The organism is Pseudomonas sp. S2_B07, assembly GCF_054668435.1.
This window is the reverse complement of the sequence record NZ_CP162769.1, coordinates 4670898-4784940: the sequence shown is the minus strand read 5'-3', so window position 1 is coordinate 4784940 and position 114043 is coordinate 4670898. Positions and strand designations below refer to the sequence as shown.

Sequence of the window (114043 nt, the reverse complement as noted above, 5' to 3'; positions counted from 1 at the left end):
CTGAACTACAGCGAAGGCGAACAAGGCCCGGCCCAACTGTTCCAGTTTGGCCTGGCGGCTGAAGACGAAGCCCGCGAAGTGTCTCGCCGCGCTCGTGCCGATGGCCTGCATCGCGCCGCGATCATGGTGCCAAAAGGCGAATGGGGCGATCGTGTACTCCGCGCCTTCAGCCAGGACTGGCAGGCCAACGGTGGCAGCATCGTCGCCACCGAACGCGTCGACCAACCGGTTCAACTGGCCCAGCAGATTGCTGACATGTTCCAGCTGCGCCAGAGCGAAGGCCGCGCGAAAAGCCTGCAAAGCACCGTAGGCTCGCAGGTCGCTGCCCAGCCTTCACGTCGCCAGGACATCGAGTTCATCTTCCTGGCCGCCACTCCGCAACAGGCCCAGCAGATCAAACCGACCCTGAACTTCCAGTACGCAGGCGATGTGCCGGTTTACGCCACCTCCCACGTGTTCAGTGCCAGCGGTGACGTCAATCAGTACAACGACATGAACGGTATTCGCTTCTGCGAAACCCCGTGGTTGCTGGATGCCAATGATCCACTGCGCAAACAAGTGACAGCACAATGGCCACAAGCCGGCGGCAGCCTCGGTCGCCTGTATGCCATGGGCGTCGATGCCTACCGTCTGGCGCCACGCCTGGGGCAACTCAAGGCCTTGCCGGACAGCCGCATCTCGGGCCAGTCGGGCAGCCTGGGCATGACCCAGAACCAACGCGTCGTGCGCCAGTTGCCTTGGGCCCAGTTCGTCAACGGCCAGGTTCAACGCCTGCCTGACACCCCGAACTGATGCCTGACAGGTCACGCCAGCAAAGCGGTCAAGATGCCGAGCGCCATGCGCTCGAGCATCTTCAACAACACGGTCTGCGCCTGCTGGCGCAGAACTGGTTGTGCAAACGCGGCGAGCTTGATCTGGTCATGCTTGATGGCGATACAGTAGTATTCGTTGAAGTCCGCTACAGAAAAAATACCCAATGGGGTGGCGCGCTCGATAGCATCGATGAGCGCAAACGGCAGAAACTGATTTTCGCCGCGCAGTATTTTCTTCAGCGCGAGTCGCGTTGGGCCAATTCCCCTTGCCGCTTCGACGTGGTTGCCATCGACAGCAATCTTGATCAGTTGAACTGGATTCAGAATGCCTTCGACAGCTGATCGCTTGCGCCCCGAACCGGACACCTACACCCAACACTTTTGCTCTTTGCTTTGCGGGCTGCACATTCATGTGCCGAGTAGCCGCGCTAATTAAGGTCACACAGATGGACATGCAATCCCGAATTCGCCAGCTTTTTCAGGCCAGTATCGACACCAAGCAAATGGCGATGGACGTACTTGCACCGCACATCGAGCAAGCCAGCCAAGTGATGGTCAACGCCCTGCTCAATGAGGGCAAAATGCTTTCCTGCGGCAACGGCGGCTCCGCTGGCGACGCCCAGCACTTTTCGTCAGAGCTGCTCAACCGCTTCGAACGTGAGCGCCCGAGCCTGCCAGCCATCGCGCTGACCACCGACAGCTCGACGATCACCTCGATTGCCAACGACTACAGCTACAACGAAATCTTCTCCAAACAGATCCGCGCCCTCGGCCAGCCAGGCGATGTATTGCTGGCGATTTCCACCAGCGGCAACTCGGCAAACATAATTCAGGCGATCCAGGCCGCACATGATCGCGAAATGATTGTCGTAGCATTGACCGGTCGCGATGGCGGCGGCATGGCGTCACTGCTATTGCCCGAGGATGTCGAGATTCGCGTACCGGCCAATGTCACCGCACGTATTCAGGAAGTCCACCTGCTGGCGATCCATTGCCTTTGCGATCTGATCGACAGCCAACTGTTCGGGAGTGAAGAATGACCCCTAATCGCCTAGGCCTGATGGCCTTGACCCTGTGCCTGATCGGCATCAGCGGCTGCACCTCGGTGGTTAACGCCAGCCGTGAAGCGCCGATTGAAGATGACCGTGGCACACGCACCTTCGGCAGCAAGATCGACGACTCCCTGATCGATACCAAAGTCGGCGTCAACGTGGCCAAGGCCGACCCGGCCCTGGACAAGGATTCGCACATTGTCGTTACCAGCTTCAATGGTGTGGTGCTGCTCGCCGGGCAGACGCCTCGCGAAGACCTCAAGGCCAAGGCCGAGCAGGCCGCAGCCGCTGTGCAGCGGGTAAAAACCGTGCACAACGAATTGCAGATCCTGCCGCCCTCCTCACTGCTGGCACGCCAGAACGACGCCTGGCTGACCACCAAGATCAAGACCCAGATGCTCGCAGACGCCAACATCCCCGGCTCGCGCATCAAGGTGGTGACCGAAAACGGCATCGTCTACTTGCTGGGCCTGCTGACCAAACAGGAAGCTGCTCAAGCGACCAACCTGGTACAAGGCGTTTCCGGCGTGCAGAAGATTGTGAAGCTGTTTGAGTACATCGACTGATCCCCCCTGTAGGAGCACGGCTTGCCGGCGATGGCGTCTTTGAATCGCCATCGCGAGCCAGCTCGGCTCCTACGGAAGTAATAAAAAAGGCGATCCATCCGGATCGCCTTTTTTATTACTTCACCACTTTCAAACTGGGTCGACCGCTGGGACGCGGCGGCTCGCTGTCGGGTGGCGGAATATCATCATCCGGCTCAATCTCTTCTTCGTCTTCCATAGGCGATTCCAGATCGAACACCATGCCCTGACCGTTCTCCCGGGCGTAAATCCCCAGGATCGAGGCGATAGGCACGTACAGGGTGTGTGGCACACCGCCGAAGCGCCCTTCGAAGCTGACCGCCTCGTTGTCCATGTGCAAATGCCGCACGGCTTGTGGCGACACGTTCAAGACGATTTGACCGTCACTGGCAAAGCCCTGAGGCACCTGCACCGATGGGTATTCCGAATTGACCAGCATGTGCGGGGTGCAATCGTTGTCCACAATCCACTCGTAGAGCGCGCGGACCAGATAAGGTCGACTGGAGTTCATAGCGGCTCCTTAAGCCTTAGCGCATATCGCGTTCGACACCAGACAGACTTGCCTGGAAAGCCTCACGCGCAAACGAGCGCTCCATATAATCAAGCAGCGGCTTGGCAGGCCGCGGCAGTTCAATACCCAAAATCGGCAAGCGCCAGAGTATTGGTAATAGGCAGCAGTCCACCAGACTTTGTTCCTCACTGAGGAAAAACGGCTTGTCGGCGAACAGCGGCGACACGCCCGTCAGGCTCTCGCGCAGCTCTTTACGAGCGACGACGCGGGCTGCTTCCTTGGTCTTCGAATCCAGGATCAGATCCACCAGGCCACACCAGTCGCGCTGAATACGATGAATCAGCAGACGGCTGTTTGCACGCGCCACAGGATAAACCGGCAGCAAGGGCGGGTGCGGGTAACGCTCATCCAGATATTCCATCACCACGGTCGACTCCCACAACGCTAGGTCACGATCGACCAGGGTGGGCAGGCTTCCGTAAGGGTTCACCTCAATCAGTTTAGGCGGCTGGCGACCAGCTTCCACGTAAATGATCTCGGCGCTGACACCCTTCTCTGCAAGTACGATACGCACTCGGTGGGAATAGTGGTCGGCGGGGTCGGAGTAACAGGCCAACCGATTGGTCACGCCCATGGCGGTCCTCCTCGCTTGTTGAAATTATCGAAAGCGGAAAAACGAGCGCGCCCAGAGGACGCCTCCCGTAACGCCTGGATCACCAGACTCGTTACACCTTCAGAGGCGCCCTTGGGCGCGCGCGATTAACAGCAACTGCTTGAATCTTTATCAGTGCACATCTTTCCAGTATTCGCGCTTGAGCAGATAAGCGAACACAAAGAAGAACGCCAGGTACAGCAAGACGTAAGTACCAATGCGCTGATGTTGCAACTTAACCGGGTTAGCCGAGTAAGCCAGGAAGGTTACCAGATTCTTGACCTTCTCATCGAACTGCTCTTCGGTCAGGGCACCCGTTTTCGGCACGATGGTCATTTGATCACAGGCTTCATGCGTCAAAGGCGTACCGGTCAGCGGGTCAAACTGCTTCTTGCCGTCTTCGACGATCTGAACCTGCTTGCAACCGATGATCTGACGACCTTGCAGGCCCGCCAGGACGTTAGGCATACCGACGTTCGGGAAAACCTTGTTGTTCACGCCCCATGGACGCGACGGATCTTCGTAGAACGACTTCAGGTAGCCATAGAGCCAGTCAGTACCGCGAACACGAGCCACCAGCGTCAGATCAGGCGGAGCCGCGCCGAACCAGGCCTTGGCGTCTGCCGGCTGCATGCCGATGCTCATGTGGTCGCCAATCTTGGCGCCGGTGAATACCAGGTTCGAGAGCATCAGCTCATGGGGAATGCCCAGGTCATCCGCAACGCGCTCGTAGCGCTGGAACTTGGCGCTGTGGCAGCCCATGCAATAGTTGGCAAAGGTACGTGCACCATCTTGCATGGCAGCCTTGTCGGAAACGTCGATGTCGACCTTTTCCAGCTCAGGACCACCATGTTCAGCCGCGAAGGACAGGACAGGCAAAGCAGCAAAAATCAGCGCAAAAAATAACTTTTTCATCAGCCAGTCACCCTTTCCGGAACCGGTTTGGTCTTCTCGAGCCTGGTGTAGAACGGCATCAGAATGAAGTAGGCGAAGTACAGGAAGGTACAGACCTGCGACAGCAACGTCCGCTCAGGAGTCGGGGCCAACACGCCCAGCACGCCAAGGATCACGAACGAAATGCAGAACACCCACAGCCAGATCCTGCTCAGCCAGCCTTTGTAGCGCATCGACTTGACGGGGCTACGGTCCAGCCACGGCAGGACGAACAGCATGGCGATCGACGCACCCATGGCAATAACACCCATGAGCTTGTCCGGGATGGCCCGCAAAATCGCGTAGAACGGAGTGAAGTACCAGACCGGAGCGATGTGCTCTGGGGTCTTGAAGGCGTTCGCCACTTCGAAGTTCGGTTTCTCGAGGAAGTAACCACCCATTTCCGGGAAGAAGAACACGATCGAGCAGAAGATGAACAGGAACACCACCACGCCGACGATATCTTTCACGGTGTAGTACGGGTGGAAGGCAATGCCGTCCAGCGGTACGCCGTTTTCGTCCTTGTGTTTCTTGATGTCGACGCCGTCCGGGTTGTTCGAACCGACTTCGTGCAACGCCAGAACGTGCAGCACCACCAGACCGAGGATCACGATCGGCAACGCAACAACGTGCAGGGCGAAGAAGCGGTTCAGGGTAATACCGGAAATCAGGTAGTCACCACGGATCCACTGGGTCAGGTCGTTACCGATGACCGGGATCGCACCGAACAGCGAGATGATCACCTGGGCACCCCAGTAGGACATCTGGCCCCACGGCAGCAGGTAACCCATGAAGGCTTCAGCCATCAGCGCCAGGTAGATCAGCATGCCGAAGACCCACACCAGCTCACGCGGCTTCTGGTACGAACCGTAGAGCAGGCCACGGAACATGTGCAGATAAACCACGATAAAGAACGCCGAGGCGCCAGTGGAGTGCAGCAGACGCAGGATCGAGCCGTACTCGACGTCGCGCATGATGTATTCGACGGAAGCAAACGCCTCTTCTGCCGACGGGGTGTAGCTCATGGTCAGCCAGACACCGGTGACGATCTGGTTAACCAGAACGAGCAGTGCCAGGGAGCCAAAGAAATAGAAGAAGTTGAAGTTCTTCGGGGCGTAGTACTTGCTGAGATGGTCTTCCCACATTTTGGTCGCGGGAAAGCGCGCATCAACCCAATCCATGAACTTGCTCATCACGCTTTCTCCGTATCGACGCCGATGACAATGATGTCGTCGGTCTCATAGGAATGCGGGGGAACTGGCAGGTTCAAAGGCGCAGGTTGCGACTTGTAGACGCGGCCAGCCAGATCGTAGTGGGAACCGTGGCACGGGCAGAAATAACCGCCTACCCAGTCCTTACCCAGATCAGCAGGTGCCACTTCGGGACGGAAGGTCGGCGAGCAACCCAGGTGTGTGCAGATACCGATCAGCAGCAGTACTTCTGGCTTGATCGAACGCGTTTCCGGGTCGACATAAGTCGGTTGTGTCGAGTTCTTGGAGGTCGGGTCAGACAACTGGCCCTCGATCTTTTTCAGATTCCCCAGGATTTCCGTAGTACGGCGGACAATGAATACCGGCTGGCCGCGCCACTCAGCAATCATCTGCTGGCCTGGCTCGATTTTGCTGACATTCACTTTCACCGGTGCACCTGCGGCTTTCGCCTTGGCACTGGGAAACCATGACCCCACGAACGGGACCGCAGCCCCCACCGCTCCTGCAGCACCCACCACGGATGTGGCTGCTACCAAGAAGCGACGCCGGCCTGCATTCACGCCGTCATTGCTCATTCAGTCCTCTCCCATCAGCTTTTGTGGCCTGTTAAATCAGGCATCTACTAAGTAAATCTATGTACTTATAAAAATTTTGCCGAATGGTAATGAAAAGCCCCAATTCTGACAAGGTAATTACCCAAGGGCTCCACTGCCAAGCCTTGCAGTATAGGGGCTCTACGGCTGTGGCAAGTTGTCACAGCGCAATTCTTTGATAAATCGCACGCATAAAAAAACGCCCAGCTCCGTGAGGAGACTGGGCGTTCTTTTTTGAACGTGAAAGCGAATTAACGCTTCGAGTACTGCGGACGCTTACGCGCTTTACGCAGACCGACTTTCTTACGTTCAACTTCACGAGCATCGCGAGTAACGAAGCCAGCTTTGCGCAGAGCGCCACGCAGGGTTTCGTCGTACTGCATCAGTGCGCGAGTGATACCGTGGCGGATTGCGCCAGCTTGACCACTTACACCACCGCCGATCACGGTGACGTAGATGTCGAACTTCTCGACAGTCTCAGTCAATTCCAGCGGCTGACGAACTACCATGCGGGCAGTTTCGCGGCCGAAGAAATTATCCAGCGAACGGTTGTTGATGGAGATGTTACCAGTACCCGGACGCAGGAAAACGCGTGCGGTTGCGGTCTTGCGACGGCCAGTGCCGTAATTTTGAGTCGCCGACATAATGAACTATTCCGTTAAAACTTCAGTTCTTGGGGCTGCTGAGCAGTATGAGGGTGTACAGCGCCCGCATAGACTTTCAGCTTACGATACATGTCGCGACCCAGCGGGTTCTTAGGCAGCATGCCTTTGACCGCGGTCTCGATCACGCGCTCAGGGGCTTTAGCGATCAGCTTTTCGAAGTTGATCGACTTGATGCCGCCCGGGAAACCGGAGTGGGAGTAGTAGATTTTGTCGGTGGTTTTAGCACCGGTTACACGAATCTGCTCGGCATTGATAACGACGATGTAATCGCCGGTGTCAACGTGAGGAGTGTACTCAGCTTTATGCTTGCCACGCAGACGGCTCGCGATTTCGGTGGCCAGACGACCCAGGGTCTGACCTGCAGCGTCGACGACAAACCAGTCGCGCTGTACTGTTTCCGGTTTAGCAGTAAAAGTTTTCATTCTTTATAGCCTCAGGGGCCGCCCTGTAAATTAGACGGCGGATCTTACTGAATAGTGCGTACTTTGACAAGTCAAAGGCAGCCGGATACAGACGCTTTCGGGGGCTCGGGTCGGCGCGTCCGTTCAACGGCAAGATTCTTCGGCGGCGGCGCATCACTTCCACTGCAGAAAGAGGTGCGCAATTATGCAGATTGCGAAAAATAATTCAACCTGCTTTTATGATTGTTTTGCCCAAGGAGTACCCGATGGACTATCGCCAGCTAGGCAGAACCAATCTGAATGTGAGCGCCATCTGCCTCGGAACCATGACCTGGGGCGAGCAAAACAGCGAGGCTGAAGCCTTCGCGCAGATTGAACGGGCCAAAAGTGCCGGGATCAATTTCATCGACACCGCCGAGATGTACCCGGTGCCACCCAAGGCCGAAACCTACGCCACCACCGAGCGCTACATCGGCAATTACTTCAAAAGTCGCGGCGATCGCGCCGACTGGATCCTCGCCAGCAAGATCGCCGGCCCCGGCAATACCATCGATTACATCCGTGATAAAAACCTGCGCCACAACCGCCAGCACATCACCGAAGCCGTGGACGCGAGCCTGAAACGCCTGCAAACCGACTACATCGACCTCTATCAACTGCACTGGCCGGAACGCAGCACCAATTTTTTCGGACAGCTGGGCTACAAGCACAAGAGCGAAGCCAACCTCACGCCGCTGGAAGACACCCTCGAAGCGCTGGACGAGCAGGTCAAGGCCGGCAAGATCCGCCACATCGGCCTGTCCAATGAAACACCATGGGGCACCATGCGCTTCCTCGCCCTGGCCGAAGCCCGTGGCTGGCCGCGCGCCGTGTCGATCCAGAACCCGTACAACCTGCTCAACCGCAGCTTCGAAGTCGGCCTGGCAGAAATTGCCATTCGCGAACAATGTGGCTTGCTCGCTTATTCGCCGCTGGCGTTCGGTTTCCTGTCGGGCAAGTACGAAGGTGGCGCTCGCCCACCAAAAGGCCGCCTGAGCCTCTACAGTCGCTTCAGCCGCTATTTCAACCCACAATCGGAAGCAGCGTGCAGCCGTTACGTGGCACTGGCCCGTGAACACGGCCTGGACCCGGCGCAAATGGCATTGGCATTCGTGACCCAGCAACCGTTCGTCACCAGCAACATCATTGGCGCGACGACGATGGAGCAACTGGAGAGCAATATCGCCAGCTTCGATTTGAAACTGTCGGATGAAGTGCTGGAGGGGATTGAGGCGATTCACAAGGATCACCCGAACCCTGCACCTTGATTGATCCTTAAAACCAATCGCGGGCAAGCCCCGCTCACACAGGTTCGGTTATTCCTGTGGGAGCGAGGCTTGCCCGCGATGGCGCCAGTTCAGTCAATGCAGATCAAAGCGAACGCGCAATAATCTCCTTCATGATTTCATTGGTCCCCGCATAAATCCGCTGCACCCGCGCATCCGCCCACGCCCGGGCAATCGGGTATTCCCACATAAAGCCGTAGCCGCCATGCAACTGCACGCACTCGTCGAGTACCTTGCATTGCAGGTCCGTGCCCCAATACTTGGCCATCGCCGCCGTCGGCACGTCCAGCTTGCCTTGCAGGTGCAACTCCAGACAGCGATCGACGAAGACTCGGCCAATCTGAATTTCGGTGGCCATCTCCGCCAGCTTGAAGCGCGTGTTCTGGAAATCGGCAATCGCCTTGCCGAACGCCTTGCGTTCGCGGGTGTAGTCCAGCGTCCATTGCAACGCAGCCTCAGCCGACGCCAGCCCGCCGATGGCCACGGTGAGGCGTTCTTGCGGCAATTCCTGCATCAGGTAAGCGAAGCCCATCCCGGCCTGCCCCAACAGGTTTTCCTTGGGCACCCGAACGTCCTGAAAGAACAATTCCGACGTGTCCTGCGCCTTCATCCCGACCTTTTCCAGGCGCTTGCCCTTGTCGAAGCCGGGGGTGCCGGCCTCGACCAGAAACAGACTAGTGCCCTTGGCGCCGGCCTTCGGATCGGTCTTGGCCACGACAATCACCAGGTCCGCCAGAAAGCCGTTGGTGATGAAGGTTTTCGAACCGTTGATGATGTACTCGTCGCCATCCAGCACCGCCGTGGTCTTCACCCCTTGCAGGTCGGAACCGGCCCCCGGCTCGGTCATGGCGATCGCCGTGACCATCTCGCCGGACACCAGTTTCGGCAGGTATTTATGCTTCAACGCCTCACTGCCGTAATGCAGGATGTAAGGCGCCACAATGTCCGAATGCAGGGAGAAACCGATCCCGGTCAGCCCCAGGCGCCCAACCTCTTCGATCACCACCGCGCTGTACAAAAAGTCCGCGCCCAACCCGCCGTATTCCTCCGGCAGATGCGAACACAACATCCCCGCCTCCCCGGCCTTGTTCCAGAGTTTTCGGTCGATATAGCCTTGTTTTTCCCACTGTGCATGGAACGGAACGGCCTCTTTTTCGAGGAACGTACGCACGCTGTCGCGGAAAAGTTCGTGCTCGGAACTGAACAAGGTTCTGGGGATCATGCGGCACCTGTCGTTATTGTTAGAGGAATGGCCCTTCAGAGACTAAGCCTCACCTCCGACACAGGACACTGGACACATCAGACAAAAAATAAGACGATCCAGCCGTTTGATGACCACTTTCCCTTATAAAAATAAAGTTGAATTATGTCTAAGCACGTCTCCACGCCCCTGCGGCGCGTCAGCATCCTGGCGATCGACCGGGTTTTCGCTTCCACCCTCCTGCAAGCCAAAGATTTCTTCCATCTGGCCAGCCTGCGCTATGGAAAACAGCTGGGCCAGGGCCTGACACCGGCATTTGAAACCCGGTTGGTCAGCCCCGACGGCAAGCCAGTGAACAGCTTCAGCGACGTGATCATCCCGGTAGACGGCGGCCTGGAAAACGCCGACATCATCATCCTCCCCGCCTTCTGGGACGACTTCGAGACGCTCTGCAAACGTTATCCGCAGGTCTTCCCGTGGCTGCGCGAGCAACATGCCCGCGGTGCGGTGCTGTGCGGCGAAGCGACAGGGGTGTTCTGGCTCGCCGAGGCCGGCCTGCTCAATGGCAAGGAAGCGACCACGTACTGGCGCTTCTTCAACGCGTTCGCCGAGCGCTACCCGCAGGTTCAGCTGAATCAGGACAAGCACCTGACCGACGCCGACAACCTGTATTGCGCCGGCGGTACCACCTCGGCCTGCGATCTCTACATCTATCTGATCGAGCGCTTCTGCGGCGCCAACGTATCGCAGGCCGTGGCGCGGGATATCCTCTACGAAGTCCAGCGCAGCTATTCCCCGGGACGGATTGGTTTTGGCGGCCAGAAGCTGCATCAGGACGTGATCATCCTGCAGATCCAGCACTGGCTCGAAGAGCACTTCGCCGACAAATTCCGCTTCGAAGACGTCGCCCGCGAACACGGCATGAGCATCCGCAACTTCATGCGCCGCTTCCAGACCGCGACCGGCGACAAGCCGCTGCATTACCTGCAACGCCTGCGCATCGAAACCGCCAAGGGGCTGCTGTCCGGCAGCCGCAAGAGCATCAAGACCATCAGTTATGAGGTCGGTTACGATGATGCAAGCTTCTTCGCGCGGCTGTTCCGCCAGCACACGGAACTGTCGCCGAACCAGTATCGGCAGCAGTTTCAGCAGGCGGCGTAATACTCAAATCCAACACATATCCAATGTGGGAGCGAGCTTGCTCGCGATTGCGGTGTGTCAGTCGACATCAATGTTGAATGTGAAACCGCCATCGCGAGCAAGCTCGCTCCCACAGGGTCCGCGCTGGATTCAAGGTCTGCTCAAGGCATAAAAAAGGGCCTGCAAATGCAGGCCCTTTTTTTGTGTCCGAATCGTCCTACGGCTTGTGCGCCCGGGACAGGAATTCGTGCGACTGCATTTCCAGCAGACGGCTGAGCGTGCGCTGGAACTCGAAGTTCAGGCGACCGCCGGTGTAGAGGTCTTTGAGCTCGACTTCGGCTGAAATGATCAGCTTGACGTTACGGTCATAGAACTCATCGACCATGTTGATAAAGCGACGGGCGATGTCATCCGTGGTGACGCTCATCTGCTCGACACCGCTGAGCAGCACGGCGTGGAAGATCTTGCCCAGTTCGATGTAATCGTTCTGGCTGCGTGGGCCGTCGCACAGTTCGCGGAAGTCGAACCAGGCCACGTCATCACACGTACGTACCGCGCGGATGGCGCGATTCTCGATCATCAGCACGTCATTTTCGACCGCGGCGGTGCATTCCGGCGTCAGTGCGCGGAAGCTCTTGCGCAGGCTTTCCTGAGCGGCTTCGTCCAACGGAAAGTGGAACAGTTCCGCTTGTTCAAGATGACGCAGACGGTAATCGACGCCGCTGTCGACGTTGACGATGTCGGTGTTCTGCTTGATCAGCGCGATGGCCGGCAGGAAGCGCGCGCGTTGCAGGCCGTCCTTGTACAGGCCGTCCGGCACGATGTTCGAGGTCGCGACCAAGGTCACGCCGTTCTTGAACAGCTCTTCCATCAGCGTGCCAAGAATCATGGCGTCGGTGATGTCGGAGACGAAAAACTCATCGAAGCAGATCACGCGCGACTCGTCGGAGAAACGCTTGGCGATGATGGTCAGCGGGTTTTTCTCGCCACCGAGGGTCTTCATCTCCTCGTGCACGCGCTTCATGAAGCGGTGGAAGTGAGTCCGGGTCTTTTCCTTGAACGGCAGCGCTTCGAAGAAGGTGTCGACCAGGTAAGTCTTGCCGCGACCCACGCCGCCCCAGAAGTACAGGCCCTTGACCGGCGCCTGCTCTTTCTTGCCAAACAGTTTGCCAAACAGGCCCGGCTTGCTCTGCGAGGCCGCGACCAGATCGTCGTACAGGCGCTGCAAATGGCGCACAGCAGTTTCCTGCGCGGCGTCATGGAAGAATTCCGGGCGCTTCAGATCAGCTTGATATCGTTCTAGGGGCGTCATAATTCGTTAGCAAGGCAACAAAAACGGGCCGTCACTGTAGCGACGGCCCGGGGGAATGGCAATCGGCCCTTGGTCGGGTCGAGCCGCTGTTTTATTCCTGAACCGGCGTCAACGCAACGCGCAGGGCGTCGATGGCGCCGTCACGCGCGGTGCTGTCGGCGAATGCCGGGCTGTCTGCCACACACTCGCCTTCCAGCCAGACACTGAAGCTCAGGTCTTCGCTGCGCAGGTCCAGAGGCTGGCCCGCTTGCAGTTGCTTGGTCACTTGCCCGGCGGTTTTGCCGTCGGCAAAGTTGCGCGACAACAGCAGTTGCTCGCCATCGGCCGCCAGCAGACGGAAGCGGAAACTGCCGTCGTCTTCACGGAAGCTGACAAAACGTGCTGCTTTCGCGGCTTTTTTCTTGGTAGTGGCCGCGACTTGAGTCTGCGCCACGAAAGAACGCAGGCCGACCGCTTCACGCAGTTCGTGAAGGAACGGTGTCGCCACGGCACGGGCCTTCTTGGCGCCGACTTGCAGCATGTCTTCCAGGTCCGCCGGGCGTTCGATCAACTGGTGATAACGCTCGCGGGACTCGCCCAGTTCGCTGTCCAGCAACTGGAACAGACGATTCTTCGCTTCGCCCCAACCCAGGCCCTGCAACAGTTCGCTGCGGAACTCGTCGGACTGCGCCGGGGTGGCAAATGCCTGGAACAGTGTGAACAGGTGCGAATTGTCCGGGTCTTTGGCTTCGCCCGGCGCGCGCGAATCGGTGACGATCCGCGAAATCGCGTCCTTCATCTCTTTGGCGCTGCTGAACAACGGGATGGTGTTGTCGTAGCTCTTCGACATTTTGCGACCGTCGAGGCCTGGCAGCGTGGCAACACTTTCTTCAATCAGCGCTTCAGGCATGGTGAAGAATTCTTTGCCCTGACCGAACAAATGGTTGAAGCGCTGACCGATGTCGCGGGCCATTTCCACGTGCTGGATCTGATCGCGACCGACCGGCACCTTGTGCGCGTTGAACATCAGGATGTCCGCGGCCATCAGCACCGGATAGCTGTACAAGCCCATGGTAATGCCTGCATCCGGGTCTTCGCCGGTCTCGACGTTCTTGTCCACCGAAGCCTTGTAGGCGTGGGCGCGGTTGAGCAGGCCCTTGGCGGCGACGCAGGTCAGCAGCCAGGTCAGCTCGGGGATTTCCGGGATGTCGGACTGGCGATAGAACGTCACGCGGTCCACATCCAGGCCACCGGCCAGCCAGGTCGCGGCGATTTCCAGACGCGAGCGCTGGATGCGCAGCGGGTCATCGCATTTGATCAGGGCGTGGTAGTCGGCCAGGAAGTAGAACGAATCGGCATTGCTGTCACGGCTGGCGACGATCGCCGGGCGGATGGCGCCGGCGTAGTTGCCCAGGTGTGGCGTGCCGGTGGTGGTGATGCCGGTGAGGATACGGGTACGAGTCGTCATGGGTAATCGCTTGTCAGACTGCAATCAATTCGAAAGACGCGGCAGGATCAGATCCTTGAGATCGGTCAGCTTGCCATGAAAAAAGTGTCCGCATTCTGCCACTTTCAGCAGCTCATGGGGACGCTCGAGTTTCGCGGACCAGTCGTAGACGGCTTGCGGGTCGATCACTTCGTCGGTTTCCGGCTGGATCAGGGTCAATTCGCCGTGTTGCGGCAGTTGATCCTGATCGCCCAGGCGCATGACAGCGGGCGCTACCATGAACACATGTTTCAGCTGTTCGCCCTTGGCTTCCAGGCGTCCGCCGAGACTGGCGGCAACAAAACCGCCGAAGGAGAAACCGAACAGGGTCAGTGGCAAATCTGGATGTTTGGCCCGCAGCCATTCGGCCACCACCTCGGCATCGTCGACTTCGCCGGTGCCCATGTCGTGGGCGCCTTCGCTGGCACCGACGCCACGGTAGTTGAACCGCAAGGTAATCAAACCGGCATCACGCGCGGTGCGCTGCAGGGTCGACACCACTTTGTTGAGCATGGTGCCGCCCTGCACCGGGTTCGGATGGCAGATCAGCGCAATGCCGCGTGGCTGCTCATTATCGAGGTAAAGGGCTTCCAGTTGACCCACCGGGCCATCAATCACTACAGGGGTTTCGCGCATAAGCAAGGAAGGAACTCCGTGACCTCGAATCGGGTCGACTCGTCTAGCAATTTGTCTGTGCCAATCTATTGCGAGTGAATCGCGGTATACAGCGCAGGTTCGAGCCGTTAACGTAAAGCAAAGCCGTTTATAGAGGAAGGACTCGTGGAACACTCGCTCTTAGTTTGGTTGTTACCGACTCTTGCCCTGGTTGTGGGTGTCGCCATTGGATTCCTGATCGCTCGCCTGGTGCCAAATGCCGCGCCGAGCAGCACGCAACGTCAGCTGGATGACATTCAGGAACGTTTCGACAATTATCAGAATGAGGTGGTAACCCACTTCAACAGCACGGCCACCCTGGTCAAGAAGCTGACTCAGAGCTATCAGGAAGTGCAGGATCACCTCGCCGAGGGCGCCAACCGCCTGGCCCTGGACGAGCAAACTCGCCAGCGCTTGCTGGCCTCCTTGCACGCCGATGCGGCAACGGCCCCGCGTGAACGCCTGACGCCGCCGCGCAACCAGGAGCCGCCTCGCGATTACGCACCAAAATCCCCGAACGCGCCGGGCATGCTTGATGAGCATTACGGCCTGAAGAAGTAATCAGGTTTAGCGCAATACAAAAGCCCTCGGACGAGTGATTGTCCGGGGGCTTTTTTGTTGCTGATGTTTGGGTTGTCAGCACTGGCCTCATCGTCGGAACAAATCACACAAAAAAGCCCGCCCGATCTGTTGAGGATCGGGCGGGCTCTTTTTTTACGCCTGGGGTTCAGTCAGGTTGGTAAAGGTAAAACGGTTATTACTGAGGATACTGCTGACCCGGAATCGCTTTCAAGTTGACTTCAACGCGACGGTTCTGTGCCCGACCATTGGCATCACCGTTGCTGGCAATCGGATTATCCGGGCCGGCACCGCGAGCCGAGAGATTGGCACCGCTCACGCCTTGCGACGTCAGGTAAGTCGCCACGCTCTGTGCACGACGCTGGGACAGGTCCATGTTGTGCTGACGCGCGCCGGTGCTGTCGGTGTAGCCGACGATCTCGATCTGGTTCTGGTTGAACTCCTTGAGCGAGCCCGCCAGGTTGTTCAACGGCTGATAGAAGCTTGGGGCGATGTTCGCCGAATCGGTGGCGAACGTGATGTTGCCCGGCATGATCAGTTTGATCTGATCGCCCTGGCGCTGCACTTCAACCCCGGTGTTGGCCATGCTGGCGCGCAGTTTTTTCTCTTGCTGGTCGGCGTAGTAACCGTAACCGGCGGCGGAAGCACCCACCACCGCAGCGCCGATCAGCGCGCCCTTGCCACGGTTATCGTGGTTGATCGCGGCACCGGCCAAGGCACCCGCCAAGGCACCGAGGCCGCCGTATTTAGCGGTTTTGCTCATGCCTTCGGAGCCAGTATCAGCCTGCCCCTGAGGCTGGCCATTGTAAGGGTTGGGCGAAGCACAGCCCGACAGCAAGGCCACTGCGGTAGCGACAATAATCAAAGGACGCATGGTGAACATTAAGAGCTCCTACTTTTTGCATTCTGTGGTGCAACGGACTTAAGCATTGGACCTTTGCGGGCGTTGGATCGTCGCGCCGGTCAAAAATTCCCTGTGTTACAAATCAGGCCCGCACGAACGGGTTCTCGCGCATTTCATCGCCCAGACGCGTGTCCGGACCATGCCCGGTGACCACGGTCGCTTCTTCGTCGAGGGTATACAGCCGCTGCTTGATCGACCGCACGATGGTCGCCTGATCGCCGCCCCACAAATCCGTGCGCCCTACCCCGCGTCGAAACAGCGTATCACCGGCAATCAGCAGCTTAGCCTCTGAAAACCAGAAGCTCATGGAACCTGGCGTATGCCCCGGTGTGTGGATCGCCACACCGCAACCGCAAGCCAGTTCTTCGTCATCGGCCAACCAGCGATCCGGCGACGGAACCGGCGTATAAGGCACTCCGAACATCTGGCACTGCATTTCCAGGTTGTCCCAGAGAAACTGATCTTCTTTGTGCAGGTGCAACGTCGCGCCGGTTTTCTCCTTGAGCTGACCGGAGGCCAGGAAGTGATCCAGGTGCGCGTGGGTATGGATGATGCTGACCACCTTCAAGCCCAAGGCATCGAGGCGCGCCAGAATCAATTCATGATTGCCGCCCGGGTCGACGACGATCGCCTTTTTAGTGATCGGGTCGCCGATGATGGTGCAGTTGCACTGCAACGGGCCGACGGGGAAGGTTTCGCGAATGAGGCTCGGTTGTGGGGGCATCGGGTCATGCTCGAAAATCAGGGATGGGCAATTCTGTCACAAAACAGCAGCGGTCTTTTGCAGGTCGGGTCAATCTTGTAAACACTATCCCAGCAGCCCGAACTCCTTCGCCCGCGCCACCGCCTGCGTACGCCGTTCAACCCCAAGCTTGCTGTTGATGTGGCTGGCGTGGGTCTTGACCGTGTGCAGCGAGATGAACAGTTGATCGCTGATTTGCTGGTTCGAACAACCTTCGGCAATCAGGCGCAGTACCGCCAGTTCACGGGTGCTGAGCTGTTCTGCCGCCGCACATGACTCCACGACCGGGCGAACGGCCACGATCGGTAAATGCTCGGCAAGGTTTTGTGAAAAAGCAGTCTGGGAACAGAGTTGCAATTGCCCGCGCAGCCACTCCGAATGTCCTGCGAGCAACCCGTCGAAGGGTTGCAATACACCGCCAACCGCTGCTTCCAGCGCCTGGGCCAGTGCCTTGCGGGCCTCGGGCTCCCGTCCGCCGGTCAGCAACAAGGTCACTTTTTGTGTCAGCGCCATTGCACAAAGCAATTGCCGTCCGGTTTGCTGCCCATGTTCAAGCAACGCATTCAACCGCCCTTCGGCGAGCATCGGTTGCCCTTGAATGACTTCCAGCAAGGCCTGCTGTAACTCGATATGCAGCGGCAGCTGTGGATGAAACTCCGGCGGCGCGGCCGCGTGTTCGCCGTTGTAGGTCTGACCCAGACGCGCCAGCCAGGCTTCGGCCAGGTCGGTGCGTCCCTGGGCCAGCCAGAGCTCGCATTTGACCAGTGTGATCATCGCCAGGTAATAAATCGGTGGCACGTCCCAGATGTGCATCAGCCGCTCGGCTTCGGCCAGTTCGGCGAAGGCTTTGGCGAACTCGCCGCTGTTGCCCTCAAGCCGCGCGATCACACAATGGCCGAGCAATACGCTGATATCGCGACAGGCCCGTGCTTCACTCAAACCGGTTTGCAAGCGCACCCGCGCGACTTGTGGTTGCAGGTGCATGGCCAGCAGGAAACCTTCATACATGGTCAGCCGTGCGCGTACGGCATAAAGCCGTTGCGCAGACAGCCCTTGCAAGCGTTGCAGGCCCTGACGGACTTCTTGCAGCGAACGCAGGATTTCCCCCCGCGCCTGCAACACACGGGCGCGGTCGTAATGGGCCAGTGCTTCAAACAATGGATTGCCGACACGCTGCGCCAATTCCAGCGACTCACGGTTCAAATTGCGCGCACGCCACAAATCGCCGTCGGCGATGGCCAGGTTGGACAGGGTCGAGAGGCACATCAAGCGTTGCCCGTAGCGTTTGGCCGGCAGGCTCTGCAGCGCTTCAGTGCAATAAAGAAGCGTCAGATCACGGTTGCCGCGCCCGCGAGCGATGATGCCGCTCAGGGCCAGCCACTGCGCCAGCATCGACTTCTGCGCCGTGGCCGAAGGGGCCGGCAGGAAGCGGCTCAAATGGGCAGCCAGTTCCTCCGCGGCGTCCAGCTGACAGGCCAGCCCCAACGCCCAGCTATAGAGCACGATCAATCGGGGGGTGCTGATCAGCAGGCTGTCGGGCAGGTCCATTTTCCAGCGCAGCAACATGCCGACGTTCTGCTCGGCGAGCAGTTGTTCTTCAGAGAGGTTTTGCACCAGGTTCGCCGCAACGTCCAGATGCCCGGCACGCAACGCTTGCTCCACCGCTTCGTCGAGCAGCCCCTGTGCATTGAACCAGCGACATGCACGCAAATGCAGGCTGGCCGCGGGCACTATCGTCTGCGCGGTGGGCCGGGTGCGCAGCAGGTCGGAAAACAGATGGTGATAGCGGTACCAGTGGCCGTGCTCGTCCAGTGGCACCAGGAACACTTGATGTGCCTGGAGGAAACGCAGGATTTCAGCACTGTCATGAGCTTCGCGAACCGCGTCGCAGAGCTCGCTGCAAAAACGTTCCTGGGGGGCTGTGTCGTAAAGGAACTGTTGCACTTCGGCCGGCAGGCAATCGATGACTTCTTCGAGCAGGTAATCGCGAATCAGCCCTTCCCCGCCGTGCAGCGACTGCGGCAACGCACCTTCAGTGCCCGCCTCGGAGGCTGCCAGCAACCAGAATCGCAGCCCCGCAACCCAGCCTTCACTGCGTTGAATCAGGCTTTCCAGCGCCTCGCCACGCAATGAAGTACTGTGGCGATCAAGCAACGTGAGGGCTTCATCGTGGGTCAGGCGAAGGTCCTGTTCATGCAGTTCGAGCAGTTGGCGCGACAGGCGCAAACGGGCCAGGTGCCAGTCCGGGCGCTGTCGACTGGTGACCATGACCAGCAAGCCATCCGGCAAATGATTGAGGAAAAATTGCAGGCAACGATCGAGCACCGGGCCTTGCGCAAGGTGGTAATCATCGAGCACCAGCAGCAAAGGCGTACTTGGCGACAGGTGAATGGCCAGCTCGTCCAGCAACCCGTCCAGCCATTCTTCAAAAGCGAACGGCTGATGGCGCTGGCGCATTTTCAGCAGTCCCAGCGCCTGGCTGCCCAGTGTCGGAAAGTAATCCTGGAGCCCTTCGAGCAACCGCTCAAGGAAACGCCCCGGGTCGCTATCTCGCGAACTCAACCCCAGCCACAGGCTTTGCCAGGAAGGTGGCAACCCCTGACAGAACTCCACCGCCAAGGAACTCTTGCCAAACCCGGCGGGTGCGCTGACCAGCAACAGCCTGCCACCGAGGCCAGCACTCAGGCGTTCGCACAGACGAGGCCGCAGCACATGGCCGTCGGGCAGCGGAGGCCTGAAAAAGCGCCCGTCCAATGCGGCGACGGAAACGCTTGCGGGGCCCGGGGGTGGGGACAGATCAGTCATGGCCGGCTCTTGTTTGAATTGCGGATGGCGGCGTTGCAGATGTCCGCAGACTAGCGGTAAACGGATAGGGAATGAAGGTTATTGCTACAAATGGCTACAAAAAGTCTACAAGCAGAGAGGTCGGTCAACCCGGCAACCACACCGCCTTTGTGAACTCCAAAAAAAAACGCCCCGAACCAGTCGGGGCGTTTTCGAGGATGCGGCCTCTGTTCAGTACAGGTTAACGAACCCCGTCCTGACGCAGTGCGGCCGGTGTGAAGTCACTGGTGGTGGCGGTGAAGCCGAAGTTATACGCGGACTTCTCTTCGTTCTTCATACCCAGCGCCAGGTAACGGCCCGATTGCAGGTCGTAGAGCACTTCCAAGGCATACCACGGCACTTGTTTGTCGTAGTAGTCTTCGGCATGCGCCTCAGCCACACGCCACAACTGGCCACGACCGTCGTAGTGATCGATCACCGCGGCTTGCCAGGTGTCTTCGTCGATGTAGAAGTCACGCTTGGCGTAGATGTGACGCTGGCCTTCTTTCAAGGTCGCCACCACATGCCAGACCCTACGCAGCTCGTAACGGGTCAGGTCCTGGTTGATGTGACCGGCCTTGATGATGTCGGTGTACTTGAGGTTCGGCGAATCGATTTTGTAGCTGTCGGAAGCGATGTACATCTCTTTCTTGCCTTCGAGCTTCCAGTCGTAGCGATCCGGCGCACCGTTGAACATGTCCAGGTTGTCGGAGGTACGCAGGCCATCCGCCGCAGTACCCGGCCCGTCATAGGACACTTGTGGTGCACGACGCACGCGACGCTGACCGGCGTTGTAGACCCACGCCGAACGCGGTTCCTTCACTTGGTCGAGGGTTTCGTGCACCAGCAGCACACCACCGGCCAGACGTGCCGGCGCGGTCACTTTCTGCTTGAAGTAGAACAGGATGTTGCCCGGGTTTTTCGGGTCGTAGTCCTTCATCTTGTCGCGGAAAACGAACTGATCCTCGAAGTACACCAGGCTGAACGAACCGTTCGGCTGTGGCGTGGCCTGGGTCACCAGACGGGTCACGCTGCCACCGCGATAGCGGGTAATGTGGTTCCAGATGACTTCAACGCCGCTTTTCGGAATCGGAAACGGTACGGCGGTTTCGAAGTTTTCCAGGCCGTTGCCGCCGGACACGAGGGTCGTTGCGGTGGCGTTTTTCTTGATGGCGGCGAACACGTCATCCGGCACGGTGGAGCCGCGATGGGACGGGTAAACCGGCATCTTGTAGGTTTCCGGGTAGCGCTTGAACATCGCGTACTGGCCCGGGGCGAGTTTCTCTTTGTACTGGTCGACGTTCTGCGCGGTGATGGTGAACAGCGGCTTTTCACTGGCGAACGGGTCGGACAGGAAACCCTTGCTGTCAACGGTGCCGGCGTTTTTCGGCATGGGCTTCCAGGCCGGAATCGAACCGTCGGCGTTGCCCGCCATCTCGGCACCCATCGGCGTCAGGCTCTTGCCCAGTTTGTCGGCTTCGGCCGCAGGGACCGCCGCCATTACGCTGCTCGCCAGCAGCGAAAGCCCCAAGACACCGGCGTGGAACAGACTCTTTGTTATTTTCATATGTGTGTTCGTCCTCAAAAAACAGTGCTTAGAAGTTCACGCCGACGCTGAGTGCAACAAAGTCGCGATCATCTACGGTGGTGTACTTGCCGTCGAAGAAGTTGGTGTAGGCCAGGCTTGCGGTGTAGGTGTTCTGGTATTCGGCATCGACGCCCAGGCTCACTGCTTTACGACCTTCTTCGAAGTTGCCGCCAGGGCCAGGCGAGTAACCGTTCACGTCGTGGGACCAGGCCACGTTCGGCTTGAGGTTCACGCCGGCGAACACGTCGTTGTATTCCCAGATCGCACGACCGCGGTAGCCCCACGAAGTCGCCGTGGTGAAGCCGTCGTTATCGCAGTTGCGGCTGCGGTTGTTGGTGGCAGCGCCTGGACCAGCCCCGTTGATGGTGCTGGTGTTGAGTGCAACACAGGTGTCCAGAGCGCCCGAGGCGGGCAGACTACCCGGACCGTAGACCGGATCGCGACCATAACGAACCTCAGAGGTGCTTTCCAGGCCACCGACATGGGTCACGCCCACTTCGCCGACCAGTGTGAGACGACTGGCGCCCATGACTTGATCGAAGAAGTGCGTCAGGGTGGTCTGGAACTGGGTGACCTCTTTACGACGATAACCGTTCAGGTCGGTGCCCGGAGCGGCCGACAGCAACGAAGCGTTGGTCAACGGATTGTTCGGATTGTTGTTGCCCAAAGGACGAATGCCGGCGAACAGAATGTCGGTGGAGTTCAACTGCACCGGTGCGTTCGGACGGTAGCTGATCTCACCGCTCCACGCCGTACCGGTAGGCAGGGTGGTGGAGAAGCTCAAACCGTAGAGGCGAATGTCTTCAGGGTATTCGATGAAGTATTTCGAGTTACCCGCGACCAGCAGCGGACCCAGAGCCTGGAACGCGCCTGGCAATGCCGCCACGCCGTTGTAGACCGATTGTGGCGCACCGGTGGCGCTGAAGATCGGCGCACGGCTGTGGTAGTTCATGAAGTAGGCACCGAACTCGGTGTCCAGCGGGTCGAACATGTACTTGAAGGACGCGCCCCACTGGCCGCTGTCGCGTGCATCACGATCGCCGCCACGCTGGACCAGAACACCTTCTTCGTTGACGTTGACACCGTTGGCTGCCAACGGGCCCAACGCGATGGCTGGAATCGTCGAGCGCTTGTTCAGCACGCGCAGGTTGTTGTCGCAACCGTCGGCGACGATGTCTGGTTGAGAGAAGAACGTGCCGCAGTTGTCGACAACGGTCTGGTCCCATTCCAGCTGGTAGAACGCTTCGGCCGAAAGGTTTTCGGTCAGGCTCTGGGACACATAGAACATGTTGACCGGGATCAGGCCTTCCTTGATCTCGGCACCGGGACGACGGAACGCAGACACGTCAATCGGGTTGATCGAGTTGATGCCGCCGCCGATGAATGTACTTTCACCCCAGCTCACGACCTGCTTGCCCAGACGCACGGAGCCCGGCTCATCGGCAACGGTGTAGTTGTGGTAGATGAAGGCGTCGAGGATTTGCCCGCCGGAGGACTTGGCGCCCTCTTTGCGGCCGTCGTTTTCGACGTTCTTGAATTCCAGGTTGGTATCTTGCAGCGCGAAGTCGTACCAGTATTTGCCCCGGACAAACACGCCGGTGTCGCCGTATTTCAATTCAAGGTCATGGATGCCCTTGAAGATCTTCGAGAACGCTTGCCCGCTCTTGAAGTTCAGGTGACCGTCATCGGAGGTCTGGGACAGGCCATGCCCGCCGTTGTTGACGCCGATCAGGTTCTTGTTCGGCTGTTGGGTCGAGATACTCATACCCAGGGACAGCGACGAGTCGAACTGACCTTCGATTTCACCAACGTTGAAACTGACGCCGAATGCAGGCCCGGCGAGCGAAGAGGCGAGACTGACCGCCAGGGGCAATTTCGCCCGGCGCCAGAACTTGTTTACTGATGTCATCGACGCTACTCCATGTGCATTATTGTTATGGCAGTGAGCACTTCTAAAAACGTTGTGGGTGACGGGGAGCCAAGGCGTCCCGAAGTCACTCCAAAATTGCATCGCCCCGTTTTGTGCGTTTGCTCCGTTCTTAAAAATCCTTGAGCGGACTATAGCCAGCAGGTAGTAGAGCTTGATCCCTCTAAAGTGTGATTTGCAGCTGCCGGCCACTCTGGAACAGTCCTTTCGCCAGTCCGACACATGTCGGCACGGCAAGGATGGCTGAAAATTCGGATTACACAAGCCAAGCGCTTGCTTGGTGGGGCTGGCGTGCCCTTTCGGGCACACCGGAGGACGCTTAAAGCGTCGAGAGGAACGCGCTGTTGTTGGCCTGCCATTCAGTGATGTCGAGGCGGATGCGCTTCTTGTCGAGCTTGCCGACGCTGGTCTTGGGAATTTCAGTAACAAGGGCAATCTGGCTAGGAATGGCCCACTTGCTCAGGTGCCCCAATTCCACGAACGGCTTGAGGTGTTCCTTGAGTTCCCGGGCCCCGATCTCATGCCCTTCGCGAAGCACCAGCAGAGCGAACGGGCGCTCGCCCCACTGCGGATCGGCGATGCCCACCACTGCTACTTCGCGTACCGAAACGTGGCGACTGATCAAGTCTTCGAGGTCCGGGGACGAGATCCACTCGCCACCGGTCTTGATCACGTCCTTGATGCGGTCTCGAATGTCGATCACGCCCATGGCATCCAGCGTCGCCACGTCGCCGGTATGCAGCCAGCCTCCGGCCCAGAGCTCGGCGCCCTTCTGCGGTTCGTTGAAATAGCCTTCGGTGAGCCATGGCGCACGCAGCACGAGCTCGCCCTGGGTCTCGCCATCGGCGGGCAGGAAATTGCCGTCGGTGTCGACGATCGCCGCTTCCACCAAGGGCCCCGGCACGCCGGCCTTGATGCGATAGGTGGTGCGTTCGTCTTCGCTGCCGGCCATCAACTCATCATTGAGGTGAGCACACGACACCAGCGGCCCGGTTTCCGACATGCCGTAAGCCGCGGTCAACTGGATGCCCTTGCTCTTGGCCGCTTCGTACAGCGTACGGTTGAGCGCACTGCCGCCGATGACGATTTTCCAGCCGCCGAAATCCGTGCCTTGCGCCGCTTTGGCGTTGAGGATCATTTGCAGAATGGTCGGTACGCAATGGGAAAAGGTGACCTTCTCCTTGTGCCACAGCTCCACCAGGTATTCCGGGTCGTAGCGGCCGGGATACACCTGCTTGAGCCCGAGCATGGTCGCCACATACGGCAAGCCCCAGGCATGCACATGGAACATCGGGGTGATCGGCATGTACACGTCGCTGGTGCCCAGCAGGCGCACGCTGTCGATGGAGCCCATGATGGTCGACACGCCCATGGTGTGCAGGACCAGTTGCCGGTGGGTGAAATACACACCTTTGGGGTTGCCGGTGGTACCGGTGGTGTAGAACGTGGTCGCGACGGAGTTTTCGTCGAAGTCCTGGAAGTCGTATTGCGCACTGGCAGCCGCCAGCAGTTGCTCGTACTCGCCGATCAGGTTCGGCAGATCGGCGGTTTTCTCCGGCAGATCAGTCAGCAGCAGGGTTTTCTCGACCGTGGTCAAGTGCCCGGCAATCGCCTGGTAAAGCCCCACGAACTCGCTGTTGACCAGTACAAAGCGGTCCTCGGCGTGGTTCATGGTGTAGAGGATCTGTTCCGGCGACAGGCGCACGTTGATCGTGTGGATTACCGCGCCGATCATCGGGATGGCGAACATGCATTCCAGGTAGCGATGGCTGTCCCAGTCCATCACCGCCACCGTATCCCCGGCCTTGACCCCGGCGGCCGTCAGCACGTTGGCCAGCCGCGCGACCCGTTCGATCAGGGTCGGATAGCTGTAGCGCAACTGGTCGCGGTAAATGATCTCGCGGGTTTTCTCATAACGAGCGCCGGACATCAGCAGCCGCTTGATCAGCAGCGGATACTGGTAAGCGCCTTCGGCTGGGGGGATAACGCGAGTCTGCAACATATGAATCCCTTTTCTGGCTGCACGGTGTTGGCTGAATAAAAGCACTTTAGTGCCCTTCAATGTCAGCCAAATCAGCCAAAGGAATGATTTGCAGAGCCGTACAAATGCTAGCTTTGCGCCAGCATTTGCAGGATGTCGAGGATCAGCCCGCTATCAATGCATCTCGGTGAACGCGAGTTTCACGCCGATGGCGATCAGCACCACGCCCATGGTGCGGTCGAACCAGTGGCCCATGCGGGCGAAACCGGCGCGCACACGCTGTTGGCTGAACAGCCGCGCCACCAGGCAAAACCACAGCGCCGTCGCCGCCGCGAGATAGACCCCGTAACCGGCTTGCACCGCCAACGGCGTATGCGGGTTGATCACCACGGTGAACAACGACAGGAAGAACAGCGTGGCTTTCGGGTTCAGGCCGTTGGTCACAAAACCGGAGGTGAACGCGCCCCGGGCGGTGCGCTCGCCGGTTTCCTTGTGCAAGTTGTCATCGACAGCCTTGGCCGGTTGCGCGCGCAGGGCCTTGTAGCCGATGTACAGCAGGTACGCGGCGGCGGCCCATTTCAGCGCGTTGAACAGTACGATCGACTGGGACACGATCAGGCCGATGCCCAGCAGCGAATAGCCGACGTGCAGGAAAATGGCGGTGCCGACGCCCAGCGCCGTCCACGTGCCGGCGCGCCGACCGTGGGTCACGCTTTCACGCACCACCACGGCAAAGTCCGGGCCGGGACTGGCCACGGCGAGCAAGTGAATCAGGGCAACGGTCAAGAACTCTGTCCAGTACATGGGGGCTCCTTTGGGGCAGATCGGTCGAAAAGAAAAATGTCAGGCTGACAACATCCCTGTAGTAGCTGGCGAAGCCTGCGTTCGGCTGCACAGCCGTCGTGAAATCAGGCACCGCGCTCTTACAGAAAGTCCGCATGTTCCGGGTTTACGACTGCTGCGCAGCCGAACGCAGGCTTCGCCAGCTGCTACGGGGGGGCGGTGCTTCATCGCATAGCGCGTCAACTTCGCCACTTGGTGCACTGCGTAACCATTTGTTTCATCTGATAGGCTCGGCAGATTACGCCTTCAGTTCAATGCACAAAAGGTACAGTTGATGACGAACTCTCGCCGCGCCGTTTTCCTCGACCACCCGTCCCTGGACCTTGGCGACCTCGACCTCAACCCGTTGCGTGATTGCTTCGACGACTTGCAACTGTTCGCGCAGACCCTGCCAGATCAAGTGATCGAACGCCTCAAGGGCGCCACGGTGGCCATCAGCAACAAGATCCTGATCAACGCCGACGCCATCGCCGCCAGCCCCGACCTGAAGCTGATCCTGATCACCGCCACCGGCACCAACAACGTCGATCTCGCGGCCGCCCGCGCCCATGGCGTTACCGTTTGCAACTGCCAGGGTTACGGCACGCCGTCGGTGGCGCAGCACACGATCATGTTGCTGCTTAACCTGGCGACGCGCTTGGCCGATTATCAAAAAGCCGTGGGTGAAGGTCGCTGGCAGCAGGCGAAACAGTTCTGTCTGCTCGATTACCCGATCGTCGAACTGGAAGGCAAAACCCTCGGATTACTCGGCCATGGCGAACTCGGCGGCGCCGTCGCACGACTGGCCGAAGCATTCGGCATGCGCGTGCTGCTGGGTCAGATCCCGGGGCGCCCTGCCCGGCCGGATCGTTTGCCGCTGGATCAACTGTTGCCGCAGATCGACGCCCTCACCCTGCACTGCCCGCTCAACGAACACACCCGCCACTTCATCGGCGCCCGTGAACTGGCCTCGATGAAACCCGGCGCCTTCGTGGTCAATACCGCGCGCGGTGGTTTGATCGATGAGCAGGCGCTGGCCGATGCCCTGCGCAACGGTCATCTGGGCGGCGCGGCCACCGACGTACTGAGCGTAGAGCCACCGACGGCGGGCAATCCTTTGCTGGCCGATGACATCCCGCGCTTGATCGTCACCCCGCACAACGCCTGGGGCAGTCGCGAAGCACGACAGCGAATCGTCGGGCAGTTGACCGAAAACGCGCAGGCTTTCTTCAGCGGTACAGCGCTGCGGGTCGTCAGTTGATAAACTGCCGCACTTTTTTCAAGGAGCAGAGTATGGATCCGCGCAGTGAAGTACTGCTTCGTCAGCCCGAGTTATTCCAGGGTTCGGTGTTGTTGGCCGGTTTGCCCGCCGACGATCTGCTGGGCCGACTGCCCGCTGCCCATGGTTGGTGCTGGCACGCCGGCGACCAGGCCGCGCTGGACGCCCGTTTCGCCGAGCGCAGCCATTTTGGTGTGAACGCCCCCGAGCGTGCGTTTGAAACCGCCGTGGTGTTTTTGCCCAAGTCCAAGGACCTGACCGATTACATCCTCAACGCCCTCGCCTCGCGCCTGGCCGGCCGTGAACTGTATCTGGTCGGTGAAAAACGCAGCGGCATCGAAGGCGCCGCCAAACAACTGAACCCGTTCGGCAAGCCGCGCAAACTCGACAGCGCCCGTCATTGCCAGCTCTGGTTGGTCACCGTGGCCAACGCGCCAGAAGCCAAGTCGCTGGAAAGCCTAGCGCAGACCTATGAACTGCCACTGGCTGAAGGGCCATTGAAAGTCATCAGCCTGCCGGGCGTGTTCAGCCACGGTCGGCTGGATCGCGGCAGCGCACTGCTGCTGGAGCATCTGGACAAGCTGCCGAGCGGCCACTTGCTGGACTTCGGTTGCGGCGCGGGCGTGTTGGGCGCGGCGGTGAAGCGTCGTTATCCGCACAATCAGGTGACCTTGCTCGACGTCGATGCGTTTGCCGCGGCCAGCAGTCGCCTGACCCTGGCGGCCAATGGTCTGGAAGCCGAGGTGATTACCGGCGACGGGATCGACGCTGCACCGATGGGTTTGAGTGCGATTTTGAGCAACCCGCCGTTCCATGTCGGGGTCCATACCGATTACTTCGCTACAGAGAACTTGCTGCGAAAAGCGGCCAAACATCTGAAAAACGGCGGCGAGCTGCGGCTGGTCGCCAACAGCTTCCTGAAGTACCAACCACTGATCGAAGAGCACCTCGGCGTGTGTGCAATCAAGGCCGAGGGACAGGGTTTCCGAATCTACCGGGCCAAACGCGGCTGACAAATAAGTGCTTGCCTAACGGATTTTGCCTAGGCAGAATCCGCTCCGTCCTAGGGGAGTAGTCTCCCACGAGCGCCATGCTCGTCCGGCATACGTCAACATACTTGGTCCTCAGACCATGGCGTATGCGACCCAAGCGTCCGCATCAGACGGTACGCAGGGTTTGACAAGACCTATGACACGAACACCTTACCCGGGGCGGGAAGGCTGTACGTGTCATAGCCGTGTCGACCCGCCCCTTAGGAAAAACCCTGATGATGCTGGATTCACTTCTCGTTCCGACCGCAATCGTTGCCTTGGCCGAAATCGGCGACAAGACGCAACTGCTCGCGCTCATTCTCGCTGCCCGCTTCCGCAAGCCATGGCCAATCATCGCCGGCATCGTCGCCGCGACCCTGGCCAACCACGCCGCCGCCGGTGCCGTCGGTGCCTGGTTCGGCAGCTTCTTCTCGAATGCGACATTGCACTGGATCCTGGCCGCCAGCTTCACCGCGACCGCGTTGTGGACCCTGGTGCCGGACAAGATGGACGATGACGTCAGCACCGCGCGCAAGTTCGGGCCTTTCCTGACCACGCTGATTGCGTTTTTCCTGGCGGAAATGGGTGACAAGACCCAGGTCGCCACCGTGATGCTGGCGGCGCAATACCCGGATCTGTGGCTGGTCATCATCGGCACCACTGCGGGCATGTTGATTGCCAACGTGCCGGTGGTGCTGGCCGGTAACTTTGCGGCGGACAAATTGCCATTGACCCTGATCCGTCGACTGGCGGCGTCGGCGTTCTTCATCCTGGCGATTGTTGCGGTGTACAAGGCGATGCAGAGCAGCGGTTGGGTTTAACCCGGCAGGTCGGTAGACCGCGATATCGTTCGTCATCGGAACGCCGCCCGGAGCCGGCTCACTGCTACAGGGTTAGTGTCGATCACAAAACCAATGTAGGAGTGAGCCGGCTCGCGATGAGGCCCTCACCGGCAATGCAAAAACATCAGGATTTACGCGCGTTCTCGTACAACGGCATCACCTTCGGAATCGCCCCTTGCAACGCCGCGGTCCGACTGCTGGACGAAGGGTGAGTGCTGAGAAACTCCGGTGGAGCCCCTTCGTCCGCCTTGCTCATTTTTTCCCACAGGGTAATCGCCGCATTCGGGTTGTAACCCGCACGTGCCGCCAGCTCCAGACCGATCAGGTCGGCTTCGTTTTCATTGGTGCGGCTGTTGGGCAAGGTCATCAACAGGTTCACGCCGTTATTCCCCACCTCGACAATCGCTGCCGGCGCACCCGCCGCTATGGCCAACTGTTGCATCAGATTCACGCCATAGGATTTGGATAACGCTTCACGGCCGTGCTCGCGCAAGGCGTGGGCGATTTCATGCCCCATCACCGCGGCCAGTTCGTCGTCAGTCAGTTGCAGTTTCTCGATCAGCCCGGTGTACACAATGATCTTGCCGCCAGGACCGCAGTTGGCGTTGAGCTCATCATTTTTGATCAGGTTGACCTCCCACTGCCATTGCGCCGCATCCGGGCGAAACGTCGGCGCCTGGGCGATGAGCCGATCGGCAATTGCTTGAACACGCGCGGCCTCGGTACTGGTCTTGTCGAGGATGTTTTTGTTGGTCGCATCCCCCACGGTCTGCTTGTAGTCCTGCGCGTAAGCCTGATTGACCTGTTCACTCGACAACAAGGTGGTCATGTGTTGCTGGCGCACCACACCGACTTCACCTGCACTGGTCGTGTTGACGGTCTCGCAGCCGTTCAGCAGCAAGGCCGACCCCAACACGCACGCCACCAGAGACTTGTTCATCACGGCACTCCCATAAAGCCGTCACCCGACTCGGGACGACGGCAGTAGCAAAAAATTCATACAGCACTGACTGCCTTGCCGCACAAAGGTTCGGCACCTTTCTGATTGCGACACGGGCACGTCCAAAACAGTCATTTCACCTGCCCCCGCTCATGGCTGTCCGCCCCGCTGCCGATACACCAGCGCAGACGTCCTCTTGCGTGCGGAGCACCCATGAAATTCAAGTCGATCCAGTTTTCCGTGGCCGCCCTCGCTGGCGCCATCGTACTTAGCGTAGTCGCCGCACTGGTGCTGTACGCGTTGTTCTCCGGCGCCCGGACGCAAGACATGGTCCAGCAACGGACCCAGGCGCAATTCGAGCAAGTCATCGAACAGCGCCTGACGTCGCTGGCGCAAACCCAGGTCAGCCAGATCCAGCGTGAACTCGAAGCCCCCCTGCTGATCGCTGGCGGGCTGGTGCGGGTCAACGCCTTGATCGGCACGCAGGGGCCCGACGGCCAGCCGCTGCTGAATGTGAGCCGCGAGCAGTTGATCAGTCTGATCAAGGAAAACGTGGCCAAGAACCCGAAGATCCTCGGCACCTATATCGGCTGGGAAAAGAACGCTCTCGACCACAACGATGCCGCCTACGTCGACACCAAAGTGACCGGCATCGACGCCAGCAACGGGCGCTTCCTGCCGTGGTGGTTCCGCAACGATGATGGCACCCTCGGCCTGGACAAGCTGGTGGACGTCGACGACCAGAAAACCCTGTCCACCGGTGTGCGCGCCAGCGAGTACTACCTGTGTTCCAAGGAAACCAAAAAATCCTGCGTGATCGATCCGGCGCCTTACAAGGTCGGCGATAAAGTCGTCATGCTCGCCTCCTTTATTGAACCGATCATGCTCAACGGCGCCTTCCAGGGCATCGTCGGTGCCGACCTGTCGGTAAACTTCATTCAGGAAATGCTCCTGGGCGCGAACCAGAAACTGTACAGCGGTGCAGGGGAAATGGCGTTGATCGGCGGTAACGGCCGGATCGTGGCCTACACCAAGGACCCGAGCAAATTCGGCGAGAAGGTCAGCGACATCCTCGACAGCCAGCAGATCGCCAACATGGGCAACCTCAAGCATGGCGAAGTGACCTACACCGTCGACAAGGCCCACGACCGGATCGAGTTGTACCTGCCGTTCGGTATCGGCCAGACCGACGCGCGCTGGACCCTGATGCTGCAATTGCCACTGAATGCGGTGATGGCCGACCTGCAAAAACTCCAGGGTGACCTGAATGCACAGCGCAAATCCGACACCTTCGGCATGGCCATGGTCGGTTTGTTGATCGCCGGTATCGGCTTGCTGGTGATCTGGCTGGTGGGCCACGGCATTGCCCGGCCACTCAAGCAGATGGTGGCGATGCTCGATGACATTGCCAAAGGCGAAGGCGACCTGACGCGCCGCCTGACCAGTGATCGCGCTGACGAACTGGGCTCGATTGCCAAAGGCTTCAACACATTCCTCGCCAAGTTGCAGGCGATGATCACCCAGGTCGTGACGTCGGTGCAGAGTGTCAGCGATTCGTCGGAACACACCGCCGACATCGCCATCCGCACCAACATCGGCGTGCAGAAGCAAATGGCCGAGATCGATCAGGTGGCGACGGCGGTGCATGAAATGACCGCCACCGCCCAGGACGTGGCGCGCAATGCAACCCAGGCCGCGCAAGCCGCCAGCCATGCCGACCAGGCGGCGGCGCAGGGCATGCAGATCGTGCGGGACACCTCGAATTCGATTGGCGTGCTGGCAATAGAAATCGGCAAGGCTGTGGGTGTGGTGCAAACCCTGGCCAAGGACAGCGAAAACATCAACGCGATCCTCACGGCCATTCGCGGGATCGCCGAGCAGACCAACCTGCTGGCCTTGAACGCGGCCATCGAAGCGGCCCGTGCCGGTGAACAGGGCCGTGGTTTTGCGGTGGTGGCCGATGAAGTGCGCAACCTGGCGCAGAAAACCCAGAAGGCCACCGAAGAAATCCAGACCATGATCCAGCAACTGCAACAAGGCACCCGCGACGTGGTGCGAGTCATGGAGGACAGCCAGAACCGTACCGACGAAAGCGTGCAGCACGCGGCGAAAGCCGCCGAGGCGCTGGAGACGATTACTCAGGCGGTGTCGGTGATCAACGACATGAACACGCAGATTGCCAGTGCGGCCGAGGAACAGAGCGCGGTGGCGGATGACATTAACCGCAACGTGATCAACATTGGGCAAGTGGCCAATGAAGTGGCTGGCGGGGCAGATGAATCGAGCGCGGCGAGTGCGGACCTGACCAAGCTGGCTGAACAGCAGCGGCGGTTGATCAACCAGTTCAAGGTTTAGTGTGCAGTGATCGTTCCCACGCGTGGGAACGATCAATCAACCCGGGGTCAAACACTCCGGCGCATTCAGCTTCGGATCATTCACCAGATTCGCCAGCACCCGCTCGCGCAACGCCGCCGGTTCGCTGGCCAGCAAGGCCTGCAAGGTATGCAACGGCGTCTCCGGATCCAGCCACGCCGCCTGCCCCGCCTCGTCCAGAATCAACGGCCGACGCTGACTCGCCGCCGGCTGCGTGATCACCGCCGTGCTCAACCACACCTGCTCCTGCACCGGGTACGCTTCCCAGATCGCCGCAAAAAACAACGAAGAGCCCTCCCCCGGCGTCAGCCAGTACGGGCGTTTGCGCGTAGTGCCGCGCCATTCATAGAAACCATTGGCTGGTAGCAGGCAACGGCGCTCGCGAAAGGCCTGGCGAAACATCGGTTGCTCGGCGACGGTTTCAGCCCGGGCATGGGCCGGGGTGCGGGACAGGTCGGTCAGCCATGGTGGTGTCAGGCCCCAACGGGCGCGGGCCAGTTCACGCTGACCGTCTGCACCGGCACGCAGCATCAACACCGAATCGTTGGGGGAAATATTCCACTGGGCCTGCTGATCGGCAGGGAAACCGGGCAGGGCCGCGAAGGCGGGGTTCCAGCGAAACAAGGCATAACGTCCACACATGGGGCAACACGACTCTGAATAAAACGAACGTCAGCCTAACAGACCAGCGTGCCGGGAAAGCTTTCCGGTTCATCGCCGGGCAGCGGCAGCGCGGCATTGTACGCGGTGATCAGCTCACGGGCGTATTCGGCCTGGTCGTTATCGACGGACAACCCGAGCAGGCCGAAAATCGGCAACTCGCCCGAGCCGCCCAGCAAGTCGCGGCCCACCAGGTGCGCCTCGATGCCTTCGCTGGCGAGCATGCCTTGCAGCAATTCACCTTCCATCAGGTTTTCCGGCTCGTAGATCCGCTGCATGGGCGCCCCTCATTCGTTCTCGCTGAAGACTTCCAGAAACCAGTCTTCGCCATGAACCTGCAATACGAACGTGATCGGCCGACAACACACCTGACAGTCCTCGATGTAGGTCTGATCGCCGCCGGACAGGTCCACCGTCGTCTCGACCTCTTCACCACAATACGGACATTCATACAGTGCGCTTTCCAGCATCGCGGTCTCCCAGGTGACTTGTGCGTATAATCGCCGGTCTATTTGCAGGGCTATTTTTGTCTGGCTATTTTTTCAGACCGTGCCCTGCCGGTTTTTGATCAAAACCTTTACTTACCCTAGCCGTTTCTAACAAGAGAGCATGATGGGCGAATTCGATGCCATCCGACCTTACGACGACAGCGAAGTCCCAGCGGTACTGGACAGGTTGCTTGGCGACAAGGCGTTTCTAGATATCCTCACCCACTTCCGCTTCCCGCGTTTTGCCGGTGCTTTCGGCTGGATGCTCAAACCTCTTATAGCTCATCGGCTGCGTCGCGAGTTCGCTGGCGTGCATTCGGTGGCCACATTGCAGGACAAGGTCGAGATGTACGTCGACCACACCATCGAGCGCGCCACAGACGGTGTCACCTACACCGGCGTCGAGCAGTTCAAGTCCGGCAGCGCCTACCTGTTCATCGCCAACCACCGCGACATCGTGATGGACCCGGCCTTCGTCAACTACGCCGTGTACCACGCCGGCCTGCCGACACCGCGCATCGCGATTGGCGACAACTTGCTGCAAAAGCCGTTCGTCAGCGACCTGATGCGCCTGAACAAGAGCTTCATCGTGCACCGCTCGATCACCGGTCGCCGCGAGAAGATGGCGGCCTATCAACTGCTGTCGGCCTACATCAATCACTCGATCCGCAACGATTGCGCCTCGATCTGGATCGCCCAGGCTGAAGGCCGGGCGAAGGACGGCGACGACCGCACCGAATCGGCCATCCTCAAGATGTTCCACATGAGCCGCAAGGACGAGCCATTCGGCGAAGTCATTCAGTCGCTGAACCTCACCCCTGTGTCGATCAGCTATGAATACGACCCGTGCGATCAGGCTAAGGCCCGCGAGTTGTTCATCCGCGCCACCACCGGCAGCTACACCAAAGTGCCGGGCGAGGACGATGTGAGCATTGCCAAGGGCATCACCGGCTACAAGGGCCGGGTCCACGTGAACTTCGCCGCGCCGATCACCGAGCTGTTCGAAGACACCAAGCAATTGGCGATCGAGATGGACAAGCAAATTCTCGGTGGCTATCGCCTGTTCCCGGTGCATTACCTGGCCTACGCCCAATGGAAAGACGCCGACCCACAATTGCAGGTGCCCAAAGCGTCTGAAGTATTTGCGGCCGACGAACTGGCCAAGGCGCAGGAAGAATGGAACAAGCGCCTTGAGGGCTGCCCCGAGGAACATCGTCCGTTCCTGGTGCTGCAATATGCGACGCCGGTGCGCAATCAGTACCGGGTGAAGGCCGGGTTGCCGCTGTAAGGCTTCCGACTGGATACGACAACGGCGCCCTAGGGCGCCGTTTTCATTGCTGCAGTTTTTGCTGTCAGACCCGCGTGCTGATCCACGACACCAGCAACGCCAATCCCAGGCAGGCGAAACCGAAACGATAGAAAAAGCGGTTCATGCGCAAGGTCGCCCAATCCAGGGTCGGCTCGACGTTGGGCTGGCGCTGGCGCTGGGACACGATACTGGCCATGGCGCGCTGTTCGCGGCGACGAGTGGCGTGCAGCAGCCAACTGCCGGGGAAGGCCAGCAGCAAGGCCAGCAGATTGACCAGTTTGGCGGGATGGGCGGTAAACAGCGTCATCAAATGCAGCGACATCACGGACCTCAAACAAAACAGGTGTGGCAGGCGCCGAACCGACGACTGCGGCGCGGATTCTACCGAAAGCCTCCCCTCCTGCACCCGCTTTACGACAAATAACTGACCATTTGGCAGATTCCTGACTTGAGTCACAGCTTCGTCATCTGAATCCGTCAGTCTCCCGCACCTCGAAAACAGACATGGATATCGTCATGCTTCACGCTGAAAACCAGGATCGCCTGTACCTCATCTCCCCGAGCGACGAACAACAAAACCTTGTGGGAAGCCTCGCCTTCAATGTTCAGGACCGCCACTGGCTGGTGTATTGCGCGCTGGGCGGGCATCAACATGCGGATTTGCCGGAAGCGGATTTGTTGACCGGAGTGAGTGTGCTGGACTTCTACTCCGAAGCCGCCTGACACAACACATTCCTTGTAGGAACGAGCCTGCTCGCGAAGGCGTCGCGTCAGTCGACATCGACTTTGACTGACTCTCCGCTTTCGCGAGCAGGCTCCCACCGTTGTTCGGTGACGTAGGCATAAATGAAAAAGCCCGGGGCCATTGCTGGCTCCGGGCTTTTTTGATTCTGGCGAAAAGTTACTCGCCGAGAACCTGACCCACGGTCGGATCCTTGAACAGACGCGTCAACGCATCACTCAACACATCGCTGACCAGCTTGGTGTTGGTTTCCTGGTTCGGTGCCATGCCGAAACGCTGGTCCAGGGATGCGCCGTAACGACCGCTGTAACGACGATTGGCGTTCTGCACATCGGAGCGAAAGGTCGCGCCGATGGTCGCTTCAGTCACGTACATGCCTTCTTTAGGCGACTGATATTTCAGCTCGGCCAGGGTCACGGTGATTTGCGGTGCGTTCGGTGCATTGTTGGTCGGGGTAAAGCCCAGCAACCGCACGGCCGCTTCGGCCTGCGCCTGCAGCTTCGGCAGAATCTGTGCGCCCTGCACGGTGATCGCGCTGGTTTCCGGGTACAGGCCGCCGCGCGTGCCCAGCGTTGGCGACGGACGACCGTCGACCACGCGCACCACCACTGGCTGGCCATGGCCGACCGGCGCCAGCTGAGTGGTCAGCTTGGGCTCAGGGTTCAGTTGTTGCGGGCTGTGGGCGCAGCCGACGAGGGTCAAACTGGTCACAGTGATTAAACCGAACAACAGGCGTTGCAACATGCGCTTCTCTCCAGAATCAGGCACAAACAGGCTTGCAGTATAGCGGTGGGCCACTGCGGCGAACCAGTGGCCTTCAATCAATACTGAAATGTCTGACAAACCCTTGGGAAAGCGGTTCCTGTCACACATCTGTCATCGCTCATACACTGGCACGTAACGGCTAGTGGGCAAACTCCACTGCAGTCCCCCATCAGGTACTTCGCCATGCGCTACCTCATCTCATTGTTCGCGCCACGCCCGTTGCACCGTTGCTTTGCCCTGCTCGACAGCAATGGTCATTGCCAGGCGTTCAAGCAGTGCAGCCTCCAGCCGATGGGCGATAGCTGGGTCGAAATCGAAGAAATCCGCCTCAACTGGCTGCATCAGCCTCTGCCCCCTAGCGCCCGCGTGAGCACCCGCCAGCCACGCGCACGGGTGCAACATCTGTTGACCACCTGACCGAACGCCTAATAAAAGTCATTAAACACGTCCATTTCCCTGCGTTTCTTAGATACAATCTCCCCCCGATTATAAGGACGTCTCCTGATCGGGCCTCGCAGCATCGTCAATGCCTTGGTATTGACACCCCGCACCGCCCACAGAGAGCCGCCCACACAGATCGAGTGAAGCTGGCGCGCTTGCTGTTCCCTGAGCAAAAACCCCGCTTTTCGCGAATCTGCAGAGCTGTCATTACGCTCGGTCACTGAGCTGTTTGCCCGTTTTGCCTGCCATGTACCCCATGACGGCAATCCATCCGGGCACGGTGCCAGGCTGGGACAGCCCTTTTTTGAGGTTCACGTCTTCAAAAGAGCGTGAAAAAAACGGGTTTTCACAACTTCACAAGAGTGTGGCGAGCAAATGAATAGTTTTGCGTCTGAACATGCACCATTAGCGTCTGAAACAGCCCAACGACACAGGACCGAGCGTTCCTCGAATACCGGAGCCTGAAGCCTGTCCGCTACGGATTTGGTTGCACAAACGGATGTATCGACCATAAGTCGAATTGCCAGTCGCGCGTTCAAATGAGTTCATAGACCTCATTGACCCGGCCGGTAGCGTCCGTCGAAGTTGCAAAAAATTGCGAAGATTCGGACATGGCGATACTGACCATGAGTACCAGGGGCCTCACTGACACGCCCCGGAACGCCTGGCAGCCATGCCGACAATTTGGTGCTGCAGATTTTGGAGACGCGTTAAATGGCGCATAACGAAGCAGTCGACGTAGTACTGGTTGGGGCCGGCATCATGAGTGCCACCCTGGCGGTACTGCTCAAAGAGCTCGACCCCGCGATCAAGCTGGAAGTCGTCGAGCTGATGGATTCCGGTGCTGCGGAGAGTTCCAACCCGTGGAACAACGCCGGTACCGGTCACGCCGGGCTGTGTGAGCTCAACTACACGCCACAGGCGGCTGATGGCACCGTCGACATCAAGAAAGCCGTGCACATCAACACTCAGTTCGAGGTGTCGAAGCAGTTCTGGTCCTACCTGACCAAGAAAGGCACGTTCGGCTCCTGCAAGTCGTTCATCAGCCCGGTGCCGCACCTGAGCTTCGTGCAAGGTGACAGCGGCGTTTCCTTCCTCAAGGAACGCTTCAAGGTGCTGAGCAAGCACCACGCCTTCGCGGACATGGAATACACCGAAGACAAAGCCAAGATGGCCGACTGGATGCCGCTGATGATGCCGGGCCGTCCGGCCGACGAAGTCGTCGCTGCAACCCGCGTGATGAATGGCACAGACGTCAACTTCGGCGCCCTGACCAATCAACTGCTCAAGCACCTGACCAGCGCGCCCGACGCACAGGTCAAGTACTGCAAGCGCGTGACCGGCCTGAAGCGCAACAACGGCGGCTGGACTGTCAGCATCAAGGACGTCAACAGCGGCAACACCCGTGACGTCGACGCGAAATTCGTCTTCCTCGGCGCTGGCGGCGCGGCATTGCCGCTGTTGCAGGCTTCGGGTATCGAAGAAAGCAAAGGCTTCGGCGGCTTCCCGATCAGTGGCCAATGGCTGCGTTGCGACAACCCGGAAGTGGTCAAGCACCACCAGGCCAAGGTGTACAGCCAGGCCGCCGTGGGTTCGCCACCGATGTCTGTGCCGCACCTGGACACCCGTGTCGTCGATGGCAGCAAGTCCCTGTTGTTCGGACCTTACGCCGGGTTCACCACCAAGTTCCTCAAGCACGGTTCCTTCATGGACCTGCCGATGTCGGTTCGCGCCGGCAACATCGGTCCGATGCTGGCCGTGGCGAAAAACAACATGGACCTGACCAAGTACCTGGTCAGCGAAGTGATGCAATCGATGGAACAGCGTCTGGAATCCCTGCGTCGCTTCTACCCGGAAGCGAAAGCCGAAGACTGGCGCCTGGAAGTGGCCGGCCAACGGGTTCAGATCATCAAGAAAGACCCGAAAAAGGGCGGCGTCCTGCAGTTCGGTACCGAACTGGTCGCGGCCAAGGACGGTTCCCTTGCAGCACTGCTTGGCGCTTCCCCAGGTGCTTCGGTGACGGTTTCGATCATGCTTGAGCTGATCGAAAAATGCTTCCCGACCAAAGCGTCTGGTGAGTGGGCGGCCAAACTGGCGGAAATCTTCCCGGCTCGGGAAAAGGTTCTGGAGACCGACGCAGCGCTGTATCGCAAGATCAATGCGCACAACAACGTCGCGCTGGAACTGGTTGAAGCCAGTAATGAGACCGAAAGCTACGCTTGATTCGGCCCCATAAAAAACGCCCCGTTCTCAGTGAGAGCGGGGCGTTTTTTTATGGCCGCGGAAACGGATGATCCGGGTTATTCAGGGCAACAGTTTAACCGCGGGCCTTGGCGATCAGCTCGATGTAGTCGGCCGCGTTGCGCTGATCCTTGATCAGGGCGACGAAGTCATTGCCGTGCTCATCCTTACCGTCCAGGTCCAGGCCAGCCTCGACGAAAAACGTCAGAAAACGCTCGAAGTCATCGATGCGCAGGCCGCGGTAAGCCTTGATCAACTTGTGCAGCGACGGCGAAGTGGCGTCGACTGGCTCGAAATCGAGGAACAACTTGATCTGCTCGTCGCCGATCTCGTCACCAATCACTTGTTTCTTATCTTTACGCATTGCCGACTCCAGCTCGCAGACATTACACGGGGCGGGCAGTTTACCCCTGCCCGGGCACAAGGCTCAACGCGGACGAACAGCACCGGTATGCAGATCAGCCCAGACATGGCCGTTGGCATAGCTCAGGAACTGGCAATACACCGTGTCATTGCGCAACAAGTCGATTACCACACGGTACTGCGCCATCGGGTAAAACAGCGTCAGGGTTTTGCTTTTGTCGTCGTAGATCGGCTTTTTCAGGCTTTTGCTTTCGCCATCGAAGTTGACCAGTACCTGGCTGATGCTCGCGCCCTTATTCAAGGATTTGCCCTTGAGGCGGATCATCACCGGTGACGTGACCGGAATCGGCTGTTGATTGGACTGACGCTGACTGCCGATCACCACTGAATACTCGGTGACCTGCAACAGCTGTTGCTGCTCAGGCTCCGCGTCGCGCAGGGTCAGGTCGTCGGGCGGTAAAAACTGCGCATGCATCGGCGCCGGCGCGGCCGCCAGAGGCAGGCTGAGGCTCAACAACAGGGCGGCACAGCTGCGGATCAAAAGGCTCATCACGAGCTCCGAAGGCGAGGCCGGATACTCTAGCATGAGGATCAACCGTGTGATTTGGCGATATAGGTCAATACTTCGCAGTAACAGGCTGGCCATGCTGGACGAGCTTTCAGCCGTCGTTCAACAGTGCATCGCCTTCTAGGAAGTGTTCATGACGTTCTCCGTACTCCCGTTGTTCGCGGCCTGGCGTCAGACCTGGCGCGCCGGCTATACCCTCAGACGCTTACGTGGCGACATCAGTGCCGGGTTAACGGTAGGGATTATCGCCATCCCGCTGGCCATGGCCCTGGCGATTGCCGTCGGTGTCCCGCCCCAGCAAGGGTTGTATACGGTACTGATCGCTGCGCCCCTGATCGCCCTGACAGGCGGTTCGCGTTTCAATGTCAGCGGGCCGACCGCCGCGTTCGTGGTCATTCTGCTGCCCATCACCCAACAATATGGCCTGGGCGGCCTGCTGCTCTGCACCCTGCTCGCCGGCATCATCCTCATTGCCCTGGGGCTGATTCGAGCCGGGCGGTTGATTCAGTACATTCCTTATCCGGTCACCCTGGGCTTTACCGCCGGGATCGGCATTGTCATTGCCACCCTGCAATTGAAGGATTTGCTGGGCCTGAACACCGCCGGCCATGCAGAACACTACGTCGAACAGCTGGGCGTGTTGATTCTGGCGTTGCCCAGCGCCCGGCCAGGGGACGGGATCATCGGCATCACATGCCTGGCAGTTCTTATTGTCTGGCCAAAGTGGGTGCCGAGGATTCCGGGGCATCTGATAGCGCTGACCGTCGGCGCGCTCCTGGGGTTGGCGCTGGAGCACAACGGGATGGCGGTGGCGACATTGGGTGAACGTTTCAGCTACATGGTCGAGGGCGTCAGCCATCCCGGCATTCCGCCGTTCCTGCCACGCTTTGATTGGCCGTGGAATCTGCCCGGTCCCGACGGCCAACCTCTGCACCTTTCTTATGACTTGATCCGCCAATTGATGGCGCCGGCGTTCGCCATTGCCATGCTCGGCGCTATCGAATCCTTATTGTGTGCGGTGGTGACAGATGGCATGACCGGCAGCAAACACGACCCCAACGCAGAACTGCTGGGCCAGGGCCTGGGCAACCTGATCGCACCGCTGTTCGGCGGCATTACTGCCACAGCAGCCATTGCCCGAAGTGCCACCAACGTGCGCAGCGGAGCCTTTTCGCCACTGGCCGCCATTATTCACAGCGCAGTGGTGCTGATGGCAATACTCGTCCTCGCACCGCTTTTCAGCTACCTGCCGATGGCTGCACTGGCCGCGTTGCTGATAATGGTGGCATGGAACATGAGCGAGGCCCGCCACGTGCTGCATACCTTGCGCATCGCGCATCGCGCCTCGCAGCGATGTGCTGGTCTTGCTGACCTGCCTGAGCCTGACGGTGTTGTTCGACATGGTGATGGCCGTCGCCGTCGGCCTGCTGCTGGCCGCCGGGTTATTCATCAAGCGCATGAGCGACCTCACCGACACCGCCGAACTCCCCCCCGCCTACCATCAGGCCCTGCAGGACATGCCGGAGCATGTTCGCTGCTATGCGATACGCGGGCCACTGTTCTTCGGCGCGGCTGAAAAAGCCCTGGGGGTGCTACGCAAATTCAACCCGGAGGTCAAAGTGGTGATCGTCGAGATGAGCGCCGTGCCGATGCTGGACATGACGGCGCTGGCGGCCTTCGACAATATCCTGAGGGATTACCGCACGGACGGCATCGGCCTGATTCTGGTGGCGACCGCTCCACGGGTGCGCCTGAAGCTCAGGCGCGCGGGCATCCATCGGGAACAGCGTAAGCTGGCCTACGTGAACAACCTGGAACAGGCTCGTCGCAAAAGCGAACGCTGGCTGGCCGGGGAAAATTGAGGGTACGGCTCAATCAAACTGCGCGCGCATCCACGCCTGATACTCGGCCACACCCGGCTCGCCTTCACGCGGTGCCCACGGAGCAAGCTCACCTTCACCGACCGGCCGATAAGGGCCGGCTTTGCACTCGAACATCACGCTGTCGGCTTCCAGCACGACCAGACCATGAAACACGCCGTGAGGAAGATCGACGCCCACCGATTCGCCAGCCGCTTGCAGAACGCGCGTGTGGATAACGCCTCCAGACTCATCAAAAATCAACAGACCGAGACGCCCCCGCAGCACCAACAGCGTTTCCGCCTTGTCATCACTCAGATGCCGATGAGGGGGAATATACGTACTTGGCTGCAAACCCACGGCCATGCGATGGCACGGTTCCTCCATCCGATGAAAGTTGTGATGCTGGCGCCCGCGCGGATTGTCCGCAGCTTTCTCGGCCAATTCGGTGAATAACGTTTGATCAAGAAAGCTCGGCGTGGCCAATGATTACATCCCTTTAACAGCAAAAATTCCGTTGGCATTACGCCAGTAACCCTTGTAGTCCATGCCGTAACCGAAAATGTAACGGTCGATGCACGGCAGGCCGACGAAATCGGCTTTCAGGTCCGGACGAGCCTTGCGGTCGTGGTCCTTGTCGATCAGCACGGCGGTGTGCACTTTGCGCGCGCCGGCGTGTTTGCAGAAGTCGATGATCGCGCCCAGGGTGTGACCTTCATCGAGGATGTCGTCGATGATCAGCACGTCACGATCGATGAACGACACTTCCGGCTTGGCTTTCCAGAACAGGTCGCCGCCGCTGGTTTCGTTGCGATAGCGGGTGGCGTGCAGGTAAGAAGCTTCCAGCGGGAAGTGCAGGTGCGTCAGCAGCTTGCCGGAGAAAATCAGGCCGCCGTTCATCACACAGAACACCACCGGGTTGGAATCCGCCAGTTGATCGTTGATTTGTGCACCGACGCGGGCGATGGCCGCCTCGACTTCAGCTTCGGTGTACAGGCAGTCAGCCTCTCGCATGATTTGACGGATATGCTCGAGATCAGCGGACATGGCGCTCTCCAAGGGGGGTGGCGGACAGGAAAAGCGGGCAAAGGTACGCATCCCGCACGGCCAGATCAAGCGTTTGTGGACTAACGTACTGTATGTCTATAGGACAACACCCTCGGATAGATTAATCTAGGCCGGTTTTTTTGCCCGCCGCCGGAGCCTTTCCCATGCCCATCCTCGAGATCCGCCACCCGCTGATCCGTCATAAACTTGGCCTCATGCGCCGTGCAGATATCAGCACCAAGAATTTCCGTGAGCTCGCTCAGGAAGTCGGCGCCCTGCTGACCTATGAAGCCACCAAAGACCTGCCGCTGGAAGCCTACGACATTGAAGGCTGGTGCGGCACCGTGTCGGTCGAGAAAATCGCCGGCAAGAAGATTACTGTAGTCCCGATCCTGCGCGCCGGTATCGGCATGCTCGAAGGCGTGCTGAGCCTGATCCCGGGCGCCAAGGTCAGCGCCGTGGGCGTAGCCCGCAACGAACAGACCCTGCAGGCCCACACCTACCTGGAAAAACTGGTCCCGGAAATCAACGAGCGCCTGGCGATGATCATCGACCCGATGCTCGCTACCGGCAGCTCCATGGTCGCCACCATCGACCTGCTGAAAAAAGCCGGCTGCCGCGACATCCGCGCCATGGTGCTGGTCGCCGCGCCGGAAGGCATCGCCGCCGTGGAGAAGGCTCACCCGGACGTGACCATCTACACCGCCTCCATTGATGAAAAACTGAACGAACACGGTTACATCATTCCGGGCCTGGGCGATGCCGGTGACAAAATCTTCGGCACCAAGCAGAAGGACGCTTGAGCATGCAGCAAGAGTTCAACGATCCGCTCTGGCGCACGGTGCTGTCGGGTGCACAGATGCTGTTCGTGGCCTTCGGCGCCCTGGTGTTGATGCCGCTGATTACCGGCCTCGACCCGAACGTCGCGTTGTTCACTGCGGGCCTGGGGACGATTCTGTTTCAGATCGTCACCGGGCGTCAGGTGCCGGTGTTCCTGGCGTCGAGCTTTGCCTTCATCACCCCGATCATTCTCGCCAAGGGCCAATTCGGCCTCGCCGCGACCATGGGCGGCGTGATGGCGGCCGGTTTCGTCTACACCTTTCTCGGACTGGCCGTGAAGATCAAAGGCACCGGGTTCATCGACCGCTTGCTGCCACCGGTGGTGATTGGTCCGGTGATCATCTCCATCGGCCTGGCCATGGCGCCGATTGCCGCCAACATGGCAATGGGCAAGGCCGGCGACGGCACTGAGCTGATTCATTACCAGACGGCGATGCTGATCTCGATGCCGGCGCTGCTGACCACCCTGATCGTTGCGGTGTTCGGCAAAGGCATTTTCCGCCTGGTGCCGATCATTTCCGGCGTGCTGGTCGGTTTTGCCATGGCCTTCTATTTCGGCGTCGTGGATACCGCGAAGATTGCCGCGGCCCCGTGGTTTGCGATTCCGCACTTCACCGCGCCGGAGTTCAACTGGCAGGCGATTCTGTTCATCGTTCCGGTAGCGTTGGCCCCGGCCATCGAGCACATCGGCGGCGTGATTGCCGTCGGTAGCGTGACCGGCCGCGATTACCTGAAGAAGCCCGGCCTGCACCGCACCCTGCTCGGCGATGGCATTGCCACCACCGCAGCCGGCCTGTTCGGCGGTCCACCCAACACCACGTACGCCGAAGTGACGGGCGCGGTGATGCTGACCAAGAACTACAACCCGAAAATCATGACCTGGGCGGCGATCTTCGCCATCAGCCTGGCGTTCATCGGCAAGTTCGGCGCGCTGTTGCAAAGCATTCCGGTGCCGGTGATGGGCGGGATTCTCTGCCTGTTGTTCGGTTCGATTGCGGCCGTGGGCATGAACACGCTGATTCGCCACAAGATCGATCTGGGCGAAGCGCGCAATCTGGTGATTGTGTCGGTGACCCTGGTGTTCGGGATTGGCGGTGTGCTGGTCGGCACCGGGACTGGCCCGGACGACTTCGGCCTCAAAGGCATCGCGCTGTGCGCGGTGGTGGCGATTGCGCTGAACCTGTTGCTGCCGGGGAATGACAGCTGGAAGCACAAGAAGGCGGATGAGCCGCTTCTGTAACAGCTGATCCTGTGGCGAGGGAGCTTGCTCCCGCTGGGTCGCGAAGCGGCCCCAAAATCTCGCAGTTAATGAAGATTTTGTGAGTGCTGCGCACTCAAACGGGAGCAAGCTCCCTCGCCACAGTTTGTCTTCTTACAACGCCAACGGCGCCCTTTCACACAAGGCACTCAACGCCCGCGCCCACTGCGGATCATCGTTGAGGCAAGGTACCAGCACCAATTCCTCGCCCCCCGCCTCGCGGAACAATTCCTTCCCGCGATCACCGATTTCCTCAAGCGTCTCGATGCAATCGGCAACGAACGCGGGGCACATCACTAGCACCTTCTTCACGCCCATTCCCGCCAGCTCATCGAGGCGCGCTTCGGTGTAGGGTTCGATCCATTTCGCCCGGCCCAAACGCGACTGAAACGACACTGACCATTTACCGTCCGGCAGCCCCAGCCGTTTGGCAAACTCGGAGGCAGTACGCAGGCATTGGGCGCGGTAGCAGGTCGCCAATACTTCTGGCGAAGCGTTCTGGCAGCAATTATCGCTTTTGAAGCAATGATGGCCGGTAGGGTCGATCTTGGTCAGGTGCCGCTCCGGCAAACCGTGGAAGCTCAGCAACAGGTGATCGTAATCCTGCTGCAAATAAGGCTTCGCGCTGGCGACCAACGCGTCGAGGTATTCCGGTTGATCGTAAAAAGGCTGGAGAACCGAAAACTGTACGTCGAGCTGCTTCTCACGCACTACCCGCCTGGCTTCCTCAATCACCGTCGTCACGGTGCTGTCGGCGAACTGAGGATAAAGCGGAGCGAGCGTGATTTTTTTGTGGCCCTGGGCGGCCAGCTGAACCAGTTTCGTCTCAATCGACGGCTCACCGTAGCGCATCGCCAGCTCTACCGGCCCATGGCTCCACTGGGCAGTCATGGCCTGTTGCAGGCGACGGCTGAGTACCACCAGGGGAGAGCCCTCCTCCCACCAGATCGACGCGTAGGCGTGGGCTGACTGCTCCGGGCGTTTGATCAGGATCAGCGACACCAGCAAGCGTCGCACCGGCCATGGCAGGTCGATCACATACGGGTCCATCAAAAATTGATTGAGGTAGCTGCGCACATCCGCCACCGAGGTGGAGGCCGGTGAACCCAGGTTAACCAGAAGCAATGCGTGATCGGTCATGCAACGTCCTATTTCAAAGGCGGCTGGACAGGTCGTCCAGGGCCGCGCGCAAATCGGTGAACTGGAAAGTGAAACCCGCGTCCAGCGCGCGAACCGGCAGGGCCTTCTGCCCACCCAGCAACAACAACGACAACTCGCCAAGCCCCACTTTCAACGCCAGGGCTGGCATGGGCATGAACGCCGGGCGGTGCAGCACGCTGCCCAACGTCTTGGCAAATTCGCGATTGCGCACCGGTTTTGGCGCGCAGGCATTATAAGGACCGCTAGCGTCATTCTGATGCAGAAGAAAATCAATCAGGGCGATTTGATCGTTGATATGAATCCATGGCATCCACTGCCGACCGCTACCGATCGGCCCGCCCAGCCCCAGTTTGAACGGCAGCAACAGCCGCGACAAAAAGCCGCCCTCGGCCGACAACACCAACCCGGTACGAATCAGCACGACACGCAACCCCAAGGCTTCGGCACGCTGGGCGGTTTCTTCCCAGGCGACGCACAACTGGCTGGCGAAATCATCGATGACCGGGGGCGATGCCTCGGTCAGCTCACGCTCCCCTCCATCGCCATACCAGCCCACCGCAGAACCGGACATCAACAGCGAAGGCTTTTGCTCGCGTTTTTCGAGCCACGCCAGCAGCGTTTCCGTCAGGGTGATGCGGCTGCTCCAGAGCAACGCCTTGCGCTTGTGCGTCCAGGGCCGATCGGCAATCGGTGCGCCTGCCAGATTGATAATGGCGTCCAGCGGTGCCTGATCGAGGTCCTCCAGCCGGGCAATACCCTTCACTTGAGAGCCGCAGATTTTCGCGACTTTTTCTGGCTTGCGACTCCAGACCGTCAGGCTGTGCCCCTGACTCAACCAGTGTCTGCAGAGCTGACGTCCTATCAAACCAGTACCGCCGGTCAGCAATATGTGCATGACTTCTTCCTCGCGTGGCGTTTAACCCTGATCACTAGTCTATTTTTATAAGCAGGGATCTTTGGTATCGGGCATGTCCTGTGTTTAACAATAGGCCAAGCTGTCAGATCGAGAACGCTAGAAGTTATACCAAAAAACAATATTGTACAGGTTTGACCCACAGCGTAGTCTGTACAGAAAGGTAAACGAGGCCCCTATGACTGTACCTATCGCAATCATCGGCACCGGCATCGCCGGGCTCTCAGCCGCTCAGGCCCTGACTGACGCAGGGCATGTCGTTCAACTTTTCGATAAAAGCCGCGGCAGTGGCGGACGCATGTCGAGCAAACGCAGCGATGCGGGTGCTCTGGACATGGGCGCGCAATATTTCACTGCCCGCGACCGGCGCTTCGTCACCGAGGTTCAGCGTTGGCAAGCCAACGGCTGGGTCGCTGAATGGACGCCACAGCTCTATACCTACCACGGTGGCCAGCTCAACCTGTCGCCGGACGAACAGACCCGCTGGGTCGGCACGCCGCGCATGAGCGCCATCACGAGAGGCCTGCTCGGCGATCTGCAAGTGCAGTTTGCTTGCCGGATCACCGAGGTCTATCGCGGTGAAGAGCACTGGCACTTGCAGGACGCCGAAGGCTTCACTCACGGTCCGTTCAGTCATGTGGTGATCGCCACGCCAGCGCCTCAAGCCACCGCATTGCTGGCTGCGGCATCGAAGCTGGCCGGGGCTGCCGCCGGGGTAAAGATGGACCCGACCTGGGCCGTCGCCCTGGCATTCGAAACGCCGCTGGAGACCCCCATGGAGGGCTGCTTCGTGCAGGACAGCCCACTCGACTGGCTGGCCCGCAACCGCAGCAAGCCGGGGCGTGACAACACCATGGATACGTGGGTACTGCATGCGACCAGCGCCTGGAGCCGCCAACACATCGACCTGTCCAAGGAAGCGGTGATCGAGCAGCTGCACGGTGCGTTCGCTGAGTTGCTGCACGATTCCATGCCCGCCCCGAGCTTCAGCCTCGCCCACCGCTGGCTCTATGCCCGCCCCGCCAGCAGCCACGAATGGGGCGCGCTCGCCGATGCCGACCTGGGCCTTTACGTATGCGGCGACTGGTGCCTGTCCGGGCGGGTTGAAGGCGCTTGGCTCAGTGGCCAGGAAGCCGCTCGCCGACTGCATGAGCACCTGCAGTGAACGGCATCAATCCCGATAAATTGCTGCTGTCGAAGTGGACAGCAGCCCATCCGCAACACCGCGAAAAACACTTTCTGGTGACCGAGGTATTCCGTGACGAGGAAGGCACGGTGCTGGAAGTCGAGTTGCAGGCGGTGCTGACCAAGCGCAGTGAACGCCTCGATTGGCGAACCCTCAAGAACAGCGACACCTGGCATTTGGGCTGGAAGTAGAACCGATGGAAGTGAGCTCGCTCCCACAGGGGTCGCCTGGGCGACGATAAAACCTATACAAAAAATTTGACTTGTACATCTTTGAATCTATGATGGAGATTATGTTGTACAGAGAACCAACTCTGTACAAGTTTAGATTCGAGGTGCTTCGATGCGCGACCAGCCAGCGACCCGACCAAAAATAGCTATCAGCGCCTGCCTGATGGGCGCCGAGGTTCGCTATAACGGCGGGCACAAGGAATCACGCCTGTGCAGTCGAACACTCGCTGATCATTTCGATTTTGTCCCGGTGTGCCCGGAAGTTGCCATCGGCCTCGGTATCCCCCGTGAACCGATTCGCCTGGTCGGCAACCCACTGCATCCCGAAGCGGTAGGCAGCGTTAACGCCGAGCTCAACGTTACCCGCCCACTCAAAGAATACGGCCAGACAATGGCGGGTCAGTTAAGCGACATTTGCGGCTACATCTTTATGCAAAAGTCCCCGTCGTGCGGCCTGGAAAGGGTCAAGGTCTATCAGGCCAACGGTGTACCAGTGGAGGGCGGCGGACGCGGTCTCTATGCCGAGGCATTCTGTGCACTGCACCCTGACCTGCCGGTAGAGGAAGACGGCCGCCTCAACGACCCGGTGCTGCGAGAAAACTTTCTGACTCGCGTGTTTGCCTACAGCGCCTGGCAACAATTACTGCAAAAAGGCCTGACCCGCCGCGACCTCACCGAGTTTCACTCGCGCTACAAATACCTGCTGATGGCGCATAACCCGGTGCAGTACAAAACCCTGGGCAATCTGCTGGGCAACATGGGCCAGACCGATCCTGAAGAACTCGGCCCACGCTACTTCCGCGAACTGATGGAGGCCTTGAAAAAATGCGCCACGCGGCGCACCCACACCAACGTCCTGCAACACATCAGCGGTTATCTCAAGCAAGTCACCAGCCCTGAAGACAAACAGGAAATGCAGCACGTCATCAGCCAGTACCGCCAAGGCATCGTGCCGCTGGTGGTGCCATTGACCCTGCTCAAGCACTACTTCCGCCAGTACCCGGATCCCTACATTGCGCAACAGGTTTACCTGCAACCGCACCCGGAAAACCTCAGCCTGCGAAACGCGATCTAATGAAATCCCCACTCGACACCAGCGCCAGCGAAGACCTCGGCGACGACTTTAAAAAAGCGTTGGACGAAGGCTGGCTGCCGATCCGTGAAGTGGCGCGCCAGACCGGTGTCAACGCCGTGACACTGCGCGCCTGGGAACGGCGCTACGGGCTGATCGTTCCGCAACGCACACCCAAGGGCCATCGGCTGTTCTCTGCCGAACACGTTCAACGCATCCAGACGATCCTCACCTGGCTCAATCGCGGCGTGGCCGTCAGCCAGGTCAAGCAGTTGCTGGACACGCCGCAAGCGTTTAGCGAACCCGTTGAAAACGACTGGCAGGTGTTGCGCCAGACGCTGCTGCACGCGGTGTCGCAACTGAACGAACGCACCCTGGATGACACCGTCAATCAAGCCATGGCGCTGTACCCACCGCGCACCTTGTGCGAACAACTGCTGATGCCATTGCTGGCAGAACTGGACCAACGCTGGCAGGGCCAGTTTGGTGCCCAGATGGAACGGGCATTCTTTTATTCGTGGTTACGCAGCAAATTCGGCGCACGCATCTACCATAACAATCGTCAGTTGCGCGCCGCGCCCCTGCTGTTGATCAATCACTCCGATGTACCACTGGAACCTCAGCTGTGGCTCACCGCCTGGCTGATCAGCAGCGCCGATTGCCCGGTGGAGGTGTTCGACTGGCCTCTACCTGCCGGCGAGCTCGCAATGGCGGTTGATCACCTGCAAGCCCGAGGCGTACTGCTGTATTCCAGCAAAGCCATGAACCTTTCCCAGTTGCCAAAACTGTTGAATGGCGTCAGTTGCCCAAAAATGATTGCCGGACCAACGGTATGCATCCACCACGCCGAGTTGTCCGTAAGAACTTCCGGAATCGTTGATTTGTCCTTCGCGGAAGACCCGTTATCGGCGCATCAGGCCCTGGTTCTGCGTGGGCTAATTTAATGAATCGTGCGGACACAACCATGCAATTGATCTGGCTGCGCAGCGACTTGCGCCTACATGACAACACCGCCCTCTCGGCTGCCGCGGCTCGCGGCCCTACGGTGGCGGTATACCTGTTGAGCCCGCAGCAGTGGCTGGAACACGACGATGCGCCATGCAAAGTGGATTTCTGGCTGCGAAACTTGCGTGAACTGAATCGCGCACTGGGTGATCTGAACATCCCCTTGCTGATCCGCAACGCATCTCACTGGGATGAAGCGCCGAAGGTGCTGCTCGAAATGTGTCAGCAGTTGAAGGTCGACGCCGTACACGTGAACGAAGAGTACGGTGTTCATGAAAGCCGTCGTGATGCGGCGGTGGCCCAAACGCTGAACGCCAATGGCATCGACTTCCATAGCTACCTTGACCAATTGCTGTTCAAACCGGGCACCGTGCTCACCAGGACCGGCACTTACTTTCAGGTCTTCAGTCAGTTCCGCAAGGTCTGCTACGACAGATTGCGCGGGGCATTGCCGAGCCTGATCGCTGCGCCGGCTGTCCAGGCGCCACTGGCGATCAACAACGAAAACATTCCCTCAAGCGTCGACGGCTTCGAAACACCGAGTGAAAGCCTGCGCACACTCTGGCCCGCCGGTGAAGCCGAAGCCCGACGCCGCCTCGACACCTTCGCCGACGCTCAGATCGACTACTACAAAGACGAACGGGACTTCCCGGCCAAGCCCGGCACCAGCCAGCTCTCGGCCTATCTCGCCGCCGGGGTGATTTCCCCGCGCCAATGCCTGCACGCCGCCCTGCAAACCAATCAGGGCGAATTCGAAAGCGGCAAGGTCGGCGCCGTCACCTGGATCAACGAATTGCTGTGGCGCGAGTTCTACAAACATATTCTGGTGGGTTACCCGCGAGTCTCCCGCCATCGCGCCTTTCGCCCGGAAACCGAAGCCCTTGCCTGGCGCAACGCTCCAGAAGAACTGCTGGCGTGGCAAGAAGCGCGCACCGGTCTGCCGATCATCGACGCGGCCATGCGTCAATTGCTTGAGACCGGCTGGATGCACAACCGGCTGCGCATGGTGGTGGCGATGTTCCTGACCAAGAACCTGCTGATCGACTGGCGCGAAGGCGAGCGCTTTTTCATGCGGCACTTGATCGACGGCGATCTGGCGGCGAATAACGGTGGATGGCAGTGGAGCTCATCCACCGGCACCGATTCGGCGCCCTACTTCCGGATTTTCAACCCGCTGAGCCAATCGGAAAAATTCGACACCGAAGGCGTGTTCATCAAGCACTGGCTGCCAGAACTGGCCGGGCTCAATAAAAAGGAAGTTCACAATCCGGCCAACCTCGGCGGACTGTTCGGTGTGGCGGATTATCCATCGCCGATCGTCAATCTGAGCACGTCCCGACAACGAGCGCTGGCCGCGTTCAAGAGCCTGCCTTCGCGACAACAGGCCGGAGGACGCCATGAGTGATTTCCTGCGGCGTTTTGCCGAGCAGTTTGCGGCCTTGGACAAGGACAACCTGCACCACCTCAATCAGCTTTACACCCATGATGTGCAATTCACTGACCCGCTGCATGAAGTACAAGGCCTGGTGGCGTTGCGCAGCTACTTCACCGATCTCTATACCAATGTCAGTGACCTGCATTTCGAGTTTCACGGTTTCGACCACATCAGTGAAGGCGAAGGCTATCTGCGCTGGGTCATGAGTTACCGCCACCCGCGCCTGGCCAACGGCCAGTTGATACGAGTGGAAGGTTGCTCTCACCTGCTTTGGCGCGACAAGGTTTATCGGCATCGGGATTACTTCGATGCCGGGGCGTTGATTTACGAACATCTACCCGTATTGGGTCGGGCGATTGCCTGGCTAAAAAGGAGAATGAGATGAGCCTGGCAACTCCACGGCGCTACTGGTTGACCGGCGCCAGCAGCGGTATTGGCGCCTCGCTGGCCGAAGAAATACTCAAGACCGGCGCTCACGTGGCCGTCAGTGCACGCTCGACAGCCGTGTTGAAGGTCTTGTCCTTGCGCTATCCCGGACAAGTGCTGGTGGTGCCGGGTGACCTGACCAACAGCCAGCAGGTGCGTGAAATCGGTGAGCAGATTGCGCAAGTCTGGGGCTCGCTGGACACCGTTATTCTCAACGCGGGCACCTGCGAATACATCGACGTCCAGCAATTTGACTCATCGATTGTCGAACACGTGGTGCGCACCAATCTGCTCGCCAGCGCCTATTGCATCGAGGCGGCGTTACCATTGCTGCGCAAAGGCACCGCGCCGCACCTGGTGGCCGTCGCGAGCTCCGTTACGTACTTGCCGCTGCCGCGTGCCGAAGCCTATGGTGCGTCGAAGGCCGGGCTGCGCTACCTGTTTGAATCGCTGCGCATTGATCTCGCGCCGGAAGGCATCGAAGTCACTATTGTCAGCCCAGGCTTCGTCGAGACACCGCTGACGGCCAAGAATGACTTCCCGATGCCGCTCAGTTGGCCGGTGGGTAAAGCGGCCCGGCACATCTTCGCCAAACTCAAGAACCGGCCATTGGAGATCGCGTTTCCCGGCCTGTTCATGGCGGCACTGTGGCCTCTGTCGAAAATGCCCAACGCGGTGAAACTGGCCATCGGCAAACGCATGGTGCGCAGCCCTGCGCCGATCCAGGATCGCCCATGAACATCGCCATCATCGGCAGCGGCATCTCGGGACTGACCTGCGCCTACCTGCTGAATCGCCGGCATGAGATCACCCTGTTCGAGGCTGGCAACCGGGCGGGCGGTCATACCCACACGGTCGACGTGTCGGTCGATGGCCAGCGCTATGCGGTCGACACCGGTTTCATTGTCTTCAACAACCGGACCTACCCGAATTTCATCCGCCTGCTGGGCCAGCTCGGGGTGGGTTTCAAACCGACTGAGATGAGTTTCTCGGTGACGGACCCGGATACCGGTCTTGAGTACAACGGCAACAATCTGAACAGCCTGTTCGCCCAACGCCGCAACCTGTTGTCGCCCGGATTCTGGGGCATGTTGCGCGATATTCTGCGCTTCAATAAAGAAGCCCAGCGCGACCTGGCGCAAGGGCGCATCGCCGCCGACACCACGCTGGATGATTACTTGAAGGCCGGACACTACGGCGAGCGCTTTATCCTGCATTACATCGTGCCCATGGGGGCGGCGATCTGGTCAATGTCCATGGCGGACATGCTCGGTTTCCCATTGCAGTTTTTTGTGCGGTTTTTCAAGAATCACGGGCTGTTGTCCGTCAACAATCGCCCGCAATGGTGCGTGATTGAAGGCGGTTCCAATGCCTACGTCGGACCGCTGACCGCCTCATTTCGCGAGAAGATTCGTCTCAACTGCCCCGTGACGCGCGTCGAGCGTGATGACGCAGGTGTGGTTATTCACAGCGTTGCTGGCAGCGAACGCTTCGATAAAGTCGTGTTTGCCTGCCACAGCGATCAGGCGTTGAAACTGTTGGCCAGGCCGAGCGATGCGGAACGGTCGATCCTCGGTGCCCTGCCCTACGCCGATAATGAAGTGGTGCTGCACACTGATACGCGCTTGTTGCCCGTGGGCAAACGGGCCTGGGCCAGCTGGAATTATCGCCTAGGGGGCGCCAGTCACACACTGGCCGCCGTCACCTACGACATGAACATCCTCCAAGGTTTGCAGAGCGATACCACGTTTTGCGTCAGCCTCAACCAGAGCGCCGGCATCAGCCCTGACAAAGTGCTCGGCACATTCACCTACGCCCATCCGCAATACAGCCTGGCAGCCGTCGCCGCGCAAGGTCGTTGGGATGAACTGGATGGCACACAACACAGCCATTTTTGCGGCGCTTATTGGGCCAACGGTTTCCATGAAGACGGTGTGGTCAGCGCCTTGCGAGTCGCCCGCTCCTTTGGAGAAGTGCTGTGAACAGCGCCCTCTACAGCGGCTGGATTGCCCACCGGCGGTTTGCCCCAAGGCACCACGCCTTCCGCTATCGGATCGGCCTGCTGTACCTGGACCTCGACGAGCAGGACGCCGTGCTCGGCTTGTCGCCCCTGTCCGGCACCAGCCGCTTTGCACCCTACTCGTTTCGCGAAACGGATTACCTGAAAACCTTTACCGGCAAGGGCATGCGCCTGATTGATGCGGTTCGCCAGCAAGTCAGCGAAGTCATCGGCCATGCCCCGCAAGGGTCGATATGCCTGCTGACACAGGTGCGCAGTTGGGGTCTGTCGTTCAATCCGGTGAGTTTCTTCTATTGCCATGAAGCCGATGGGCAATTGGCTGCGATTGTTTGCGAAGTCACTAACACGCCGTGGCGAGAACGTTTTCTCTATGTGTTGCCAGCGAGGTCGCCTGAGAACCGGTTCGATTTCCATCAGCATTTCGTGGTGACCAAGGCATTTGATGTATCGCCATTTTTACCGCGGGATCTCGAGTATCGGATGAGTTTCAGCCCTGTCGCCAACACGCTCGGCGTGCACATGGCGGACTGGCAGGGTGAACTGAAACTCTTCGACGCCACCCTGAACCTGCATCGCGAAACGCTAAACCGCAGCAGCCTGCACCGTTACCTGCGGCAGTTTCCCTGGATGACCGCGAAAACCTGCCTGGCGATTTACTGGCAGGCGCTGCGCCTTTTGCTTAAACGCACCCCGGTGTTTGCTCATCGGGTTGCCGTTGGTAGCGTTCAAACCGCCATACCCCCCTCCAAGGATCGCCGTCATGAAATCCTCTAGCCTCTTGGGCAAAGTCAATTTGTCCGGCCCCCACAGCTTGACCGGAGCGTTGCTGCGCCGCGGCGTGCTACGGCAACTTGCAGCGCTTAAACACGGGCAACTGGTGGTCATCGAGGACGGCGAACGGCATGTCTTCGGCACGGCCGGCAGTCATCTGATCGGGGAAATTCACATCCTCGACGCCGCGGCATGGGGATGGGTGGCGAGCAACGGTTCCATTGGCGCGGGTGAAGCGTTCATCCACGGTTATTGGAGTTCGCCGGACCTGACCGCCGTGGTGCGCGTCTTCGTCAGCAACCTCGACGTGCTGGATGCGCTGGAAGGTGGCCTGGCAAAACTCGGCCGGCCTTTCGTTCAAGGACTGCACTGGCTCAATCGCAACACCCGCAAGGGCTCGCAGAAAAACATCGCCGCCCATTACGACCTGGGCAATGACCTGTTCGAGCAGTTTCTCGATCCGACCATGATGTATTCCGCTGCGCAATTCCTTAGCCCCGAAGACAGCCTCGAACAGGCGCAGTTGAACAAACTCGAAAGGATCTGCCAGAAACTGGCCTTGCAACCCAACGATCACCTGCTGGAAATCGGCACCGGCTGGGGCAGCATGGCGCTTTACGCCGCGCAGCATTACGGCTGCAAGGTCACCACCACCACGCTCTCGAAAGAGCAGTTCGCGTTTACCGCCCAACGAATCGAAACCCTTGGCCTGCAAGGCCAGGTCACACTGTTGCTCAAGGATTACCGCGACCTCACCGGTCAGTACGACAAACTGGTGTCGATCGAGATGATCGAAGCAGTCGGTCACCGCTTTCTGCCGACTTACTTCAAGCAATGCGCGCACTTGCTCAAAAGCAACGGCTTGATGCTGCTGCAGGCCATCACCATTCGCGAGCAACGCTACGAACAGGCCAAGGGCAACGTCGACTTCATCCAGCGCTACATCTTCCCCGGCGGTGCCCTGCCCTGCGTGCAGAAAATGCTCGAGATCGTCAGTCGCGACACCGACATGAACCTGCTGCACATGGAGGATTTCGGTTTGCACTATGCGCGAACCCTGCGCCTGTGGCATGACAATTTTCGACGTGCCCAGGGCCGTTTGAGCGAGTTGGGCTACGACGATTATTTCCTGCGGCTTTGGGAGTTTTACCTGTGCTACTGCGAAGGCGGCTTTTTGGAGCGCACCATCGGCACGGCACAATTGCTGTTGGCCAAACCGTCTGCGATCACCGCGCCGCTGCTGGGCCGTTTCGATGCCTGAACGCGTGGCTAATGCAGTATTGTTTCAGCTCGGCTGGTTTGCCTGCGTGGTCGGCGGCAGCAGCCTGTGGTTGCTGGTGCCACTGGCAGTGCTGGTGATTCATCTGCTGTGGATAAGTCGCTGGACCGATGAAGGTCGATTGATTCTCAGCGTTGTGCTGCTGGGCACCACTGTCGACAGTTCATTGCGCTGGCTGGGCGTATTCGATTTCAACGACGTCGCGCCATTGATTCCGTTGTGGCTGATGCTGTTGTGGGCACTGCTGGCAACGACGTTGCGTCATAGCCTGGCGTGGACCGCCAACCCCTGGTGGCTCGGTAGCATGCTCGGCGCCGTCGGCGGGCCATTGTCGTATTACGCAGGCGGACAATTGGCGGACGTGCAGTTTCCTTATGGACAATGGCCGACCTTGATTGGCATCGGGCTGCTTTGGGCAGCCCTGTTTCCTGCACTTCACTTCATGGCGCAGCGACTCACGTCAGACACCCGCCACTGAGCGTCCGTCTGGCCTTTCACACAGCAGCGGCCCACTGCCTTACACTGCGCACCATGAAAACCATTCCCCACACGCAAATCGCCGAGCCGGCTGTTACGTGCTCGACCTGCGCGGCTTGCTGCTGTCAGCTCGAAGTGATGCTGATCACCGACACGGGCGTGCCTGAACGTTTTATCGATACGGATGATTGGGGCGGGGAAGTCATGCTGCGTCTGGACGACGGCTGGTGTGCGGCGCTGGATCGCAACAGCATGATGTGCACCATCTACGAAAAGCGCCCGCTGATCTGCCGGGAATTCGAGATGGGCGCACCGGAATGCATCGAAGAACGCCAGGGGATCAGCACGGCGTATCGGTAACCTGAAAAGGCGTTGCACCTTCTGACGCCATCGCGGGCAAGCCATGCTTCCACAGGAGATTGCGTCACCTGTGGGAGCGTGGCTTGCTCGCGATGCTTTTGAAGTTACAACGGCATTGTGTAGTGCAGCGAGTAGCTTTCTACGCCGTCGTTGTGACTGGCCATACCCGCATTGGAATAATGCGTCGCTCGAATCCCGACTTCGTGCCCGCCGGTGAAACGCAGGCCAGCGCCGAAACGGTCTTCGAACTGGAAAGCCTGGCCAATGTTGTTGTCTTCGACTTCAGTGTGGGAGAACACCGCCACACCAATCCCCGCCTCGAGGTAAGGTTTGATCGACTGCCCGGCAAATTCGTAAACGAACACCGGCGAGAACGACAGGCTGTTGTTGCTGGAGCTCTTGTCACCTTCCCAATAGGTATAGGCGCCACTCCAGTAACCGGTCAGGCGACCCACGTCGCTTTGCCACCAGCTCTGATCCCAGTCGAATTGCATGCCCAGTCGATAGGTCATGGTTGATTCGGTGGTCTGACCGACCCCGAACTCCACGCCTGCCGCCTGTGCGGTAAAACTTTGCCCCATCAAAGCGGCCGCAATCGCGGCCAAGCAGAATAGTCGCTTCACTAGAAACATCCTTTTCCGAACGATTTCGTATGGTTTTTTTGTTACTCAACGCTATAGAAGTCGACGCTTAATCAGAAGTTCACCCCAATTACCCGCACGGCCCCAACTTTTTAGTTAACGCTCGAAGCTTCTCACAACGCCGGCCGTATTCCACAGTATCGGCAAGATATTTCTGAAATGAACCGGATCGGCACTCGTCCAGAACTCGGTAGCACGCGCCGGCCCGTCAGCGAGCAGTTCACGCTCGGCCAACAGACGCTGAAGTTGTCGCGCAACAGCCGCCCCCGTGTCGATCAGGCTGATGTCATCGGGGATCATCTGCTTTAGCAAAGGCTTCAGGAAGGGATAATGCGTGCAGCCCAAAATCAAGGTGTCGCACCCGGCGCCGAGCAACGGCTCGACATACCTGGCCAACAACTGGCGCAATGCCTCGCTGTGCAGATCACCGTTTTCAATCAGTTCTACCAGGCCGGGACACGGTTGAGTGATGACGCGCACATCGGTGGCGAAACGGTCGAGCAACGCGGCGAATTTGGCACTCTGCAAGGTGCCGGTGGTGGCGAGCACGCCAACCACGCCACTGCGGGTCGCGGCGGCGGCGGGCTTGACCGCCGGCTCCATGCCGACAATCGGCCACTGCGGATAATCGCGACGCAAGTCAGCGACGCCAGCGACGGTCGCGGTGTTGCACGCCAGCACCAGGGCTTTGGCGCCCTGCTGCTGGAAAAAATCGGCCATGACGCTGCAGCGCTGGCGGATGAATTCCGGGGTTTTCTCGCCGTAGGGAATGTTCCCGCAGTCGGCGACGTACAGCAGTGACTCGTTAGGCAGCAACCGCTGGATCTCGGCCAGCACCGAGAGCCCACCGACGCCGGAGTCGAACACGCCAATCGGCGCTTCACGCATGTGTCGAACCACAGACGCTGCAACCCGGATCACGCTTGACCCGTAATTCACGGAAGCGCGAGCCCAGCGCATCGATCAGCAACAGACGCCCCACCAGCGGCTCCCCGAAACCGACCAACAGTTTCAGGGCTTCCAGTGCCTGAAGGCTTCCGACCAGTCCCACCAACGGACCGACGACGCCGGCCTCACTGCACGTCAGTTCGGCTTCGCTGCCATGCCCGTATAAGCAGTGGTAGCACGGACTTTCCGGACGGCGCGGGTCGAACACCGACAACTGCCCTTCGAGACGAATCGCCGCGCCGCTGACCAGCGGTTTGCAGGCAGCGACGCAGGCAGCATTGACCGCTTCGCGGGTGGAGAAATTGTCGGAGCAGTCCAGCACCAGATCCACCGCGGCAACCGCTGCCGCGAGGGAATCTTCGTCCAGCGCGGTGCGGTGGGCGATCAATTGAATCTCAGGATTGATGGCGGTCAAACGGCGAATCGCCGAGTCAACCTTGCTCAGGCCGACGCTATCGGTGTCGTGAATAATCTGGCGCTGCAGGTTGGTCAGGTCGACCGTGTCGAAGTCGGCGAGGTGCAACTCACCCACACCCGCCGCGGCCAGGTACAGCGCAACCGGTGAGCCGAGACCACCGAGGCCGACAATCAACACGCGGCTTTCTTTCAGTCGCAACTGACCGTCGATGTCGACGTGTTGCAGCAGAATCTGCCGACTGTAGCGCAACAATTCCTGATCATTCAGCACGGCAGGCATCCCAGGCTGATACGTTCGTGTCCACCCAGATCTATTCGGCTGTGGACGTTTTCAAAGCCGCGGGTCAGCAGCAAGTCGCGCACGGCACTGGCTTGATCGTAGCCGTGTTCGAGCATCAGCCAGCCACCCGCGTCCAGATAATCCGGCGCCTGGGCGACGATCAAGCGCAGATCGTCGAGCCCGTCGACACCGGCCACCATGGCACTGGCCGGTTCGAAGCGCACATCGCCCTCCACCAGATGCGGATCGGAAGACGGGATGTAAGGCGGGTTGCTGATGATCAGTTGGAAACGCTGGCCAGCCAGGGCGCTGAACCAATGACTGCTCAGCACCGTGGCGTTATTGAGGTGCAGGCGTTGACGGTTGCGCTCGGCCAGGGCCACAGCTTCCAGCACGCGATCCACCGCCGTGACCTTCCAGCCCGGACGTTCGCTGGCCAAGGCCAGGGCGATGGCGCCGCTGCCGGTGCCGAGATCGAGGACCTTGGCCGGGGTCGCCGGCAACAGCTCAAGCGCGGCTTCCACCAGCAATTCCGTGTCAGGACGCGGGATCAGCGTGTGCGGTGCCACTTCCAGGTCCAGCTTCCAGAACCCTTGCTGCCCCAGAATGTAAGCCACCGGCTCACCGCCACGACGACGCTGCAGGTAACTGGCAAACGTCAGCGCCGCTTCACTGGGAACAATGCGCTCCGGCCAGGTGTGGAGAAAACTGCGCGGCTTGCCCAACGCGGCAGCCAGCAACAACTCGGCATCCAGACGCGCAGTCGGCGAGTCGGGCAAGTCGGCGGCGCGCAACAAACTGGCAATGATCGTCATTTACTCACCTATCGCCGCCAATTGATCAGCCTGGTACTCGGCCAGCAACGGCTCGATCACCGCATCGACCCCGCCGGCGAGAATTTCGTCGAGCGAGTACAGCGTCAGGTTGACCCGGTGGTCGGTGACCCGGCCCTGGGCGAAGTTGTAGGTACGAATCCGCTCCGAACGATCACCGGAACCGACCAGTAACTTACGCTCGCTGGCGATGGCATTGGCCGCGGCGCTGGTCTGCTGATCGTTGAGTTTGGCCGACAGCCAGGACATCGCCCGGGCGCGGTTCTTGTGCTGGGAACGTTCTTCCTGGCACTCCACGACAATGCCGGATGGCAAGTGCGTGATGCGGATGGCCGAGTCGGTCTTGTTGACGTGCTGACCACCGGCACCGGAGGAGCGATAGGTATCGACCCGCAGGTCCGCCGGGTTGATTTCGATCGCTTCCTGCTCGTCCGGCTCAGGCAACACCGCCACGGTGCAGGCCGAGGTGTGGATTCGGCCCTGGGACTCGGTGGCCGGCACCCGTTGCACGCGATGCGCGCCGGATTCGAATTTCAGTTTGCCGTAAACGTTGTCGCCTTCGACCCGGGCAATGACTTCTTTATAGCCACCGTGTTCGCCCTCGTTCTCGGAGAGGATTTCCACCCGCCAGCCGCGACGCTCGGCGTAACGCGAATACATGCGGAACAGGTCGCCGGAGAAAATTGCGGCCTCGTCGCCGCCGGTGCCGGCACGAATTTCGAGGAACACGTTGCGCCCGTCGTTCGGGTCTTTGGGCAGCAGCATGCGTTGCAGGCTGGCTTCGAGTTCGATCAGTTGCTCCTTGGCTTCGCGGACTTCTTCCACGGCCATTTCACGCATGTCCGGGTCGCTGTCCTTGAGCAGTGCCTGGGCGCCTTCGAGGTCGCCTTGCACTTTGAGCAACTGCTTATAGGTGCCGACGATGGGCTCGACCTCTGCGTATTCCTTGGAGTAGGTGCGGAATTTGTTCTGATCGGAAATGACTTCGCCATCGCCAAGCAAGGCGGTCAATTCCTCGAAACGGTCCTGGAGGATGTCCAGCTTATTGAGCAGTGACGCTTTCATTGCGGTTTTTTATCCGAAAAGCTATCCGATGAGCCCTCATTCAGGGCAAAGAGCTCTTGAGCCATGGCCAGCGCATCGAGGCGGCCTTCGGCAGAGAGCTTTTTCAATTGCACGCTGGGCGCATGCAACAGTTTGTTGGTCAGGCCGCGCGCCAGTTGCACCAGCACGTCTTCGGCGCTGGTGCCGTTGGCCAGCTGACGCTGGGCCTTCTGTAATTCTTCGTCACGCATGCGCTCGCTTTGCTGACGATAGGCCTTGAGCACATCCACCGCCGCCAGTTCGCGCAGGCGCACCATGAAATCTTCGGCGCCGACCGAGACCATCTCTTCCGCCGCCTGGGCTGCGCCCTGACGACTTTTGAGGTTCTCGGCGACCACTTCGTGCAGATCGTCGACGCTGTACAGGTAAACGTCGTCGAGTTCGCCGACTTCCGGCTCGATATCGCGCGGGACGGCGATGTCCACCATGAAGATCGGCTTGTGCTTGCGCAGCTTCAGCGCACTTTCCACCGCGCCTTTGCCAAGGATCGGCAACTGGCTGGCAGTGGAGCTGATGACGATGTCGCTGCGCACCAGTTCGGCCGGGATGTCCGAGAGCAACACAGCGTGAGCCCCGAACTGCTCGGCCAGAATACTCGCCCGTTCCAGGGTGCGGTTGGCGACGACGATGCGCTTCACACCCAATTCATGCAAATGACGGGCGACCAGGGTGATGGTTTCACCGGCCCCAATCAACAAGGCCTGGCTGCGTTGCAGGTCGCTGAAAATCTGTTTGGCCAGGCTGACCGCGGCAAACGCCACGGACACCGGGTTTTCGCCGATGGCGGTGTCGGTGCGCACCTGCTTGGCCGCGTTGAACGTCGCCTGAAACAAGCGCCCGAGCAATGGACCGATGGTGCCGGCCTCACGCGCCACGGCGTAAGCGGATTTCATCTGGCCGAGGATCTGCGGTTCGCCCAACACCAGCGAATCGAGCCCGGAGGCGACCCGCATCATGTGACGAACTGCCGCATCATCTTCGTGCACATAACTGCTCGCACGCAGCTCTTCGAGGCTCAAATGGTGATAATCGGCCAGCCAGCGCAACACGATGTCCGCCGAAAGGTGATCCTGTTCTATATAGAGCTCACTGCGATTGCAGGTGGAGAGGATCGCAGCTTCGCGGCTGTCGGTGAGGCGGCAGAGCTGCTGCAAGGCCTCCACCAGCTGCTCAGGGGTAAAGGCCACGCGCTCGCGGACGTCTACTGACGCAGTCTTGTGGTTGATACCGAGTGCAAGGAAGGCCATTCAAGGTCGCTGATGGTGACGTGAAGCCGGCAATTGTCCTACTTCGCCACAGACAGAACAACTACCGCTGACTATTGTCCCAATGTCCTGCCTCTATAAAGGCCTCGATTGAGACTCGGTTATGTTTGGCCGAAGGCTTGTGTCATGATGATCCGACCGCAGGTTAGTCGTCCTCTTCCTATATGAATAGATCTTCCGCGTTGCTCCTCGCTTTTGTCTTCCTCAGCGGCTGCCAGGCCTTGGCACCCTCGTCGCCGGACGGTACGTCGCCGGTTGAAGACAGCACTCCGGCCCCTGAAAAGCCCAAGGTTTACAGCTCATTCAGCGAAGAAACCATCTTCAGCCTGTTGAGTGCCGAACTGGCTGGCCAACGCAATCGTTTCGACATTGCGCTGGACAACTACGTGACCCAGGCCATCAACACCCAGGATCCGGGCATCTCCGAGCGGGCATTTCGCATTGCCGAGTACCTGGGCGCCGATCAGGCCGCCCTGGACACCGCGCTGATCTGGGCAAAAAACGCCCCGAACGACCTCGAAGCGCAACGCGCAGCGGCCGTGCAACTGGCTCGCGCCGGTCGTTATGACGACTCCATGGTCTACATGGAAAAAGTCCTGCAAGGCAAAGGCGACACGCATTTCGACTTCCTTGCCCTGTCCGCCGCCGATACCGATCAGGACACGCGCAACGGTTTGATGAAAAGTTTCGACCGCTTGTTGCAGCGCCATCCGAAAAACAGCCAGCTGATTTTTGGCAAGGCCCTGTTGATGCAACAGGACGGCGACGCCAAAGGTGCGCTGACCCTGCTGGAAGACAATCCGCCAGACGAAGGCGAAATCGCCCCGATCCTGTTGCGCGCGCGCCTGCTGCAAGTGCTCAACCGTGGCGACGAAGCCTTGCCGCTGCTGCAAAAAAGCATCAAGAAGTACCCGGACGACAAGCGCCTGCGCCTGACTTACGCGCGGATGCTGGTTGAGCAGGACCGCATAACAGACGCCAAAGCCGAGTTTGCCAGCCTGGTTCAGCAATACCCGGAAGACGACGAGCTGCGCTACTCGCTGGCACTGGTCTGCCCGGAAGCCAAGGACTGGGACGAGGCCAAGAGCCTGCTTGAAGACCTGATCGCCCGTGAAAGCCACGTTGACTCGGCTCACCTGAACCTCGGCCGCATCGCCGAAGAGCGCAACGATCCTCAAGGTGCGCTGATCGAGTACGCCAAAGTCGGGCCGGGTAACGACTACCTGCCGGCCCAACTGCGTCAGACCGACATTCTGATCAACAACGGCAAGACCGCCGAAGCCCAACGCCGCTTGGCCGCCGAGCGCGACGAGCAGCCGGATTACGCGATTCAGCTGTACCTGATCGAAGCCGAAACCCTGTCCGCCAACAATCAGGGCGACAAGGCCTGGGCTGTCTTGGACAAAGCCTTGCAGCAGTACCCGGACGATCTGAACCTGCTGTACACCCGCGCCATGCAAGCGGAAAAACGCAACGACCTGGCGCAGATGGAAAAAGACCTGCGCCTGATCATCAAGCGCGACCCGGACAACGCCATGGCACTCAACGCGCTTGGCTACACGCTATCTGACCGCACCACGCGCTATGTCGAAGCCAAGGCTTTGATCGAACAGGCTCACCAGATCAATCCGGAAGACCCGGCGGTACTCGACAGCCTCGGCTGGGTGAACTTCCGCCTGGGTAACCTCGATGAAGCCGAGCGCTATCTGCGCCAGGCACTGGAGCGCTTCCCCGACCAGGAAGTGGCCGCCCACTTGGGTGAAGTGCTGTGGGCCAATGGCAAACAGCGCGAAGCCAAACAAGTCTGGGGCAAATTCCTCAAGGAACAACCTGACAGCCCCACCCTGCGCGGCACCATCAAGCGCCTGACCGGATCAGAGACTCTTTAAGATTATGTTTTTGCGCCACTTCATTGTTTTCAGTTTTATCGCCCTGCTCGCCGGTTGCGCGGGCTTCGGCGCTCGCGAATCCGTCGAAGGCCACGGCAACCCGGCCCAATGGCGTGAACACAAGCAGCAATTGACCGCCCTCGACGGCTGGCAGATCAACGGCAAGATCGGCATCCGCGCGCCCAAGGATTCGGGCAGCGGCACGTTGTTCTGGCTGCAACGTCAGGATTACTACGATATCCGCCTGTCCGGCCCGCTGGGTCGCGGCGCCGCACGCCTGACCGGCCGACCTGGCAAGGTTTCGCTGGAAGTGGCCAATCAGGGACGCTTTGACGCACCGAACCCGGAAATCCTGCTCGAAGAGCAACTGGGCTGGAAATTGCCAGTATCGAATCTGGCCTGGTGGGTCCGCGGGCTCCCGGCGCCAGACAGCAAAAGCAAGCTGAACCTGGATGCCGACAGCCGCCTGGCCAGCCTCGAACAAGACGGCTGGCAGGTCGAATACACCAGTTACACGCAACAAAACGGTTTCTGGCTGCCTGAAAAGATCAAGCTGCACGGCACCGACCTTGATGTCACGCTGGTGATCAAGGAATGGCAACCACGCAAGCTGGGGCAGTGAACATGACCGCTCCCCGCTTGACGCTGCCCTCGCCGGCCAAACTCAATCTGATGCTGCACATCCTCGGTCGCCGTGAAGACGGCTACCACGAGTTGCAGACGATTTTTCAGTTCCTCGATTACGGCGATGAAATCACCTTCGCCGTGCGTGACGACGGCGTGATCCAGTTGCACACCGAATTCGACGGCGTTCCGCACGACAGCAATCTGATCGTCAAGGCTGCGAAGCAACTGCAGGCGCAATCCGGTTGCGCACTCGGCATTGATATCTGGATCGAAAAAATCCTGCCCATGGGCGGCGGCATCGGCGGCGGCAGCTCCAATGCCGCGACCACATTGCTGGGTCTGAATCATCTCTGGCAATTGGGCTGGGACGAGGATCGACTGGCCGCGCTGGGCCTGAAGCTGGGCGCTGACGTTCCGGTTTTCGTGCGTGGCCACGCCGCTTTTGCCGAAGGCGTAGGGGAGAAACTGACCCCCGTAACCCCCGAAGAACCGTGGTATGTCGTGCTGGTACCGCAAGTATCTGTAAGTACAGCAGAAATTTTTTCCGATCCGCTGTTGACACGTAACTCTCCTCCCATTAAAGTGCGCCCCGTTCCCAAGGGAAACAGTCGTAATGACTGCTTGCCAGTAGTAGCAAGGCGTTATCCAGAGGTACGTAACGCATTGAATTTGTTAGGTAAATTTACCGAAGCAAAACTCACTGGCACTGGAAGTTGTGTGTTTGGGGGCTTCCCAAGCAAAGCTGAAGCTGATAAAGTCTCGGCCCTTCTTACAGAGACCCTTACAGGGTTTGTAGCAAAAGGAAGCAACGTTTCGATGTTGCATCGCAAGCTGCAAAGTCTGCTCTAAAGGAACCGATTACTGGGTAATCGTTGCAACAGATACAGGGGCGTCGCCAAGCGGTAAGGCAGCAGGTTTTGATCCTGCCATGCGTTGGTTCGAATCCAGCCGCCCCTGCCATTTTCCTATACTCATCCAGGTTACCCTCAGCCTTCAGGTACTGCGCGTGTCCAAGATGATGGTCTTTACGGGGAACGCCAACCCCGATCTGGCTCGACGTGTCGTACGTCAGCTGCATATCCCTCTCGGTGACATCTCTGTCGGTAAATTTTCCGACGGCGAAATTACAGCCGAGATCAATGAAAACGTCCGCGGTAAAGATGTCTTCATTATTCAGCCGACTTGCGCTCCGACCAACGATAACCTGATGGAACTGGTAGTGATGGCTGATGCCTTCCGCCGCTCCTCAGCTACTCGTATCACTGCTGTTATTCCTTACTTTGGTTATGCCCGTCAGGATCGCCGTCCGCGTTCCGCACGTGTGGCTATCAGCGCGAAAGTCGTTGCTGACATGCTTACCGTAGTCGGCATCGACCGTGTTCTCACGGTTGATCTGCATGCTGACCAAATCCAGGGTTTCTTCGATATTCCGGTAGATAACATCTACGGCTCCCCTGTATTGGTGGATGACATTGAAGATCAGCGCTTCGAAAACCTGATGATCGTGTCCCCGGACATTGGTGGCGTCGTGCGTGCACGTGCTGTTGCCAAATCCCTGGGCGTGGATCTCGGGATCATCGACAAACGCCGTGAGAAAGCCAATCACTCTGAAGTGATGCATATCATCGGTGATGTCGAAGGGCGTACCTGTATTCTGGTCGATGACATGGTCGATACCGCCGGCACTCTGTGCCACGCGGCAAAGGCCTTGAAAGAGCATGGCGCTGCCAAGGTTTTCGCCTACTGCACACACCCTGTGCTGTCCGGTCGGGCGATCGAAAACATCGAAAATTCCATGCTGGATGAACTGGTGGTGACTAACACCATCCCGTTGTCCGCAGCTGCACAAGCCTGCTCGCGTATCCGTCAACTGGATATCGCGCCGGTAGTTGCCGAGGCGGTCCGCCGCATCAGCAATGAAGAATCGATCAGCGCGATGTTCCGCTAAGGGCCCTGCCCTTCTCGAATGTCTCGTTGACGAAAAGCGCCCCGCCCCGGCATTCCTGTCGGGGCGGGGCTTTTTTTGCCCATATCGCCTTTAGCGCTGGTCGCAAACGCTGGGGCGAATGTGGTTATTTTGGAGATACAACATGAACGATTTTACTCTGAATGCTGAAGTGCGTTCCGACCTGGGGAAAGGTGCGAGCCGCCGCCTGCGTCGTCTCGCAAGCCTGGTACCAGCTGTAGTTTACGGTGGCGAAAAAGCCCCTGAATCCATCAGCATGCTGGCTAAAGAAGTTGCCAAACTGCTCGAAAACGAAGCGGCTTACAGCCACATCATCGAGCTGAACGTTGGCGGCACCAAGCAAAATGTAATCATCAAAGCACTGCAGCGTCACCCGGCTAAAGGCCACGTGCTGCACGCTGACTTCGTACGCGTAGTCGCTGGCCAGAAACTGACCGCTATCGTGCCTGTACACTTTGTTGGTGAAGAAGCTCCGATCAAGAAAGGCGGCGAAGTTTCGCACGTTGTTTCCGAAATCGAAGTGACCTGCCTGCCAAAAGACCTGCCTGAATTCATCGAAGTTGACCTGGCTAACGCCGAAGTCGGCTCGATCATTCACTTGTCCGACCTCAAAGCCCCTAAAGGCGTTGAGTTTGTTGCTCTGGCACACGGTGATGACAAGGCTGTTGCCAACGTCCACGCCCCACGTGTTGCTCCAGAAGCTACTGAAGAAGGCGCAGCAGAGTAATTCACTCTGTGAAGCCGGAGTGATCTAGTAACATCGCGGACTGGAACGTAGCGAGAGAGCGGGCGAGAACGCGAAGTTTACTGAATGGTAAATGAGCAATTTTCGTCCACTTTCGCCGCACACACTGATTGCGGCGATGTTATCCACCACTCCAAGGAAGGGCCCCTATCGTGACTGCCATTAAACTGATCGTTGGCCTGGGAAATCCAGGCGCTGAATACGAACAGACCCGGCATAACGCAGGGGCCCTTTTTGTTGAGCGTATCGCGAACGCACAAGGGGTCAACCTTGTCGCCGATCGCAAATATTTTGGCCTGACCGGGCGCTTTTCGCATCAGGGTCAGGATGTTCGTCTGCTGATTCCCACCACGTACATGAACCGTAGCGGCCAGGCCGTAGCAGCTCTGGCAGGCTTCTTCCGCATCAAGCCTGAAGAAATCCTCGTGGCGCACGACGAACTCGATCTGCCTCCGGGCGTTGCCAAGCTCAAGCAGGGCGGCGGCCATGGCGGTCACAACGGGTTGCGCGACATCATTGCGCAACTGGGCAACCAGAATACCTTTCACCGCTTGCGGCTTGGCATTGGCCACCCGGGCGTTGCCAGTATGGTTTCAAATTTCGTCCTGGGTCGTGCGCCACGCGCCGAACAGGAAAAACTCGATGCCAGCATCGACTTTGCCCTCGGCGTGCTGCCGGATATCCTCGCCGGTGAATGGAACCGCGCGATGAAAAACCTGCACAGCCAGAAGGCCTGACTCACTCCTCGGGGAAAACACCATGGGATTCAATTGCGGCATCGTCGGCCTGCCTAACGTCGGTAAGTCCACCCTATTCAACGCCCTGACCAAATCCGGGATCGCGGCCGAGAACTTCCCCTTCTGCACCATCGAGCCGAACACCGGTATCGTGCCGATGCCGGATCCACGTCTGGAAGCCCTGGCGGCCATCGTCAATCCAAAGCGCATCCTGCCGACCACCATGGAATTCGTCGACATCGCAGGCCTCGTTGCCGGCGCGTCGAAAGGTGAAGGCCTGGGCAACAAGTTCCTCGCCAACATCCGTGAAACCGATGCCATCGCCCACGTGGTCCGCTGCTTCGAAGACGAGAACGTGATTCACGTCTCCAACAGCGTCGACCCGAAACGCGACATCGAGATCATCGACCTGGAACTGATTTTCGCCGACCTCGACAGCTGCGAAAAGCAACTGCAGAAAGTCGCCCGTAACGCCAAGGGTGGCGACAAGGACGCCGTGGTCCAGAAAGGCCTGCTGGAGCAACTGATCGCTCACTTCACCCTCGGCAAGCCTGCGCGCACCCTGATGAAGAACATGGGCGCCGACGACAAGGCAGTGATTCGTGGCTTCCACCTGCTGACCACCAAGCCGGTCATGTACATCGCCAACGTCGCTGAAGACGGTTTCGAGAACAACCCGCTGCTGGACATCGTCAAGGCCATCGCCGACGAAGAAGGCGCCATGGTGGTTCCGGTCTGCAACAAGATCGAAGCTGAAATCGCCGAACTGGAAGACGGCGAAGAGAAAGACATGTTCCTCGAAGCCCTGGGCCTGGAAGAGCCTGGCCTGAACCGCGTGATCCGCGCTGGCTACGAGATGCTGCACCTGCAGACCTACTTCACCGCCGGTGTCGAAGAAGTCCGCGCCTGGACCGTCCGCGTCGGTGCCACCGCACCACAAGCCGCTGGCGTGATCCACACCGACTTCGAAAAAGGCTTCATCCGCGCCGAAGTCATCGCGTACGACGACTTCATCCAGTACAAGGGCGAAGCCGGCACCAAAGAAGCCGGCAAATGGCGTCTGGAAGGCAAGGATTACATCGTTAAAGACGGCGACGTAATGCACTTCCGCTTCAACGTCTAAGTTATTTGACGAGACACCGCCCAAGAAAAAGCCGCGTTTGATACGCGGCTTTTTTGTACCTGAAATAAATCCCTCGCCACACCAACAATCCAGTGCAGGAGTGTGTGGGATCAGGCCTTTTTGGTTCTTGGCAGGAAGATCGCCAACACACCCAACAACGGCAGGAACGAGCACAGGAAGTACACGTATTCAATGCCGTGCACATCCGCCAGATGCCCCAGCAACGCCGCACCAATCCCGCCGAAACCAAACATCAAGCCGAAGAACACCCCGGCAATCATCCCGACATTGCCCGGCACCAATTCCTGCGCGTACACCACAATCGCAGAAAACGCCGAAGCCAGGATGAAGCCGATAATCACGCTCAGGACGCTGGTCCAGAACAGGTCGACATGCGGCAGCAGCAACGTGAACGGAGCCACGCCGAGAATCGAGAACCAGATCACCGCCTTACGCCCGATCTTGTCGCCGATCGGCCCACCGAAGAACGTCCCCGCCGCGACCGCCCCCAGAAACAGGAACAGGTGCAGCTGCGAACTGGCCACCGACAGGTCGAACTTCTCGATCAGGTAGAACGTGAAGTAACTGGTGAGGCTGGACATGTAGAAGTACTTGGAGAACACCAGCATCCCGAGCACCACCAGCGCACTGATCACCCTGCCCTTCGACAAACCGTGAGTCGCCGCCTGGCCTTGCTTGAGTTTGAACAGGTTCAAGTGATTGGCGTACCAGCGGCTGATCCGGTAGAGCACGAACAGCGCGAACACAGCGAAGAGCCCGAACCAGGCCACATTGCCCTGACCGTACGGGATGATGATCGCGGCCGCGAGCAACGGACCGAACGCCGACCCGGCGTTGCCGCCGACCTGAAAGGTCGATTGCGCCAGGCCAAATCGCCCGCCCGAGGCCAGTCGCGCCACTCGAGAGGCCTCCGGGTGAAAGGTCGACGAACCGATACCGATCAGCCCCGCCGCCAACAGAATCAACGGAAAGGTGCCAACCATCGACATCATCACAATGCCGATCAGCGTACACACCGTCCCGGCGGGAAGCAGCCAGGGTTTTGGATGTCTGTCAGTGTAGTAACCGACCCACGGCTGCAACAGCGAAGCGGTCAGTTGAAAGGTCAGCGTGATCAGGCCGACCTGGGTAAAGGTCAGGCCATAGTTGGCCTTGAGCATCGGATAAATCGACGGCAGCACCGATTGGATCAGGTCGTTGATCAGGTGCGCCAGCGCCACCGCGCCGATGATGCGCATGACCAACGGGCTGCTTTGTGGAGTCGCGGGTGCCGACGTCGCGCCGGTCTGAGCGTTGCTGATAGCCATGAGAATTTCCGTACAGCGGATGGGTGCACGCAGGCAGGTGCGTCAATGTGCCATTTTTCGGTGCAAGAGCGCCATCCCCTTAGCCAGCTAACGAACTAATCTTTCATCGCCCGACAGGTGATAGCGCAACGCCATGGTCTGAATCTTGCCTTGTTTAACACCTTCAACGCGGGCCTCTTACAAAGGGGACCGAGAATGGGAAGTTTCGCTACAGAGTCGGCCTACAGAGCTGGCGAGGGTGAACTTTCGAGGCCTTTTAAAAGGGCACGAGTCGCGGTCGCAACGGCCTCGACGCACGCCGATGGTGCGTGGTGTCCAGAGGAGTCATGGGGCATGTCGTTTTTATCACCGGGGATCGGTTTGCTGGGGCGTTTTGGCTTCGCACGCAAATTTCAGCTGTTGTTTCTGCTGTTTATCCTGCCGCTGGCCGGCAGCCTGTTGATGATCGGTCAGGATTATCGCGCCAAACTCAGCCTCATCTCCGGCGAACGTGCCGGGGTCAGGCAGTTGCTCGCTCTGGATGCTCTGGATAACCTGCTCGCCGCCCAGCGTGATCGCGCGGCTCGCTGGCGTGCCACGGAAACCAATCGCCAGCCAACGCCAGCGACCCTCGCCGCGATGGGTGCATTTGATGCGGTGCAGCCTGCCGTCGCGCAAGCCACCTCAGACCTCGGCAATGCGCTGAAAGTCGAAGGCGCCGAGGGCGAAACGCTGACCCGTTATCAAGCCCTGCAAGCCGCCCTCAATGGCCTGGACTCGAAAAGCCTCAGCGGCGTTGGCTGGTGGCCGGACGGTTACGACCGTTTCACCAATGCCTTGAGCGCCTTGCAAGCCCTGCGCGAACAGATCGCCATGGACAATCGACTGACACTGGCGCCCTGGCTGGAAACCTATTTGCTGACGCAGATTTCCACCCAGCACGCGCCAGACCTGATTGAACGCGTCGGTCGCCTGGCCGCCGTCGGCCAAGCGTCCGTGGTATCGGGCCAGTTCACCCTCCAAAGTCGCCTGCAATTGCGTGACTTGCGCAGCCGTATCGGCGATGCCCGGGAGCAACTGGTAAAAACCGCCACGCTCCTCGAAGCGCGCCTGCCCAGTGCGTTGCAAAGTTGGGCCGGGCAATACCATGACAACCTCAAACACCTCGACGCGAGTCTGAAGGTGCTGGATGACGGCGTGTTCGGCGGCAGCATCAGCCTCAAGCCGGAAGAATTCGAACGCAACCTCGACGCCCTGCTCACCGACCTTGCCGCCCTGCGTCAGCAATCGTTGATGTCGCTGGATCAGCGCCTGGATTACTACCACGACTCGGCGATTCGCCAGTTCATTTTGGTGGCGTCGATCTTTGGCTGCCTGCTGCTGGCCGCACTGTACCTGTTCGTCTGTCTGCAAGCCTCGATCCGGCGCAGCGCCAGTGGTATCACGCTGTTGGCCGAAGCCCTGCGTGACGGCAATCTGAGCCTGCAAGCCCCCGTGCAGGGCCGTGACGAACTGGCGGCCATCAGCACCGCCCTGAACGTTGCCGTGGTGCAACTGCGTAACAGCTTGCAAGGGGTCGATCACGAAACCTTGCAAGTGAGCAACGCGGTGCGCACGCTCAACCATCACTCCAGCGGCGCCCTCGGCGAAGTCGAAGCGCAACAATTGCAAATCAGCCAGATCGCCGCGGCGGCCACGCAACTGGCGGCGACCTCTCAAGGGGTCGCCCAGAGTTGCGAACAGGCCTCAGGCAGCGCTCAGCACACCCAGCGCATTGCCGCCGACAGCAGCCGAGACAGTCAGCGCACCACGGCGAGCATTCAGCAGCTCAATCAGCGCTTGAACGACACTGCCGCGGCGCTAGGTCGGGTCAGTGAGCAAGGGCAACAGATTCAGCTGGTGGTCGACACTATTCGCGGAGTCGCCGAGCAAACCAACCTGTTGGCGCTCAACGCGGCTATCGAAGCGGCTCGGGCGGGTGAACAAGGTCGCGGTTTTGCCGTGGTGGCCGATGAAGTCCGCAGCCTGTCGCAACGCACCCAGTCCTCCACCGCGCAAATTGCCGGCACGGTCGACAGCCTGCGCAACACCGTGAACGAAGCGGTCAGCCTGATGGAAGCGGCCTGTAGCCAGGCGCAAAGTGACGCGCAATCGGTCACCGGCCTGGGCGAACGCCTGGGGGAAATTGCCCTCGCGGTGCAAGGCGTGACCGACACCCTGGCGCACATCGCGACCGCCGTGGAAGAACAGGCCAGCACCGCCGATGAAGTCAGCGGCAACATTCAGCAAGTCGATCAGGCGGCGGTCAGGTTGCTGGAAGGCGCACGGGCGGTGAACCTGGCGGCCGACACCTTGAGCCAGGGCAGCAAGGCCCTGAGCGCGAATACCGGGAGATTTCAGCTCAGTTGACGCCCTCCTCCGGCCCGATTTTTCGGGTCAGGAGGATAAGCAGTTGAAAGCGTAGAGAAATATTTTAGATTTACGCTTGACACATCATCGTTCCAAGCCAATAATGCGCGCCACTTGGCTACATAGCTCAGTTGGTTAGAGCATAGCATTCATAATGCTGGGGTCCGGGGTTCAAGTCCCTGTGTAGCCACCAAGTACTAAAAACGGCTTACCGAAAGGTAGGCCGTTTTTTTATGCCTCGAGAAAAGTACCCTGAATCCCATGAGTCCAGGGTGATCCGCGTCAGGTACGAATCGTCGGCAATGCCAACAGCGCCCGCTCCCAAATCTGCCACGTCCGCAACCACACCATCGCCTGCCAGTCGTTGTCGGCCGGATAGAACTGCTCCAGTAGATTCAGTTTGATCCCGCGCGCCAGCACACCCGTCAGATCGCCATGCAGATGCAGCCAGTGGTCATCGCGCAAATGACGATGCACGTCTGCCCCCGGATACGTCCCGCACTCAATCACAAACGGCATCAACCGAACCCTCGGCAACGCGTCGATCAACGCCTGCGAGGTGTAGCCAGTCGCCGTTGCCGCCACACCGGTTTCACTCAAGGTGTCGGCCCCGGTCAGCAGCGTGTACAGCCACGGCCCGTAAATGGCCTGCGCATCGGGCAGCGCCGGATACGCCGCCTCGGTGATGGTCAAAAGCATCGGATGACCGTACTCGCCGGCCCCCGTGTGCAAGTCGAAACACATGGCCACGTCGGCATGGGCAATGTGATTTTGCAGGATGGCGTGCAGTGTGCGGTTCGACCAACTTGGCGCCAGCCCACCGAAAAACAGACCGTCGGGATGACTGTGCTGGCCGCCCTCGACAATCGACATCACCGCCGGCCAGCCATGTTGGCGGATTTGCGCGTCGAGCAAGGCATCGGCGCGCTCACGCTCAGGACCTTGCAGCTCGGTGCACGCGTAGATGTCATGCAGCGTCGCGTAAGCCTGATTGTCCGGCAACGGCCGTTCGAAATTCAGGTGATTGCGGTTCAGGTCGATGTTGTCTTCGTTAACCCGCCGCAGCCAGGCGGTGCCCCACGGATTGATCAGGTGAATGAACACCACGGCCACATCCGCCGGCAGTGAGCGCTTGCCCAAGTCCTGCATCCATTTGATCTGGCAACTCGACCCGTAGAAGCCTTCGACGCCATGGGTGCCACTCAGCGCAATCAGCAATCGCTTGGCGCCGGGATCGCCCAGCACCGCCACGTCGGTACTCAAGGGCTCGCCGAAAGGCCCTTTGAGCGGGTGCGGGTATTCGGTCAACGTCGCACCGGCCTCAGTGGCGGCCGCGAGGAACAGCTCTCGCTGATTACGGTAACTTGGCTGAGTGGGAAACTCGGTCTGCATGTCTGCCTCTTGTTGATCTTCTGGCCCGTCTATTGCTCTCGACCCTACAGAAAATCCGTCGACTCATGAAGGACCAAAGCAGCTTTACTGTAGGCCCTGGTTTGCGTCATGCCGAGTCGGCCGATAAAGTCCCGGTAACTTTCCCCACGGACGGAGTGCCTCAACGTGTTCTCAGCCTTCCATTTGAGCCGCTATCGCCGCTCGGCCCTGTCGCTGATCGTCGCGACGCTGACCCTCACCGCCTGCAACGCCCCACCGACATCGACGTTGCCTGTGGCACCCGAAAGCGCCTCGGGCTATCGCACCGACCTGCAAACCCGACACGCCTCCAGACACATGGCGGCAGCGGCCAATCCGCTGGCGGCCGAAGCCGGCCGGGCGATGCTACGTCAGGGCGGTTCGGCGATCGATGCCGCGATTGCGATGCAAGCGGTACTGACGCTGGTCGAGCCGCAATCCTCCGGCATTGGCGGTGGTGCATTGATCGTGCTCTGGGATGGCAAGGCGGTGCGCACCTTCGACGGTCGCGAAACCGCACCGGCCGGCGCCACCGAGAAGCTTTTCCTGAAGTCCGACGGCACACCGATGGCGTTCACCCCGGCGCAGATTGGCGGGCGCTCGGTGGGCACGCCGGGCGTGTTGCGAGCGCTTGAGTTGGCGCACCGCAAACACGGTCGTCTGCCGTGGGCGAAGCTCTTCGAACCGGCCATCAAACTCGCAGAACAAGGGTTCGCCATCTCGCCGCGCCTTCATCTGTTGATCGCCTCGGACTCATCCATGCGCAGCTCGCCGGACATGGTGGCCTACTTCCTGAATGCGGACGGCAGCCCGAAAGCCGCTGGTACGTTGTTGAAAAATCCGGCATTGGCCGCCGTGCTGAAACGCATTGCCAACGAAGGGCCTGACGCGCTGTACAAAGGCGCCATCGCGCAAGAGATCGTCACCAAGGTTCAGGGCCACACCAACCCCGGCAGCTTGTCGCTGAACGATCTGCAAGGCTATCAAGCCAAGGAGCGCGCGCCGCTGTGCACTGACTACAAACGGTGGCAGGTGTGCGGCATGCCGCCGCCATCATCGGGCGGGATCGCCGTGGCGCAGATCCTCGGCACCTTGCAGGCCCTGGAAACCCGCGACCCGCGCTTCGCCCTCGCGCCGCTGAAACCGCTCAAGACCGAAAAACCCGCCGGCACCGAGCCCGACCCGCAAGCCGTGCACCTGATCGCCGAAGCCGAGCGCCTGGCCTACGCCGATCGCGCGCAATACGTGGCCGACGCTGACTTCGTGTCCGTGCCGGTCAAAGGGCTGGTTGACCCGGCCTATCTGGCCCGCCGCGCCGCCCTGATCGGAGATCGCAGCATGGGCGTGGCCAAACCCGGTACCCCGCCGGGTATTCAGGTCGCCTACGCGCCAGACCGTTCGCCGCTGCGCATCTCCACCTCACAAGTGGTGGCGGTCGATGATCAGGGCGGCGCCGTGTCCATGACCACCACCATCGAGTCCGCCTTCGGCTCGCACGTGATGGTCCAGGGATTCCTGCTCAATAACGAGATGACCGACTTCTCGTTCATCCCCGAAGAAAACGGGCAAAAAGTTGCCAACCGCGTTGAGCCCGGCAAACGCCCACGCTCCTCCATGGCGCCGACCCTGATCTTCGACCGCCAAAGCGGTGAATTCCTCGCCACCATCGGTTCCCCTGGCGGCTCGCAAATCATCGAATACGTGGCCAAATCCACCATTGGCCTGCTCGACTGGGACCTCGACCCGCAAGCCGCCATCAACCTGCCCAACTTTGGTAGCCGCAACGGCCCGACGGAGCTTGAGCAGGGACAGTTCAGCGCGGAGCTGATCCAGGCGTTGAAGGACAAGGGACACAGCATCAGCGAGATTGACATGACCAGCGGCACCCAGGCGATTGTTCGGGTCAAGGACGCGCAAGGAAATGCGTCATTGGCTGGAGGGGCTGACCCTCGGCGTGAAGGACAAGCGCTGGGGGATTGATTCCTACGCGGGAATAAAAAAGGGCTTACCGGGAGGTAGGCCCTTTTCAATCCCGGATGTCACCACTCGCAAACATTCAGCTTAGCGCGAGATCTTCAACGCCTGTCGCGCCTTGTGCTTGTCCAGGGCCAGATCGATCAAGCGGCTGACCAGATCGCTGTAGGTCATGCCGGTGGCCTGCCAGAGCTTGGGGTACATGCTGATCCGGGTGAAACCGGGCAGCGAGTTGATCTCATTGATCAGCACTTCGCCGCTGTCGGTGAGAAACACATCGACCCGCGCCAGCCCGGAGCAGCCCAGCACCTGGAATGCCTCGACGGCCAGAGCCCGAATACGTTCGCTGGACTCGACACTGATCTCAGCCGGTACCACGACCTGTGCCGCCTGGGCGTCGATGTATTTGCTGTCGTAGGAATAGAAACCGCTGCTCACCACGATTTCACCACACCCGCTGGCGATGGCGTCTTCGTTGCCGAGCACGGCGCATTCGATCTCACGGCCACTCACGGCGGATTCGATCAGCACTTTTTCGTCGAACCCCAAGGCCAGTTCCACGGCCGCCTTATATTCGGCTTCGTCACTGACCTTGCTCACGCCTACGGACGAGCCTTGGTTCGCCGGTTTGACGAACAGCGGCAGGCCGAGTTTGCCCTGCACCTCAGCGAACCCGGTACGCGCTGCCGTGGCGCGGTTCAGGGTCACGAACGGCGTCACCGCCAACCCGGCGTCGCGCAGCAGGCGTTTGCTGATGTCCTTGTCCATGCACACCGCCGAGCCGAGCACGTCGGAGCCAACAAAGGGCAAGTCAGCCATGCGCAACAGGCCTTGCAGGCAACCGTCTTCACCCAGGGTGCCGTGGACAATCGGGAAGATCACATCAACGTGCCCGAGCAGTTCCTGACCGGAAGTTTCCACCAATTGCTGACTGACCTTGCCCGGCACCACCGCCAGTTCACGGTTGGACTGATTGAGCGCGATCAGTGCCGGATTTTCCTGATTGAGCAGGAAGTTCGAAGGGTCGTTGAGGTGCCAGTGACCTTGTTTGTCGATGCCGATCAACACCGGCTCGAAGCGCGAGCGGTCCAGTGCATCGACAATGTTCTTCGCCGATTGCAGCGACACTTCATGCTCCGCCGAACGACCACCAAAAATAATCCCTACCCGCAATTTGCTCATTCAAAACACCTCAACGATTGGCCACCCGCCGAACAGCAGAGAGAACCTTGCAACATTCGCCCACGGTTTTCCACCCGTCCAAAGGGTTTAATCGCAGAGCAGACAGCCAGTCGATCACTGGGGTAACGTGTTCTTCACCGCGTTCGAGACACCCCCACCATGGCCAAGCAAACGCCTCCCATCGACTGGTTCCACCGCGCGCCCGACGTGGGCGGCCTGCAACGTTTCGAAGCGTTTTTTGCAGGGCACGGCTACGACCTTCATCGCCACGACACCTACGCCATCGGCCGAACACTGGCCGGTGTGCAGAGTTTTCAGTACCGCGGCGGATGGCGCCACAGCCTGCCGGGCGGAACCCTGGTGTTGCATCCGGACGAAGCCCACGATGGCGAGGCCGGCACCGAAGCCGGTTTCAAATACCGAATGATGTACATCGAACCGGCGCTGATCCAGCAGATGCTCGGCGGGCAACCGCTGCCGTTCATCAAGACCGGATTGTCGACCGACCCTCGCCTGTTCGCCGCCACCGACGCGCTGTTGCGCAGCCTGGATTGCCCCCTCGACCCTTTGGAGGAGCAGGACGCGCTGTACGATCTGGCGCAGGCTCTGAGCAGCGTTTCGGGAACAACTTCCGCCCGCCACCAGAGCTTCGACTACGTGGCTGCGGAGCGTGCGCGGGAATTCATTCACAGTGCGCTGGATCGCACCGTGACGCTGGAGGAACTGGCGCACCATAGCGGTCGTGATCGCTGGAGCCTGTCACGGGACTTTCGCCTGTTGTTCGGCACCAGCCCTTACCGATACTTGACCATGCGGCGCCTGGACCTGGTGCGTTCTCTACTGATCCAGGGCCAGTCGCTGGTCAGCGCCGCGTTGATTGCCGGCTTCACCGATCAGAGCCACATGACCCGGCAATTCAGCAAAACCTACGGCCTGTCGCCGGCCCGCTGGATGAAAATGCACCGTCGCTGAGCCACGCACAATCGTACAAGAAGCAGACCTGAGCGCTGGTTATCGTGGGTTCACGATCAACCACGGGAGACACTTCATGTCCGCTTACAAAAGCCTGAACTTCGCTGAAAAAATCGCCCGGATCGATGCGCACTGGGCGCCCCGGGTCATCGCCGAAATGAACGACTACCAGTTCAAGGTGGTGAAGTTGCTGGGGGATTTCATCTGGCATGACCATCTGGAAACCGACGAAACCTTCATCGTGCTCGAAGGCCAGTTACGCCTCGAGTTTCGTGATGGCTTCGTGTTGGTCAACGCCGGCGAAATGTATGTGGTGCCCAAAGGGGTGGAGCACAAACCCTCTGCCGAGCAGGAAGTGAAGCTGCTGCTGATCGAACCCAAAGGCGTACTGAACACCGGCAGCGAAGGCGGTGAGCGAACGGCGGTCAATGACGTGTGGGTGTGAGGCGTTACGCCAATGTCTTGCCGTCCACCGGGTCGCCGATCATCAGGAAATGCCCGCCCGCCACATGGTGCAAGGTGCGCAAGGCGTCATGCCCTTCGAAGTGCCAGCGGCCGTCGCTGAAGACCCGTTCATCTGCCTGGGCGGCAATCACCTCGGCCAGGAACAGGTCGTATTGCTGATGATTGGAGGGCTCTGGCAGCAGTCGACATTCCAGCCAGGCCACGCAGCCCTCGAGCATAGGAGCATCGATCAGTTCACCACTGAAGGTCTGCAAACCATAGGCCTGGAACTTGTCCTGACCTTGGCCCTGGGTCAATTCCAGGCCTGACGTCGAGCCAACAGTCTGGGTGATATCGGCCTGAGCGACGCAGGGCACGTTCAGCACGAAGGTGCCCGAGGCTTCCAGCAGTTGTCGGGTCCAGGTGGACTTGTCCAGCACCACGGCAATTTTCGGCGGTTCGAAATCCAGCGGCATGGCCCAGGCCGCGGCCATGATATTGCGCTGGCCGTCATGGGCGGCGCTCACCAGGACGGTCGGCCCGTGATTGAGCAGGCGATAGGCCTTGGACAAAGGAACCGGGCGGCGATGGGAAACGCTCATGGTGTCTGCTCCTGGGAAAAGAGCCGATTGTAGCGATTTCCACCGCGATGGCAGGTATCAAGTCGCCAGTTGATTGGCAAACTGGCCGACCGCGTTCACCACTTTCTGCGCACCGTCCTGAATCTCGACGATCACCGTGCCCGCTTCCGCCGCCAGCGCCAGGCCTTGTTCTGCCTGAAGCTTGCCGTCGGTCATCAGGGCCACGGCATTACGCGCCATCTCCTGGTTCTGACGCACGACACCGACAATCTCATCAGTGGCCTGGCTGGTGCGGGACGCCAACTGCCGGACCTCGTCCGCCACCACGGCAAACCCCCTGCCCTGTTCACCTGCCCGAGCCGCCTCGATGGCCGCGTTGAGCGCCAGCAAGTTGGTCTGTTCGGCGATGCCGCTGATGGTTTTGACGATGGTGCCGATCACCAGCGATTGCTCGTTCAAGGCCTCGATGCCATCGCCAGCGGTCTGCATATGCCTGGCCAGGTCGCGCATCACGTCCACTGCCTGAGTCACCACGGCCGTACCGCGCTGGGCACTCTGATCGGTTTGCTGAGAGGTGCTATACGCAATGTTGGCCGCTTCGGCCACGGCGTTTTCCTGATTGACCTGATCGGTAATCACGGTGGCGAACTTCACCACTTTGTAGAGCGTGTTGTTAGCGTCAACCACCGGGTTGTAGGACGCTTCCAGCCAGACCAGACGACCATGGCTGTCGACGCGCTTGAAACGGCCGGCAACAAACTCACCGGCATTCAGGCGTCGCCAGAAGTTCTGATACTCGGCGCTGCTGGCCTCCTGCGACTCACAGAACGTGCGGTGATGTTTGCCCTTGATCTGCGCGAGGCTGTAACCCATGCCACTGAGGAAGCGGTCGTTGGCCGTCAGCACGTTGCCATCGAGGTCGAACTCAATCACCGCGGTCGAACGCACCAGCGCACCGATCAGGTTCTCATGCTCACGGGACGCTTCGATGGTGCGGGTCAGGTCGCTGGAGTAAATCGAGAAATGTTTGATTCGGCCGTCCGCCGAGCGCACCGGCTGCACAATCGAACGCAACCACGCCTCCTTGCCGTTGCCCCGCAGTAAACGCACGGCCCCGGCGAAATGCTCGCCACGGGTCAGCGCGTTCTGGAAGCGGCGGTGGAATTCGTCGGATTTGACATGGACCGGGACGATCTCGTCGATGTTCCTGCCGATCAGGTCGCCGCTCTTGTAGAACATTTCACCCAGGAAGTTCTGGTTGGCCGATTGAATCCGGCCATCGGGATTAAGGGTCAGGACCAGCATCTCGCTTTCCAGACTGTCCTTCACTTGATGAAGGCTGGAGAGTTCTTCGCGAAGAGCCGACAGCTCCTGCTTCAAGCGTTTGTTGAACATGGGAAAGCACCGATGGACTGGGAGAGAAAGCGGCATGCAGCCTAGCCATCGGCGGTACGGTTCTTTTCTGAAGAGCGTTTCAAGGTTGTCCTACAAAAATAGTTACGGTCACACGCTGCGATTACATCGCGCCAGCGGCCGCGCAATGGCCGGCTCTGGGCAGGCGTGCGCCAAAATACGCCGCGCTGCCCACACCCACTGCGCCCATGACCGCACAGAAGATCACGCAGATCCACGGGCTCCACGGCATCAGACCAATCAATAACAGTGGTGTGATGCTCGCCCACGCGGCGTAAGCAATGTTGTAGGTGAAGGAAATGCCCGAGACGCGAACCCGCGCCGGGAACAGGCTGACCATCACCGACGGCACCGCGCCGACCACTCCGCAACTCAGACCGGCAACCGCGTAGGACAGAGCAATCCAGTGACCACCCGTAATCAGGCTGGTATAGAGCACACCAATCCCCAGCGGCAGCAGCAGGCTATAGAGCATGACCGTGCGCCAGCCGCCGATGCGGTCGACCAGCAGCCCGGCGAGTACACAGCCGATGTTCAGGAACTCGATGCCCAACGCACTCAGGGCGAAGGTATGGCTGGCGGTCATGCCAAAGGTTTTCTGCATCATGGTCGGAGTGATAACGACAAACACCACCACCGCCGAGGTCAGCACGCAGGTGAGGATCATCGCCGGCAACATTGCCAGACGATGTTCACGCAAGACCGTGCGCAGCGGCAGCTCGACGGCGGCATCACGCTGGGCCTGCATTGCCATGAACACCGGGGTTTCACTGAGCCAGCGGCGCAACCAGACACCGATCACCCCGAACACACCGCCCAGGAGGAACGGGTAACGCCAGGCGAAATCGAGAATTTCCGCCGGTGTGAACGCCTGTGCGAGGAAGGTCGCCGTCAGCGCGCCAATCAGGTAGCCAAAAGTCAGCCCGGCTTGCAGGAAACCGAGGGCATACCCGCGATGCCCGGCCGGCGCGTGCTCGGCGACGAACACCCAGGCGCTCGGCACTTCACCGCCCACCGCCGCCCCTTGCAGGACACGTAGCACCAACAGCAGCAGCGGCGCCCAATAGCCGATCTGCGCGTAGGTCGGCATGATCCCGATCAGCAGGCACGGCAGCGCCATCATCAGGATGCTCAGGCTGAAGACTTTCTTGCGCCCCAACCGGTCGGCGAAATGCGCCATCAGAATTCCGCCCAACGGGCGCGCCAGATAACCGGTGACGAAGATCCCGAAGCTTTGCAGCAGGCGCAGCCATTCGGGCATTTCCGGCGGGAAGAACAGTTGGCTGAGGGTCAGGGCGAAGAACACGAAAATGATGAAATCGTAGATTTCCAGCGCGCCACCAAGGGCCGCAAGACCGAGAGTCTTGTAATCCGAGCGGGTAAAAGGCGTCGGGCGCGAAGGGATGTTGGCAGTCATGAAAAAGAACTCTGCAGCCGGTAAAAAACCAAGGCGCCCATGGTCTACGCAAACGCGCCCATGGACAAGCCGTTAGACCATAGTCCTGTTTTGGTAAAGTTTCGTCACAAGTCAGCAGCGGTTGATTTACTGTTGGCGTCTGTCCAGACGGGCCTTTGCAGCCCGAAAGACCACAATAAACATAAAAATTCGAGGTACCCCCGTGGCCGCTGATATCGAAGATACCCGCTCCGCCCGCTTTGCCCTGCGCTGCTCAAGTTTTGCCGAACGCTGGTTCCCCGACTCCTGGGTATTTGCCGCGCTGGCGGTAATCATCGTCGCCGTCGCCACTCTGTTCATGGGCGCCAAACCGACTGACGCCGCCATGGCGTTCGGTGATGGATTCTGGAGCCTGATCCCCTTCACCATGCAGATGGCGTTCGTGGTCATCGGTGGCTATGTCGTCGCTGCCTCGCCACCCGCCGTGAAACTCATCGACCGCCTGGCACGTATCCCGAAAAACGGGCGCTCGGCCGTGGCGTGGGTCGCCTTGATCTCCATGGTTGCCTCGCTGCTGAACTGGGGCTTGTCGCTGGTGTTTGGCGGTTTGCTGGTGCGCGCCCTCGCCCGCCGCGTCGATCTGAAAATGGACTACCGCGCCGCCGGCGCCGCTGCCTATCTGGGTCTTGGCGCAGTCTGGGCCCTGGGTCTGTCGTCGTCCGCCGCCCAACTGCAGGCCAACCCGGCCAGCCTGCCGCCGTCGATCCTGTCGATCACCGGGGTGATTCCGTTCACCCAAACGATCTTCCTGTGGCAGTCCGGCGTAATGCTGCTGGCGCTGATCGTGGTCTCGCTGATCATCGCCTACGCCACCGCGCCAGGCCCTAACACCGCCCGTGACGCCAAGGCCTGCGGCATCGACCCGAGCTTCAATCTGCCGCCATTGGCCCCGCGCACCCGCCCGGGCGAATGGCTGGAACACAGCCCGCTGTTGACCCTTTTGCTGGTGGCACTCGCGGCTGGCTGGCTGTTCCACGAGTTTTCGACCAAACCCGCGATCAGTGCCATCTCCGGGCTGAACACCTACAACTTCCTGTTCCTGATGCTCGGCGCGCTGCTGCACTGGCGTCCGCGCAGCTTCCTCGATGCCGTGGCCCGCGCTGTCCCGACCACCACCGGCGTGCTGATCCAGTTCCCGCTGTACGGCTCGATCGCCGCGTTGATGACCACGGTCAAAGGCACTGACGCCCAGACCCTGGCGCACCACATCTCGACCTTCTTCGTCAGCATCGCGTCCCACGACACCTACGCGTTCCTGATGGGCGTGTACTCGGCGATTCTCGGTTTCTTCATTCCGTCCGGCGGCGGCAAGTGGATCATCGAAGCGCCGTACGTCATGCAAGTCGCCACGGACCTGAACTACCACCTGGGCTGGGCCGTACAGATCTACAACGCAGCCGAAGCGCTGCCGAACCTGATCAACCCGTTCTACATGCTGCCGCTGCTGGGCGTGCTCGGGCTGAAGGCGCGGGACTTGATCGGGTTTTCGTTTGTGCAATTGCTGGTGCACACGCCGCTGGTGTTGTTTCTGCTGTGGGCGCTGGGGACGACGCTGACGTATACGGCGCCGGTAATGCCTTAACCCGATCCAACAATCACCATAAAACAACTGTAGGAGCGAGCCTGCTCGTGATAGCGGTAGTCCATCCAACATTGATGTGACTGCCAAACCGCTATCGCGAGCAGGCTCACGCCTACATTAAGAACTTTGCTGCACTCAAGACTGTAACCCTTCTGTCACATCCCGCTGCTAGCGTCCGCCGAAACATATTGCAACAAACTCAGCTAAACGGGACTTGGCATGACTGACGATAAAGACAACATCGACGTTCCTTCTCCCGACGCAGATGCGCCCACCGATACTAGCCGCCGGCGCTTTCTCGGTGGCGTTGCGGTGCTGGGTGTCGGCGCAACGCTGAGCGCTTGCGGCAATCAGGGGGATGAGCCGGGCAAACCTGTCGAACACCCACTGTCCCCGGCGGAATTGGACAAAGCCCTGCACGACCAGGTGAAAACCGTGGTGGTGATCTATGCCGAGAACCGCAGTTTCAACAATCTGTTCGGCGATTTCCCCGGTGTCGAAAAACCGCTGTCATCCCTCCAGCCTGGCGAGTATCAACAGCGTGATCGCGATGGCAGTCTGTTGCAGACGCTGCCACCGGTATGGGGCGGCGTTTTGCAGATCGGTCCGCAAACCCTGGATGGCGTGACGTACCCCAGTGAAACCCAGTTTCAGCAGCAACTGCCCAACGCGCCGTTTGCCCTCAAAGGCCCGAACGCTGAAGACCTGCCGTTTGGCTTGGTGACCCGCGATTTGTGGCACGTGTTCTATCAAAACCAGATGCAGATCAACGGTGGCAAGAATGACGGTTTTGTCGCCTGGGCAGACTCCGGCGGCCTGACCATGGGCCATTACGCGCAGAGTCGTTATTCCCTGCGCTTGTGGGACGTCGCCCAGGAATTTGTGCTCTGCGATAACTTTTTCCAGGGCGCTTTCGGCGGTTCGTTTCTCAACCACCAATACCTGATCAGCGCCACCGCGCCGTTTTATCCCGATGCGGCCAATTCGGTGGCCAAGGCGCAAATCGCGGTGCTGCAAAGCGACGATCCGACGGACCCACGGCTCAAGCCTTTGGATAAATCCCCAGCCAGCGCCATGACCGGCCCACCGCAGTTCGGTCCCAGTGCTTTGACCCCGGATGGCTACGGCGTCAACACGCTCGCGCCGCCGTACTGGCCGACGTGGATTCGCGACCCTGACCGCCCGGCCTACGCCAAACCAGACTTGCCGAACGTGCTGGTCCCACAAACCCACGAGCACATCGGCGACAAGCTCTCAAAGAAAAATGTCGACTGGGCCTGGTACGCCGGCGCCTGGCAGGCGACGCTGGATCAGTTCAAGGACTCCGGTGGCATCCCGAAGATCCCCAACTTCCAGTACCACCATCAGCCGTTCAACTACTTCAAACAGCTGGGCCCGGAGAACCCGGCCGAACGCAACAAACGTCTGCGCGACGCCGGCCTGGGCGATGAATCGAGCACCAACAAGTTCTTCGCCGATGCCGAGGCTGGCAAACTGCCTGCGGTGAGCTTCTACAAACCCCAGGGCAACCTGAACATGCACGCCGGTTACGCCGATGTGGCGTCCGGTGATCGGCACATCGTGCGCGCCCTGAAAGTGCTGCGCGAAAGCCCGCAATGGAAAAACATGGTGGTCGTGGTTACGGTCGATGAAAACGGGGGTTGGTGGGATCACGTTGCACCGCCCAAAGGCGATCGCTGGGGGCCGGGATCACGGGTGCCGGCGCTGGTGGTGTCGCCCTTCGCGCGCAAAGGCACGGTGGACCACACGGTCTATGACACAGCGTCGATCCTGCGTTTGATCACTCGGGTGTTCGGGCTGGAGAAGCTCGACGGGCTCAAGCAGCGGGATGAGGCGATGATTGCTCGGGGCCAGAAACCCATGGGCGACTTGACCCATGCGCTCAGGTTCAGCTGAGCAATTATCGGCCGATCTGCTTTAGTACGGTGGCCTGCGATCCACGCGGGCCCACGCTGAAAAGGATCTGAGCATGCTGAAACTCACAGGACTCACCTTTGCCGCCCTCGCCCTGAGTGCCGCCGCCCACGCCGATGTCGATCTGAAACTGGGCAGCACCGAACGTGTTACCCGGCTTTTCGCCTACCCCAACAACTGCAATGTGATCTGCTTTCGCAACTGGACGCTTGAACAAACCGTCGAGCATTACCTGACCCAAAGCGTGCAACGCGATGGCTACAGCACTGCAAAAGTGCGAGTAAAGACCGATAACCATCAGCTCTACGCCGACATCAGCGGCGTACCAAAGGGTTACGAAAAACCGCTGGCCGCGTTACTCGATGCCGGCGATCTGGCCTACACCGGTGCCAAAAAACTCAATGCCGACAGCAAATGGGCCTACAACTGGTACTTGTTCCTGCCGTTGGGCATGGCCCTGGAAAACCGTAAGAGTGTCGAATTGCTGCACTTCCCGCCGGATTACTCCCTGACCCAGGCCCAGGATTACCTGCGCTCCGCGACCACGGATCGCTGGGCCACGTTGCTGACGGATAACGGCATCCCCGCTGACCAGACGCCGGGCTATCAGACCATCATCGACATCGCGCCCATTGCCGCGCCGGCCAGCGCCGGCAAGGACCTGGAGGGTGTCTACGGCTACTTCACGGATTACCAGACCACCATGGTCAAGGACGTCAGCCAGAACGCCAAAGGTGCGGCGCTGCCGATGGTCGCCTTTGGCGCGCCAGTGCGTAACTGGATCAAGCAGCAATATGGTGTGACCGTCGACGTGCTGGGTCTGGCGATGATCAGCCCGAAGAAAGGCCTGAACGTGCCGGTATTGGGCTCGAACCATCCGAGTTACATCTGGTACGCCGCCAACCCGGACAGCTATACCGGCGACGATGCTCAGGCGAAAGCCGATGCTGCGGGCCTGGCCGTCATGGGCCAGGATTTGAGCGCCGCGTGCTGGCAAGCCGGCATGGGCAGCACACCGGGCAGCGACCCTGCTGCCCAGCTGAAAAGCTGCACACAAACCTGGCAAGTGACCCAGAAAGAAAAAACCTGCGAGTTGTTCTACACCTCGATCCGCAACCTGACCCCGGAACAAGCCGAGGCCAAGTGCGCGACAACGCCAATCAAGGCCCAACTCCAACAGCTGCAAGCTCCGGCGCCCGCAACAGCGATTCCGGCACCGGCGCTGTAATCACCTTGCGCGTCAGCAAAGGCTGACGCGCACTCCCCGACCGGCTTAAAGCTTCTCGACCGGACGCAGACGGTATTGCGGCGGCAGTTGCTCAAATCCGCTGATGGTCGTGTTCAGGCTTTTCCAGCGACCGTCCTTGATGCCGTAGATGCAGCCATGGATCGACAGCGGCTGCCCACGGTGCCAGGCGTTTTGCACGATGCTGGTGTGGCCGACGTTCGCCACTTGCTGGATCACGTTGAGCTCACAGAGACGATCGACCTGTTCTTCTTCAGTCGCCAGCTCGGCCAGTTCTTCGCGCTTTTCGTAATAAAGGTCCCGGATCGAGCGCAGCCAGCCGTCGATCAGGCCCAGCTGACGATCCTGCATCGAGGCGCGTACGCCACCACAGCCATAGTGGCCGGTGACCAGGATGTGTTTGACCTTGAGCACGTCCACCGCGTACTGAATCACCGACAGGCAGTTAAGGTCGGTGTGCAGCACCACGTTGGCCACATTACGGTGTACGAACAGGTCGCCCGGCAGCATGCCGACGATCTCGTTGGCCGGCACTCGGGCGTCGGAACAACCAATCCACAAGTATTCCGGCGTCTGTTGGCGGGCCAGCTTGGAGAAGAAGTCCGGATCTTCCTGTTTGATCGCTTCAGCCCAGCGTTCGTTGTTATCAATCAGATCTTGTAATTCGTTCATGCTGTAAAGCCTCAAGAATGATGCGCAGGTTTGACAAACAACCGCCCGTCGAGGTCACGCGCTTGATGCAAGTATGACCGGTGGAATTCTCAGGAGCCCAGTGGGTCAACCCTAGTAAGGCCCACAGTATGAGGAATTGCCATGACTGAATCACGACGTCCGTACGATGCGGTGCAACCTGAGCCGATCGACGACAACGAAGACCGCATGGGCTCGATGCAAGAGCTGGATTTCGATGAGGAAGAACCCAGCGCCAAAATCGGTGACGAGTTGCCCGAAACCGAACGCGAACGGCTGATGCCTCGCGAGCGCGTGCGTGAAGCCGGTATGACGGGGGCTTCGACCGATGATCACGAGTCTACCGATGATGACATGAGCCCGGAAACGTTGATCCATGAAGATGGCGCGCGGGATGCCCATGAAGCGGGTGACGGTGATCAGGCGGATTGGGATTTGAGCATTGTCGATGAAGATGACATTGGCGGGGGGAATGGCCTGGATGAGGCGGAGATGGCGCGGCGGGATCCGATGGATAAGGATCGGTGATCTCTATCGCCTGATTTGACGCCATCGCGAGCAGGCTCACTTCTACAGTTGATCTATGTCTGTCACAGAATTTGTTGACTACACAGATCAACTGTAGGAGTGAGCCTGCTCGCGAGGCTCTAAAGAAGGTCAGTCGACCAGGGTGCAGGCCATGACCACGGCGTCTTCCCGACCACCAACAGCCGGGTAGTAATCCCGACGCCGGCCAATCTCGTTAAACCCGTACCGCTCATATAAGCGAAACGCCGTGCGGTTGCTGTCGCGAACTTCCAGAAAACACTCCCGCGCCTCAGCCTTGTAGGCAATCGACATCAAATGCTCCAGCAGCGTCAAACCCAGGCCACGGCCCTGATTTTCCGGCTTGACGGTGATATTGAGCAGATGCGCCTCATCCAGAATGATTTGCACCACGCCGTGGCCGACCTGCTGCTGCCCTTCGAACATCAGCCAGATCTGATACTTGCCCAGCCCGTCGAGAAAAATCCCGCGAGTCCAGGGATGGCTGTATGCCGCGTATTCGATTTTCAGTACAGCGTCCAGGTCCGCCTCGGTCATCGGGCGGAACGATACAGCGTCACTCATTTGATTCTTTCCAGCGCGCCATCAGCCGACGCATGGCTTGCCAGACATCAGCCTTACGCTGTGGCTCTTCCATTAATAATTCCAGACCCGGCAGGGCCCAGACCGAGCCCAGGCCTTCGACCTGGAGTTCGCGGTTGAACGATTCGGCGTTGGCTTCACCGGCAAAACGCACCGCCGGCAGGCCGATCAGCCACACGCACACGCATGGCGCGTCTTCGATACGCGCCGAGAGAAAGCCTTGGACGAAGTCGCGCGCCGCTTCCGGGCCTTGGTCCATGGTGCCGCGAGCCAGCAGCGGCCAGCGTACCGGTTCGCCGACGATCTGTGGGCTGTCCGGCAGACCGGCGGCGCGCAGCATGTCCTTGAGCAATAAATAGGCGGGATCGCGAGTCTGGAACGTTTCGCCTGTGGGTAACTCCACCAGCAGCAGGCAGCGACCGGCGCGCAACAATTGCAGGGCGAAGCGCGGTGGCGGCACCTGCACAACCTTGGCGACGACCGGAGCCGCCTCTTCTTCGACCTTGGCGTTGGTGCGCGTACTGGCCAATGAAGGACGCGGCACCTCGATCTTCACCCGTTCGGCCGGTTTGACCAGCGGTTCCACGGGCACATCAGCCACAGGCGCAGGCGCAACCGGAGCCATTGGCGCGACGACCAACGGCTCAGGCATCTCCAGCAGCTCGGGGCGCGAAGGCGCGGCAAAGGGCAATTCGGTGCGCGGCAGCCAGTTGACCACCTGCATGGCGGTCAAATAAGCGCGGCGACGGGACTCGATAAGCAAAGGTCGGCCACTTGTGGATAACTAATAGTGCGCTGATTCTACCGCCCTTCGCTCAAGATCGCCCGCCCTCGATCGATAGAAAACCTACTGTCTGTCCCGAGAGTGAATCGACACGCCTGCGATGCAGTACAATCGCGGCTTTTAATCGTCAACCAGCCGGCCATTCCGATGATCGAACCCAAGCGCGTCTTGCGCGCCCTCGCTGAACACTGGGCACTTCTGGAGCCACTGTGCGAGCACTTCGACCAAGGCACCTTGAGCCTCAACGAACTGCGTTCACAGTTGGCCGCCCAGCAACTCGACAGTACGCCGCAGGACATCACCAGCCTGCTGGACGTGTGGATCCGCCTCGACATTCTGGTGCCCGTGGCGAAAAGCCCGAACCGGTTCGAGCTCAATGCGCAGATTCACGACTTCCTCGCTTACCTGCGCCGTGAGCACCGTCTAGGCCTGTGCCTGGAAATCGAAGCCTACCTGCGTCACCTCGAGCGCCTGGCCGGTTACATTCAGGACGCCTTTGACATTCGCGATGGCCATGATCTGGCGCGCCAATTGCGCTTGCTCGATATGCGCGTACGCGACGTACTGAAAAAACTCGATAACGATGAACAAGCATTGGTGGCCGTCGCCGAACGGGCGAAAACCAGCGATCGGCAGATCCCGTTGCGTCAGCGTTACGCTGAAGTGCTGGCGACCTGGGACGAATACGTCGAACCGATGATCGAACTGGTGAACGCCGACGGCGCCTTCGAACAAGGCGTACGCAAGGTCGAAACCGTGCTGCTGAAGATGCTCAGCGAGCAGCAGCGCCTTGGCCATCTGGTCGATGACGACATGCTGCTGCGTACCCACGCCCGTATCCTCGAAATGCAGACCAGCGCCCAATTGACCCTGCGTCATGCCCGCGAACTGCTGCTGCCGCTGCGTGAAGAAGCCCGTCGCCACAATGCCGTGACCCGTGGCGCCGCGTTGGCCTTGTCGGCCATTCGTCGCAAAGGCATCGATGCCGTCCCGCAAGCCGCGATGCCGATGTTCACCCGCCCGCAAAGCACGTTCCTCGGCAGTGCGAGTCAGGTCGAAGCCTACGTGTATGCGCTGGCCCGTTTCGAACCGAAACCGGCGCGTTTCCCCAAAGCGCACAAGACCCAGAAAGGCGAAGCCCCGCGCGCGCCTCGTACCGTTCGCGAAATGCTCGAACGCTGTGAAGACGCCCTGCCGATGCCGGACCTGATGACCTGGCTGCTGGAGCAGGAACCGGACGGCGCGACCGACGAATTGCTGTACTGGTTCTCGCGCCTGTCGCGGGAGAAACGCTTCAAACGTGAGCGTCTGGAACGCCGCGAATACCACACTCATGAGCATCAGGTCAGCCTGCGCTCCTTCGCCCTGCTCTCGGCCGGCGACGCCGCCGAGGATTCTGCGAGCATCCCACATGCATCTTGATCTAAACGAACTGTCCCAGCTGGCGCCGATCTTTCGCGAGCTGTTCAAGGGCTACCACGTCAGCCGCCGCGACCCGGAGCTGTACGCGCAACTGTCGAACTTCCAGGACCAGTACCGCACGCTGTTCAAGGCCTTGGGGTTTGAGCTGGTGTGTGACACCCGTGGTTTCTACTACTTCGTGCCGGACCTTGCTGCTGCCGCGGTGAACAAAACCGCGCAACGACTGGCGCTGTTCACCTTCATCCTCGTCGAGCATCTGGCGGATCAGGGCCGCGACCCGGTCGCCGTGCTCGACGGCGGCAGCCTCGGCCGCGATGAATTGCCGTCCTTGCTCGAAAAGTACCGCGACCTGTTTATCCAGGCCGAAGTACAGACCGTCGAAGAACTCGAAGAAAAAATCATGCGCCGCATGACCCAGCTCGGTTTCGCCGGCGAGGAAAACGGCATCTACCGTTTCCTGCCGCCGATGCACCGCTTCCTCGATGTCTGCCTGTCGGTCCAGCAGGACCGTGATCTGGCGGCCAGCCTGCACAGCGTGTTGCCATTGCCGGTCCCCGTGCTGATCGATGACGACAGCGATGAAAAATTGCTGGAAACCGACGATCCGCTGGACCTCAGTGACTTCGAAGAAGAAAGCGAAGAAGACGCCATGGCCCGCGCCATTGCCGAAGAACAGGAGACCGACGCATGAGCAAGGAACGCTACGGCATTCGCCGTTTTGCCCTTTTGAACACCGCCGGTTACAGCCTCGGTCTGTTTCCGCTGGAAGAGCCGCTGTCGGTCTACGGCGCGAACAACCTCGGTAAATCCGCCTCGATCAACGCCTTGCAGTTCCCGATCCTGGCGCGCATGTCGGACATGAGTTTCGGCAAGTACAGCCTGGAACAATCCCGACGCTTCTACTTCGCCTCGGACACCAGTTACATCCTGGTTGAAGTGTCGCTGCCCCACGGCCCGCACGTGATCGGCGTGGTCGGTCGCGGCCCGGGCGGTGGTTTCGGTCACCAGTTCTTTGCCTATGCCGGCAAGCTGGATCTGGCGCATTACCAGAAGAACGACACCTGCCTGCGCCAGAAAGAACTGTTCACCAACCTTGAACGCGAAGGCCTCAAAGCCTACGAGTTGAAGCCTGATGAGCTGCGTCGTTTGCTGGTCGGCGGTCACACCTCGATCCCGCTGGACCTGACGCTGATCCCGCTGCGTTCCACCAGCGAGCAGAGCCTGAAGACCTTCCGCGCACTGTTCATCAACCTGCTGCACATGCGCGAAATCACCGCGGCCAAGCTCAAGCAACTGTTCCTCGATGCGTTTGAGCACAGCCTGCGTTCCGGCAGCGTCGACTACATCGCCGCGTGCGAAGAAGCGTTCCGCGATGTACGGCGCATGGAGCAGGATTACAACTCGCTGGTCACTGCCGGCCCGCTGGTTGAAGCACTGGCCGCCGGCGTGGCCCAGCGCAATATCCTGCGCGGCAAATTGCACCGCATCTCGCCGCTGCTCGATTCCCTGCTTGGCACCTGGTCGGACTACGCCAGTGCGCGCAAGGAAGAACTGACGATTCAGGCCGAGCATTACCGCAACGAGCAGGACGCGCTGCAAAACGATCAGCGTGGCGGCACACAAGAACTGATGCGCCTGGAGCGGGAAATCACCGGCATCCAGCGCTGGCTCGGCGAGTTGTCGGTGCTCAAGCATCGCTTCGCGTTGGTCGATGACGTCAAAGTGCTGGAGCAACAACTGCTGGCGGCCAAGGACGCGCACGATGAACTGGCGGGTGCGCTGGCACAGTCGCGGCAGTTCTCTGCCGAAGATCTGGAAGAGCGTCTGCGTGACCTGGAAAAACGCCTGAAGTCGGTCAAGCAGCAACTCGATCACGCCGACAACAACAGCTACGCCCGCCTGCGCGAAGAGTTCTCGCAACAGGACGTCGAGCGCCTGATGCGTCTGTTCAACAGCGCCTTGTTCAGCCTGCCGCTGGGCGAACACGGCATCACGCTGGACGAGGACGGTCAGTGGGTCAAATCCATGGAATTGATCCTCGACGGTTTCAAAGGCGAGCGCTTCGAAGTGCCGGGCCTGTCCATCGACATCTCGCACATCGAGCCGCCCGCGCTGCAAGCATTGGCTGACCGCGCCGCGTTGCGCGATCAGAAAGAGCGCCTGGACAAAGAACTCAAGCAACTCAAGACCCAACAAGCCGTGGCCGCCGACCGCGCCGCGAGCAAGACTCAGACCGAAGCGCTGTACCAGCAAGTGCTGGATGCGCAGAAAGCCCTGGAAGATTTCCGTCGCGCGCAAACCCTGAGCGCTGAGGAAGGCGACAAGCTTGAGCAACTGGCACAGATGGAAGCGGCGCAGGACGATTTGAAGCGTTCCAGCGATGCCTTCACCGAACGCGTCCAGCAACTGTCGGCCAAGCTGCAACTGGTCGGCCGTCAGATCGGCGACATGGAAGCCAAGCAACGCACCCTCGACGACGCCCTGCGCCGCCGTCAGCTGTTGCCGGCAGACCTGCCGTTCGGTACACCGTTCATGGACCCGATCGACGATTCCATGGACAACCTGCTGCCGCTGCTCAATGACTACCAAGACAGCTGGCAGGGTTTGCTGCGCAGCGACGGTCAGATCGAGGCGCTGTACGCGCAGGTCCGCCTCAAGGGTGTGGCCAAGTTCGACAGCGAAGACGATATGGAGCGTCGCCTGCAGCTGCTGATCAACGCGTACGCGCACCGCACCGACGAAGCCCTGACGCTGGGCAAGGCACGCCGGGCGGCGGTCACGGACATCGCCCGGACCCTGCGCAACATTCGTAGCGACTACGACAGTCTCGAGCATCAATTGGCGTTGTTCAACCGCGAGATCAACAAGCGTCAGGTGTCCAACCTGAAAAGCTTCCGCATCGTGCTCGCGCCGAACAAGGAAGCGCTCAAGCACATCGACCAGATCATCCACAGCGCCGGCCAATACGAAGAAGGCGAAACCCTCTCCGTGTTCGACCTGAGCCAAAGTGCCGATCAGGACAACAAGAACGAAGAAGCCAAGGAATACCTGGCGCGGCTGGTGGCCGCCAACCACAACCAGCTGGGCCTCAAGGACTTGTTCGAACTGGCGTTCGAGATCACCAAGGTCAACGGTCAGCCAGTCATCCACACCGACATCGACGGCGCCGCGTCCAACGGCACCACAATGACCATCAAGGCGCTGACCAACATGTACCTGTTGCTGCACTTGATGGACCGCGACCAGGCCGGTCGCGTGCGCCTGCCGTACTACCTCGACGAGGCGGCGGACATCGATGAGAAGAACCAGGCAGCGTTGCTGGAAACCAGCCTGCAACTGGGCTTCGTGCCGATCCTGGCGAGTGTGAAGCCGCAGGTTTGCGCCAGTGTCGCGATTGACCTGGAAGGCGGCAGCGGGCCAAACGGGATCTACATCGATGAGGCGGACTGGAAGTACATTCGCCGTCATGACGAGGTGAAGGCGAGCGTTGTGGCGCAGGCGGATGAACCGGAGCTGGATGCGGTTTGAGTTAATCCGTTAGATATGAAAAGGCCGCGATCCAATGGATCGCGGCCTTTTTTTGTGGGCCTCATCGCGAGCAGGCTCACTCCTACATTAGATCTGTGTAAACACAATTCAATGTGGGCGAGCTTGCTCGCGATGGCGGCATCACAGGCACCAATAAACTATTTGCCGATTGCGATTTTCGGCGCCCAGGTCAGCCATTCATCTTCAAACTTGTCGAACAGCGGGAAGGTTTGCTCAGCTCGCGCCGGGCTGCCCATGCGATCGCCGTCCGGGGTGGCGAAGGCGATACCGCCCTGAATCAGTGTCTCCAGCGATTCAGTGCGCACCGTTGCGCCTTTGAACAAGCCGTAGTCAAAACCAAAACCACTGCTGTTCCAGAAACGCGTGCCGCTGCGCACCAGCGGTGCGTATTTCGGTTCGATCAGAATGTGCACCAGCACACGATCCGCTGTCTGGCCAAGTTCATATCCAGTGACCTTGCCCACGGTGATTTCGCGATACGTCACCGGCACACCGGTTTTCAGCGAACCACGGCGCGCGGCGCTCAGGACCAGACTCAAACCGGCTTCCTGCTTGGCCGTCTCTGGCGGATTGGCCAACGCGACGAAGTTCTTCTGTGGGCCGAGGTTCTTCGGAGCAGGTTGCACTTCGATGTATTGACCGGTCACCAGCGTTTCCAGATTGCGGGTCTTGATCAGCCCCAACTCAGGCTTGACCACCCAGAACTGAGTGCCCACCCGGGCAATGCGCTCCGGCACTTCGGTGATACGTGCGGTGAGCATCACCGATTGCAGATCATCGGTGAGGTCAACGTCTTCGATCTTGCCGACGTCCAGCCCTTTGAATCTCACCGGTGTGCCGTTACGCAGGCCATCGGCGCGTTCGACCTTGATAGTGACCACGGTGCCTTTCTGATTGGCTTCGTCATGGTTGGCGAACAGACGGAAACGCGGGATCTTCTTTTGCAGCGGGGCTTTGGCTTCCGGGGTCTCAAAGGCGATACCACCGGCCATCAGGCTTTGCAGCGATTCACTTTTGACCTGGATTCCGCCGGTCAGTCCACCCGTGAGTGTGATACCGCTGGCATTCCAGAAGCGCGTCGAGGCGTTGACCAGACCTTCGTATTCCTTCTCGATGTGAACGCCGATCACCAGTTGTTTCTTGGTCTTGGAGAACTGATAGCTCTGCACCGAACCGACTTTGACCTGCTTATAGAGGATCGGGCTGCCAACTTCCAGGGACCCGAGGTTTTCGGTGAACAACACCAGGTGCAGGCCCGGCGAACGCAGGTCCAGCGGTGGCGCCTTGGGCCGTGCCACGAACTCGCGTTGCGGTGGGGAGCCTTTATCGCCAGGGCGCACGGCGATGTAGTTACCTTTGACCAGCGCTTCCAGGCCGGTGATGCCCGCGAGGGAAATCGACGGTTTGACCACCCAGAATTGAGTACCGCTGACCAGGTAATCTTCGGCCAATGGATCGAGGGTCAATTCGGCGGTGGCACCGGACAGGTCCGGATCGATCTTCAGCGCTTTCAGGTTGCCGACCTGGATGCCTTTGTACATGACCGGCGTGCGGCCAGCCTGCAATCCTTCGAAATCGGTGAGTTTGACCTTGACCCGAATACCGGCGGCAGCAGCGTCGAAGTCTTCGTAGAGACGGAACGGCAGGCTCGGATCGGTGGGTGGGCTGTCCTTGCGATTCTCCGGCGTGGCGAACGCGATCCCCCCGGCGACGATGCTGGCAAGCGACTCACTGCGAATTTTCACACCCGACAGGTTGGCGTCGATGCTAATGCCGCTGGCGTTCCAGAAACGCGTGTGTTTGCGCACCAGATTGGCGTAGGTGGGTTCGATGAACACTTTGAGCTCGACCGTACTCTGGTCTTCCGAGAGCACATAACTTTTGATCTGGCCGACTTTGATCTGCTTGTAGAACACAGGACTGCCACGGTTCAGTGAGCCGAGGCGATCAGCCTTGATGGTCAGGTGCAATCCCGGTTTGGCGTCGGACAGGGGCGGCTCTTCAGCCAGCGCCTTGAATTTGCGAGTGGGCTCGCCTTCACCGGGACTGATCGCCACGTAATTGCCCGACACCAAGGTTTCCAGACCGGTGATACCGGCCAGCGTCACGCTCGGTTTGACCAGCCAGAAGCGCGTGCTGGTCCTGAGGTATTGCTCGACATCTTTGTTCATCTCGATGGTCGCGATCACGCCTTTGGAAGCGCCTTCGTCATCGAGTTTCAGGGCTTTAACCTTACCGACGGACATGCCTTTATAGACGACTTCCGTCTTGTTGGCCTGGATGCCCTCGCCGCTTTCGAAGCGCACCTGAACCTCGATACCGGTCTCGTTATAGGCACGCCAGCCGAGCCAGCCGCCGATGATCAAAGCGATCAGAGGCAGAATCCAGATGGCTGACCAGTTCGAGGCCGGTCGGGTTTTCGCTGTAGGCAAATCAGTCATGGTCGTCGTCCGACTCCGTGTTATCCCAAATCAGTCGGGGATCGAAAGAAACTGCAGCAAGCATCGTCAAAATCACCACACTGGCGAAGGCGATAGCGCCAAGATTGGCTTCGATGCTGGCAAGCCGTCCGAAATTCACGACCGCCACCAGGATGGCGATCACAAAGATGTCCAGCATTGACCAGCGGCCGATGAACTCGATAAAGCGGTACATCCAGATTCGTTGGCGAGCCGAGAGAGGCTGGCGGCGCTGTATGGAAAACAACAGCAACCCGATGCCTACCAGTTTGAACGTCGGCACCAGAATACTGGCAATGAACACAACTGCCGCGATGGGAAACATGCCGTAATGAACCAGGTCAATCACGCCGGACATGATGGTGCTGGGGGCGCCCTTGCCGAGTGAGTTGATGGTCATGATCGGCAGCACGTTGGCCGGAATGTAGAGAATGGCCGCAGTTACCAGCAGCGCCCAGGTACGCACCAGGCTGTTTGGGCGACGGGCATGAACCAGCGCACCACAACGAGTGCAGACTTGCTCGTCGGTGTCAGCTTCCTGCTTGTTCAACTCATGGCATTCCGCACAAATCAGAATGCCTGCATCAATCGCCCGCATGGGCATCCTCTCCTGATAAAGCCTGCCAGATCTGATGAGGCGACATCACAACCTCCAACCCGACCTGAACCAACAGCAAACTGATAAAACACACCAGACCAAGGCCTACGCTAATGGCTGCCATATCTGCCAGTTTTACGAACGCAACCAGCACGCCCATGAGGTAAACCTCGAGCATTCCCCAATCCCGTAGATGGTGATAAATGCGATAGAGCAACAGGCCGTAGCTGCGTCCGATATCAAAGCGAATGCTCAACAAGACGGCCAATTGGCAGAGCAGCTTAAGCAACGGGATGCCCATGCTGCACAGGAACACAATCACCGAGACGCTTTGCATGCCGGTGTCGAACAAGGCCACAACGCCGCTCCAGACAGTGTCGTTTGACGATTGCCCGAGTAGATTGAGCTGCATGATGGGTAAAAAGTTCGCCGGCACGTATAACAATAAAGCGGCGATCACCAAAGCGAGACTGCGCTGTACGACGTTGTGCCGATGGGCGTAGAGCTCATAACCGCAGCGCGGACACAGCGCTTTCTCTCCATGGGCGAGTTCGGGTTTGCGCATCAGCAAGTCGCACTCATGACACGCAACCAAATCGTCCAGCGGTAATTCTGACAGCCTTGCGGCGTCAACCGGATCTGACATAAAGGCTCTGTTCCGAAAAAGTTGGCCCTATTCTAGAGGCATGGGTCAAAAATAACTGCGCCAATTTGTGCGTTAAGGGCGAGTACTTTCTCGCAGGCAAAACAAAACCCCTACCTGCATACGCAGATAGGGGTTTCGGAATTTAATCTTGACGATGACCTACTCTCACATGGGGAAACCCCACACTACCATCGGCGATGCATCGTTTCACTGCTGAGTTCGGGATGGGATCAGGTGGTTCCAATGCTCTATGGTCGTCAAGAAATTCGGTAGCCAGGTCGTTTTCTCTTGCGAGATCACGCTCCAGCGAATGGGTATGCAATAGATTTGTGTGTTTCGTTTCGAATTTTCGACTTTGTATCGTCTTCACACACCGCAATCTGGCCTTTCGACGCAAATTGCTTGGGTGTTATATGGTCAAGCCTCACGGGCAATTAGTATTGGTTAGCTCAACGCCTCACAGCGCTTACACACCCAACCTATCAACGTCGTAGTCTTCGACGGCCCTTCAGGGGACTCAAGGTCCCAGTGAGATCTCATCTTGAGGCTAGTTTCCCGCTTAGATGCTTTCAGCGGTTATCTATTCCGAACATAGCTACCCGGCAATGCCACTGGCGTGACAACCGGAACACCAGAGGTTCGTCCACTCCGGTCCTCTCGTACTAGGAGCAGCCCCTCTCAAATCTCAAACGTCCACGGCAGATAGGGACCGAACTGTCTCACGACGTTCTAAACCCAGCTCGCGTACCACTTTAAATGGCGAACAGCCATACCCTTGGGACCGGCTTCAGCCCCAGGATGTGATGAGCCGACATCGAGGTGCCAAACACCGCCGTCGATATGAACTCTTGGGCGGTATCAGCCTGTTATCCCCGGAGTACCTTTTATCCGTTGAGCGATGGCCCTTCCATACAGAACCACCGGATCACTAAGACCTACTTTCGTACCTGCTCGACGTGTCTGTCTCGCAGTCAAGCGCGCTTTTGCCTTTATACTCTACGACCGATTTCCGACCGGTCTGAGCGCACCTTCGTACTCCTCCGTTACTCTTTAGGAGGAGACCGCCCCAGTCAAACTACCCACCATACACTGTCCTCGATCCGGATAACGGACCTGAGTTAGAACCTCAAAGTTGCCAGGGTGGTATTTCAAGGTTGGCTCCACGCGAACTGGCGTCCACGCTTCAAAGCCTCCCACCTATCCTACACAAGCAAATTCAAAGTCCAGTGCAAAGCTATAGTAAAGGTTCACGGGGTCTTTCCGTCTAGCCGCGGATACACTGCATCTTCACAGCGATTTCAATTTCACTGAGTCTCGGGTGGAGACAGCGCCGCCATCGTTACGCCATTCGTGCAGGTCGGAACTTACCCGACAAGGAATTTCGCTACCTTAGGACCGTTATAGTTACGGCCGCCGTTTACCGGGGCTTCGATCAAGAGCTTCGCGTTAGCTAACCCCATCAATTAACCTTCCGGCACCGGGCAGGCGTCACACCCTATACGTCCACTTTCGTGTTTGCAGAGTGCTGTGTTTTTAATAAACAGTCGCAGCGGCCTGGTATCTTCGACCGGCATGGGCTTACGCAGTAAATGCTTCACCCTCACCGGCGCACCTTCTCCCGAAGTTACGGTGCCATTTTGCCTAGTTCCTTCACCCGAGTTCTCTCAAGCGCCTTGGTATTCTCTACCCAACCACCTGTGTCGGTTTGGGGTACGGTTCCTGGTTACCTGAAGCTTAGAAGCTTTTCTTGGAAGCATGGCATCAACCACTTCGTGTTCTAAAAGAACACTCGTCATCAGCTCTCGGCCTTAGAATCCCGGATTTACCTAAGATTCCAGCCTACCACCTTAAACTTGGACAACCAACGCCAAGCTGGCCTAGCCTTCTCCGTCCCTCCATCGCAATAACCAGAAGTACAGGAATATTAACCTGTTTTCCATCGACTACGCTTTTCAGCCTCGCCTTAGGGACCGACTAACCCTGCGTCGATTAACGTTGCGCAGGAAACCTTGGTCTTTCGGCGTGGGTGTTTTTCACACCCATTGTCGTTACTCATGTCAGCATTCGCACTTCTGATACCTCCAGCAAGCTTCTCAACTCACCTTCACAGGCTTACAGAACGCTCCTCTACCGCATCACCTAAGTGATACCCGTAGCTTCGGTGTATGGTTTGAGCCCCGTTACATCTTCCGCGCAGGCCGACTCGACTAGTGAGCTATTACGCTTTCTTTAAAGGGTGGCTGCTTCTAAGCCAACCTCCTAGCTGTCTAAGCCTTCCCACATCGTTTCCCACTTAACCATAACTTTGGGACCTTAGCTGACGGTCTGGGTTGTTTCCCTTTTCACGACGGACGTTAGCACCCGCCGTGTGTCTCCCATGCTCGGCACTTGTAGGTATTCGGAGTTTGCATCGGTTTGGTAAGTCGGGATGACCCCCTAGCCGAAACAGTGCTCTACCCCCTACAGTGATACATGAGGCGCTACCTAAATAGCTTTCGAGGAGAACCAGCTATCTCCGAGCTTGATTAGCCTTTCACTCCGATCCACAGGTCATCCGCTAACTTTTCAACGGTAGTCGGTTCGGTCCTCCAGTTAGTGTTACCCAACCTTCAACCTGCCCATGGATAGATCGCCCGGTTTCGGGTCTATTCCCAGCGACTAGACGCCCTATTAAGACTCGCTTTCGCTACGCCTCCCCTATTCGGTTAAGCTCGCCACTGAAAATAAGTCGCTGACCCATTATACAAAAGGTACGCAGTCACCCAACAAAGTGGGCTCCCACTGCTTGTACGCATACGGTTTCAGGATCTATTTCACTCCCCTCTCCGGGGTTCTTTTCGCCTTTCCCTCACGGTACTAGTTCACTATCGGTCAGTCAGTAGTATTTAGCCTTGGAGGATGGTCCCCCCATATTCAGACAAAGTTTCTCGTGCTCCGTCCTACTCGATTTCATGACTAAGAGATTTTCGCGTACAGGGCTATCACCCACTATGGCCGCACTTTCCAGAGCGTTCCGCTAATCTCAAAGCCACTTAAGGGCTAGTCCCCGTTCGCTCGCCACTACTAAGGGAATCTCGGTTGATTTCTTTTCCTCAGGGTACTTAGATGTTTCAGTTCCCCTGGTTCGCCTCTTAAGCCTATGTATTCAGCTTAAGATAACCATCTTATGATGGCTGGGTTCCCCCATTCAGACATCTCCGGATCAAAGTCTGTTTGCCGACTCCCCGAAGCTTTTCGCAGGCTACCACGTCTTTCATCGCCTCTGACTGCCAAGGCATCCACCGTATGCGCTTCTTCACTTGACCATATAACCCCAAGCAATCTGGTTATACTGTGAAGACGACATTCGCCGAAAATTCGATAATACTCAATTAAGAGCAACTCACAAATTTTACCTTAGCCTGATCCGTTACCAGTGAAAGTAACGTTCAGTCTATCTTTCTATCACATACCCAAATTTTTAAAGAACGAACTAGTCAAAGACTAGAAATCAACATTCACCATCTCAACGATGGAATGCTCATTTCTAAGCTTTCTTACTAACAGAAGCAGTAGTGGTGGAGCCAAACGGGATCGAACCGTTGACCTCCTGCGTGCAAGGCAGGCGCTCTCCCAGCTGAGCTATGGCCCCGTATTTCTACAGGCGTTTCCCACACAAAATTGGTGGGTCTGGGCAGATTCGAACTGCCGACCTCACCCTTATCAGGGGTGCGCTCTAACCAACTGAGCTACAGACCCAATTTCGAGCTGCTAAGGCCGACCTCACCCTGCTCTTAACCACAGAGCATGGGGTGCGCTCTAACCAACTAAGCTACAACCCTTTAGGCTGCTTCTTTCGTCTTCTTCAATGAATCAAGCAATTCGTGTGGGAACTTATGGAGCAGCTGATGTCGTCGATTAAGGAGGTGATCCAGCCGCAGGTTCCCCTACGGCTACCTTGTTACGACTTCACCCCAGTCATGAATCACACCGTGGTAACCGTCCTCCCGAGGGTTAGACTAGCTACTTCTGGTGCAACCCACTCCCATGGTGTGACGGGCGGTGTGTACAAGGCCCGGGAACGTATTCACCGCGACATTCTGATTCGCGATTACTAGCGATTCCGACTTCACGCAGTCGAGTTGCAGACTGCGATCCGGACTACGATCGGTTTTCTGGGATTAGCTCCACCTCGCGGCTTGGCAACCCTCTGTACCGACCATTGTAGCACGTGTGTAGCCCAGGCCGTAAGGGCCATGATGACTTGACGTCATCCCCACCTTCCTCCGGTTTGTCACCGGCAGTCTCCTTAGAGTGCCCACCATAACGTGCTGGTAACTAAGGACAAGGGTTGCGCTCGTTACGGGACTTAACCCAACATCTCACGACACGAGCTGACGACAGCCATGCAGCACCTGTCTCAATGCTCCCGAAGGCACCAATCCATCTCTGGAAAGTTCATTGGATGTCAAGGCCTGGTAAGGTTCTTCGCGTTGCTTCGAATTAAACCACATGCTCCACCGCTTGTGCGGGCCCCCGTCAATTCATTTGAGTTTTAACCTTGCGGCCGTACTCCCCAGGCGGTCAACTTAATGCGTTAGCTGCGCCACTAAGAGCTCAAGGCTCCCAACGGCTAGTTGACATCGTTTACGGCGTGGACTACCAGGGTATCTAATCCTGTTTGCTCCCCACGCTTTCGCACCTCAGTGTCAGTATCAGTCCAGGTGGTCGCCTTCGCCACTGGTGTTCCTTCCTATATCTACGCATTTCACCGCTACACAGGAAATTCCACCACCCTCTACCATACTCTAGCTCGTCAGTTTTGAATGCAGTTCCCAGGTTGAGCCCGGGGATTTCACATCCAACTTAACGAACCACCTACGCGCGCTTTACGCCCAGTAATTCCGATTAACGCTTGCACCCTCTGTATTACCGCGGCTGCTGGCACAGAGTTAGCCGGTGCTTATTCTGTCGGTAACGTCAAGATTGCAACGTATTAGGTTACAACCCTTCCTCCCAACTTAAAGTGCTTTACAATCCGAAGACCTTCTTCACACACGCGGCATGGCTGGATCAGGCTTTCGCCCATTGTCCAATATTCCCCACTGCTGCCTCCCGTAGGAGTCTGGACCGTGTCTCAGTTCCAGTGTGACTGATCATCCTCTCAGACCAGTTACGGATCGTCGCCTTGGTGAGCCATTACCTCACCAACTAGCTAATCCGACCTAGGCTCATCTGATAGCGCAAGGCCCGAAGGTCCCCTGCTTTCTCCCGTAGGACGTATGCGGTATTAGCGTCCGTTTCCGAGCGTTATCCCCCACTACCAGGCAGATTCCTAGGCATTACTCACCCGTCCGCCGCTCTCAAGAGAAGCAAGCTTCTCTCTACCGCTCGACTTGCATGTGTTAGGCCTGCCGCCAGCGTTCAATCTGAGCCATGATCAAACTCTTCAGTTCAAACATCTTTGGGTTTTTAAGAAACCCTAAACTTGGCTCAGCAATCGTTGGTTACATCTTTGATTTCTCGCGGAGTAACTTGTGATGCTGATAATCTTGTTGACTCTCAGTCTGACTCCACAAGCACCCACACGAATTGCTTGATTCAGTTGTTAAAGAGCGGTTGGTTAAGATCTTTCGTCTCAACCGAGGCGCGCATTCTACAGCAGCCTCTGTTGCTGTCAAGCGGTTATTTTCAGAAGTTTTCAAAGTTTCGCTTGGAAATCCTTAACAACTTCAACCACTTGCGCTTCCGATCACTCGGTAGCGGGAGGCGAATTCTACAGCGTTACACGCTGCTGTCAACACCTCTTTTTCAACTCCTTTTGCGCTTCGATGACCTGAAGCCGCTTGCTGCCGAAAACCGCGTAACTCTTTGTTTAACAAGGAGTTTTCCGTTTCGACTGCGCCGGAAGTGGGGCGAATTATAGACATCCAGAATCTGCCGTCAACCTTTAATTACGCCTTTCGTACGGAGGGTGCCTTTTTAGCCACTAAACGCGGGATTCGACGGGCAACCGCCGGTACACGCAACACTAATAGCAACGCCCCTATAGAGGCATACAGCGCCCACTCCTTCAGATCGGCGCGAACGATCCACAACATATGCAGCAACCCAAGTCCGAGAATGACATAGACCAGGCGATGCAGCTTCTTCCAGCGCGCACCTAAACGTCGCTGACTGTAGCGATTGGAGGTCACCGCCAACGCCAGCAAACACAGAAAGCCCAAGGTACCGACGATAATGTACGGCCGCTTGCGCAACTCAACCCCCAGCTGCGACCAGTCAAACCCGAGAATGAACGCCGTATAGCCACTTAAATGCAAAACCACATACGCGAAGCACCACAACCCAAACTGCCGGCGCACAGCAATCCACCCCGCCCACCCGGTGAGTTTTAGCAGAGGCGTCATGCTGAGTGTGATGAGCAGCAGAATGAGCGTACCCAACCCCAGCCGATCGACCAGCACTTTGCCCGGATCAGGTCCCAGCACATCCGCCCAGGCCTGATACAACCAAAGCAACGGCCAAACCGCTGTCACGATGAAGACGCCAATACGCCAAACCGGAAATCGCATCAGTAGTTCTTCCGCAGATCGAGCCCTGTATAAAGAGAAGCGACTTCATCCGAGTAGCCATTGAACATCTGCGTGTCCCGCACATTGGGCTTGAACAGACCACTGGGCAATCGACGCTCCCGCGCCTGAGTCCAGCGCGGGTGATCAACCGTCGGATTCACGTTCGCGTAAAAACCATACTCATCCGCGGCAATGCTCTGCCAGGTGGTTTTCGGCTGCTCGCTGACCAGGCTGATACGCACAATGGATTTGATGCTCTTGAAGCCGTACTTCCAGGGCACCACCAGACGCAGCGGCGCGCCATTCTGATTCGGCAGTTCACGCCCGTACATGCCCACCGCAAGAATCGCCAATGGGTTCATGGCTTCATCCAGACGCAACCCTTCTACATACGGCCAGTCGATCAGGGCAAACCCGGAGCGCTGCCCCGGCATACTCTTGGGATCTTCCAGGGTTTCGAAACGAATGTATTTTGCCTTGGAAGTCGGCTCGACTTCCTTGAGCAGCGCCGAGATGGGAAAGCCGATCCACGGAATGACCATCGACCAAGCCTCAACGCAGCGAAGACGATAGATCCGCTCCTCCAGCTGATAAGGCTTCATGAAGTCTTCCAGCGCATACCGTCCCGGTTTACCCACTTCGCCATCCACCACCACGCTCCACGGCTCGGTCTTAAGCACGCTTGCGTTGGCAGCAGGATCGCCTTTATCAGTGCCGAACTCATAGAAGTTGTTGTAGTGGGTTGCGTCTTTGAACGGCGTGATCACTTCGTCCCTGACGTTGACCGCGCCCCATTTAGTAGAAGGAAGCTTTTCGGCAAACCAGGAAGGCGCCTTGCCAGCCTCGACATCGGCATAGCGCGCAGCGTCTTCGGCACTCGCCCAGCGCGGCAGGCTACTGACAGCCAAACCGGCAACGGCAGCACCGAGAACACTGCGACGAGATAGATAGAGGGATTCAGGCGTGACGTCCGACTCATGACAGTCAGACGCTTTGGGGACTTTGATCAGCATGGCAACTCCGCAGCATTGGAGAACAGTTGCACCAATAGACTGCGGAGTATGAGGGAAATTACATCACTCGGCGTTTTTGTGCCGACGAAGACGCAACAGGTACTGCACCGGGCCGGAGGCCGCATAAGCGAGGAAAACCAGCAGCAGAATGCGTGGCGGATCACTGAAGACCACGGCAAACACCAGCACCACCGCAAGAATCGCCACGAAAGGTACGCGCCCTTTCAAGTCCAGCTCCTTGAAGCTGTTGTACTTGATATTGCTGACCATCAGCATGCCAGCCGCCGCCACCATCAGCGCAACCAGGAAGGACATCTTCGACCCCTGAATGCCGTAGTCGCTGAACGCCCAGACGATCCCTGCGACCACACCCGCCGCTGCCGGACTGGCCAGGCCGATGAAGTAACGCTTGTCTGCGGTGCCAACCTGAGTGTTGAAGCGCGCCAGACGCAACGCAGCGCCAGCCACATAGATGAAGGCGACCATCCAGCCGACCTTGCCCATATCACCCAAGGCCCAGCCAAACGCCAGCAATGCCGGCGCGACGCCAAAGGCGACCATGTCCGACAACGAGTCGTACTCGGCGCCAAACGCGCTTTGGGTATTGGTCATGCGCGCCACGCGACCATCGAGGCCGTCGAGCACCATCGCGACGAAAATCGCGATCGCAGCGAAAGCAAAGTACTTGCTCGCATTGACCGAATCACCGGCACTCAACGCGGCCTGGGCACTCATCGAGTTGATGATGGAATAAAACCCTGCAAACAGGTTCGCAGTGGTGAACAGATTCGGCAGAAGATAGATACCACGATGCCGGACTTTGCGGCCTTCAGCGTCATGCCCTTCCTCGATGTGTTCATCGATGGGCAGCAGGCTTTCGGCGTCAGAAGCCTGGTTTGGCTCTTCGGGGCGTTCGCTCATGGACATTACCTTGCAACAGGATGGAAAGTTTTCGACAGGTGTCTGGGACGACGGTTCGGCCACAAACGATGCAGCTTTATACCAGAAGCGGCGTTCCAAACGAAAAAACGCGGCCTAGGCCGCGTTTTTCGTACAGGGTCGCGACTTAGTTTTTGGCTTTGTCGACGATCTTGTTGGCACCGATCCACGGCATCATGGAGCGCAGTTGCTCGCCGATGATTTCGATACCGTGAGCGGCGTTGTTACGACGCTTGGCGGTCATCGAAGGATAGCCGGTTGCGCCTTCGCTGATGAACATCTTGGCGTATTCGCCGTCCTGAATACGTTTCAGGGCGTTGCGCATGGCCTGACGGGATTCGGCGTTGATGACTTCCGGGCCGGTCACGTACTCGCCGTACTCAGCGTTGTTGGAGATCGAGTAGTTCATGTTGGCGATGCCGCCTTCGTACATGAGGTCAACGATCAGTTTCAGTTCGTGCAGGCACTCGAAGTAGGCCATTTCTGGCGCGTAGCCAGCTTCAACCAGGGTTTCGAAACCGGCTTTAACCAGCTCAACGGTACCGCCGCACAGAACGGCTTGCTCGCCGAACAGGTCGGTTTCAGTCTCGTCCTTGAAGGTGGTTTCGATGATGCCGGTACGACCGCCACCAACGCCAGCAGCGTAGGACAGTGCAACGTTTTTGGCGTTGCCCGAAGCATCCTGGTAGATAGCGATCAGGTCAGGGATACCGCCGCCTTTGACGAACTCGGAACGCACGGTGTGGCCCGGTGCTTTCGGCGCGATCATGATCACGTCGAGATCAGCGCGCGGAACAACCTGGTTGTAGTGGATCGCGAAGCCGTGGGAGAAGGCCAGGGTGGCGCCTTTCTTGATGTTTGGCTCGATTTCGTTCTTGTACAGGGCAGACTGGAACTCGTCCGGGGTCAGGATCATGACCAGGTCGGCAGCTGCAACAGCAGAAGCAACGTCGGTCACTTTCAGGCCATGAGCTTCGGCTTTGGCAACAGTGGCCGAACCTTTACGCAGACCAACGGTAACGTCAACGCCGGAGTCTTTCAGGTTGCACGCTTGAGCGTGGCCCTGGGAACCGTAACCGATGATGGCAACTTTCTTGCCCTGGATGATGGACAGGTCGCAGTCTTTTTCGTAATAAACTTTCATGAAATTCCCCTATATATCCAGGCCGTTCAGGCCATTCGCTAATTTGGTTTAGATGCTGAGTACTTTGTCGCCGCGAGCAATACCGGTTACGCCGCTACGGACGGTTTCCAGAATCGACGCAGTGCCAATGGACTGAATGAAGCTGTCGAGCTTGTCGCTGGTACCGGTCAGTTGAACGGTATACACGCTAGCGCTGACATCGACGATCTGCCCACGGTAAATATCGGTGGTGCGTTTGATCTCGGCGCGCTGGGCGCCGGTGGCCTTGACCTTGACCAGCATCAGTTCGCGCTCGATGTGAGCACTCTCCGACAGGTCGACCAATTTGACCACTTCGATCAACTTGTTCAGGTTCTTGGTGATCTGCTCGATCACTTCATCATGGCCAACCGTGGTCAGCGTCAGACGCGACAGGGTCGGGTCTTCGGTTGGCGCCACGGTCAGGCTTTCGATGTTGTAGTTGCGCTGCGAGAACAGGCCGACTACACGAGACAAAGCGCCCGGTTCGTTTTCCAGAAGCAAGGAAATAATGTGTCGCATGATTAAGTACGCTCCGTCTTGCTCAGCCACATATCGCGCATGGAGCCGTCTTTGATCTGCATCGGATAGACGTGCTCGCTGGTGTCGACTGAAATATCCAGCACGACCAAGCGATCCTTCATGGCGAACGCCTCTTCCATCTGCGACTTCAAATTTTTCGAGTCGGTGATGCGCACGCCAACGTGACCATAGGCTTCTGCCAGCTTGACGAAGTCAGGCAGCGATTCCATGTACGAGTGCGAGTGACGGCTGCCGTAACTCATGTCTTGCCACTGGCGAACCATACCCAGAACACCGTTGTTCAGGATGACGATTTTGACCGGCAAGCCATATTGCAGACAGGTGGACAATTCCTGAATGTTCATCTGGATGCTGCCCTCGCCCGTCACGCAGACGACGTCGGCATCCGGGAAGCTCAACTTGATGCCCATGGCCGCCGGAAAACCGAAGCCCATGGTGCCCAGGCCACCGGAGTTGATCCAGCGATTAGGCTTGTTGAACTTGTAGTACTGCGCGGCGAACATCTGGTGCTGGCCCACGTCCGAAGCGACATAAGCATCGCCCTTGGTGACTTCGCACAGGGTTTCGATCACGGTCTGCGGCTTGATGACGCTGCCGTCGCCCTTGTCGTAAGGGAACAGGCCAGCATCACCGCGCCACTCGTCAACTTGCTTCCACCAGCTGGCAACGGACTCCTTGTTCGGGGTCTCGCCGATTTCCTTGAGGATCGCGACCATTTCGGTCAGGACGCTCTCGACCGGGCCGACGATAGGTACGTCTGCCTTGATGGTCTTGGAGATCGAAGCCGGATCGATGTCGATGTGAATGATCTTGGCATTCGGGCAGAACTTCGCCGGGCCGTTGATCACGCGGTCATCGAAACGCGCGCCGACCGCAAGGATCACGTCGGCGTGGTGCATCGCCAGGTTTGCGGTGTAGCTGCCGTGCATGCCGAGCATGCCGATGAACTGACGGTCAGTGCCAGGGTAGGCACCCAGCCCCATCAGGGTATTGGTCACTGGCAGGTTGAGCATCTTCGCCAATTCGGTCAGCGGCGCGGAGCCACCACCGAGAATCACGCCACCGCCGGCGTACATCACCGGACGCTTGGCCGCCAGGAGCATTTCTGCCGCCTTGCGGATTTGCCCGGAGTGACCGCGAACGGCTGGGCTGTAGGAACGCAGCTTGGCCTTTTTCGGGAAGATGTATTCGTACTTCTCGGCCGGGTTGGTCATGTCTTTCGGAATATCGACAACGACCGGGCCCGGACGACCGGATTGCGCCAGGTAGAAGGCTTTCTTCATGACTTCCGGAATTTCCGACGCGTGCTTGATCATGAAGCTGTGCTTCACGATCGGCCGGGAGATACCGATCATGTCGGTTTCCTGGAATGCGTCGGTGCCCACCATGCTGCTAGGCACCTGGCCGGAAATGACCACCATCGGAATCGAGTCCATATAGGCGGTGGCAATACCGGTGATGGCGTTTGTTGCGCCAGGACCGGAAGTCACCAGTACCACGCCGGCTTTACCGGTGGCACGGGCATAGCCGTCAGCCATATGGGTAGCCGCTTGTTCGTGACGAACCAGGATGTGGGTCACTTCCGGTTCTTTGAACAGGGCATCGTAAACATGAAGAAGAGCACCACCCGGGTACCCGTAGATATATTTGACGCCTTCGTCACGCAAGAAGCGGACGAGCATCTCACCGCCAGATAAAAGCTCCACGTTGTTCACCTCTAAAACGCCAGAATACCGCCCACATAAACGGGGACGGGTCTTAATAGGTTTACTTCTCAGCAGAGCATGAGCGACGGTGGTCGCCGACTACGTCAGCACTGACTGAGCAAGTATTGGGATCGTCCCAAGTGTTGCGGGCCTTTCCCACCCAGCGCGAGGTAACGCGTTGCGGGTGTAACAGGTCGGCGCGGATGTGCGCCTCATGATCTGCTGAGTGGGTCTGCTTCTGGCAGTCCCTCTACAGCGGACTTTGGATTCTTCTGTTTCGTCCCCTGCAAGTCAAGTCGTCTATGTGCTTTATTGAAGTAAGCACATGAGAAAGCAAGAAAAAATCGCCAAACAGCGACTGTGTTAGCTTCGATTGCGCAACTCATGACAAGGAAATGGCATGCGAACGATCTTCTTCATGGTCAGCCTGCTGATCAGCCCTTTGTGCACAGCCGCCCAGATCTACAAATGGGTCGATGCCCAGGGCGTGACTCACTTTGACGCACAACCACCCCAAGGCCAGCAGGCCACCACCGTGGTGACGCCCTCCTCTGCCGTGAGCCAACCGGCCACGGTGCCCGGCAGTAAAGCCATCGGCAATCAGCAGGACATCGACAACACGGTGAAAAAACAGGTCGCCGAACAGCAGGCCCAGCTCAAGGCATTTTGCATGCAGGCACGCACAAATCTGGCGCAACTGCAGAACAATCCGCGACTTCGGGAGGATGTGGAGGGCGAAATGCGTCGCCTGACCGATCAACAACGTCAGGAACGCATCAGCGAAACGCAGAAACAGATTGCGCAGAACTGCCAGTAAGCACTGGCAGTTTCCGATTCAGCGGGAGGCGGTGATCAGCAGATCGAACTCTTTGAGCAGCACTTGCAGCTGTCGATCCTTGCCCTGGACATCACGGGCGGCGAAGACCATTTCCGCCATCTCCTGAATCCCGGAGGCGGCGGGTAACGGCAGGTCCTGCTCGAGGATCATCTTCATCCGGGGCAGGAAGATCCATTGCAGCCACTGCTCGAAATCCAGCGTATCGACCGAAAACGGCTCGACGCTGGAAAGCGCTTCAGCGGAGGGCGAGACTTCACCCCACCACCCCTGCACCCGCAGTTCACGCTCAATCAGCAGCAACTGCTCGGCAATCTTCGGGAAGCGCGCGTCCATCACAGCGAAACCTTGGCCTTCTGACGGGCCAATGCTGCGCCGGCAGAATCACCTTGCTTCTCGCGTGCCTGGGCGATCAATTCCCACAGGCTGGCCTGAAGGTCCGGACGGCCATTGGCAAACGTCAGACCACGTCGAGCGAATTGTTCAGCCTGCGCCGCATCGCCTTGGGCCATGCGCACCTGAGCCAGACGATAAAGCACTTGCGGCTCACGCGGTGCAACGCGCTGGGCACGCTCCAGGCTGGACGAAGCACCGTTGAGGTCGCCGCTCGCCTGTTGCTGCTGAGCCGTGGTCAACAGCGCCAGCACCGGACCATCCAGCTGCTCGTCGGCTGACAGACCGCCGGCGTTTGCCGAAGGAATCCCGCTCGGCGTCGACGGCATGCTATAGCTGCCCTGATTGATCGGTGCCGACTGGACCGGAGACGTGTCGATCGGACCCGGAGTGATCGGGCCTGGCGTGATCGGCGAAGTGCTGATCGGTGCCGAGGAGACAGCGCCGCCACCCGGGACCATCACCACCACACCGGTATCGCCTTGCGGGATCGCCTGGGTTTGCGATTGGGCTTGCGCAGGACGCTTCACGGTCGACTTGCGGAAACCGCCATTCGCCGAAATCCGCTCACTGTTGGACACAGCCGTGCCGGAGTCTTCAACCGGAATCGAACCGCGTTGTACGGTGGAGCAACCGCTGAGCAACGCCACGGCGGCAACCGCTGGTATCAACCACTTGTTCACGTAAATCCCTCTTTGCTTAATTCATCCAGCCCTTGACCCAATCCATCACCGTTTCGCCGGAAGCAGGGCTTTCGCCACCGCAAGCCGCACCGGGAGGTGGCTCGCTGCCGCGAATATACGGCATCTGTACGGCGCCTGGGCAGTTGGCGTCGGAGCCTTGCCCGGTACGCGAATCGACCCAGGCCTGAACCACATTATCCGGCTGCGGCATGTCCAGCGGCAGCGGATCGGCTTTGCGCATGAAACTGGTCCAGACTTGCAACGCACCGGTCGCGCCGGTGAACGGCGTCTTGCCGTTGTCATCACGGCCTAGCCAGACCACCGCCAGCAAGTCCTGACTGAAACCGGCGAACCAGCTGTCTCGCGAGTCGTTACTGGTACCGGTCTTGCCGGCCAGTGTCAGGGTTTTCGGCAACACGTTATAAACCGAACTGCCGGTACCTTCACGCATGACCCGTTGCATGGCGCTCTGGATCAGGTAAATGGACGCCGGATCAAAACGCTGCTCGATCTGGAACGGATAACGCTTGAGCGGTTCGCCCTCAGCGGTCAAAACGCTACGAATCCCGCGCATCGGCGTATTGAAACCACCGTTGGCCAGCGTCTGGTACATGGTCGCCACTTCAATCGGCGTCATGCCACCTGCGCCCAGCAACATCGACGGGAATGCCGGGAATTCTCGGGTCACGCCCAAGCGAGCGAGGGTCTTGAGGACATTCGGTACACCCACTGCCAGGCCAAGACGCGCGGTCGACAGGTTGTAGGAATGCGCCAGCCCCTGATAAAGGAACACCGTCCCGTGGGAACGACGATCGTAGTTCTGTGGTTTCCAGACCTGACCGTCCGCGCCTTTGACCGAGAAGGATTCGTCCGACAGCCAACTGGTCAAGGTGTACTGGGTAGGTTTCTCAAGGGCCGTCAGATAAACCGCCGGCTTGATCAACGACCCCACAGGTCGCACCGCATCCAGCGCACGGTTGAAGCCGGCGAAACTCGCCTGGCGACTGCCGATCATGGCCTGAACCTCTCCGGTTTCCGGGTTGGTCACGACCATCGCTGCTTCAACGTCATCGGAACCCTTGCGACCCGACAGACGCTTGAAGGTGTCGTTGACGGAGGCTTCGGCTTTCATCTGCAGAATCGGGTCGAAGCTGGTGAAGATCCGCAGGCCTTCTTCGGTCAAGTCTTCGTCACG

The 114043-nt window shown here is 59.0% G+C and carries 104 protein-coding genes, 4 tRNA genes, 3 rRNA genes, 4 pseudogenes and 1 riboswitch (2 of these 116 only partly in view); of the genes and pseudogenes, 52 read left to right on the top strand and 63 right to left on the bottom strand.

Going from position 1 to position 114043, the window contains the following annotated elements; all coding sequences use genetic code 11:
• The 4 genes from AB4N43_RS22060 to AB4N43_RS22045 all read left to right on the top strand — a co-directional run.
• Positions 1-792, top strand: partial view of a penicillin-binding protein activator gene (locus AB4N43_RS22060; protein WP_460151941.1) — the final stretch only. It extends 1020 nt beyond the left edge of the window; the window shows 792 of its 1812 coding nt (coding positions 1021-1812); its start codon lies beyond the left edge, outside the window; its stop codon occupies positions 790-792.
• The gene (locus AB4N43_RS22055) at positions 792-1154 is read left to right on the top strand and encodes a YraN family protein (RefSeq protein WP_081743924.1); all 363 of its coding nucleotides are present in this window, start codon (positions 792-794) and stop codon (positions 1152-1154) included. Before AB4N43_RS22060 ends, AB4N43_RS22055 begins: the two co-directional genes overlap by 1 nt.
• Positions 1155-1258: 104 nt before the next feature.
• Entirely contained in the window at positions 1259-1852 is a 594-nt protein-coding gene (locus AB4N43_RS22050) for a phosphoheptose isomerase (RefSeq protein WP_008025961.1), read from the top strand.
• Positions 1849-2430: a BON domain-containing protein gene (locus AB4N43_RS22045; RefSeq protein WP_027922679.1), complete on the top strand. Its 582-nt coding sequence runs from the start codon at positions 1849-1851 to the stop codon at positions 2428-2430. Before AB4N43_RS22050 ends, AB4N43_RS22045 begins: the two co-directional genes overlap by 4 nt.
• 115 nt (positions 2431-2545) lie before the next feature.
• On the opposite strand, the gene AB4N43_RS22040 is transcribed toward AB4N43_RS22045, so the two are convergent.
• From AB4N43_RS22040 to rplM, 7 genes are all read right to left on the bottom strand, one after another.
• On the bottom strand, positions 2546-2959 hold the full coding sequence (locus AB4N43_RS22040; RefSeq protein ID WP_007943725.1) for a ClpXP protease specificity-enhancing factor: 414 nt from the start codon (positions 2957-2959) through the stop codon (positions 2546-2548).
• A gap of 16 nt (positions 2960-2975) precedes the next feature.
• On the bottom strand, positions 2976-3593 hold the full coding sequence (locus tag AB4N43_RS22035) for a glutathione S-transferase N-terminal domain-containing protein (protein ID WP_027922678.1): 618 nt from the start codon (positions 3591-3593) through the stop codon (positions 2976-2978).
• Positions 3594-3743: 150 nt separating this feature from the next.
• Positions 3744-4526: a cytochrome c1 gene (locus tag AB4N43_RS22030; protein ID WP_027922677.1), complete on the bottom strand. Its 783-nt coding sequence runs from the start codon at positions 4524-4526 to the stop codon at positions 3744-3746.
• Complete coding sequence (locus AB4N43_RS22025) at positions 4526-5737, bottom strand: cytochrome b (RefSeq protein ID WP_027922676.1); 1212 nt, start codon at positions 5735-5737, stop codon at positions 4526-4528. Before AB4N43_RS22025 ends, AB4N43_RS22030 begins: the two co-directional genes overlap by 1 nt.
• Entirely contained in the window at positions 5737-6330 is a 594-nt protein-coding gene (gene petA / locus AB4N43_RS22020) for a ubiquinol-cytochrome c reductase iron-sulfur subunit (RefSeq protein WP_027922675.1), read from the bottom strand. The genes AB4N43_RS22025 and petA overlap by 1 nt, the downstream gene beginning before the upstream one ends.
• Positions 6331-6599: 269 nt before the next feature.
• Positions 6600-6992: a 30S ribosomal protein S9 gene (gene rpsI, locus AB4N43_RS22015; RefSeq protein WP_002555064.1), complete on the bottom strand. Its 393-nt coding sequence runs from the start codon at positions 6990-6992 to the stop codon at positions 6600-6602.
• A gap of 14 nt (positions 6993-7006) precedes the next feature.
• Complete coding sequence (gene rplM, locus AB4N43_RS22010; protein WP_007905295.1) at positions 7007-7435, bottom strand: 50S ribosomal protein L13; 429 nt, start codon at positions 7433-7435, stop codon at positions 7007-7009.
• Positions 7436-7680: 245 nt separating this feature from the next.
• Between rplM and AB4N43_RS22005 the strand changes: the two genes are divergently transcribed.
• Positions 7681-8721 (top strand): NADP(H)-dependent aldo-keto reductase, encoded by a 1041-nt coding sequence (locus AB4N43_RS22005; protein WP_027922674.1) that lies wholly within the window; start codon positions 7681-7683, stop codon positions 8719-8721.
• Positions 8722-8824: 103 nt separating this feature from the next.
• Here AB4N43_RS22005 and AB4N43_RS22000 read toward each other — a convergent pair whose 3' ends face one another.
• Complete coding sequence (locus tag AB4N43_RS22000) at positions 8825-9961, bottom strand: acyl-CoA dehydrogenase family protein (RefSeq protein ID WP_059182177.1); 1137 nt, start codon at positions 9959-9961, stop codon at positions 8825-8827.
• A gap of 243 nt (positions 9962-10204) precedes the next feature.
• Between AB4N43_RS22000 and AB4N43_RS21995 the strand changes: the two genes are divergently transcribed.
• Positions 10205-11101, top strand: a complete 897-nt coding sequence (locus AB4N43_RS21995) for a GlxA family transcriptional regulator (protein WP_172825971.1) — start codon at positions 10205-10207, stop codon at positions 11099-11101.
• Positions 11102-11297: 196 nt separating this feature from the next.
• On the opposite strand, the gene zapE is transcribed toward AB4N43_RS21995, so the two are convergent.
• From zapE to AB4N43_RS21980, 3 genes are all read right to left on the bottom strand, one after another.
• A complete protein-coding gene (gene zapE / locus AB4N43_RS21990; RefSeq protein WP_027922671.1) occupies positions 11298-12392 on the bottom strand; it encodes a cell division protein ZapE in 1095 nt (364 codons plus the stop codon).
• Between the two features lie 91 nt (positions 12393-12483).
• Positions 12484-13839, bottom strand: a complete 1356-nt coding sequence (locus tag AB4N43_RS21985; protein WP_460151940.1) for a tryptophan--tRNA ligase — start codon at positions 13837-13839, stop codon at positions 12484-12486.
• A 24-nt stretch (positions 13840-13863) separates the two neighbouring features.
• On the bottom strand, positions 13864-14493 hold the full coding sequence (locus AB4N43_RS21980) for an alpha/beta hydrolase (protein ID WP_460154223.1): 630 nt from the start codon (positions 14491-14493) through the stop codon (positions 13864-13866).
• A gap of 144 nt (positions 14494-14637) precedes the next feature.
• On the opposite strand from AB4N43_RS21980, the gene AB4N43_RS21975 reads away from it, so the two are divergent.
• Positions 14638-15072 carry a Z-ring associated ZapG family protein gene (locus tag AB4N43_RS21975; protein ID WP_027922668.1) on the top strand — a complete coding sequence of 145 codons (435 nt, stop codon included), beginning with the start codon at positions 14638-14640 and terminating at the stop codon, positions 15070-15072.
• A gap of 196 nt (positions 15073-15268) precedes the next feature.
• Here the strand turns inward: AB4N43_RS21975 and AB4N43_RS21970 are convergent, their stop codons facing one another.
• The 7 genes from AB4N43_RS21970 to AB4N43_RS21940 form a co-directional block, all read right to left on the bottom strand.
• Complete coding sequence (locus tag AB4N43_RS21970) at positions 15269-15973, bottom strand: OmpA family protein (protein ID WP_059182174.1); 705 nt, start codon at positions 15971-15973, stop codon at positions 15269-15271.
• A 103-nt stretch (positions 15974-16076) separates the two neighbouring features.
• Positions 16077-16718 carry an MBL fold metallo-hydrolase gene (locus tag AB4N43_RS21965; RefSeq protein ID WP_140668516.1) on the bottom strand — a complete coding sequence of 214 codons (642 nt, stop codon included), beginning with the start codon at positions 16716-16718 and terminating at the stop codon, positions 16077-16079.
• A gap of 84 nt (positions 16719-16802) precedes the next feature.
• On the bottom strand, positions 16803-19541 hold the full coding sequence (locus AB4N43_RS21960) for a LuxR C-terminal-related transcriptional regulator (protein WP_460151939.1): 2739 nt from the start codon (positions 19539-19541) through the stop codon (positions 16803-16805).
• 220 nt (positions 19542-19761) lie between these two features.
• Positions 19762-21126, bottom strand: a complete 1365-nt coding sequence (locus tag AB4N43_RS21955; RefSeq protein ID WP_027925994.1) for a DUF1329 domain-containing protein — start codon at positions 21124-21126, stop codon at positions 19762-19764.
• Positions 21127-21154: 28 nt separating this feature from the next.
• Positions 21155-23056: a DUF1302 domain-containing protein gene (locus AB4N43_RS21950; RefSeq protein WP_059182170.1), complete on the bottom strand. Its 1902-nt coding sequence runs from the start codon at positions 23054-23056 to the stop codon at positions 21155-21157.
• A 337-nt stretch (positions 23057-23393) separates the two neighbouring features.
• On the bottom strand, positions 23394-25076 hold the full coding sequence (locus AB4N43_RS21945) for a fatty acid--CoA ligase (protein ID WP_460151938.1): 1683 nt from the start codon (positions 25074-25076) through the stop codon (positions 23394-23396).
• Positions 25077-25229: 153 nt separating this feature from the next.
• Complete coding sequence (locus tag AB4N43_RS21940) at positions 25230-25859, bottom strand: LysE family translocator (RefSeq protein ID WP_027925991.1); 630 nt, start codon at positions 25857-25859, stop codon at positions 25230-25232.
• 313 nt (positions 25860-26172) lie between these two features.
• Between AB4N43_RS21940 and AB4N43_RS21935 the strand changes: the two genes are divergently transcribed.
• The 3 genes from AB4N43_RS21935 to AB4N43_RS21925 all read left to right on the top strand — a co-directional run bounded on the left by AB4N43_RS21935 (position 26173) and on the right by AB4N43_RS21925 (position 29008).
• A complete protein-coding gene (locus AB4N43_RS21935) occupies positions 26173-27138 on the top strand; it encodes a 2-hydroxyacid dehydrogenase (RefSeq protein WP_027925990.1) in 966 nt (321 codons plus the stop codon).
• Positions 27139-27170: 32 nt separating this feature from the next.
• On the top strand, positions 27171-28169 hold the full coding sequence (locus AB4N43_RS21930) for a class I SAM-dependent methyltransferase (RefSeq protein ID WP_027925989.1): 999 nt from the start codon (positions 27171-27173) through the stop codon (positions 28167-28169).
• 40 nt (positions 28170-28209) lie between these two features.
• A riboswitch (yybP-ykoY riboswitch) is annotated at positions 28210-28334 on the top strand.
• A 92-nt stretch (positions 28335-28426) separates the two neighbouring features.
• The gene (locus AB4N43_RS21925; protein ID WP_027925988.1) at positions 28427-29008 is read left to right on the top strand and encodes a TMEM165/GDT1 family protein; all 582 of its coding nucleotides are present in this window, start codon (positions 28427-28429) and stop codon (positions 29006-29008) included.
• Positions 29009-29153: 145 nt separating this feature from the next.
• Here the strand turns inward: AB4N43_RS21925 and AB4N43_RS21920 are convergent, their stop codons facing one another.
• Positions 29154-29969, bottom strand: a complete 816-nt coding sequence (locus AB4N43_RS21920) for a M48 family metallopeptidase (RefSeq protein WP_027925987.1) — start codon at positions 29967-29969, stop codon at positions 29154-29156.
• A 213-nt stretch (positions 29970-30182) separates the two neighbouring features.
• Between AB4N43_RS21920 and AB4N43_RS21915 the strand changes: the two are divergent.
• Positions 30183-31421 (top strand): annotated as a pseudogene (locus AB4N43_RS21915) (cache domain-containing protein); the annotation flags it as partial.
• A 60-nt stretch (positions 31422-31481) separates the two neighbouring features.
• Positions 31482-32324: a methyl-accepting chemotaxis protein gene (locus AB4N43_RS21910; protein WP_370654477.1), complete on the top strand. Its 843-nt coding sequence runs from the start codon at positions 31482-31484 to the stop codon at positions 32322-32324.
• 36 nt (positions 32325-32360) lie between these two features.
• Here AB4N43_RS21910 and AB4N43_RS21905 read toward each other — a convergent pair whose 3' ends face one another.
• Genes AB4N43_RS21905 through AB4N43_RS21895 form a run of 3 tightly spaced genes read right to left on the bottom strand, consistent with a single transcriptional unit; the run spans position 32361 to position 33472 of the window.
• A complete protein-coding gene (locus AB4N43_RS21905; RefSeq protein ID WP_027925985.1) occupies positions 32361-32984 on the bottom strand; it encodes an SOS response-associated peptidase in 624 nt (207 codons plus the stop codon).
• Between the two features lie 35 nt (positions 32985-33019).
• Positions 33020-33280, bottom strand: coding sequence for a putative signal transducing protein (locus AB4N43_RS21900; protein WP_027925984.1), 261 nt, complete (start codon positions 33278-33280; stop codon positions 33020-33022).
• 9 nt (positions 33281-33289) lie between these two features.
• Positions 33290-33472, bottom strand: a complete 183-nt coding sequence (locus AB4N43_RS21895; protein ID WP_020799766.1) for a CPXCG motif-containing cysteine-rich protein — start codon at positions 33470-33472, stop codon at positions 33290-33292.
• A gap of 142 nt (positions 33473-33614) precedes the next feature.
• Here AB4N43_RS21895 and AB4N43_RS21890 point away from each other — a divergent pair, with 142 nt between their 5' ends.
• Entirely contained in the window at positions 33615-34778 is a 1164-nt protein-coding gene (locus AB4N43_RS21890) for a 1-acyl-sn-glycerol-3-phosphate acyltransferase (RefSeq protein ID WP_172825929.1), read from the top strand.
• Between the two features lie 64 nt (positions 34779-34842).
• Here AB4N43_RS21890 and AB4N43_RS21885 read toward each other — a convergent pair whose 3' ends face one another.
• A complete protein-coding gene (locus AB4N43_RS21885) occupies positions 34843-35121 on the bottom strand; it encodes a hypothetical protein (RefSeq protein ID WP_027925982.1) in 279 nt (92 codons plus the stop codon).
• Between the two features lie 194 nt (positions 35122-35315).
• Between AB4N43_RS21885 and AB4N43_RS21880 the strand changes: the two genes are divergently transcribed.
• Positions 35316-35522: a hypothetical protein gene (locus AB4N43_RS21880; RefSeq protein ID WP_027925981.1), complete on the top strand. Its 207-nt coding sequence runs from the start codon at positions 35316-35318 to the stop codon at positions 35520-35522.
• A gap of 178 nt (positions 35523-35700) precedes the next feature.
• On the opposite strand, the gene AB4N43_RS21875 is transcribed toward AB4N43_RS21880, so the two are convergent.
• Positions 35701-36285, bottom strand: coding sequence for a YajG family lipoprotein (locus tag AB4N43_RS21875; RefSeq protein WP_027925980.1), 585 nt, complete (start codon positions 36283-36285; stop codon positions 35701-35703).
• Between the two features lie 204 nt (positions 36286-36489).
• Between AB4N43_RS21875 and AB4N43_RS21870 the strand changes: the two genes are divergently transcribed.
• Together AB4N43_RS21870 and mqo are read left to right on the top strand one after the other, a co-directional pair.
• Complete coding sequence (locus AB4N43_RS21870; RefSeq protein ID WP_027925979.1) at positions 36490-36723, top strand: hypothetical protein; 234 nt, start codon at positions 36490-36492, stop codon at positions 36721-36723.
• A gap of 738 nt (positions 36724-37461) precedes the next feature.
• On the top strand, positions 37462-38970 hold the full coding sequence (gene mqo / locus AB4N43_RS21865; RefSeq protein WP_027925978.1) for a malate dehydrogenase (quinone): 1509 nt from the start codon (positions 37462-37464) through the stop codon (positions 38968-38970).
• Positions 38971-39064: 94 nt separating this feature from the next.
• Here mqo and AB4N43_RS21860 read toward each other — a convergent pair whose 3' ends face one another.
• Together AB4N43_RS21860 and AB4N43_RS21855 are read right to left on the bottom strand one after the other, a co-directional pair.
• Positions 39065-39352, bottom strand: coding sequence for a PA4642 family protein (locus AB4N43_RS21860; RefSeq protein ID WP_027925977.1), 288 nt, complete (start codon positions 39350-39352; stop codon positions 39065-39067).
• Positions 39353-39415: 63 nt separating this feature from the next.
• Positions 39416-39901 (bottom strand): hypothetical protein, encoded by a 486-nt coding sequence (locus AB4N43_RS21855; protein ID WP_027925976.1) that lies wholly within the window; start codon positions 39899-39901, stop codon positions 39416-39418.
• A gap of 151 nt (positions 39902-40052) precedes the next feature.
• Here AB4N43_RS21855 and dauA point away from each other — a divergent pair.
• A pseudogene (dauA, locus tag AB4N43_RS21850) lies at positions 40053-41781 on the top strand (C4-dicarboxylic acid transporter DauA).
• A gap of 9 nt (positions 41782-41790) precedes the next feature.
• On the opposite strand, the gene AB4N43_RS21845 reads toward dauA, so the two are convergent.
• Positions 41791-42264 carry a WbuC family cupin fold metalloprotein gene (locus tag AB4N43_RS21845; RefSeq protein ID WP_027925974.1) on the bottom strand — a complete coding sequence of 158 codons (474 nt, stop codon included), beginning with the start codon at positions 42262-42264 and terminating at the stop codon, positions 41791-41793.
• A 3-nt stretch (positions 42265-42267) separates the two neighbouring features.
• The gene (locus AB4N43_RS21840; RefSeq protein WP_027925973.1) at positions 42268-42825 is read right to left on the bottom strand and encodes a hypoxanthine-guanine phosphoribosyltransferase; all 558 of its coding nucleotides are present in this window, start codon (positions 42823-42825) and stop codon (positions 42268-42270) included.
• A gap of 164 nt (positions 42826-42989) precedes the next feature.
• On the opposite strand from AB4N43_RS21840, the gene upp reads away from it, so the two are divergent.
• Both upp and AB4N43_RS21830 read left to right on the top strand, forming a co-directional pair.
• Positions 42990-43628, top strand: a complete 639-nt coding sequence (upp, locus tag AB4N43_RS21835; RefSeq protein WP_027925972.1) for a uracil phosphoribosyltransferase — start codon at positions 42990-42992, stop codon at positions 43626-43628.
• Positions 43629-43630: 2 nt separating this feature from the next.
• Positions 43631-44905, top strand: a complete 1275-nt coding sequence (locus AB4N43_RS21830; RefSeq protein ID WP_027925971.1) for a uracil-xanthine permease family protein — start codon at positions 43631-43633, stop codon at positions 44903-44905.
• A gap of 132 nt (positions 44906-45037) precedes the next feature.
• Here the strand turns inward: AB4N43_RS21830 and hemH are convergent, their stop codons facing one another.
• Positions 45038-46063, bottom strand: a complete 1026-nt coding sequence (gene hemH, locus AB4N43_RS21825) for a ferrochelatase (protein ID WP_027925970.1) — start codon at positions 46061-46063, stop codon at positions 45038-45040.
• A 13-nt stretch (positions 46064-46076) separates the two neighbouring features.
• Positions 46077-46979 (bottom strand): TIGR01777 family oxidoreductase, encoded by a 903-nt coding sequence (locus tag AB4N43_RS21820; protein WP_194940621.1) that lies wholly within the window; start codon positions 46977-46979, stop codon positions 46077-46079.
• 196 nt (positions 46980-47175) lie between these two features.
• On the opposite strand from AB4N43_RS21820, the gene AB4N43_RS21815 reads away from it, so the two are divergent.
• From AB4N43_RS21815 to AB4N43_RS21760, 12 genes are all read left to right on the top strand, one after another.
• Complete coding sequence (locus AB4N43_RS21815) at positions 47176-48162, top strand: NAD(P)/FAD-dependent oxidoreductase (RefSeq protein WP_027925968.1); 987 nt, start codon at positions 47176-47178, stop codon at positions 48160-48162.
• Positions 48159-48374, top strand: coding sequence for a TIGR02450 family Trp-rich protein (locus tag AB4N43_RS21810; RefSeq protein ID WP_059182167.1), 216 nt, complete (start codon positions 48159-48161; stop codon positions 48372-48374). The genes AB4N43_RS21815 and AB4N43_RS21810 overlap by 4 nt, the downstream gene beginning before the upstream one ends.
• A gap of 151 nt (positions 48375-48525) precedes the next feature.
• Positions 48526-49488 carry a YbgA family protein gene (locus AB4N43_RS21805; RefSeq protein ID WP_059182166.1) on the top strand — a complete coding sequence of 321 codons (963 nt, stop codon included), beginning with the start codon at positions 48526-48528 and terminating at the stop codon, positions 49486-49488.
• Positions 49488-50429: a MerR family transcriptional regulator gene (locus tag AB4N43_RS21800; protein WP_027925965.1), complete on the top strand. Its 942-nt coding sequence runs from the start codon at positions 49488-49490 to the stop codon at positions 50427-50429. Before AB4N43_RS21805 ends, AB4N43_RS21800 begins: the two co-directional genes overlap by 1 nt.
• 20 nt (positions 50430-50449) lie before the next feature.
• Complete coding sequence (gene phrB / locus AB4N43_RS21795) at positions 50450-51895, top strand: deoxyribodipyrimidine photo-lyase (protein ID WP_460151937.1); 1446 nt, start codon at positions 50450-50452, stop codon at positions 51893-51895.
• Entirely contained in the window at positions 51888-52310 is a 423-nt protein-coding gene (locus tag AB4N43_RS21790) for a nuclear transport factor 2 family protein (protein WP_460151936.1), read from the top strand. The genes phrB and AB4N43_RS21790 overlap by 8 nt, the downstream gene beginning before the upstream one ends.
• Positions 52307-53089, top strand: coding sequence for an SDR family NAD(P)-dependent oxidoreductase (locus AB4N43_RS21785; RefSeq protein WP_027925962.1), 783 nt, complete (start codon positions 52307-52309; stop codon positions 53087-53089). Before AB4N43_RS21790 ends, AB4N43_RS21785 begins: the two co-directional genes overlap by 4 nt.
• Entirely contained in the window at positions 53086-54333 is a 1248-nt protein-coding gene (locus tag AB4N43_RS21780; RefSeq protein ID WP_410922928.1) for an NAD(P)/FAD-dependent oxidoreductase, read from the top strand. The genes AB4N43_RS21785 and AB4N43_RS21780 overlap by 4 nt, the downstream gene beginning before the upstream one ends.
• Positions 54330-55145, top strand: coding sequence for a DUF1365 domain-containing protein (locus tag AB4N43_RS21775; protein WP_027925960.1), 816 nt, complete (start codon positions 54330-54332; stop codon positions 55143-55145). The genes AB4N43_RS21780 and AB4N43_RS21775 overlap by 4 nt, the downstream gene beginning before the upstream one ends.
• Positions 55132-56403: an SAM-dependent methyltransferase gene (locus AB4N43_RS21770; protein ID WP_027925959.1), complete on the top strand. Its 1272-nt coding sequence runs from the start codon at positions 55132-55134 to the stop codon at positions 56401-56403. Before AB4N43_RS21775 ends, AB4N43_RS21770 begins: the two co-directional genes overlap by 14 nt.
• Positions 56396-56899 (top strand): DUF2878 domain-containing protein, encoded by a 504-nt coding sequence (locus AB4N43_RS21765; RefSeq protein WP_027925958.1) that lies wholly within the window; start codon positions 56396-56398, stop codon positions 56897-56899. The genes AB4N43_RS21770 and AB4N43_RS21765 overlap by 8 nt, the downstream gene beginning before the upstream one ends.
• Positions 56900-56952: 53 nt before the next feature.
• Positions 56953-57258, top strand: a complete 306-nt coding sequence (locus AB4N43_RS21760) for a YkgJ family cysteine cluster protein (protein WP_007942663.1) — start codon at positions 56953-56955, stop codon at positions 57256-57258.
• A gap of 104 nt (positions 57259-57362) precedes the next feature.
• Here AB4N43_RS21760 and AB4N43_RS21755 read toward each other — a convergent pair whose 3' ends face one another.
• From AB4N43_RS21755 to hemA, 6 genes are all read right to left on the bottom strand, one after another.
• A complete protein-coding gene (locus AB4N43_RS21755) occupies positions 57363-57881 on the bottom strand; it encodes an acyloxyacyl hydrolase (RefSeq protein WP_027925957.1) in 519 nt (172 codons plus the stop codon).
• Positions 57882-57995: 114 nt separating this feature from the next.
• Positions 57996-58787 (bottom strand): glutamate racemase, encoded by a 792-nt coding sequence (gene murI / locus AB4N43_RS21750; RefSeq protein WP_194940623.1) that lies wholly within the window; start codon positions 58785-58787, stop codon positions 57996-57998.
• A complete protein-coding gene (locus AB4N43_RS21745) occupies positions 58780-59535 on the bottom strand; it encodes a molybdopterin-synthase adenylyltransferase MoeB (protein ID WP_027925955.1) in 756 nt (251 codons plus the stop codon). Before AB4N43_RS21745 ends, murI begins: the two co-directional genes overlap by 8 nt.
• Positions 59529-60359: a peptide chain release factor N(5)-glutamine methyltransferase gene (gene prmC, locus AB4N43_RS21740; protein WP_460151935.1), complete on the bottom strand. Its 831-nt coding sequence runs from the start codon at positions 60357-60359 to the stop codon at positions 59529-59531. Before prmC ends, AB4N43_RS21745 begins: the two co-directional genes overlap by 7 nt.
• Positions 60360-61442: a peptide chain release factor 1 gene (gene prfA, locus AB4N43_RS21735; protein WP_027925953.1), complete on the bottom strand. Its 1083-nt coding sequence runs from the start codon at positions 61440-61442 to the stop codon at positions 60360-60362.
• Positions 61439-62728 carry a glutamyl-tRNA reductase gene (gene hemA, locus AB4N43_RS21730; protein WP_027925952.1) on the bottom strand — a complete coding sequence of 430 codons (1290 nt, stop codon included), beginning with the start codon at positions 62726-62728 and terminating at the stop codon, positions 61439-61441. Before hemA ends, prfA begins: the two co-directional genes overlap by 4 nt.
• A 182-nt stretch (positions 62729-62910) precedes the next feature.
• Between hemA and AB4N43_RS21725 the strand changes: the two genes are divergently transcribed.
• The 8 genes from AB4N43_RS21725 (at position 62911) to ychF (ending at position 69833) form a co-directional block, all read left to right on the top strand.
• Positions 62911-64635 carry a tetratricopeptide repeat protein gene (locus AB4N43_RS21725; protein WP_460151934.1) on the top strand — a complete coding sequence of 575 codons (1725 nt, stop codon included), beginning with the start codon at positions 62911-62913 and terminating at the stop codon, positions 64633-64635.
• 4 nt (positions 64636-64639) lie between these two features.
• The gene (lolB, locus tag AB4N43_RS21720) at positions 64640-65257 is read left to right on the top strand and encodes a lipoprotein insertase outer membrane protein LolB (protein WP_027925950.1); all 618 of its coding nucleotides are present in this window, start codon (positions 64640-64642) and stop codon (positions 65255-65257) included.
• A gap of 2 nt (positions 65258-65259) precedes the next feature.
• The gene (gene ispE / locus AB4N43_RS21715; RefSeq protein ID WP_027925949.1) at positions 65260-66111 is read left to right on the top strand and encodes a 4-(cytidine 5'-diphospho)-2-C-methyl-D-erythritol kinase; all 852 of its coding nucleotides are present in this window, start codon (positions 65260-65262) and stop codon (positions 66109-66111) included.
• Between the two features lie 36 nt (positions 66112-66147).
• Positions 66148-66222 (top strand) — tRNA-Gln (locus tag AB4N43_RS21710).
• A gap of 46 nt (positions 66223-66268) precedes the next feature.
• Entirely contained in the window at positions 66269-67210 is a 942-nt protein-coding gene (locus tag AB4N43_RS21705) for a ribose-phosphate pyrophosphokinase (RefSeq protein WP_003208392.1), read from the top strand.
• 142 nt (positions 67211-67352) lie between these two features.
• Positions 67353-67955: a 50S ribosomal protein L25/general stress protein Ctc gene (locus AB4N43_RS21700; protein WP_027925948.1), complete on the top strand. Its 603-nt coding sequence runs from the start codon at positions 67353-67355 to the stop codon at positions 67953-67955.
• A gap of 170 nt (positions 67956-68125) precedes the next feature.
• The gene (gene pth, locus AB4N43_RS21695; protein ID WP_056853278.1) at positions 68126-68710 is read left to right on the top strand and encodes an aminoacyl-tRNA hydrolase; all 585 of its coding nucleotides are present in this window, start codon (positions 68126-68128) and stop codon (positions 68708-68710) included.
• 22 nt (positions 68711-68732) lie between these two features.
• Positions 68733-69833: a redox-regulated ATPase YchF gene (gene ychF, locus AB4N43_RS21690; protein WP_027925946.1), complete on the top strand. Its 1101-nt coding sequence runs from the start codon at positions 68733-68735 to the stop codon at positions 69831-69833.
• Positions 69834-69943: 110 nt separating this feature from the next.
• On the opposite strand, the gene AB4N43_RS21685 is transcribed toward ychF, so the two are convergent.
• The gene (locus AB4N43_RS21685; protein WP_027925945.1) at positions 69944-71161 is read right to left on the bottom strand and encodes an MFS transporter; all 1218 of its coding nucleotides are present in this window, start codon (positions 71159-71161) and stop codon (positions 69944-69946) included.
• Positions 71162-71494: 333 nt separating this feature from the next.
• Here AB4N43_RS21685 and AB4N43_RS21680 point away from each other — a divergent pair, with 333 nt between their 5' ends.
• Positions 71495-73549, top strand: a complete 2055-nt coding sequence (locus AB4N43_RS21680; protein WP_059182161.1) for a methyl-accepting chemotaxis protein — start codon at positions 71495-71497, stop codon at positions 73547-73549.
• Positions 73550-73665: 116 nt separating this feature from the next.
• Positions 73666-73742: transfer RNA gene (locus tag AB4N43_RS21675), tRNA-Met, on the top strand.
• 89 nt (positions 73743-73831) lie between these two features.
• Here AB4N43_RS21675 and AB4N43_RS21670 read toward each other — a convergent pair.
• Positions 73832-74941, bottom strand: a complete 1110-nt coding sequence (locus AB4N43_RS21670) for a DUF2817 domain-containing protein (protein ID WP_460151933.1) — start codon at positions 74939-74941, stop codon at positions 73832-73834.
• A 165-nt stretch (positions 74942-75106) separates the two neighbouring features.
• Between AB4N43_RS21670 and ggt the strand changes: the two genes are divergently transcribed.
• Entirely contained in the window at positions 75107-76939 is a 1833-nt protein-coding gene (gene ggt / locus AB4N43_RS21665) for a gamma-glutamyltransferase (protein ID WP_460151932.1), read from the top strand.
• Positions 76940-77020: 81 nt separating this feature from the next.
• Here ggt and ddlA read toward each other — a convergent pair whose 3' ends face one another.
• Positions 77021-78115 (bottom strand): D-alanine--D-alanine ligase, encoded by a 1095-nt coding sequence (gene ddlA / locus AB4N43_RS21660; RefSeq protein ID WP_027925928.1) that lies wholly within the window; start codon positions 78113-78115, stop codon positions 77021-77023.
• A 159-nt stretch (positions 78116-78274) separates the two neighbouring features.
• Here ddlA and AB4N43_RS21655 point away from each other — a divergent pair, with 159 nt between their 5' ends.
• Positions 78275-79087, top strand: a complete 813-nt coding sequence (locus AB4N43_RS21655) for an AraC family transcriptional regulator (protein ID WP_059182158.1) — start codon at positions 78275-78277, stop codon at positions 79085-79087.
• Between the two features lie 76 nt (positions 79088-79163).
• The gene (locus AB4N43_RS21650) at positions 79164-79532 is read left to right on the top strand and encodes a cupin domain-containing protein (RefSeq protein ID WP_027925926.1); all 369 of its coding nucleotides are present in this window, start codon (positions 79164-79166) and stop codon (positions 79530-79532) included.
• Between the two features lie 4 nt (positions 79533-79536).
• Here the strand turns inward: AB4N43_RS21650 and AB4N43_RS21645 are convergent, their stop codons facing one another.
• The 4 genes and pseudogenes from AB4N43_RS21645 to AB4N43_RS21630 form a co-directional block, all read right to left on the bottom strand.
• Positions 79537-80133 (bottom strand): flavin reductase family protein, encoded by a 597-nt coding sequence (locus AB4N43_RS21645; protein WP_460151931.1) that lies wholly within the window; start codon positions 80131-80133, stop codon positions 79537-79539.
• A gap of 57 nt (positions 80134-80190) precedes the next feature.
• Positions 80191-80628 (bottom strand): annotated as a pseudogene (locus AB4N43_RS21640) (methyl-accepting chemotaxis protein); the annotation flags it as partial.
• A 150-nt stretch (positions 80629-80778) separates the two neighbouring features.
• Positions 80779-81417, bottom strand: a pseudogene (locus AB4N43_RS21635) (PAS domain-containing protein); the annotation flags it as partial.
• A 211-nt stretch (positions 81418-81628) separates the two neighbouring features.
• A complete protein-coding gene (locus AB4N43_RS21630; protein ID WP_460151930.1) occupies positions 81629-82942 on the bottom strand; it encodes an MFS transporter in 1314 nt (437 codons plus the stop codon).
• 202 nt (positions 82943-83144) lie between these two features.
• On the opposite strand from AB4N43_RS21630, the gene AB4N43_RS21625 reads away from it, so the two are divergent.
• The 3 genes from AB4N43_RS21625 (at position 83145) to AB4N43_RS21615 (ending at position 87726) form a co-directional block, all read left to right on the top strand.
• Entirely contained in the window at positions 83145-84563 is a 1419-nt protein-coding gene (locus AB4N43_RS21625) for a short-chain fatty acid transporter (RefSeq protein WP_027925922.1), read from the top strand.
• 219 nt (positions 84564-84782) lie between these two features.
• Positions 84783-86480 carry an acid phosphatase gene (locus tag AB4N43_RS21620; protein ID WP_460151929.1) on the top strand — a complete coding sequence of 566 codons (1698 nt, stop codon included), beginning with the start codon at positions 84783-84785 and terminating at the stop codon, positions 86478-86480.
• Between the two features lie 73 nt (positions 86481-86553).
• A complete protein-coding gene (locus AB4N43_RS21615) occupies positions 86554-87726 on the top strand; it encodes a hypothetical protein (protein WP_027925920.1) in 1173 nt (390 codons plus the stop codon).
• 45 nt (positions 87727-87771) lie between these two features.
• Here the strand turns inward: AB4N43_RS21615 and can are convergent, their stop codons facing one another.
• Positions 87772-88416 (bottom strand): carbonate dehydratase, encoded by a 645-nt coding sequence (gene can, locus AB4N43_RS21610; RefSeq protein WP_027925919.1) that lies wholly within the window; start codon positions 88414-88416, stop codon positions 87772-87774.
• 141 nt (positions 88417-88557) lie between these two features.
• On the opposite strand from can, the gene AB4N43_RS21605 reads away from it, so the two are divergent.
• A complete protein-coding gene (locus tag AB4N43_RS21605) occupies positions 88558-88962 on the top strand; it encodes a hypothetical protein (protein WP_027925918.1) in 405 nt (134 codons plus the stop codon).
• Positions 88963-89091: 129 nt separating this feature from the next.
• Here the strand turns inward: AB4N43_RS21605 and rimI are convergent, their stop codons facing one another.
• Positions 89092-89544 carry a ribosomal protein S18-alanine N-acetyltransferase gene (gene rimI / locus AB4N43_RS21600; protein WP_027925917.1) on the bottom strand — a complete coding sequence of 151 codons (453 nt, stop codon included), beginning with the start codon at positions 89542-89544 and terminating at the stop codon, positions 89092-89094.
• A complete protein-coding gene (locus tag AB4N43_RS21595; protein ID WP_027925916.1) occupies positions 89537-90286 on the bottom strand; it encodes a hypothetical protein in 750 nt (249 codons plus the stop codon). The genes rimI and AB4N43_RS21595 overlap by 8 nt, the downstream gene beginning before the upstream one ends.
• Positions 90287-90493: 207 nt before the next feature.
• On the opposite strand from AB4N43_RS21595, the gene mksB reads away from it, so the two are divergent.
• From mksB to mksF, 3 genes are read left to right on the top strand one after another with little or no spacing between them, the layout of a single operon-like run.
• A complete protein-coding gene (gene mksB / locus AB4N43_RS21590; RefSeq protein ID WP_032833673.1) occupies positions 90494-91768 on the top strand; it encodes an Mks condensin complex protein MksB in 1275 nt (424 codons plus the stop codon).
• Positions 91758-92459 (top strand): Mks condensin complex protein MksE, encoded by a 702-nt coding sequence (gene mksE, locus AB4N43_RS21585; RefSeq protein WP_027925914.1) that lies wholly within the window; start codon positions 91758-91760, stop codon positions 92457-92459. The genes mksB and mksE overlap by 11 nt, the downstream gene beginning before the upstream one ends.
• The gene (mksF, locus tag AB4N43_RS21580) at positions 92456-95296 is read left to right on the top strand and encodes an Mks condensin complex protein MksF (protein ID WP_460151928.1); all 2841 of its coding nucleotides are present in this window, start codon (positions 92456-92458) and stop codon (positions 95294-95296) included. The genes mksE and mksF overlap by 4 nt, the downstream gene beginning before the upstream one ends.
• Positions 95297-95454: 158 nt before the next feature.
• On the opposite strand, the gene AB4N43_RS21575 is transcribed toward mksF, so the two are convergent.
• The 14 genes from AB4N43_RS21575 to AB4N43_RS21510 form a co-directional block, all read right to left on the bottom strand.
• Complete coding sequence (locus AB4N43_RS21575; protein WP_059182152.1) at positions 95455-97758, bottom strand: PqiB family protein; 2304 nt, start codon at positions 97756-97758, stop codon at positions 95455-95457.
• Positions 97751-98374 (bottom strand): paraquat-inducible protein A, encoded by a 624-nt coding sequence (locus AB4N43_RS21570; RefSeq protein WP_027925911.1) that lies wholly within the window; start codon positions 98372-98374, stop codon positions 97751-97753. The genes AB4N43_RS21575 and AB4N43_RS21570 overlap by 8 nt, the downstream gene beginning before the upstream one ends.
• Positions 98361-99020 (bottom strand): paraquat-inducible protein A, encoded by a 660-nt coding sequence (locus AB4N43_RS21565; protein WP_027925910.1) that lies wholly within the window; start codon positions 99018-99020, stop codon positions 98361-98363. The genes AB4N43_RS21570 and AB4N43_RS21565 overlap by 14 nt, the downstream gene beginning before the upstream one ends.
• Positions 99021-99166: 146 nt before the next feature.
• Positions 99167-99282: ribosomal RNA gene (gene rrf / locus AB4N43_RS21560) — 5S ribosomal RNA — on the bottom strand.
• A 151-nt stretch (positions 99283-99433) separates the two neighbouring features.
• A 23S ribosomal RNA gene (locus tag AB4N43_RS21555) occupies positions 99434-102325 on the bottom strand.
• Positions 102326-102575: 250 nt separating this feature from the next.
• Positions 102576-102651 (bottom strand) — tRNA-Ala (locus tag AB4N43_RS21550).
• Positions 102652-102681: 30 nt separating this feature from the next.
• A tRNA-Ile gene (locus AB4N43_RS21545) sits at positions 102682-102758 on the bottom strand.
• Between the two features lie 160 nt (positions 102759-102918).
• Positions 102919-104455: ribosomal RNA gene (locus AB4N43_RS21540) — 16S ribosomal RNA — on the bottom strand.
• The 16S, 23S and 5S rRNA genes sit together here with 2 tRNA genes alongside, the layout of an rRNA operon.
• A gap of 498 nt (positions 104456-104953) precedes the next feature.
• A complete protein-coding gene (msrQ, locus tag AB4N43_RS21535) occupies positions 104954-105574 on the bottom strand; it encodes a protein-methionine-sulfoxide reductase heme-binding subunit MsrQ (RefSeq protein ID WP_194940738.1) in 621 nt (206 codons plus the stop codon).
• Positions 105574-106587: a protein-methionine-sulfoxide reductase catalytic subunit MsrP gene (gene msrP / locus AB4N43_RS21530; protein ID WP_027924135.1), complete on the bottom strand. Its 1014-nt coding sequence runs from the start codon at positions 106585-106587 to the stop codon at positions 105574-105576. The genes msrQ and msrP overlap by 1 nt, the downstream gene beginning before the upstream one ends.
• 63 nt (positions 106588-106650) lie before the next feature.
• On the bottom strand, positions 106651-107508 hold the full coding sequence (gene pssA / locus AB4N43_RS21525; RefSeq protein WP_007948646.1) for a CDP-diacylglycerol--serine O-phosphatidyltransferase: 858 nt from the start codon (positions 107506-107508) through the stop codon (positions 106651-106653).
• A gap of 145 nt (positions 107509-107653) precedes the next feature.
• Positions 107654-108670 carry a ketol-acid reductoisomerase gene (gene ilvC, locus AB4N43_RS21520; protein WP_007948647.1) on the bottom strand — a complete coding sequence of 339 codons (1017 nt, stop codon included), beginning with the start codon at positions 108668-108670 and terminating at the stop codon, positions 107654-107656.
• Between the two features lie 48 nt (positions 108671-108718).
• Complete coding sequence (gene ilvN / locus AB4N43_RS21515) at positions 108719-109210, bottom strand: acetolactate synthase small subunit (protein WP_003176102.1); 492 nt, start codon at positions 109208-109210, stop codon at positions 108719-108721.
• 2 nt (positions 109211-109212) lie between these two features.
• Complete coding sequence (locus AB4N43_RS21510; RefSeq protein ID WP_027924136.1) at positions 109213-110937, bottom strand: acetolactate synthase 3 large subunit; 1725 nt, start codon at positions 110935-110937, stop codon at positions 109213-109215.
• Between the two features lie 400 nt (positions 110938-111337).
• Here AB4N43_RS21510 and AB4N43_RS21505 point away from each other — a divergent pair, with 400 nt between their 5' ends.
• Positions 111338-111754, top strand: a complete 417-nt coding sequence (locus AB4N43_RS21505; protein ID WP_027924137.1) for a DUF4124 domain-containing protein — start codon at positions 111338-111340, stop codon at positions 111752-111754.
• Positions 111755-111772: 18 nt separating this feature from the next.
• On the opposite strand, the gene AB4N43_RS21500 is transcribed toward AB4N43_RS21505, so the two are convergent.
• The 3 genes in view from AB4N43_RS21500 to mrcB are tightly spaced (at most 16 nt apart) and all read right to left on the bottom strand, a layout consistent with a single transcriptional unit that may run on beyond the window.
• Positions 111773-112108: a YqcC family protein gene (locus AB4N43_RS21500; protein ID WP_460151927.1), complete on the bottom strand. Its 336-nt coding sequence runs from the start codon at positions 112106-112108 to the stop codon at positions 111773-111775.
• Positions 112108-112848, bottom strand: coding sequence for a tetratricopeptide repeat protein (locus tag AB4N43_RS21495; protein WP_460151926.1), 741 nt, complete (start codon positions 112846-112848; stop codon positions 112108-112110). The genes AB4N43_RS21500 and AB4N43_RS21495 overlap by 1 nt, the downstream gene beginning before the upstream one ends.
• A 16-nt stretch (positions 112849-112864) precedes the next feature.
• Positions 112865-114043, bottom strand: partial view of a penicillin-binding protein 1B gene (mrcB, locus tag AB4N43_RS21490; protein ID WP_059182150.1) — the 3' portion only. It continues 1146 nt past the right edge of the window; 1179 of the gene's 2325 nt are visible here — the last part of the coding sequence; its start codon lies beyond the right edge, outside the window; the stop codon is at positions 112865-112867.

Coding starts and splice junctions, on each gene's coding strand:
- AB4N43_RS21500 (WP_460151927.1), bottom strand. CDS start 112,108: ATGGACGCGCGCTTCCCGAAGATTGCCGAGCAGTTGCTGCTGATTGAG.
- prfA (WP_027925953.1), bottom strand. CDS start 61,442: ATGAAAGCGTCACTGCTCAATAAGCTGGACATCCTCCAGGACCGTTTC.
- AB4N43_RS21685 (WP_027925945.1), bottom strand. CDS start 71,161: ATGGCTATCAGCAACGCTCAGACCGGCGCGACGTCGGCACCCGCGACT.
- murI (WP_194940623.1), bottom strand. CDS start 58,787: ATGCGTGAAGCGCCGATTGGCGTGTTCGACTCCGGCGTCGGTGGGCTC.
- AB4N43_RS21945 (WP_460151938.1), bottom strand. CDS start 25,076: ATGTTGCAGACTCGCGTTATCCCCCCAGCCGAAGGCGCTTACCAGTAT.
- AB4N43_RS21790 (WP_460151936.1), top strand. CDS start 51,888: ATGAGTGATTTCCTGCGGCGTTTTGCCGAGCAGTTTGCGGCCTTGGAC.
- AB4N43_RS21900 (WP_027925984.1), bottom strand. CDS start 33,280: ATGCAGCGGATCTACGAGCCGGAAAACCTGATGGAAGGTGAATTGCTG.
- phrB (WP_460151937.1), top strand. CDS start 50,450: ATGCAATTGATCTGGCTGCGCAGCGACTTGCGCCTACATGACAACACC.
- ychF (WP_027925946.1), top strand. CDS start 68,733: ATGGGATTCAATTGCGGCATCGTCGGCCTGCCTAACGTCGGTAAGTCC.
- AB4N43_RS21880 (WP_027925981.1), top strand. CDS start 35,316: ATGCTTCACGCTGAAAACCAGGATCGCCTGTACCTCATCTCCCCGAGC.
- rimI (WP_027925917.1), bottom strand. CDS start 89,544: ATGAGTGACGCTGTATCGTTCCGCCCGATGACCGAGGCGGACCTGGAC.
- AB4N43_RS21605 (WP_027925918.1), top strand. CDS start 88,558: ATGACTGAATCACGACGTCCGTACGATGCGGTGCAACCTGAGCCGATC.
- AB4N43_RS22025 (WP_027922676.1), bottom strand. CDS start 5,737: ATGAGCAAGTTCATGGATTGGGTTGATGCGCGCTTTCCCGCGACCAAA.
- AB4N43_RS21575 (WP_059182152.1), bottom strand. CDS start 97,758: ATGACTGATTTGCCTACAGCGAAAACCCGACCGGCCTCGAACTGGTCA.
- AB4N43_RS22005 (WP_027922674.1), top strand. CDS start 7,681: ATGGACTATCGCCAGCTAGGCAGAACCAATCTGAATGTGAGCGCCATC.
- AB4N43_RS21725 (WP_460151934.1), top strand. CDS start 62,911: ATGAATAGATCTTCCGCGTTGCTCCTCGCTTTTGTCTTCCTCAGCGGC.
- AB4N43_RS21505 (WP_027924137.1), top strand. CDS start 111,338: ATGCGAACGATCTTCTTCATGGTCAGCCTGCTGATCAGCCCTTTGTGC.
- ilvC (WP_007948647.1), bottom strand. CDS start 108,670: ATGAAAGTTTATTACGAAAAAGACTGCGACCTGTCCATCATCCAGGGC.
- petA (WP_027922675.1), bottom strand. CDS start 6,330: ATGAGCAATGACGGCGTGAATGCAGGCCGGCGTCGCTTCTTGGTAGCA.
- AB4N43_RS21805 (WP_059182166.1), top strand. CDS start 48,526: ATGCGCGACCAGCCAGCGACCCGACCAAAAATAGCTATCAGCGCCTGC.
- AB4N43_RS21770 (WP_027925959.1), top strand. CDS start 55,132: ATGAAATCCTCTAGCCTCTTGGGCAAAGTCAATTTGTCCGGCCCCCAC.
- AB4N43_RS22050 (WP_008025961.1), top strand. CDS start 1,259: ATGGACATGCAATCCCGAATTCGCCAGCTTTTTCAGGCCAGTATCGAC.
- upp (WP_027925972.1), top strand. CDS start 42,990: ATGCCCATCCTCGAGATCCGCCACCCGCTGATCCGTCATAAACTTGGC.
- AB4N43_RS21970 (WP_059182174.1), bottom strand. CDS start 15,973: ATGTTCACCATGCGTCCTTTGATTATTGTCGCTACCGCAGTGGCCTTG.
- AB4N43_RS21920 (WP_027925987.1), bottom strand. CDS start 29,969: ATGAACAAGTCTCTGGTGGCGTGCGTGTTGGGGTCGGCCTTGCTGCTG.
- msrQ (WP_194940738.1), bottom strand. CDS start 105,574: ATGCGATTTCCGGTTTGGCGTATTGGCGTCTTCATCGTGACAGCGGTT.
- AB4N43_RS21885 (WP_027925982.1), bottom strand. CDS start 35,121: ATGTCGCTGCATTTGATGACGCTGTTTACCGCCCATCCCGCCAAACTG.
- AB4N43_RS21800 (WP_027925965.1), top strand. CDS start 49,488: ATGAAATCCCCACTCGACACCAGCGCCAGCGAAGACCTCGGCGACGAC.
- mksE (WP_027925914.1), top strand. CDS start 91,758: ATGCATCTTGATCTAAACGAACTGTCCCAGCTGGCGCCGATCTTTCGC.
- mksB (WP_032833673.1), top strand. CDS start 90,494: ATGATCGAACCCAAGCGCGTCTTGCGCGCCCTCGCTGAACACTGGGCA.
- AB4N43_RS21780 (WP_410922928.1), top strand. CDS start 53,086: ATGAACATCGCCATCATCGGCAGCGGCATCTCGGGACTGACCTGCGCC.
- AB4N43_RS21820 (WP_194940621.1), bottom strand. CDS start 46,979: ATGCACATATTGCTGACCGGCGGTACTGGTTTGATAGGACGTCAGCTC.
- AB4N43_RS21650 (WP_027925926.1), top strand. CDS start 79,164: ATGTCCGCTTACAAAAGCCTGAACTTCGCTGAAAAAATCGCCCGGATC.
- lolB (WP_027925950.1), top strand. CDS start 64,640: ATGTTTTTGCGCCACTTCATTGTTTTCAGTTTTATCGCCCTGCTCGCC.
- rpsI (WP_002555064.1), bottom strand. CDS start 6,992: ATGTCGGCGACTCAAAATTACGGCACTGGCCGTCGCAAGACCGCAACC.
- AB4N43_RS21760 (WP_007942663.1), top strand. CDS start 56,953: ATGAAAACCATTCCCCACACGCAAATCGCCGAGCCGGCTGTTACGTGC.
- hemH (WP_027925970.1), bottom strand. CDS start 46,063: ATGACCGATCACGCATTGCTTCTGGTTAACCTGGGTTCACCGGCCTCC.
- AB4N43_RS22055 (WP_081743924.1), top strand. CDS start 792: ATGCCTGACAGGTCACGCCAGCAAAGCGGTCAAGATGCCGAGCGCCAT.
- AB4N43_RS21875 (WP_027925980.1), bottom strand. CDS start 36,285: ATGTTGCAACGCCTGTTGTTCGGTTTAATCACTGTGACCAGTTTGACC.
- AB4N43_RS21615 (WP_027925920.1), top strand. CDS start 86,554: ATGCTGAAACTCACAGGACTCACCTTTGCCGCCCTCGCCCTGAGTGCC.
- AB4N43_RS21985 (WP_460151940.1), bottom strand. CDS start 13,839: ATGACGACTCGTACCCGTATCCTCACCGGCATCACCACCACCGGCACG.
- AB4N43_RS21645 (WP_460151931.1), bottom strand. CDS start 80,133: ATGAGCGTTTCCCATCGCCGCCCGGTTCCTTTGTCCAAGGCCTATCGC.
- AB4N43_RS21630 (WP_460151930.1), bottom strand. CDS start 82,942: ATGACTGCCAACATCCCTTCGCGCCCGACGCCTTTTACCCGCTCGGAT.
- AB4N43_RS22030 (WP_027922677.1), bottom strand. CDS start 4,526: ATGAAAAAGTTATTTTTTGCGCTGATTTTTGCTGCTTTGCCTGTCCTG.
- prmC (WP_460151935.1), bottom strand. CDS start 60,359: ATGACGATCATTGCCAGTTTGTTGCGCGCCGCCGACTTGCCCGACTCG.
- zapE (WP_027922671.1), bottom strand. CDS start 12,392: ATGACGCCCCTAGAACGATATCAAGCTGATCTGAAGCGCCCGGAATTC.
- AB4N43_RS21565 (WP_027925910.1), bottom strand. CDS start 99,020: ATGTCAGATCCGGTTGACGCCGCAAGGCTGTCAGAATTACCGCTGGAC.
- AB4N43_RS21700 (WP_027925948.1), top strand. CDS start 67,353: ATGAACGATTTTACTCTGAATGCTGAAGTGCGTTCCGACCTGGGGAAA.
- mqo (WP_027925978.1), top strand. CDS start 37,462: ATGGCGCATAACGAAGCAGTCGACGTAGTACTGGTTGGGGCCGGCATC.
- AB4N43_RS22040 (WP_007943725.1), bottom strand. CDS start 2,959: ATGAACTCCAGTCGACCTTATCTGGTCCGCGCGCTCTACGAGTGGATT.
- AB4N43_RS21815 (WP_027925968.1), top strand. CDS start 47,176: ATGACTGTACCTATCGCAATCATCGGCACCGGCATCGCCGGGCTCTCA.
- AB4N43_RS22000 (WP_059182177.1), bottom strand. CDS start 9,961: ATGATCCCCAGAACCTTGTTCAGTTCCGAGCACGAACTTTTCCGCGAC.
- AB4N43_RS21895 (WP_020799766.1), bottom strand. CDS start 33,472: ATGCTGGAAAGCGCACTGTATGAATGTCCGTATTGTGGTGAAGAGGTC.
- AB4N43_RS21860 (WP_027925977.1), bottom strand. CDS start 39,352: ATGCGTAAAGATAAGAAACAAGTGATTGGTGACGAGATCGGCGACGAG.
- rplM (WP_007905295.1), bottom strand. CDS start 7,435: ATGAAAACTTTTACTGCTAAACCGGAAACAGTACAGCGCGACTGGTTT.
- AB4N43_RS21890 (WP_172825929.1), top strand. CDS start 33,615: ATGGGCGAATTCGATGCCATCCGACCTTACGACGACAGCGAAGTCCCA.
- msrP (WP_027924135.1), bottom strand. CDS start 106,587: ATGCTGATCAAAGTCCCCAAAGCGTCTGACTGTCATGAGTCGGACGTC.
- ddlA (WP_027925928.1), bottom strand. CDS start 78,115: ATGAGCAAATTGCGGGTAGGGATTATTTTTGGTGGTCGTTCGGCGGAG.
- can (WP_027925919.1), bottom strand. CDS start 88,416: ATGAACGAATTACAAGATCTGATTGATAACAACGAACGCTGGGCTGAA.
- AB4N43_RS21680 (WP_059182161.1), top strand. CDS start 71,495: ATGTCGTTTTTATCACCGGGGATCGGTTTGCTGGGGCGTTTTGGCTTC.
- AB4N43_RS21855 (WP_027925976.1), bottom strand. CDS start 39,901: ATGAGCCTTTTGATCCGCAGCTGTGCCGCCCTGTTGTTGAGCCTCAGC.
- AB4N43_RS21940 (WP_027925991.1), bottom strand. CDS start 25,859: ATGTACTGGACAGAGTTCTTGACCGTTGCCCTGATTCACTTGCTCGCC.
- AB4N43_RS21670 (WP_460151933.1), bottom strand. CDS start 74,941: ATGCAGACCGAGTTTCCCACTCAGCCAAGTTACCGTAATCAGCGAGAG.
- AB4N43_RS21870 (WP_027925979.1), top strand. CDS start 36,490: ATGCGCTACCTCATCTCATTGTTCGCGCCACGCCCGTTGCACCGTTGC.
- pssA (WP_007948646.1), bottom strand. CDS start 107,508: ATGAGCGAACGCCCCGAAGAGCCAAACCAGGCTTCTGACGCCGAAAGC.
- AB4N43_RS21785 (WP_027925962.1), top strand. CDS start 52,307: ATGAGCCTGGCAACTCCACGGCGCTACTGGTTGACCGGCGCCAGCAGC.
- AB4N43_RS21655 (WP_059182158.1), top strand. CDS start 78,275: ATGGCCAAGCAAACGCCTCCCATCGACTGGTTCCACCGCGCGCCCGAC.
- AB4N43_RS21935 (WP_027925990.1), top strand. CDS start 26,173: ATGACGAACTCTCGCCGCGCCGTTTTCCTCGACCACCCGTCCCTGGAC.
- AB4N43_RS21910 (WP_370654477.1), top strand. CDS start 31,482: ATGATCACCCAGGTCGTGACGTCGGTGCAGAGTGTCAGCGATTCGTCG.
- mksF (WP_460151928.1), top strand. CDS start 92,456: ATGAGCAAGGAACGCTACGGCATTCGCCGTTTTGCCCTTTTGAACACC.
- ilvN (WP_003176102.1), bottom strand. CDS start 109,210: ATGCGACACATTATTTCCTTGCTTCTGGAAAACGAACCGGGCGCTTTG.
- AB4N43_RS22045 (WP_027922679.1), top strand. CDS start 1,849: ATGACCCCTAATCGCCTAGGCCTGATGGCCTTGACCCTGTGCCTGATC.
- AB4N43_RS21955 (WP_027925994.1), bottom strand. CDS start 21,126: ATGAAAATAACAAAGAGTCTGTTCCACGCCGGTGTCTTGGGGCTTTCG.
- AB4N43_RS21840 (WP_027925973.1), bottom strand. CDS start 42,825: ATGTCCGCTGATCTCGAGCATATCCGTCAAATCATGCGAGAGGCTGAC.
- AB4N43_RS21905 (WP_027925985.1), bottom strand. CDS start 32,984: ATGTGTGGACGTTATGCCTTGTTTCGCTGGAACCCCGCCTTCGCGGCC.
- hemA (WP_027925952.1), bottom strand. CDS start 62,728: ATGGCCTTCCTTGCACTCGGTATCAACCACAAGACTGCGTCAGTAGAC.
- ispE (WP_027925949.1), top strand. CDS start 65,260: ATGACCGCTCCCCGCTTGACGCTGCCCTCGCCGGCCAAACTCAATCTG.
- AB4N43_RS21570 (WP_027925911.1), bottom strand. CDS start 98,374: ATGCGGGCGATTGATGCAGGCATTCTGATTTGTGCGGAATGCCATGAG.
- AB4N43_RS22035 (WP_027922678.1), bottom strand. CDS start 3,593: ATGGGCGTGACCAATCGGTTGGCCTGTTACTCCGACCCCGCCGACCAC.
- AB4N43_RS21765 (WP_027925958.1), top strand. CDS start 56,396: ATGCCTGAACGCGTGGCTAATGCAGTATTGTTTCAGCTCGGCTGGTTT.
- AB4N43_RS21960 (WP_460151939.1), bottom strand. CDS start 19,541: ATGACTGATCTGTCCCCACCCCCGGGCCCCGCAAGCGTTTCCGTCGCC.
- AB4N43_RS21620 (WP_460151929.1), top strand. CDS start 84,783: ATGACTGACGATAAAGACAACATCGACGTTCCTTCTCCCGACGCAGAT.
- AB4N43_RS21925 (WP_027925988.1), top strand. CDS start 28,427: ATGCTGGATTCACTTCTCGTTCCGACCGCAATCGTTGCCTTGGCCGAA.
- AB4N43_RS21980 (WP_460154223.1), bottom strand. CDS start 14,493: ATGCGCGAAACCCCTGTAGTGATTGATGGCCCGGTGGGTCAACTGGAA.
- AB4N43_RS21950 (WP_059182170.1), bottom strand. CDS start 23,056: ATGACATCAGTAAACAAGTTCTGGCGCCGGGCGAAATTGCCCCTGGCG.
- AB4N43_RS21965 (WP_140668516.1), bottom strand. CDS start 16,718: ATGCCCCCACAACCGAGCCTCATTCGCGAAACCTTCCCCGTCGGCCCG.
- AB4N43_RS21595 (WP_027925916.1), bottom strand. CDS start 90,286: ATGCAGGTGGTCAACTGGCTGCCGCGCACCGAATTGCCCTTTGCCGCG.
- AB4N43_RS21830 (WP_027925971.1), top strand. CDS start 43,631: ATGCAGCAAGAGTTCAACGATCCGCTCTGGCGCACGGTGCTGTCGGGT.
- AB4N43_RS21930 (WP_027925989.1), top strand. CDS start 27,171: ATGGATCCGCGCAGTGAAGTACTGCTTCGTCAGCCCGAGTTATTCCAG.